The sequence below is a fragment of the Actinomycetospora sp. ABD4_176 genome (assembly GCF_056311855.1).
This window is the reverse complement of record NZ_CM149974.1, coordinates 1,522,164-1,635,594: the sequence shown is the minus strand read 5'-3', so window position 1 is coordinate 1,635,594 and position 113,431 is coordinate 1,522,164. Positions and strand designations below refer to the sequence as shown.

Annotated in this window: 104 protein-coding genes (2 of these 104 only partly in view); 66 read left to right on the top strand and 38 right to left on the bottom strand. The window is 75.4% G+C overall.

Features of this window, described 5'->3' with window-relative positions; translation table 11 throughout:
• The 9 genes from ACYX4T_RS07965 to ACYX4T_RS07925 all read left to right on the top strand — a co-directional run.
• A protein-coding gene (locus tag ACYX4T_RS07965; protein ID WP_476014014.1) for a phosphatidylinositol mannoside acyltransferase crosses the window boundary here: on the top strand, positions 1-447 show its end. The gene continues 480 nt to the left of window position 1, outside the view; the window shows 447 of its 927 coding nt (coding positions 481-927); the start codon falls outside the window, past its left edge; its stop codon occupies positions 445-447.
• Positions 448-514: 67 nt separating this feature from the next.
• A complete protein-coding gene (locus ACYX4T_RS07960; RefSeq protein WP_476014013.1) occupies positions 515-1,702 on the top strand; it encodes an ROK family transcriptional regulator in 1,188 nt (395 codons plus the stop codon).
• A 201-nt stretch (positions 1,703-1,903) separates the two neighbouring features.
• A complete protein-coding gene (gene otsB, locus ACYX4T_RS07955) occupies positions 1,904-2,776 on the top strand; it encodes a trehalose-phosphatase (RefSeq protein WP_476014012.1) in 873 nt (290 codons plus the stop codon).
• A 75-nt stretch (positions 2,777-2,851) separates the two neighbouring features.
• A complete protein-coding gene (locus ACYX4T_RS07950; RefSeq protein ID WP_476014011.1) occupies positions 2,852-5,497 on the top strand; it encodes a glycoside hydrolase family 65 protein in 2,646 nt (881 codons plus the stop codon).
• Positions 5,494-6,258: an HAD family hydrolase gene (locus ACYX4T_RS07945; RefSeq protein WP_476014010.1), complete on the top strand. Its 765-nt coding sequence runs from the start codon at positions 5,494-5,496 to the stop codon at positions 6,256-6,258. The genes ACYX4T_RS07950 and ACYX4T_RS07945 overlap by 4 nt, the downstream gene beginning before the upstream one ends.
• The gene (locus ACYX4T_RS07940; protein ID WP_476014009.1) at positions 6,255-7,232 is read left to right on the top strand and encodes an ROK family glucokinase; all 978 of its coding nucleotides are present in this window, start codon (positions 6,255-6,257) and stop codon (positions 7,230-7,232) included. The genes ACYX4T_RS07945 and ACYX4T_RS07940 overlap by 4 nt, the downstream gene beginning before the upstream one ends.
• Positions 7,229-8,659, top strand: a complete 1,431-nt coding sequence (locus tag ACYX4T_RS07935) for a sugar porter family MFS transporter (RefSeq protein WP_476014008.1) — start codon at positions 7,229-7,231, stop codon at positions 8,657-8,659. Before ACYX4T_RS07940 ends, ACYX4T_RS07935 begins: the two co-directional genes overlap by 4 nt.
• A 131-nt stretch (positions 8,660-8,790) precedes the next feature.
• Positions 8,791-10,002 carry a glycosyltransferase family 4 protein gene (locus tag ACYX4T_RS07930; protein ID WP_476014007.1) on the top strand — a complete coding sequence of 404 codons (1,212 nt, stop codon included), beginning with the start codon at positions 8,791-8,793 and terminating at the stop codon, positions 10,000-10,002.
• Positions 9,999-11,051: an NUDIX hydrolase gene (locus ACYX4T_RS07925; protein ID WP_476014006.1), complete on the top strand. Its 1,053-nt coding sequence runs from the start codon at positions 9,999-10,001 to the stop codon at positions 11,049-11,051. The genes ACYX4T_RS07930 and ACYX4T_RS07925 overlap by 4 nt, the downstream gene beginning before the upstream one ends.
• On the opposite strand, the gene ACYX4T_RS07920 is transcribed toward ACYX4T_RS07925, so the two are convergent.
• On the bottom strand, positions 11,048-11,452 hold the full coding sequence (locus ACYX4T_RS07920; RefSeq protein WP_476014005.1) for a VOC family protein: 405 nt from the start codon (positions 11,450-11,452) through the stop codon (positions 11,048-11,050). The two genes, ACYX4T_RS07925 and ACYX4T_RS07920, sit on opposite strands and share 4 nt — an antisense overlap.
• A gap of 81 nt (positions 11,453-11,533) precedes the next feature.
• Between ACYX4T_RS07920 and ACYX4T_RS07915 the strand changes: the two genes are divergently transcribed.
• The 9 genes from ACYX4T_RS07915 to ACYX4T_RS07875 all read left to right on the top strand — a co-directional run bounded on the left by ACYX4T_RS07915 (position 11,534) and on the right by ACYX4T_RS07875 (position 18,017).
• The gene (locus ACYX4T_RS07915; RefSeq protein ID WP_476014004.1) at positions 11,534-12,112 is read left to right on the top strand and encodes a TetR/AcrR family transcriptional regulator; all 579 of its coding nucleotides are present in this window, start codon (positions 11,534-11,536) and stop codon (positions 12,110-12,112) included.
• A gap of 119 nt (positions 12,113-12,231) precedes the next feature.
• Positions 12,232-13,134 carry a pyridoxal 5'-phosphate synthase lyase subunit PdxS gene (gene pdxS / locus ACYX4T_RS07910; protein WP_476014003.1) on the top strand — a complete coding sequence of 301 codons (903 nt, stop codon included), beginning with the start codon at positions 12,232-12,234 and terminating at the stop codon, positions 13,132-13,134.
• A gap of 44 nt (positions 13,135-13,178) precedes the next feature.
• Positions 13,179-13,748 carry a hypothetical protein gene (locus ACYX4T_RS07905; protein WP_476014002.1) on the top strand — a complete coding sequence of 190 codons (570 nt, stop codon included), beginning with the start codon at positions 13,179-13,181 and terminating at the stop codon, positions 13,746-13,748.
• A gap of 22 nt (positions 13,749-13,770) precedes the next feature.
• Positions 13,771-14,235 (top strand): hypothetical protein, encoded by a 465-nt coding sequence (locus ACYX4T_RS07900; protein WP_476014001.1) that lies wholly within the window; start codon positions 13,771-13,773, stop codon positions 14,233-14,235.
• Between the two features lie 48 nt (positions 14,236-14,283).
• A complete protein-coding gene (locus ACYX4T_RS07895; protein ID WP_476014000.1) occupies positions 14,284-15,120 on the top strand; it encodes an SDR family oxidoreductase in 837 nt (278 codons plus the stop codon).
• A 207-nt stretch (positions 15,121-15,327) separates the two neighbouring features.
• Positions 15,328-15,945: a pyridoxal 5'-phosphate synthase glutaminase subunit PdxT gene (gene pdxT / locus ACYX4T_RS07890; RefSeq protein WP_476013999.1), complete on the top strand. Its 618-nt coding sequence runs from the start codon at positions 15,328-15,330 to the stop codon at positions 15,943-15,945.
• 43 nt (positions 15,946-15,988) lie between these two features.
• The gene (locus ACYX4T_RS07885) at positions 15,989-16,498 is read left to right on the top strand and encodes an SRPBCC family protein (RefSeq protein ID WP_476013998.1); all 510 of its coding nucleotides are present in this window, start codon (positions 15,989-15,991) and stop codon (positions 16,496-16,498) included.
• On the top strand, positions 16,498-17,541 hold the full coding sequence (locus tag ACYX4T_RS07880) for an LLM class flavin-dependent oxidoreductase (RefSeq protein WP_476015212.1): 1,044 nt from the start codon (positions 16,498-16,500) through the stop codon (positions 17,539-17,541). The genes ACYX4T_RS07885 and ACYX4T_RS07880 overlap by 1 nt, the downstream gene beginning before the upstream one ends.
• Positions 17,538-18,017, top strand: coding sequence for a winged helix-turn-helix transcriptional regulator (locus ACYX4T_RS07875; protein ID WP_476013997.1), 480 nt, complete (start codon positions 17,538-17,540; stop codon positions 18,015-18,017). Before ACYX4T_RS07880 ends, ACYX4T_RS07875 begins: the two co-directional genes overlap by 4 nt.
• 20 nt (positions 18,018-18,037) lie before the next feature.
• Here the strand turns inward: ACYX4T_RS07875 and ACYX4T_RS07870 are convergent, their stop codons facing one another.
• The 3 genes from ACYX4T_RS07870 to ACYX4T_RS07860 all read right to left on the bottom strand — a co-directional run bounded on the left by ACYX4T_RS07870 (position 18,038) and on the right by ACYX4T_RS07860 (position 20,615).
• The gene (locus ACYX4T_RS07870; protein ID WP_476013996.1) at positions 18,038-18,517 is read right to left on the bottom strand and encodes an SRPBCC family protein; all 480 of its coding nucleotides are present in this window, start codon (positions 18,515-18,517) and stop codon (positions 18,038-18,040) included.
• Positions 18,518-18,587: 70 nt separating this feature from the next.
• Positions 18,588-19,970, bottom strand: a complete 1,383-nt coding sequence (locus tag ACYX4T_RS07865) for a PQQ-dependent sugar dehydrogenase (protein ID WP_476013995.1) — start codon at positions 19,968-19,970, stop codon at positions 18,588-18,590.
• 96 nt (positions 19,971-20,066) lie between these two features.
• Entirely contained in the window at positions 20,067-20,615 is a 549-nt protein-coding gene (locus ACYX4T_RS07860) for a PaaI family thioesterase (protein WP_476013994.1), read from the bottom strand.
• Between the two features lie 164 nt (positions 20,616-20,779).
• Here ACYX4T_RS07860 and ACYX4T_RS07855 point away from each other — a divergent pair, with 164 nt between their 5' ends.
• The 3 genes from ACYX4T_RS07855 to ACYX4T_RS07845 are packed head-to-tail and all read left to right on the top strand — an operon-like array spanning position 20,780 to position 23,069.
• On the top strand, positions 20,780-21,541 hold the full coding sequence (locus ACYX4T_RS07855) for a YebC/PmpR family DNA-binding transcriptional regulator (protein ID WP_476013993.1): 762 nt from the start codon (positions 20,780-20,782) through the stop codon (positions 21,539-21,541).
• A 38-nt stretch (positions 21,542-21,579) separates the two neighbouring features.
• Positions 21,580-22,080 carry a GNAT family N-acetyltransferase gene (locus tag ACYX4T_RS07850; RefSeq protein ID WP_476013992.1) on the top strand — a complete coding sequence of 167 codons (501 nt, stop codon included), beginning with the start codon at positions 21,580-21,582 and terminating at the stop codon, positions 22,078-22,080.
• Positions 22,077-23,069, top strand: a complete 993-nt coding sequence (locus ACYX4T_RS07845) for an endonuclease/exonuclease/phosphatase family protein (RefSeq protein WP_476013991.1) — start codon at positions 22,077-22,079, stop codon at positions 23,067-23,069. Before ACYX4T_RS07850 ends, ACYX4T_RS07845 begins: the two co-directional genes overlap by 4 nt.
• Here ACYX4T_RS07845 and ACYX4T_RS07840 read toward each other — a convergent pair.
• Positions 23,053-24,156, bottom strand: a complete 1,104-nt coding sequence (locus ACYX4T_RS07840) for a winged helix DNA-binding domain-containing protein (protein ID WP_476013990.1) — start codon at positions 24,154-24,156, stop codon at positions 23,053-23,055. The genes ACYX4T_RS07845 and ACYX4T_RS07840 overlap by 17 nt on opposite strands.
• Positions 24,153-24,419, bottom strand: coding sequence for an acylphosphatase (locus ACYX4T_RS07835; RefSeq protein ID WP_476013989.1), 267 nt, complete (start codon positions 24,417-24,419; stop codon positions 24,153-24,155). Before ACYX4T_RS07835 ends, ACYX4T_RS07840 begins: the two co-directional genes overlap by 4 nt.
• A 39-nt stretch (positions 24,420-24,458) precedes the next feature.
• On the opposite strand from ACYX4T_RS07835, the gene ACYX4T_RS07830 reads away from it, so the two are divergent.
• Positions 24,459-25,079 carry an alpha-ketoglutarate-dependent dioxygenase AlkB gene (locus tag ACYX4T_RS07830; RefSeq protein ID WP_476013988.1) on the top strand — a complete coding sequence of 207 codons (621 nt, stop codon included), beginning with the start codon at positions 24,459-24,461 and terminating at the stop codon, positions 25,077-25,079.
• A gap of 3 nt (positions 25,080-25,082) precedes the next feature.
• On the opposite strand, the gene ACYX4T_RS07825 is transcribed toward ACYX4T_RS07830, so the two are convergent.
• Both ACYX4T_RS07825 and ACYX4T_RS07820 read right to left on the bottom strand, forming a co-directional pair.
• The gene (locus ACYX4T_RS07825) at positions 25,083-25,523 is read right to left on the bottom strand and encodes a hypothetical protein (RefSeq protein ID WP_476013987.1); all 441 of its coding nucleotides are present in this window, start codon (positions 25,521-25,523) and stop codon (positions 25,083-25,085) included.
• Between the two features lie 105 nt (positions 25,524-25,628).
• Positions 25,629-26,099 (bottom strand): nuclear transport factor 2 family protein, encoded by a 471-nt coding sequence (locus ACYX4T_RS07820; RefSeq protein WP_476013986.1) that lies wholly within the window; start codon positions 26,097-26,099, stop codon positions 25,629-25,631.
• Positions 26,100-26,232: 133 nt separating this feature from the next.
• On the opposite strand from ACYX4T_RS07820, the gene ACYX4T_RS07815 reads away from it, so the two are divergent.
• From ACYX4T_RS07815 to ACYX4T_RS07775, 9 genes are all read left to right on the top strand, one after another.
• Positions 26,233-26,799 (top strand): crossover junction endodeoxyribonuclease RuvC, encoded by a 567-nt coding sequence (locus ACYX4T_RS07815; RefSeq protein WP_476013985.1) that lies wholly within the window; start codon positions 26,233-26,235, stop codon positions 26,797-26,799.
• Positions 26,796-27,644, top strand: a complete 849-nt coding sequence (locus ACYX4T_RS07810; RefSeq protein ID WP_476013984.1) for an alpha/beta fold hydrolase — start codon at positions 26,796-26,798, stop codon at positions 27,642-27,644. The genes ACYX4T_RS07815 and ACYX4T_RS07810 overlap by 4 nt, the downstream gene beginning before the upstream one ends.
• Positions 27,645-28,002: 358 nt before the next feature.
• Entirely contained in the window at positions 28,003-28,647 is a 645-nt protein-coding gene (gene ruvA, locus ACYX4T_RS07805) for a Holliday junction branch migration protein RuvA (protein ID WP_476013983.1), read from the top strand.
• A gap of 11 nt (positions 28,648-28,658) precedes the next feature.
• Entirely contained in the window at positions 28,659-29,708 is a 1,050-nt protein-coding gene (ruvB, locus tag ACYX4T_RS07800; protein WP_476015211.1) for a Holliday junction branch migration DNA helicase RuvB, read from the top strand.
• A gap of 68 nt (positions 29,709-29,776) precedes the next feature.
• Complete coding sequence (gene yajC / locus ACYX4T_RS07795; RefSeq protein ID WP_476013982.1) at positions 29,777-30,235, top strand: preprotein translocase subunit YajC; 459 nt, start codon at positions 29,777-29,779, stop codon at positions 30,233-30,235.
• A gap of 115 nt (positions 30,236-30,350) precedes the next feature.
• Positions 30,351-32,207: a protein translocase subunit SecD gene (secD, locus tag ACYX4T_RS07790; RefSeq protein ID WP_476013981.1), complete on the top strand. Its 1,857-nt coding sequence runs from the start codon at positions 30,351-30,353 to the stop codon at positions 32,205-32,207.
• Positions 32,204-33,658, top strand: a complete 1,455-nt coding sequence (secF, locus tag ACYX4T_RS07785) for a protein translocase subunit SecF (protein WP_476013980.1) — start codon at positions 32,204-32,206, stop codon at positions 33,656-33,658. Before secD ends, secF begins: the two co-directional genes overlap by 4 nt.
• Positions 33,655-34,215: an adenine phosphoribosyltransferase gene (locus tag ACYX4T_RS07780; protein ID WP_476013979.1), complete on the top strand. Its 561-nt coding sequence runs from the start codon at positions 33,655-33,657 to the stop codon at positions 34,213-34,215. Before secF ends, ACYX4T_RS07780 begins: the two co-directional genes overlap by 4 nt.
• A 295-nt stretch (positions 34,216-34,510) precedes the next feature.
• Positions 34,511-36,970 (top strand): RelA/SpoT family protein, encoded by a 2,460-nt coding sequence (locus ACYX4T_RS07775; protein WP_476013978.1) that lies wholly within the window; start codon positions 34,511-34,513, stop codon positions 36,968-36,970.
• A gap of 3 nt (positions 36,971-36,973) precedes the next feature.
• On the opposite strand, the gene ACYX4T_RS07770 is transcribed toward ACYX4T_RS07775, so the two are convergent.
• Complete coding sequence (locus ACYX4T_RS07770) at positions 36,974-38,320, bottom strand: AI-2E family transporter (RefSeq protein WP_476013977.1); 1,347 nt, start codon at positions 38,318-38,320, stop codon at positions 36,974-36,976.
• Positions 38,321-38,407: 87 nt separating this feature from the next.
• On the opposite strand from ACYX4T_RS07770, the gene pyk reads away from it, so the two are divergent.
• Both pyk and ACYX4T_RS07760 read left to right on the top strand, forming a co-directional pair.
• Positions 38,408-39,826: a pyruvate kinase gene (gene pyk / locus ACYX4T_RS07765; protein ID WP_476013976.1), complete on the top strand. Its 1,419-nt coding sequence runs from the start codon at positions 38,408-38,410 to the stop codon at positions 39,824-39,826.
• A 35-nt stretch (positions 39,827-39,861) separates the two neighbouring features.
• Positions 39,862-41,001 carry a MalY/PatB family protein gene (locus tag ACYX4T_RS07760; RefSeq protein WP_476013975.1) on the top strand — a complete coding sequence of 380 codons (1,140 nt, stop codon included), beginning with the start codon at positions 39,862-39,864 and terminating at the stop codon, positions 40,999-41,001.
• A 13-nt stretch (positions 41,002-41,014) separates the two neighbouring features.
• On the opposite strand, the gene ACYX4T_RS07755 is transcribed toward ACYX4T_RS07760, so the two are convergent.
• The gene (locus ACYX4T_RS07755) at positions 41,015-41,971 is read right to left on the bottom strand and encodes a type IV toxin-antitoxin system AbiEi family antitoxin domain-containing protein (protein ID WP_476013974.1); all 957 of its coding nucleotides are present in this window, start codon (positions 41,969-41,971) and stop codon (positions 41,015-41,017) included.
• Positions 41,972-42,063: 92 nt separating this feature from the next.
• The gene (locus ACYX4T_RS07750; RefSeq protein WP_476013973.1) at positions 42,064-45,000 is read right to left on the bottom strand and encodes an FAD-binding and (Fe-S)-binding domain-containing protein; all 2,937 of its coding nucleotides are present in this window, start codon (positions 44,998-45,000) and stop codon (positions 42,064-42,066) included.
• Positions 45,001-45,106: 106 nt separating this feature from the next.
• On the opposite strand from ACYX4T_RS07750, the gene ACYX4T_RS07745 reads away from it, so the two are divergent.
• The 3 genes from ACYX4T_RS07745 to ACYX4T_RS07735 are packed head-to-tail and all read left to right on the top strand — an operon-like array spanning position 45,107 to position 46,643.
• Entirely contained in the window at positions 45,107-45,523 is a 417-nt protein-coding gene (locus ACYX4T_RS07745) for a CoA-binding protein (protein WP_476013972.1), read from the top strand.
• On the top strand, positions 45,520-46,035 hold the full coding sequence (locus tag ACYX4T_RS07740) for an STM3941 family protein (protein WP_476013971.1): 516 nt from the start codon (positions 45,520-45,522) through the stop codon (positions 46,033-46,035). The genes ACYX4T_RS07745 and ACYX4T_RS07740 overlap by 4 nt, the downstream gene beginning before the upstream one ends.
• Positions 46,032-46,643 (top strand): protein-L-isoaspartate(D-aspartate) O-methyltransferase, encoded by a 612-nt coding sequence (locus tag ACYX4T_RS07735; protein ID WP_476013970.1) that lies wholly within the window; start codon positions 46,032-46,034, stop codon positions 46,641-46,643. The genes ACYX4T_RS07740 and ACYX4T_RS07735 overlap by 4 nt, the downstream gene beginning before the upstream one ends.
• Positions 46,644-46,672: 29 nt before the next feature.
• On the opposite strand, the gene treZ is transcribed toward ACYX4T_RS07735, so the two are convergent.
• On the bottom strand, positions 46,673-48,439 hold the full coding sequence (gene treZ / locus ACYX4T_RS07730; RefSeq protein ID WP_476013969.1) for a malto-oligosyltrehalose trehalohydrolase: 1,767 nt from the start codon (positions 48,437-48,439) through the stop codon (positions 46,673-46,675).
• A gap of 113 nt (positions 48,440-48,552) precedes the next feature.
• On the opposite strand from treZ, the gene ACYX4T_RS07725 reads away from it, so the two are divergent.
• Complete coding sequence (locus ACYX4T_RS07725; RefSeq protein WP_476013968.1) at positions 48,553-53,640, top strand: SpoIIE family protein phosphatase; 5,088 nt, start codon at positions 48,553-48,555, stop codon at positions 53,638-53,640.
• Here ACYX4T_RS07725 and ACYX4T_RS07720 read toward each other — a convergent pair.
• Positions 53,637-54,287 carry a response regulator transcription factor gene (locus tag ACYX4T_RS07720; protein ID WP_476013967.1) on the bottom strand — a complete coding sequence of 217 codons (651 nt, stop codon included), beginning with the start codon at positions 54,285-54,287 and terminating at the stop codon, positions 53,637-53,639. The genes ACYX4T_RS07725 and ACYX4T_RS07720 overlap by 4 nt on opposite strands.
• Positions 54,284-56,428 (bottom strand): sensor histidine kinase, encoded by a 2,145-nt coding sequence (locus tag ACYX4T_RS07715; RefSeq protein WP_476013966.1) that lies wholly within the window; start codon positions 56,426-56,428, stop codon positions 54,284-54,286. The genes ACYX4T_RS07720 and ACYX4T_RS07715 overlap by 4 nt, the downstream gene beginning before the upstream one ends.
• Before the next feature lie 228 nt (positions 56,429-56,656).
• On the opposite strand from ACYX4T_RS07715, the gene ACYX4T_RS07710 reads away from it, so the two are divergent.
• The 4 genes from ACYX4T_RS07710 to ACYX4T_RS07695 all read left to right on the top strand — a co-directional run bounded on the left by ACYX4T_RS07710 (position 56,657) and on the right by ACYX4T_RS07695 (position 59,808).
• Positions 56,657-57,349: a hypothetical protein gene (locus tag ACYX4T_RS07710; protein ID WP_476013965.1), complete on the top strand. Its 693-nt coding sequence runs from the start codon at positions 56,657-56,659 to the stop codon at positions 57,347-57,349.
• Positions 57,350-57,477: 128 nt separating this feature from the next.
• The gene (locus tag ACYX4T_RS07705) at positions 57,478-58,518 is read left to right on the top strand and encodes an aldo/keto reductase (RefSeq protein ID WP_476013964.1); all 1,041 of its coding nucleotides are present in this window, start codon (positions 57,478-57,480) and stop codon (positions 58,516-58,518) included.
• A gap of 149 nt (positions 58,519-58,667) precedes the next feature.
• Positions 58,668-58,847: a hypothetical protein gene (locus ACYX4T_RS07700; protein WP_274199534.1), complete on the top strand. Its 180-nt coding sequence runs from the start codon at positions 58,668-58,670 to the stop codon at positions 58,845-58,847.
• A 7-nt stretch (positions 58,848-58,854) separates the two neighbouring features.
• Positions 58,855-59,808 carry a ferric reductase-like transmembrane domain-containing protein gene (locus tag ACYX4T_RS07695; RefSeq protein ID WP_476013963.1) on the top strand — a complete coding sequence of 318 codons (954 nt, stop codon included), beginning with the start codon at positions 58,855-58,857 and terminating at the stop codon, positions 59,806-59,808.
• Positions 59,809-59,917: 109 nt separating this feature from the next.
• Here ACYX4T_RS07695 and nhaA read toward each other — a convergent pair whose 3' ends face one another.
• Genes nhaA through glgX form a run of 3 tightly spaced genes read right to left on the bottom strand, consistent with a single transcriptional unit; the run spans position 59,918 to position 66,476 of the window.
• Positions 59,918-61,849 carry a Na+/H+ antiporter NhaA gene (nhaA, locus tag ACYX4T_RS07690; RefSeq protein ID WP_476013962.1) on the bottom strand — a complete coding sequence of 644 codons (1,932 nt, stop codon included), beginning with the start codon at positions 61,847-61,849 and terminating at the stop codon, positions 59,918-59,920.
• Positions 61,850-61,860: 11 nt separating this feature from the next.
• On the bottom strand, positions 61,861-64,260 hold the full coding sequence (gene treY, locus ACYX4T_RS07685; RefSeq protein ID WP_476013961.1) for a malto-oligosyltrehalose synthase: 2,400 nt from the start codon (positions 64,258-64,260) through the stop codon (positions 61,861-61,863).
• The gene (gene glgX, locus ACYX4T_RS07680; protein ID WP_476013960.1) at positions 64,257-66,476 is read right to left on the bottom strand and encodes a glycogen debranching protein GlgX; all 2,220 of its coding nucleotides are present in this window, start codon (positions 66,474-66,476) and stop codon (positions 64,257-64,259) included. Before glgX ends, treY begins: the two co-directional genes overlap by 4 nt.
• A 142-nt stretch (positions 66,477-66,618) precedes the next feature.
• On the opposite strand from glgX, the gene ACYX4T_RS07675 reads away from it, so the two are divergent.
• From ACYX4T_RS07675 to ACYX4T_RS07655, 5 genes are all read left to right on the top strand, one after another.
• Positions 66,619-67,047 (top strand): HIT family protein, encoded by a 429-nt coding sequence (locus tag ACYX4T_RS07675; RefSeq protein ID WP_476013959.1) that lies wholly within the window; start codon positions 66,619-66,621, stop codon positions 67,045-67,047.
• A 9-nt stretch (positions 67,048-67,056) separates the two neighbouring features.
• Positions 67,057-67,668, top strand: coding sequence for a histidine phosphatase family protein (locus tag ACYX4T_RS07670; RefSeq protein WP_476013958.1), 612 nt, complete (start codon positions 67,057-67,059; stop codon positions 67,666-67,668).
• A 7-nt stretch (positions 67,669-67,675) separates the two neighbouring features.
• Complete coding sequence (locus ACYX4T_RS07665) at positions 67,676-68,332, top strand: TMEM175 family protein (protein WP_476013957.1); 657 nt, start codon at positions 67,676-67,678, stop codon at positions 68,330-68,332.
• Positions 68,333-68,425: 93 nt separating this feature from the next.
• On the top strand, positions 68,426-70,051 hold the full coding sequence (locus tag ACYX4T_RS07660) for an MFS transporter (protein ID WP_476013956.1): 1,626 nt from the start codon (positions 68,426-68,428) through the stop codon (positions 70,049-70,051).
• 61 nt (positions 70,052-70,112) lie between these two features.
• Entirely contained in the window at positions 70,113-71,672 is a 1,560-nt protein-coding gene (locus tag ACYX4T_RS07655; RefSeq protein ID WP_476013955.1) for an amidase, read from the top strand.
• An 89-nt stretch (positions 71,673-71,761) separates the two neighbouring features.
• Here the strand turns inward: ACYX4T_RS07655 and ACYX4T_RS07650 are convergent, their stop codons facing one another.
• On the bottom strand, positions 71,762-71,989 hold the full coding sequence (locus ACYX4T_RS07650; protein WP_476013954.1) for a DUF2630 family protein: 228 nt from the start codon (positions 71,987-71,989) through the stop codon (positions 71,762-71,764).
• Positions 71,990-71,999: 10 nt separating this feature from the next.
• Positions 72,000-74,198: a bifunctional lysylphosphatidylglycerol flippase/synthetase MprF gene (locus ACYX4T_RS07645; RefSeq protein ID WP_476013953.1), complete on the bottom strand. Its 2,199-nt coding sequence runs from the start codon at positions 74,196-74,198 to the stop codon at positions 72,000-72,002.
• 161 nt (positions 74,199-74,359) lie between these two features.
• Between ACYX4T_RS07645 and ACYX4T_RS07640 the strand changes: the two genes are divergently transcribed.
• A complete protein-coding gene (locus ACYX4T_RS07640) occupies positions 74,360-75,271 on the top strand; it encodes a cation diffusion facilitator family transporter (RefSeq protein WP_476013952.1) in 912 nt (303 codons plus the stop codon).
• Positions 75,268-75,834: a hypothetical protein gene (locus ACYX4T_RS07635; RefSeq protein ID WP_476013951.1), complete on the top strand. Its 567-nt coding sequence runs from the start codon at positions 75,268-75,270 to the stop codon at positions 75,832-75,834. Before ACYX4T_RS07640 ends, ACYX4T_RS07635 begins: the two co-directional genes overlap by 4 nt.
• A gap of 77 nt (positions 75,835-75,911) precedes the next feature.
• Here the strand turns inward: ACYX4T_RS07635 and ACYX4T_RS07630 are convergent, their stop codons facing one another.
• Together ACYX4T_RS07630 and ACYX4T_RS07625 are read right to left on the bottom strand one after the other, a co-directional pair.
• Positions 75,912-77,507 carry a Na+/H+ antiporter gene (locus ACYX4T_RS07630; RefSeq protein WP_476013950.1) on the bottom strand — a complete coding sequence of 532 codons (1,596 nt, stop codon included), beginning with the start codon at positions 77,505-77,507 and terminating at the stop codon, positions 75,912-75,914.
• Positions 77,504-78,136 carry a class I SAM-dependent methyltransferase gene (locus tag ACYX4T_RS07625; protein ID WP_476013949.1) on the bottom strand — a complete coding sequence of 211 codons (633 nt, stop codon included), beginning with the start codon at positions 78,134-78,136 and terminating at the stop codon, positions 77,504-77,506. Before ACYX4T_RS07625 ends, ACYX4T_RS07630 begins: the two co-directional genes overlap by 4 nt.
• Before the next feature lie 136 nt (positions 78,137-78,272).
• Between ACYX4T_RS07625 and ACYX4T_RS07620 the strand changes: the two genes are divergently transcribed.
• Entirely contained in the window at positions 78,273-79,208 is a 936-nt protein-coding gene (locus ACYX4T_RS07620; protein WP_476013948.1) for a cation diffusion facilitator family transporter, read from the top strand.
• Here the strand turns inward: ACYX4T_RS07620 and ACYX4T_RS07615 are convergent.
• Positions 79,195-80,163: a GlxA family transcriptional regulator gene (locus ACYX4T_RS07615; protein ID WP_476013947.1), complete on the bottom strand. Its 969-nt coding sequence runs from the start codon at positions 80,161-80,163 to the stop codon at positions 79,195-79,197. The two genes, ACYX4T_RS07620 and ACYX4T_RS07615, sit on opposite strands and share 14 nt — an antisense overlap.
• A gap of 101 nt (positions 80,164-80,264) precedes the next feature.
• Between ACYX4T_RS07615 and ACYX4T_RS07610 the strand changes: the two genes are divergently transcribed.
• On the top strand, positions 80,265-80,861 hold the full coding sequence (locus ACYX4T_RS07610; RefSeq protein ID WP_476013946.1) for a hypothetical protein: 597 nt from the start codon (positions 80,265-80,267) through the stop codon (positions 80,859-80,861).
• A gap of 17 nt (positions 80,862-80,878) precedes the next feature.
• The gene (locus ACYX4T_RS07605) at positions 80,879-81,376 is read left to right on the top strand and encodes a methylated-DNA--[protein]-cysteine S-methyltransferase (RefSeq protein ID WP_476013945.1); all 498 of its coding nucleotides are present in this window, start codon (positions 80,879-80,881) and stop codon (positions 81,374-81,376) included.
• Positions 81,377-81,384: 8 nt separating this feature from the next.
• Here the strand turns inward: ACYX4T_RS07605 and ACYX4T_RS07600 are convergent, their stop codons facing one another.
• Positions 81,385-82,968 (bottom strand): hypothetical protein, encoded by a 1,584-nt coding sequence (locus ACYX4T_RS07600; RefSeq protein ID WP_476013944.1) that lies wholly within the window; start codon positions 82,966-82,968, stop codon positions 81,385-81,387.
• Between the two features lie 99 nt (positions 82,969-83,067).
• Positions 83,068-83,364, bottom strand: coding sequence for a hypothetical protein (locus ACYX4T_RS07595; protein WP_476013943.1), 297 nt, complete (start codon positions 83,362-83,364; stop codon positions 83,068-83,070).
• A gap of 20 nt (positions 83,365-83,384) precedes the next feature.
• On the opposite strand from ACYX4T_RS07595, the gene ACYX4T_RS07590 reads away from it, so the two are divergent.
• Complete coding sequence (locus ACYX4T_RS07590; protein ID WP_476013942.1) at positions 83,385-84,191, top strand: (2Fe-2S)-binding protein; 807 nt, start codon at positions 83,385-83,387, stop codon at positions 84,189-84,191.
• Between the two features lie 30 nt (positions 84,192-84,221).
• Here ACYX4T_RS07590 and ACYX4T_RS07585 read toward each other — a convergent pair whose 3' ends face one another.
• Complete coding sequence (locus ACYX4T_RS07585) at positions 84,222-84,956, bottom strand: M50 family metallopeptidase (RefSeq protein ID WP_476013941.1); 735 nt, start codon at positions 84,954-84,956, stop codon at positions 84,222-84,224.
• Positions 84,957-85,077: 121 nt separating this feature from the next.
• Here ACYX4T_RS07585 and ACYX4T_RS07580 point away from each other — a divergent pair, with 121 nt between their 5' ends.
• On the top strand, positions 85,078-86,046 hold the full coding sequence (locus ACYX4T_RS07580; protein ID WP_476013940.1) for a hypothetical protein: 969 nt from the start codon (positions 85,078-85,080) through the stop codon (positions 86,044-86,046).
• Positions 86,047-86,109: 63 nt separating this feature from the next.
• Positions 86,110-87,570 carry an MFS transporter gene (locus ACYX4T_RS07575; RefSeq protein ID WP_476015210.1) on the top strand — a complete coding sequence of 487 codons (1,461 nt, stop codon included), beginning with the start codon at positions 86,110-86,112 and terminating at the stop codon, positions 87,568-87,570.
• Here ACYX4T_RS07575 and ACYX4T_RS07570 read toward each other — a convergent pair.
• Both ACYX4T_RS07570 and ACYX4T_RS07565 read right to left on the bottom strand, forming a co-directional pair.
• Positions 87,567-88,583, bottom strand: coding sequence for an aminotransferase class V-fold PLP-dependent enzyme (locus tag ACYX4T_RS07570; RefSeq protein WP_476013939.1), 1,017 nt, complete (start codon positions 88,581-88,583; stop codon positions 87,567-87,569). The two genes, ACYX4T_RS07575 and ACYX4T_RS07570, sit on opposite strands and share 4 nt — an antisense overlap.
• A gap of 11 nt (positions 88,584-88,594) precedes the next feature.
• Entirely contained in the window at positions 88,595-90,901 is a 2,307-nt protein-coding gene (locus ACYX4T_RS07565) for a heavy metal translocating P-type ATPase (protein ID WP_476013938.1), read from the bottom strand.
• Positions 90,902-91,465: 564 nt separating this feature from the next.
• Here ACYX4T_RS07565 and ACYX4T_RS07560 point away from each other — a divergent pair.
• A complete protein-coding gene (locus ACYX4T_RS07560; RefSeq protein WP_476013937.1) occupies positions 91,466-92,722 on the top strand; it encodes a serine hydrolase in 1,257 nt (418 codons plus the stop codon).
• 29 nt (positions 92,723-92,751) lie between these two features.
• Positions 92,752-93,033 carry a metal-sensitive transcriptional regulator gene (locus ACYX4T_RS07555; RefSeq protein ID WP_476013936.1) on the top strand — a complete coding sequence of 94 codons (282 nt, stop codon included), beginning with the start codon at positions 92,752-92,754 and terminating at the stop codon, positions 93,031-93,033.
• On the opposite strand, the gene ACYX4T_RS07550 is transcribed toward ACYX4T_RS07555, so the two are convergent.
• From ACYX4T_RS07550 to ACYX4T_RS07535, 4 genes are all read right to left on the bottom strand, one after another.
• A complete protein-coding gene (locus ACYX4T_RS07550; RefSeq protein ID WP_476013935.1) occupies positions 93,034-93,441 on the bottom strand; it encodes a hypothetical protein in 408 nt (135 codons plus the stop codon).
• Between the two features lie 108 nt (positions 93,442-93,549).
• The gene (locus ACYX4T_RS07545) at positions 93,550-94,731 is read right to left on the bottom strand and encodes an acetyl-CoA hydrolase/transferase C-terminal domain-containing protein (protein WP_476013934.1); all 1,182 of its coding nucleotides are present in this window, start codon (positions 94,729-94,731) and stop codon (positions 93,550-93,552) included.
• Between the two features lie 96 nt (positions 94,732-94,827).
• Complete coding sequence (locus ACYX4T_RS07540) at positions 94,828-95,985, bottom strand: acyl-CoA dehydrogenase family protein (RefSeq protein WP_476013933.1); 1,158 nt, start codon at positions 95,983-95,985, stop codon at positions 94,828-94,830.
• 99 nt (positions 95,986-96,084) lie between these two features.
• Positions 96,085-97,560, bottom strand: coding sequence for a peptide MFS transporter (locus ACYX4T_RS07535; protein ID WP_476013932.1), 1,476 nt, complete (start codon positions 97,558-97,560; stop codon positions 96,085-96,087).
• Positions 97,561-97,691: 131 nt separating this feature from the next.
• Here ACYX4T_RS07535 and ACYX4T_RS07530 point away from each other — a divergent pair, with 131 nt between their 5' ends.
• From ACYX4T_RS07530 to ACYX4T_RS07520, 3 genes are all read left to right on the top strand, one after another.
• Positions 97,692-99,056 (top strand): L-lactate permease, encoded by a 1,365-nt coding sequence (locus tag ACYX4T_RS07530; RefSeq protein ID WP_476013931.1) that lies wholly within the window; start codon positions 97,692-97,694, stop codon positions 99,054-99,056.
• 125 nt (positions 99,057-99,181) lie between these two features.
• On the top strand, positions 99,182-99,745 hold the full coding sequence (locus tag ACYX4T_RS07525; RefSeq protein ID WP_476013930.1) for a hypothetical protein: 564 nt from the start codon (positions 99,182-99,184) through the stop codon (positions 99,743-99,745).
• Positions 99,742-100,800: a protein kinase domain-containing protein gene (locus ACYX4T_RS07520; protein ID WP_476013929.1), complete on the top strand. Its 1,059-nt coding sequence runs from the start codon at positions 99,742-99,744 to the stop codon at positions 100,798-100,800. The genes ACYX4T_RS07525 and ACYX4T_RS07520 overlap by 4 nt, the downstream gene beginning before the upstream one ends.
• 76 nt (positions 100,801-100,876) lie before the next feature.
• Here the strand turns inward: ACYX4T_RS07520 and ACYX4T_RS07515 are convergent, their stop codons facing one another.
• Both ACYX4T_RS07515 and ACYX4T_RS07510 read right to left on the bottom strand, forming a co-directional pair.
• Positions 100,877-101,683, bottom strand: a complete 807-nt coding sequence (locus ACYX4T_RS07515) for a hypothetical protein (protein WP_476013928.1) — start codon at positions 101,681-101,683, stop codon at positions 100,877-100,879.
• Positions 101,684-101,715: 32 nt separating this feature from the next.
• Positions 101,716-102,198 (bottom strand): MarR family transcriptional regulator, encoded by a 483-nt coding sequence (locus tag ACYX4T_RS07510; protein ID WP_476013927.1) that lies wholly within the window; start codon positions 102,196-102,198, stop codon positions 101,716-101,718.
• 68 nt (positions 102,199-102,266) lie between these two features.
• Between ACYX4T_RS07510 and ACYX4T_RS07505 the strand changes: the two genes are divergently transcribed.
• Genes ACYX4T_RS07505 through ACYX4T_RS07490 form a run of 4 tightly spaced genes read left to right on the top strand, consistent with a single transcriptional unit; the run spans position 102,267 to position 106,277 of the window.
• Positions 102,267-103,067 (top strand): tryptophan-rich sensory protein, encoded by an 801-nt coding sequence (locus tag ACYX4T_RS07505; RefSeq protein WP_476013926.1) that lies wholly within the window; start codon positions 102,267-102,269, stop codon positions 103,065-103,067.
• A 57-nt stretch (positions 103,068-103,124) separates the two neighbouring features.
• Positions 103,125-104,234: an alpha/beta hydrolase gene (locus ACYX4T_RS07500; protein ID WP_476013925.1), complete on the top strand. Its 1,110-nt coding sequence runs from the start codon at positions 103,125-103,127 to the stop codon at positions 104,232-104,234.
• Positions 104,231-104,965, top strand: a complete 735-nt coding sequence (locus tag ACYX4T_RS07495; RefSeq protein WP_476013924.1) for an MBL fold metallo-hydrolase — start codon at positions 104,231-104,233, stop codon at positions 104,963-104,965. Before ACYX4T_RS07500 ends, ACYX4T_RS07495 begins: the two co-directional genes overlap by 4 nt.
• A gap of 19 nt (positions 104,966-104,984) precedes the next feature.
• Positions 104,985-106,277 (top strand): Nramp family divalent metal transporter, encoded by a 1,293-nt coding sequence (locus ACYX4T_RS07490; RefSeq protein WP_476013923.1) that lies wholly within the window; start codon positions 104,985-104,987, stop codon positions 106,275-106,277.
• A 52-nt stretch (positions 106,278-106,329) separates the two neighbouring features.
• Here ACYX4T_RS07490 and ACYX4T_RS07485 read toward each other — a convergent pair whose 3' ends face one another.
• A complete protein-coding gene (locus ACYX4T_RS07485) occupies positions 106,330-107,253 on the bottom strand; it encodes an NADP-dependent oxidoreductase (protein ID WP_476013922.1) in 924 nt (307 codons plus the stop codon).
• 50 nt (positions 107,254-107,303) lie between these two features.
• Here ACYX4T_RS07485 and ACYX4T_RS07480 point away from each other — a divergent pair, with 50 nt between their 5' ends.
• Positions 107,304-107,819: a methylated-DNA--[protein]-cysteine S-methyltransferase gene (locus tag ACYX4T_RS07480; protein ID WP_476013921.1), complete on the top strand. Its 516-nt coding sequence runs from the start codon at positions 107,304-107,306 to the stop codon at positions 107,817-107,819.
• Positions 107,820-108,235: 416 nt separating this feature from the next.
• Here ACYX4T_RS07480 and ACYX4T_RS07475 read toward each other — a convergent pair whose 3' ends face one another.
• The 3 genes from ACYX4T_RS07475 to ACYX4T_RS07465 are packed head-to-tail and all read right to left on the bottom strand — an operon-like array spanning position 108,236 to position 110,866.
• The gene (locus ACYX4T_RS07475) at positions 108,236-109,039 is read right to left on the bottom strand and encodes an SDR family NAD(P)-dependent oxidoreductase (RefSeq protein WP_476013920.1); all 804 of its coding nucleotides are present in this window, start codon (positions 109,037-109,039) and stop codon (positions 108,236-108,238) included.
• A 2-nt stretch (positions 109,040-109,041) separates the two neighbouring features.
• On the bottom strand, positions 109,042-109,893 hold the full coding sequence (locus ACYX4T_RS07470; RefSeq protein ID WP_476013919.1) for a 3-hydroxyacyl-CoA dehydrogenase family protein: 852 nt from the start codon (positions 109,891-109,893) through the stop codon (positions 109,042-109,044).
• Between the two features lie 37 nt (positions 109,894-109,930).
• On the bottom strand, positions 109,931-110,866 hold the full coding sequence (locus tag ACYX4T_RS07465) for a LysR family transcriptional regulator (protein ID WP_476013918.1): 936 nt from the start codon (positions 110,864-110,866) through the stop codon (positions 109,931-109,933).
• Positions 110,867-110,978: 112 nt separating this feature from the next.
• Here ACYX4T_RS07465 and ACYX4T_RS07460 point away from each other — a divergent pair, with 112 nt between their 5' ends.
• Positions 110,979-112,166 (top strand): MFS transporter, encoded by a 1,188-nt coding sequence (locus ACYX4T_RS07460; RefSeq protein ID WP_476013917.1) that lies wholly within the window; start codon positions 110,979-110,981, stop codon positions 112,164-112,166.
• 58 nt (positions 112,167-112,224) lie between these two features.
• On the opposite strand, the gene ACYX4T_RS07455 is transcribed toward ACYX4T_RS07460, so the two are convergent.
• Entirely contained in the window at positions 112,225-113,142 is a 918-nt protein-coding gene (locus ACYX4T_RS07455) for an AEC family transporter (RefSeq protein ID WP_476013916.1), read from the bottom strand.
• Between the two features lie 69 nt (positions 113,143-113,211).
• On the opposite strand from ACYX4T_RS07455, the gene ACYX4T_RS07450 reads away from it, so the two are divergent.
• Positions 113,212-113,431 carry the 5' portion of an SDR family NAD(P)-dependent oxidoreductase gene (locus ACYX4T_RS07450; protein ID WP_476013915.1) on the top strand. It continues 542 nt past the right edge of the window, so only the first 220 of its 762 coding nucleotides appear in the window; it begins with the start codon at positions 113,212-113,214; its stop codon lies off the right edge, out of view.

Below are 113,431 nucleotides of genomic sequence, written 5' to 3'. Positions count from 1 at the left end.
CCGGAGTCGCTCTACGAGCGGTTCGTGGCCTACCGCGAGTCGCTGGGCTTCGAGATCCTGCCGATGACCGGGGGCGAGGCCCCGGTGCGCGGGCTCCTGCGGGCGCTGCGCCGGGGCGGGGTGGTGTGCCTGGTCGCCGACCGCGACCTGTCCGCCCACGGGGTCCCGGTGACCTTCTTCGGCGCGCGAGCCACCATGCCGCCCGGCCCGGCCTCGCTCGCCGCGACCACCGGCGCGGCGCTGCTGCCGGTCGGGCTGTGGTTCAGCGAGGACCCGGCCACGGGGGAGGAGGGCTGGCACTTCCGCATCCACCCGCCCGTCGCCGTCCCCGACCGCGACGCCGTCCCCGCCGCGACCCAGCGCGTCGCCGACGCCTTCGCCGGCGACATCGCCGAGCACCCCGAGGACTGGCACATGCTCCAGCGCATCTGGACCGACCCGACCTGACGGGGCGCGCCGGCCGGCTCACGGCGACGTGACGTGAAGCACAAGAACACGGGGTAGAGTTCATCGCATGAACACGGCGTCGCGCCCCGGCTCGCCGGCGGGCCTGCGCGACGCGAACCGCCGCCGGGTGCTCGACGCCGTGCGCGCGGCCGGCGCCCCGACCCAGGCGGACATCGCCGCGGTGACCGGGCTGGCGCCCGCGACGGTGTCGAACATCGTCCGCGACCTGGGTGCGGCGGGCGTGGTCGCGGCCGGGGACGAGGTGCGCGGCGGGCGGCGGGTGCGGGCGGTCCGCCTGGTGCGCGGGGCGGGCGTGGTGGCCGGCATCGACTTCGGGCACCGGCACGTGCGCGTGGCGCTCGCCGACGTCGCCGACCCGGCGATCGCCGCGGCCCCCGTGTGCACCGAGGTCCGCGCGGACCTGCCCGACGGCCACGGGGTCGCCGACGGCCTCGCCACCGCCAACGACCTGCTCGGGCAGGCGCTGAACGGGACCGGCGCCCGGCGCGCCGCGCTGCGCGGGGTCGTCGTCGGGCTGCCCGCCCCGCTCGACCTCGCGACCGGGGCCGTCGGCGCCTCCGGGGTCCTGCCCGGCTGGGTCGGCGTGCCCGTGGCCGGGCGGGTCGCCGAGCACCTGGGCGTCCCGAGCCGGGTGGACAACGACGCGACCCTCGGCACCCTCGCCGAGCAGCGGTGGGGCGCGCTGCGGGGCGTCGACCACGGCATCTTCCTCAAGCTCTCCGACGGCGTCGGCGCCGGTCTCGTCCTCGACGGGCGGCTCTACCGCGGCCCCGACGGCACGGCCGGCGAGATCGGGCACGTCGCCGTCGACCCGGGGGACCGGTTCGCGGCGGTCTGCCGCTGCGGGCACCGCGGGTGCCTCGAGACCCTGGTGTCCACCCGCACCGTCACCGCCATGCTCGAGCCGCTGCTCGGCGCCCCGCTCACCGTCGCCGACGTCGTCGCCCGCGCCCGCGACGGCGACGCGCCCTGCACCCGGGTCCTGGCCGACACCGGGCACCACGTCGGCGTCGCGCTCGCGGGCCTGTGCACGGTGCTCACCCCGCGGCGCATCGTCGTCGGCGGGGAGCTCGCCCAGGCCGGTGACCTGCTGCTCGGCCCGCTGCAGGCGGCGATCGGGGCGGCCGCGCTGCCGGGCACCACGCGCACCGCCGAGGTGGTCGTCGCCGAGCTCGCCGAGCACGCGCCGGTGCTGGGGGCGCTCGCGCTCGCCCTCGACCGCTGCCCCGTCTGAGCGCTCTCCGACCCCGCTCCGCGACCCCTTCCGCCACCCGGTGACGACCCCGCCCGGACGGGCGGTGTCCCACCGTGCGGGCGGGGCCGTGGTGGTCCAGGATCGCGACGCTGTGTTCATCCGTTGACGACGTCCGGGTGCCGCCCTAGCCTGTGGTTCGCATCACACACGACAACGGCGCCCCGAGATGCGGAGGCCCTGGTGACCGTGCCCGCAGACGACGGTCGGGCTCCGCAGCGCGGCGCGCCCGTCACCACGACGGCGGACCGGTTGCCGCACGCGCTCGACGCCGTCGAGGTGTCGCAGCGCCTGGCCGAACGCCGCCCCGCGGTCTTCCTCGACTACGACGGCGTCCTCACCCCGATCGTGCCGCGGCCCGAGGACGCGATCATGACCGACGCGATGCGCGACGTGCTGCGCGCGCTCGCGGGCCGCTGCCCGGTGTGCATCGTCTCCGGGCGCGACCGCGCCGTCGTCGCCGAGCTCTCCGGCGTCGACGACCTCGTCATCGCCGGCAGCCACGGCTTCGACATCCACGACCCGCAGCGCGGCGTCATCGAGCACGAGGCGTCGCGCGGGTGGGAGGACCTGGTCGCCGAGGTCACCGAGCGGGTCCGCACGGCCGCGGCGGACATCGAGGGCACGCAGGTCGAGCCCAAGCACGCCTCGGTCGCCGTGCACGACCGCCACGTCGCCGACGCCGACCGCCCCCGGGTCCAGGAGCTGGTCGACGCCGTCCTCGCCGAGCACCCCGGGCAGCTGCGCGTGACGCCGGGCAAGTTCGTCCACGAGATCCAGCCGGAGATCGACTGGAACAAGGGCAAGGCCGTCGAGCACCTCATCGGCGTCCTCGACCTGGACCACCCCGACGTCGTGCCGATCTACCTCGGCGACGACATCACCGACGAGGACGCCTTCCGCGCGCTCGCCGCCCGGGGCGGTGATCACCGCGAGCCCGGACTGGGCATCCTCGTGATCGACCCGGCCGACGCGCCGTCGCGCGAGACCGCCGCGACGGCCGTGCTCGCGACGGTCGACGAGGTGGCCCGCTTCCTCGACGGCCTCGCACGGTGACCCCGCCCGGGTGAGCCCCTGCCCGCCCCGCCCGCCCCGACAGCCGCCGCCCGCTCCTGGAGACCGGAGACGTCCGTGACCACGACGACGACCGAAGACCAGACCCCCAGCACCGCCACCGACGGCCGCGCCGCGTCGCCGTCCGACGTCCTGCCCGGCGGCGCCGTCGCCGACGACTTCACCCTCACCTGGACCGGTCTCGAGCCCGACGACGAGGGCCTGCGCGAGGCGCTGACCAGCACCGGCAACGGCTACTTCTGCACCCGCGGCGCCGCCGAGTGGGAGGACACCGACGCGCCCCGGCACTACGCCGGCACCTACGCCCATGGCGCCTACAACCGCGAGACGACGATCCTCGGCGGCCGCCCGGTCCTCAACGAGGACCTCGTCAACCTGCCGAACTGGCTGGTCCTCAAGCTGCGCATCGACGGCGAGGAGGCCATCCGGCTCGACAACGTCGAGGTGCTGGACTACCGCCACTCCTACGACATCCGCACCGCGACGGTCAGCCGCGACTTCCGCTTCCGCGACCGGGCCGGGCGCGAGACGACGCTGCACAGCCGCCGCTTCGTCTCGATGGCCCACAGCCACCAGGCGGCGATGGAGTGGTCGGTCACCGCCGAGAACTGGTCGGGTCGCATCGGCATCGTGTCGGCGATCGACGGCCGCGTCGACAACACCATGGTCGCCCGCTACCGCGACCTCGAGGGCCGCCACCTCGACCCCGTCACCCCGCGGACGTTCGGACCGGAGATCATCGCGCTGAAGGTGCGGACCCGGCAGTCGAACCTCTACGTCTCCGAGGCCGCCCGCACGCGGGTGTACCGCGGCCGGGGCCGCGGCTGGGAGAAGATCGAGCCCGCCCGCACGCTCCACCAGATGAACGACTACGTGCAGCAGGTGCTCGACCTCGACATCACCGAGGGCGAGACCGTGCGGGTCGAGAAGATCGTCTCGTTCTTCACCAGCCACGACAACGCGATCACCGAGACGCTGACCGCGGCCGGGCGCCACGTCGAGCGCTACCCGGACTTCGCCGGCTGCCTCGCCGAGCACGTCGACGCCTGGGACGAGTACTGGGACGTCTGCGACCTCGAGGTCCCGGCAGAGCCGCGCGTGCAGCTGCTGCTGCGCTTCCACATGGCCCACGTCCTGCAGGTCTGTTCGCGGCACACCGCCCGCCACGACGCCGGCGTCCCCGCCCGCGGTCTCAACGGCGAGGCCTACCGCGGGCACGTGTTCTGGGACGAGCTCTACGTCTACCCGTTCCTCAACTACCGGCTCCCCGAGATCACGCGCGGCCTGCTGATGTACCGCTACCGCCGTCTCGCCGAGGCCCGCGCGGCCGCGGCGGAGGCGGGTTACCGCGGCGCGATGTTCCCGTGGCAGTCGGGCAGCGACGGCACCGAGGAGACGCAGGTCGTCCACCTCAACCCGCTGTCGGGCCAGTGGGACCCCGACCACTCCCACAACCAGCGCCACGTCAACGCCGCGATCTTCTACAACGTCTGGCAGTACTACCAGGCCACCGACGACCTGGAGTTCCTGCGCGACTACGGCGCCGAGCTCATGCTCGAGATCGCCCGCTTCTGGGCGTCGATCGCGCACCGCAACCCCAACACCGGACGCTACGAGATCCACGGCGTCATGGGGCCCGACGAGTTCCACGAGCGCTACCCCGGCGCCACCGAGGGCGGGCTGCGCAACAACGCCTACACGAACGTCATGGTCGCGTGGATCTGCGCGACCGCGCCGAAGGTCCTCGCGCTGCTGCCCAAGAGCCGCCGCCGCGCCCTGCGCAGCCGTCTCGGGATCACCGACGACGAGATCGCGCGCTGGTCGGAGATGTGCACGTCGATGGCGGTGCCGACCCACCTCGACGACGACGGCCACGCCGTGATCACCCAGTTCGAGGGCTACGAGGCGCTCGACGAGCTCGACTGGGAGGGCTACCGGTCGAAGCACAGGAACATCCAGCGGATGGACCGCATCCTCAAGGCCGAGGGTGACGACCCCGACCGCTACAAGCTCGCCAAGCAGGCCGACGCGGTCATGCTGTTCTTCCTGTTCGGCGACGACGAGCTGCGCGAGATCTTCTCGCGGCTCGGCTACGACGAGATCGCCCACGACGGCGACCTCGCGCGGCGCACCATCGCCTACTACGACCGGCGCACCTCGCACGGCTCGACGCTCTCGCTCGTCGCGCACGCCGCGGTGCTGGCCGGCATCGACCCCGAGAGCTCCTGGGAGCGCTTCCTCGTCGCCGTCGAGTCCGACATCGGCGACGTGCAGGGCGGCACCACCAAGGAGGGCATCCACATGGGGGTCATGTCGGGGACCCTCGACCTGCTCCAGCGGGCCTACCTCGGCGCCGGCGCCCGTGACGGGGTGCTGACGTTCTCGCCGCGCCTGACGCCGCGCCTCGACGGGCTCGCGCTCTCCCTGGTGTTCCAGGGCACGACGCTGCGGGTCTCGGTCCGTGACGGCGCGCTGACCGTCGCCGTGCAGTCCGAGGGCTTCAGCCACCCGGTGCGCATCGGCCTCGGCGACGAGGTGCGCGAGCTCGGCGCCGGCCAGGAGTGGACGGTGCCCCTCGACCGCGACGGCCGGCTCGGGGCCGGCGCCGCGTCGACGGCGAGCGTCCCCGCGGGGACCGAGGACGGCACCGCCCCGATCTCGACGACCACCGCCGGGCACGACCACGAAGGGAACGGCGCATGAGCGGCACTGCAGGGTCCGGATTCCGCGGAGCGATCTTCGACGTGGACGGTGTCCTCGTCGACTCGCCGCACGAGGAGGCCTGGCGCGAGTCCCTGCGCGAGCTCATGGAGGGCCCGTGGTCGGACATCGTCGCGCAGACGAGCTACGCGCCGGAGAAGTTCACGCCGGCGCTCTATCACGAGCGGATGTCGGGCAAGCCCCGCAAGGCCGGCGCCACGGCGGCGCTCGAGTACTTCGGCGTCCCCGACCTCGACCGGCGCGTCCAGGAGTACGGCGAGCACAAGCAGGAAATGATCATCCGGCTGATCTCCGAGGGTCGCTTCTCGGCCTACGACGACGCGGTGCGCTTCGTCGTGGAGGTCAAGCAGTCCGGCATCCCGATCGCCGCGGCGTCGTCGTCGAAGAACGCGAAGCTCTTCCTCGAGCGCGTCGACCTGTCGCGCTTCGGGGCGGAGGGCAACCTCCACGGCTACTTCGACGTCGACGTCTCCGGGCGTGACTTCGCGCAGGGCAAGCCCCATCCGGAGATCTTCCTGACCGCGGCGTCGGAGCTCGGGGTCGACCCGGCGAACGCGTTCGTCGCGGAGGACGCGGTCAATGGCATCCAGGCCGCGAAGGCCGGCGGCTTCGGCGCGCTCGGGGTGTCCCGCGCCGACGACGTCGACGCCCTGGCCGCCGAGGGGGCCGACGTGGTCGTCACCGACATGGGCGAGATCGACGTGTCCGCGCTGTCCCGGGGGGAGCTGGTGAGGAAGTCATGAGCGAGCTGACCGTCGGCGTCGACGTCGGCGGCACCAAGATCGCGGCAGGGGTCGTCGACGAGGCCGGCAAGCTCATCGCGTCGACCCGTCGCGAGACCCCGGCCACCGACACCCACATGGTGCTCGAGGCCATCGCCGACGCGGTCGGGGAGCTGCGCGGCGGCCACGAGGTCACCGCCGTCGGCATCGGCGCGGCCGGGTTCGTCGACGCGGCCCGGGCCAAGGTCATGTTTGCGCCGAACCTGGCGTGGCGGGACGAGGACCTGCGCGGCCAGCTGTCCGCGGCCCTCGACCTGCCCGTGGTCGTCGAGAACGACGCCAACGCCGTCGCGTGGGCCGAGTCGCGCTTCGGCGCGGGCCGCGACCACGACGACCTCGTCGCGATCACCATCGGGACCGGCGTCGGCGGCGGCGTCGTCACCGGCGGGCGGCTGCTGCGCGGCGGGTTCGGGGTGGCCGCCGAGATCGGCCACATCACGATGGTCCCGTACGGCCGCCGGTGCGGCTGCGGGCTGCAGGGCTGCTGGGAGCAGTACGGCTCGGGCCGGGCGCTGCTCACCGAGGCCCTCGAGATCGCCCGGCACTCGCCGGCGTTCGCCGCGGGCCTGATCGCGGCGGCCGGCGGCGACCCCGAGGCGATCACCGGCGAGATGGTCACCGCGACCGCCCAGCAGGGCGACGTGGGCGCGCTGCACTGCTTCGACGAGATCGGCCGCTGGATCGGCCTCGGTCTCGCCCAGCTCGCGGCGGTGCTCGACCCCACCCTCTTCGTCATCGGCGGCGGCGTGTCCGCCGCGGGCGAGGTGCTGCGGGGACGGGTCGAGGAGGTCTTCCGGGCCAACCTCACGGGACGCGGCCACCGGCCCGTCGCCGAGGTGCGGCTCGCGGAGATGGGGTGGGAATCCGGCATGGTCGGCGCCGCCGACCTCGCCCGGACCAATATCGACAGTGCTGTCCCGGGGAGCGACCGATGACAACCAGTTCCGGATCCGCGTCGGGGTCTCCGGCGCAACAGACCACCTCCGCCAAGGCGATCGGCGTCGCGGTCGCCGCCGCCGTCGGAGGCTTCCTGTTCGGCTTCGACTCCAGCGTCATCAACGGCGCGGTCGAGGCCATCGAGGGCCAGTTCTCGCTCAGCGCGTTCCTGTCGGGGTTCGCGGTGGCCTGCGCGCTGCTCGGCTCCGCGGTCGGCGCGTGGTTCGCAGGTCCGTTCGCCGACCGCTACGGCCGCATCCGGGTGATGCTCATCGCGGCGGTGCTGTTCCTGGTCAGCGCGCTCGGCTCCGGGTTCGCGGTCTCGGTGTGGGACCTCATCGTCTGGCGCGTCATCGGCGGTCTGGCCATCGGTGTGGCCTCGGTGATCGCGCCGGCCTACATCGCGGAGATCTCGCCGGCGCACATCCGCGGGCGTCTCGCCTCCCTGCAGCAGCTCGCCATCGTCACCGGCATCTTCGTGGCGCTGCTCTCCGACGCCCTGTTCGCCGGCCTCGCCGGCAGCGCGAGCAACCCGTTCTGGTTCGGGCTCGAGGCCTGGCGGTGGATGTTCCTCGCCGAGGTCGTCCCGGCAGTGATCTACGGCGTCCTGGCCCTGCGGATCCCCGAGTCGCCCCGCTACCTGGTCGCCAAGGGTGAGCCGGGTCGCGCGGGCGAGGTCCTGCGCGAGGTCCTGGGCCTGCGCAGCGACGAATCCGTCGGGGACAAGGTGGAGTCGATCCGGGAGTCGCTGCAGCGCGAGCAGAAGCCGAGCCTCGCCGACCTGCGCGGGAACCGGTTGGGTCTGCGACCGATCGTGTGGGCGGGGATCCTGCTGTCGGTCTTCCAGCAGTTCGTCGGGATCAACGTGATCTTCTACTACTCGACGACGCTCTGGCGCTCCGTCGGGTTCTCCGAGGCCGACTCCCTGACCTACTCGGTGATCAACTCGCTGGTCAACCTCCTCTCGACGTTCGTGGCCATCGCGATCGTCGACCGGGTCGGCCGGAAGCCGATGCTGCTCGGTGGCTCGATCGGTATGACGATCACTCTCGGCGTCATGGCCGTCTGCTTCTCGCAGGCCGTCGGCTCCGGCGAGGACGTGTCCCTCCCGGGGGCCTACGGCACGATCGCCCTCATCGCGGCGAACCTGTTCGTGGTGTCGTTCGCGGTGACGTGGGGACCGGTCGTGTGGGTCCTGCTCGGCGAGATGTTCCCGAACTGGCTGCGTGCCGCCGCGCTCGCGGTGGCCGCCGCCGCGCAGTGGGTCGCGAACTTCGTCGTCACGGTGACCTTCCCGCCGCTGGCCGAGCTGAGCCTGACCCTCGCCTACGGGCTCTACGCGCTGTTCGCGCTGGTGTCCGGGATCTTCGTCTGGCGGGCGATCGAGGAGACCAAGGGCAAGGAGCTCGAGGAGATGACGGCCTGACCCTTGCCGCACCACTCCCCGGGGGAGCGAGGGTGACGTCCGCTGCGTCGCACGCAGCGGACGTCACCCTCGCTCCGGGGCGCCGGCGCCGTCACGGGGGCCCGACGCGCGGTCGATAGGCTGGGCGCGCCATGCGCATCGGGATCGTGTGTCCGTACTCGCTGGACGTGGCCGGCGGGGTCCAGGCGCACGTCCTCGACCTCGCCCGCGCGCTGACGGGCCTGGGCCACCACGTCGACGTCCTCGCGCCGGCCGGTGAGGACACCCCGGTGCCGGCGGGGGTGACGCGTGCCGGGCGCTCGCTCGGCATCCCGTACAACGGCTCGGTGGCCCGGCTGACGTTCGGGCCGGTGTCGCTCGCCCGGGTGCGGCGGTGGCTGCGCGAGGGGAACTTCGACGTCCTGCACGTCCACGAGCCCACCGCGCCGAGCCTGTCGTTCCTCGCGCTCGTGGTGGCCAGCCAGGAGGATAGGGTCGGCCCGGTGGTGGCGACGTTCCACACCTCGACGCCGCGCTCGCGCACCATGACCTTCTTCGAGCCGGTGCTGCGCACGCTGCTCGAGCGGGTCACCGCCCGCATCGCGGTGTCGCCGCTGGCGCGCCAGGTCTACGTCGAGCACCTCGGCGGCGACGCCGTCGAGATCCCCAACGGCGTGGACGTCGCGGCCTTCGCCGACGCGGCGCCGCTGCCAGGGCACCGCCACCACGGGAACGGGGCGACGGTCGGGTTCGTCGGGCGCTACACCGAGCCGCGCAAGGGCATGCCCCTGCTGCTCGAGGCCCTGCGCCCGCTCGCCGCCACCCGCCCCGACCTGCGGCTGCTCGTGGTCGGCCGGGGCGACGCCGACGAGCTGCGCGAGCAGGCGGGCCCCGAGCTCGCCGACCGCATCGAGCTGCTCGGCGCCGTCGACGAGGCGACCAAGGCCTCGATGCTCGCCTCGGTGGACCTGCTCGCCACGCCCAACACCGGCGGGGAGAGCTTCGGCGTCGTGCTCGCCGAGGGCATGGCGGCCGGGGCGCCGATCGTCGCGAGCGACATCGACGCCTTCCGGCGCGTGCTCGGCGAGCCGCCGGCGGGCGTCGCCGTGCGCAGCGGGGACGCCCCGGCGTGGGGAGCGGCGATCGCGGCATTGCTCGACGACCCCACCCGGCGCGACGCCCTGCGCCTCGCCGGGCGGCGTCGCGTGGCGGCGTTCGACTGGTCGGTGGTCGCCGCCGCGGTCCTGCGGGTGTACGAGGTCGCCGTGGCGGCCGATCCCCGCCGCGTGGGCGCGAGCCCCCTCCCGAGAGGGGTGGACCGCGCGCCGGCCGGCGCGGGCCACGACCTACCGTCGTCCCCGTGACCCTCCTCGGCCCCACCGGCGTGCTGGTGATCGTCGTCGTCACCGCGGTGCTCCTGCTGGTGATCGTCACTGCGGCGGTGCTCGTCGCCCGGGCCCGCCGGCTGGACCGGCTGCACGTCCGCACCGACGCCGCGGCCGCGGGCCTCGCGGCCGTGCTCGACCGGCGCGCGGCGATCGTGCGGGCGATCGCGGCGACGGCCGGCCCGGTCGCGCTCGCCGACGCCGACCGCCGCGCCCTGCGCGCCGCCGCCCGGGCGGCCACCGCGACGCGGGCGGCCGGCGAGGGGGTCCTCGACACCGAGCGCGAGGAGGCCGAGAACGACCTGACCCGCGCGCTCGTCCCGCTCGACACCGCGGCCCTGCCCGCCGACCTGGCCGCGGAGCTCGCCGACGTCCACGCCCGCGTCTCGGTGGCCCGCCGGATCTACAACGACGCGGTGCGCGACACCCGCGCGCTGCGCGGCCGGCGGATGGTGCGCTGGCTGCGCCTCGCGGGCACGGCCCCGATGCCGCCGTACTTCGAGATCGCCGAGCCGGGACCCGACGGGGTCGTGGCCGAGCCCCCCGCCGTGCACGTGGCCCAGGACGCGGTGCGGGCGGTCGTCGTCGACGACGAGGGGCGGGTCCTGCTGTTCGAGGGCGTCGACCCCGCCCGGCCCGCCGAGGCCTTCTGGTTCGCCCCCGGCGGCGGCGTCGCGACCGGCGAGGACCCCGTGGCCGCCGTCGCGCGCACGGTGGGGGAGGAGACGGGCCTCGCGGTGCCGTCCGAGCAGGTCCGGGGCCCGCTGTGGGTGCGCGAGGTGGTCTTCGAGGCCGACGGCACGACCTACGCCGGACGCGAGCTCTTCCACGCCGTGCACGTGCCGTCCGGCGACATCGACGCCACCGCGTTCACCGAGCACGAGGCCCGCACGGTGCGCGGGCACCGCTGGTGGACCCCCGCCGAGCTCGCCGTGACCCTCGACGTCGTGCACCCGCACCAGCTGCCCGACCTGCTCGCCGACCCCCGGTCGCTCGAGCCCGGCCCGGTGCCGCTCGCGATCCACTAGCCCGTGACCGCGTCCTCGTACGCGGCGCCCACCGGGATCTCGGTGATCACGTCCACGAGCACGCCGGCGGGGTCGGCGAGGATGAAGTGGCGCTGGCCGAACTCCTCGGAGCGCAGGTCGAGCTCGGGACGCAGGCCCCCGCGGACGACGAGGCGCTCGTACTCGGCGTCGACGTCGGGCACCTCGACGTTGAGCAGCAGCCCCCGGGCCGGCGTGCGGAAGCCGGCGGGCACGGTCGGGTGGTCGGCGGCGACGAACGCCAGCTCGTGGGCGCCGCGGCGCAGGCTGACGTACCAGTCGACGGCGAAGACCACCTCGAAGCCGAAGTGCTCGACCCAGAAGCGGCGGGAGGCGTCCACGTCGGCGACGCCGAGGACGGGGTAGAAGCCGGTCGGTGTCATGGTCGTGTCCTTTCGCGTACCGTTGGTACGTCGAATAGTGCTCACGTACCATCGGTACGTCAAGAGGTCCGGGGAGGTGTCGTGGCCGGGGTGCGGCTCGAGCAGAAGGAGCGCACGCGACGTGCGCTCGTCGAGGCGGCGCGGACGCTGTTCGCCACGCGCGGGTACGCCGACGTCGGCCTGGCCGAGGTCGTGGCGGCCGCGGGTGTCACCAAGGGCGCGCTCTACCACCAGTTCGACGGCAAGGCCGCGCTGTTCCGGGCGGTGCTGGGCGAGGTCGCGGCCGAGGTCGCCGACGCGGTCGTCGCGGCGGCCCGCGCGGCGGGGGACGACCCGTGTGCGCAGCTTCGGGCCGGGTGCCGGGCGTTCCTCGTGGCGAGCACCGACCCCGCCCGGGTGCGGATCGCGCTCGTCGACGGCCCGGCGGTGCTCGGGTGGGCGCAGTGGCGCGCGCTCGACGAGGCGACCTCGCAGCGCCACCTCGTCGAGGCGCTCGAGGGCCTGGTCGCTCAGGGTCTGCTCGCGCCGCGCCCCGTCGCCCCGCTGGCGCACCTCCTCGGCGGCGCCATGAACGAGGCGGCCCTGTGGCTCGCCGACGAGCCGGACGCCCTCGAGCCCGCGTGGGCCGAGCTCGCGGCGATGCTCGACGCGTTGCGGTGACCGGCCGCGCAGGGTGCACGGCGTCACGTCACCAGGCCTTCACGCGGCCGTACGATCGCGGGGGACCACCACCGACACCGCCACCGACACAGCCGTCGCACGTGCACCGGAGGACCACCGTGACCAGGCCCGACACCGCCCACACCACCGGCACCGGAGGGGTCAAGCGCGGCCTCGCCGACATGCTCAAGGGCGGCGTGATCATGGACGTGGTGACGCCCGAGCAGGCGCGGATCGCCGAGGACGCCGGAGCCGTGGCCGTCATGGCCCTCGAGCGCGTGCCCGCCGACATCCGCGCCGACGGGGGCGTCGCGCGGATGTCCGACCCCGACATGGTGCGCGGCATCGTCGACGCCGTCTCCATCCCGGTGATGGCCAAGGCGCGCATCGGCCACTTCGTCGAGGCGCAGGTCCTGCAGTCGCTCGGCGTCGACTACGTCGACGAGTCCGAGGTGCTCACCCCCGCCGACGAGGCCCACCACATCGACAAGTGGGCGTTCACCGTGCCGTTCGTGTGCGGGGCGACCAACCTCGGCGAGGCGCTGCGGCGCATCGGCGAGGGCGCGGCGATGATCCGCTCGAAGGGCGAGGCCGGCACCGGCAACGTCGTCGAGGCCACCCGCCACATGCGCGCGATCCGCGCCGACATCCGCCGGCTCTCGCGCATGGACGGCCAGGAGCTGTACGCCGCGGCGAAGGAGCTGGCGGCCCCGCTGCCGCTGGTTCAGGAGATCGCCGAGTCGGGCCGGCTGCCCGTCGTCCTGTTCACCGCGGGCGGCATCGCGACCCCCGCCGACGCGGCGATGATGATGCAGCTCGGCGCCGAGGGCGTGTTCGTCGGCTCGGGCATCTTCAAGTCCGGCGACCCGGCGCGGCGCGCCGAGGCCATCGTGCGCGCGACGACCTTCCACGACGACCCGGACGTCATCGCCAAGGTCTCGGCCGGGCTCGGCGAGGCGATGGTCGGGCGCACCACCGCCGACATGCCCGACGCCGAGCGGCTCGCCACCCGCGGCTGGTGAGGCTCACCGGACTCCTCACACCGCCGCATGGGACGATCGCCACGATGACCACCCCGCAGGGCTCCCCGCGCCGGCTGGTCGACCTCCGTGGACAGGAGGCGCCCGTCGACCCGGACGCCCGGACCGACGTGATGCGGACGGTGGGCGAGACCGCGGGACCCCCCGCGGGCGACCGGCCCACCGCCGCACCCTCCCGTGCCCGCCGGCGGCCCGCCGCGGAGCCCGAGCCGGTCGAGGAGCCGACCCGGCGCAACGGCATGGGGACGCCGGCGCTCGTGCTCGGCCTGCTCGCCGTCGCGACGTGCTGGACGGGCTGGGCGGGCGTCGTGCTGGGCCTGCCCGCGGTGATCGCGGGCTACCTGGGCGCGCGGCGCGCGTTCCACGACCTGGCGACCGACGGGGCCTCCTCGCTGGGCGGGCTCGTCGCGGGCGCCGCCGGGCTCGTCGTCGGCGCGGTCATGGTGTGGCCGACGCTCTTCGGCTCCGGCGGGTTCGGCGACGGGCTGACGCTCGACCAGTGCATGGCGCAGTCGACGACGGCCCGCGAGATGCACATGTGCAAGTCGCAGCACCTCGCGGAGTTCAACCAGCGCTACCCGAACGCCGCCGAGTGAGCGCCGCTGGCACGATGCCGGCATGACGTCCGCCCCGCCCCCTGCCCGGCAGGACCGCGACCAGCGGGACCCGCGTGAGCGCGACGGCGGTCTCGGCACCGCCGCGCTCGCCCTCGGCCTGGTCGCCGCGGGGACGGGCCTGACCGCCGCGTTGTGGGCGGGGATGGACTGGCTGGGCTGGGCCGCGCTCGTGCTGGGCCTGCTCGGGCTGGTCGTCGGGTTCGTCGGGTCGCGGCGCGCGTTCCACGACCCGCACCGCAGCGGCGGCATGTCGCTCGGCGGCTTCGTGCTCGCCCTCGTGGGCCTGATCGTCGGGGCGTGGCTGATCGTGCCCGGCCTGCTGGGCATCGGCACGTTCGGCGAGGGCCTGACCCTCGACGAGTGCATGGCCCAGGCCCAGGGCCAGCAGGAGGAGCGCATGTGCGCCTCGCAGCACCTCGACGAGTACCGGGCCCGATTCGGTGACCCGGGCGGCACCGGGGGCTGACCCGTCACCGGCCGGATATCGCGCCGGCCGATCGGTGACCCCCCCGGGATGAGTGGTCACCAGCAGGAGCACCCCGGCTACGAGCACGCCATGACGCCTCCGGCCGACTGCGGGGAGGAGAGCTACCGCGGGTCGGGCCGCCTGACCGGCAAGGTCGCGCTGATCACCGGCGGCGACAGCGGCATCGGGCGGGCCGTCGCGATCGCGTTCGCCCGCGAGGGCGCCGACGTCGCGTTCGGGCACCTGCCGGCCGAGGAGGAGGACGGCGAGGAGGTCGAGCGCCTCGTCACCGACGCCGGACGCCGCGTGCTGCGCGTGCCCGGCGACCTCACCGACCCGCAGGCGTGCCGCGACCTCGTCGCCCGCACCGTCGACGCGTTCGGTCGTCTCGACGTGCTCGTCAACAACGCGGCCTTCCAGATGGTGCGCGACCGCCTCGAGGACGTCCCCGACGAGGAGTGGGACCGCACGATCGCCACCAACCTCGACGCGATGTTCCACGTCACGAAGGCCGCGCTGCCGCACCTGGGTGCCGGGGCGTCGATCATCAACACGACGTCGATCAACTCCGACAACCCGCCACCCGGGCTCATCGCCTACGACGCGACGAAGGCCGGCATCGCCAACTTCACCGCCGCACTCGCCCGTCAGTACGGCGACCGCGGCATCCGCGCCAACAGCGTCGCCCCCGGCCCGATCTGGACCCCGCTGATCCCCGCGACCATGCCCGCCGAGGCCGTGGCGTCCTTCGGGCAGGACACGCCGCTGGGGCGTGCCGGCCAGCCCGTCGAGCTCGCCCCGGTGTACGTCATGCTGGCCTCGGACGAGGCGAGCTACGTCTCCGGCGCCCGGATCGCGGTCACCGGCGGGACGCCGATCCTGTGACCGCGCGGCGGGTGCCCGGCTGCGCGGTGCAGCCGGTTGACCCGCATGCGTCCGGGGTGTCCGCCGCGCCGGGCCGACGCCTGGAGCCGCGGCGCGAAGTCCGTGGTCACGGCCCCGCTCAACGCGTGGGGCCACGCCGCGACGTCGGCGACCCGGCGCGTGCTGCGTCTCGTCCTACCGCGCTGACGGGTTCCTAGACTGGAGGGCGTGAGCGCACCCGTCGGCGTCCTGGCCCTCCAGGGCAACGTCCCCGAGCACCTCGACGCCCTCCGCGCGTGCGGGGCCGACGCGCGCACGGTGCGCCGCCCGTCCGAGCTCGCCGGGGTCGCGGGGCTCGTGCTTCCGGGCGGCGAGTCGACGACGCTGTCGAAGCTGCTCGAGGCGTTCGAGCTGCTCGAGCCGCTGCGCGAGCGCCTGCGCGCCGGGATGCCGGCGTTCGGGTCGTGCGCGGGGATGATCCTGCTGGCCCGCGAGGCCGTCGACGCGCGGCCCGACCAGCACCAGCTCGGCGCCCTGGACATCACCGTGCGCCGCAACGCCTTCGGCCGCCAGGTGCAGTCGTTCGAGACCGACCTCGCGGTCACCGGCGTCCACGGCGGCCCGGTGCGGGCGGTGTTCATCCGCGCGCCGTGGGTCGAGTCGACCGGACGCGGCGTCGAGGTGCTCGCCCGCGTGCCCGGGACGGTGCGGGGCGAGGCGTCGGGCAAGGTCGTGGCCGTGCGCCAGGGTCCGGTGATGGCGACGGCCTTCCACCCCGAGCAGACCGGCGACGCCCGCCTGCACGACCTGTTCCTGCGCCAGGTCCGCGACCGCGTCAACACCTAGTCGCTGGGTGTCGGGCGCGGACCCAGCCCGCTACGCTGCGGCGATGCGCTACGCCGACTGCCCCACCGTCGAGGCGTCCGTCCACGTCGCGGCCCCGCCCGCGCGGGTGTGGCCGCTGGTCCGGGACATCGGCGTCGTCGCCGAGACCTCCGAGGAGCTCCAGGAGGCGCACTGGCTGCCTGCCCCGGACGGGCCGGGCGAGGGCGAGGAGCCCTCGGTGGGTCACCGCTTCCGCGGCCGCAACGCCCACCCGCAGGCCGGGGAGTGGGAGACCGTCTCGACGGTCGTCGAGTGCGACGAGGCCCGCTGCTTCTCGTGGGTCGTCATGGACCCCGACAACCCCACCGCGACGTGGCGCTTCACGCTCACGCCCACCGCCGCCGGCACCGAGCTGCGCCAGTGGGCGCGGCTGGGGCCGGGGCCGTCGAACCTCACGTCGGTCATCGAGCGGATGCCCGACAAGGAGGAGCGGATCGTGGCCGGACGCGTGCGCGAGTGGCAGCGCAGCATCGAGCGCACGCTGGCCGGGATCAAGGAGCGCGCCGAGGCGTGATGCGCAGCGCCACGACGATCGAGGCCTCCGGCGCGCCGTGGGCCGAGACGGTCGACTTCGTCGTCGAGGCCGAGCGCCTCGGGCTCGACGTGTGCTGGGTCGCCGAGGCGTGGGGCTCCGACGCCCCGTCGCCGCTGGGCTACCTCGCCGCGCGCACCGAGCGGCTGCTGCTCGGGTCGGGCGTCGTGCAGGTGGGCACGCGGTCACCCGCGCTCATCGCGCAGACCGCGCTGACGCTGCAGACGATGTCGGAGGGCCGCTTCCTGCTGGGTCTCGGGAGCTCGGGGCCGCAGGTGCTCGAGGGACTGCACGGCGTGCCGTTCGCCCACCCGCTGGGGCGGATGCGCGAGACCGTGGAGGTGGTCCGCCGGGTGATGGCGGGGGAGAAGGTCCGCCACGACGGCCGGCACGTGACGGTGCCGCTGCCCGGCGAGGCCCGCCCGATGCGGGTGTCGGTGTCCGCCGAGCACCGCGTCCCCGTCTACCTCGCCACCCTGTCGCCGAGGATGCTGCACCTCACCGGGGAGGTCGCCGACGGCTGGCTCGGCACGAGCTTCGTGCCGGAGGGCGCGGCGACCTCGCTGGAGCCGCTCGCGGCGGGCGCGGCGGCCGCGGGGCGCACGCTGGCGGACCTCGACCTGTGTCAGGGCGCCGAGGTCGCCTTCGCGCGGGACGAGGCCGAGCTCGCCACGATGCTCGACGAGCGGCGGGCGGGCCTCGCGTTCAGTCTCGGCGGCATGGGCTCGGCGACGCGGAACTTCTACCACGACGCCTACGCCCGCCAGGGCTGGCGCGAGGTCGCCGCCGCGGTCCGCGGGCTGTGGCAGGCGGGGCGGCGGGAGGACGCGGCGGCCGCGGTGCCCCGGGACATGGTCGCCGCGACGACGCTGATCGGCACCGAGGACGCGGTGCGCGAGCGGCTGCGCGTGTGGCGTGCCGCGGGGATCACGACGGTGCGGCTCTACCCGGCGGGCGCCGACCTGGGCGAGCGGCTCGACACCCTGGCCCGGGCGATCGAGCTCGTACGGGAGGTGTCGGCATGACGGAGCCCCTGCGCTGGCGCGACCTCGACAGCGGCGCGTGCTCGATCGCGCGCACCATGACCGTGCTCGGCGAGCCGTGGACCGTGCTCGTCGTCCGCGACCTGCTCCACGGCGTCCGGCGGTTCGACGATCTCGTCGCCCACCTGGGGATCGCGCGCACGGTCCTCGCGCGGCGTCTCGCGCTGCTGGCCGAGGCGGGGCTGGTCGAGACCGCGGAGTACCGCGAGCCGGGGCGCCGGGCCCGTCGCGAGTACCGGCTGACCGCGGCCGGGCACGACCTGCGCCCGGTGCTCATGGCGCTCATGGAGTACGGCGACCGGCACCGCGCCGACGCGCCGCCGGTCGTCGTGCGCCACGAGGGCTGCGGCGAGCCGGTGACGCTGGTCGCCGAGTGCGCCGCCGGCCATCGCGTCGCCACCGGCGACCGGCTCCGCAGCACGCCGGGGCCCGGGGCGCGCGGCCCGGACCCCGGCTGACGTGTCGCGCGGGAGGTCGCTCAGGAGGTGGCGGCCTCGGAGACCTTGTCGATCGTCCGGCCCATCTGGTCCTCGGTGACCATCGGGAAGAAGCCCTTGAACTGGTCGTCCCGGACCCCGCTCCAGTCGTAGGTCTGGGTGACCTCGGTGCCGTTGCCCGACGGCTCGAGCCGCCAGCGCCAGACGTGGCCCTTGGCCTGCACGTCGCCGAGCTTGTCGGTGTAGCCGTCGAGCGGGTGCAGCTGCGGCGCCCACGCGATCTCGCGGTCCTGCTCGTAGGCGGTGACGGTGTTGAGCATCTGGTAGTCGCCCAGCGCGTCGTTGCGCATGTTCATGACGAACTGGTCACCGACGCCGCTGACCGTCGCGTTGCCGTCGACGCCCTGGAGCATGCCCGCGCCGTCGAACTCGTGGTGGCGCCCCGGCGTGGCCAGCAGCGAGAACAGCTGGTCGGGCTTGGCGTCGACGGTACGGGTGACGGTGATCTGGTCGTCGCTCATGGGTCCCCTCCCGTGGGTGGCGTGGCGCCCATCACGTGCCCGACGCGCCGGGGATCGAAACGGTTGGGCGCTACCGACCGGGCGGGGCGAGCCGGTAGACGGCCCCGGCCTCGTCGTCGGTCACGTAGACGGCGCCGTCCGGACCGGGGGCGGGGGCCACCGGGCGTCCCCACCGGGACCCGTCGGGCGCCTGGAAGCCGCCCACGAGGGTGCGCTGCCCGCCCAGCGTGCCGTTCTCCCAGGGGTAGAAGGAGACCTCCGGCGCGCGGGGCGCCTGCCGGTTCCACGAGCCGTGGACACCGACGACGGCGCCCAGCCCGTAGGGCGGGGGCAGCGTCGTGAACGCCAGCCCGAGGGGGGCCGAGTGCGCGCCCACCATCTGCTCGACGGGGCGCAGTGCCGCGCAGTCGAGCACGCGCCCGCCCGGGTTGGTCTCGGCGTCGGGCACCAGCGGGATGTCCGACGGGTCGACGGGGCTGTCGGGATCACCGGCGCGCACGTCGGGGTCGGGGTTGCAGTAGGGCCAGCCCAGGTCGCGACCCGGGAGGAGCCGTGCCAGCTCCTCGGGCGGGAGGTCGTCGACGTAGTCCGGGATGACGCGGCCGAAGTCTGACGGCCCGTTCCCGCGGTAGGGCCGGTCGTAGGGATAGGGGATGTTGTCGCGGTTGTTGACCGCGACCCAGACGCCGCCGTCGGGGGCCACGGCGAGGCCGGAGCCGTTGCGCACGCCGCGGGTGAACACCTCGGCCGGCCCGCCGCCCGGGGGCACGCGCAGGACCGCCGCGCGCTGCGGCGTGGCCTCCCGGTCCTCGGGGGAGACGTTGCCGGTGGAGCCGATCGAGACGTAGACCGCGCCGTCGGGACCGACCGTGACGTACTTGAGCGCGTGCGCGTACCGCCCGCGCAGCTCGGGGCTGCGCGCGTCCGGGAGGCCCTCCACCACCGTGGTCGGCGGGCCCAGCGTGCCGTCCCGGTACGGGTAGGAGCGGACGGCGTCGCTCTCGGCGATGTAGAGGCGGTCGCCGGCGAGCGCGAGCCCGTTGGGCTGGGTGAGCCCGCTGACGAGCGTGCTCGTGTCCGGTCCGCGGGGCCCCGGCGCCAGCCGCACGACCTCGCCGGCGTCGGGCCGCGACACCAGCAGCGCGCCGTCCGGGGCCCACGCCGGGGCACGGGCCCCCTCGACGCGCGCCCACACGGACAGCGTCCAGTCGGGAGGGACGAGGGCCTCGCGGGGGACGTCGAACGGGTCGGCGGCGAGTCCCGGCGGCACGCCCAGCGGGACCCGCACCAGGCCCTGGGTGGCGGCGCCCGCCGGAGCCGCCGGTGGTGCCTGGGGGCCCGGCGGCCCGGGCGCGAGCGCGGTCGTCTGCGCCCCGCAGGCGCTCGCCAGAGCGACCAGGGTGGTGGCCACCCCGGCGAGCAGGGTGCGCGTCACGCGGCGCTGCGCAGGCATCGAGGCCCTTCGTCGTCGGCAGAGGTGGCAGGGGAGTCCCGGCGTTGGGTCCCCGCCGACCCCAGCACAGCCGCTGTGACGTGTGCCTCCCGGGGATCAGCTGCGCATGATCAGACAGCTGGACGTCGCCTCGGCCACCAGCCGCCCGGCGCCGTCGACGATCTCCGCGCGGGCCAGCGCGGTGCTGCGCCCGGCGTGCACGACGTGGCCGGTGGCGCGGCAGGTGCCGGAGTCGGCGGTGAGGCGGCGCAGGAACTTCACCGACAGGTCGAGGCTGGTGTAGCCGACGCCGGCCTCGAGCGTGCTCTGCACGGCGCAGCCGGCCGCGGAGTCCAGGAACGTCGCGTAGACGCCGCCGTGCACCGAGCCGATCGGGTTGTAGTGATGCTCGGCGGGCTCGAACGCGAACACCACGCGCCCGCGCTCGACGGACTCGATCCCCCCGCCCACCAGCGTCATGATCGGCGGCGGGGGGAGCGTCCCGTCGGCCATGGCCCGCAGGAAGCCGAGCCCGTCGTGGCCGGCGGCCTGGGCGGCGAGCGCCCGGGGGTCGGACCAGGTGTGGGTGCGCTCGCGCGTGGTGACGTCCATCGGGCTCCCGTCGTCAGGCCTGGGTGTCGCATCGGTACTCAGCTGTGTCGGCACCGTACCGTCCCGGAGCGGCGGGGAGGACCTCGGTAGACTGGATCGTTGGATGCGTGCGCGGCGGTGAGCCGTGCGTCAGTGCCGTCAGGGCCGGCCGGGGCCCCCGGGAGCGGCGCCGCGGGAGGTCCCGCGAGAGGGACGCGCGAGACGAAGGGCGGGAGACGATGAGCGGCCACTCCAAGTGGGCGACCACGAAGCACAAGAAGGCCGCGATCGACGCGAAGCGCGGCAAGATGTTCGCGAAGCTGATCAAGAACATCGAGGTCGCGGCCCGCACCGGGGGCGGCGACCCGGCGGCCAACCCGACGCTCTACGACGCCATCCAGAAGGCGAAGAAGACCTCGGTGCCCAACGACAACATCGACCGCGCCGTCAAGCGCGGGTCGGGGGCCGAGGCCGGTGGCGCCGAGTACCAGGCGATCACCTACGAGGGCTACGCCCCGGGCGGCATCGCGGTGCTCATCGAGTGCCTCACCGACAACAAGAACCGCGCCGCCGGCGAGGTCCGCACGGCCATGAACCGCAACGGCGGCGCGATGGCCGACCCGGGCTCGGTGGCGTACCTGTTCAACCGCAAGGGCGTCATCATCGTCCCCAAGACGCAGGCGTCCGGCGATCTCGCCGAGGACGACCTCCTGCTCGCCGTGCTCGAGGCGGGCGCCGAGGAGGTCAACGACTACGGCGAGAGCTTCGAGGTGCTCACCGAGGCGTCCGACCTCGTCACCGTCCGCACCGCTCTGCAGGAGGCGGACATCGACTACGACTCCGCCGAGGTGTCGTTCGTGCCGTCGATGAACGTCGAGGTCGACGCGGACGGGGCCCGCAAGGTGCTGCGGATCATCGACGCCCTCGAGGACTCCGACGACGTCCAGAACGTCTACTCGAACTTCGACGCCTCCGACGAGGTCATGGCCGAGGTGGGCTGACGGTCGGTCGACGGTCGGCTGACGGGCGACCGCCCCCGATGGCCCCCGCGCCGTGCGTCGTCGCCGTCCTCGCGGCGGCCCACGCCGGGGAGGCGCTGACCGTGCAGTACGCGGCGTACCTCTCCGAGGCGCGCCGCTACGGCACCACCGAGATTCCGCCGCTGCGCGAGACGGTGGCCGAGCTGGCCGCCGACCTGCAGCGCCCCGACGTGCGGGCGTTCGGGGCGTGGGTCGGCGAGCGGCTGGTCGGGTCGGTGCGCCTGCGCGGGGCCGGCGCGGGCACGGGGACGGGGTGCGTCGAGCTCGCCCGCTTCTCCGTCGCGCCCGACGCCCAGGGCCACGGCATCGGACGCGCGCTCGTCGAGCGCGCCCACGCCGAGCTCGCCGCCGGCGACGTGAGCTGGCTGGTCACGGGCGCGCGCAGCGAGGAGAACCTGCGGCTCTACCGGCGCGCCGGCTACGCGGAGACCGGCCGGCTCGTCGACAGCGCCGGCGTGGAGCTCCTGCGCCTCGAGCGCGTGGCCCCGGCTCCCTCGTGAGCCGCGTGGTCGGCGCGCTGCTCGGGGTCGCCGCGGCGGCGGTGGCCGCCTGGGTGCCGTTCTGGTGGTGGGCGCCGACGGGCTCCCCGGTGGCCTTCGCGCTGCTGGCCCTCACACCGGTCGTCGCCGCGCTCGCGGCGCTGGTGGCGCTGCTCGCGGGGGCACTGCGCCGGTGGGCGTCCGCGGCCGTCGCGCTGGTGGCGGCCGTGGTCCTCGCGGCCGTCGTCGTCCCGCGGGCGATCGGCGACGGCGACCCGGCCGTCGCGCCGGGCCGTCCCGGCAGCACGACGGTGACCGTCGCGTCGGTGAACCTGCAGTTCGGCCGGGCGGACCCGGCGGCGGTGGTGGCGCTGGTCCGCGAGCACCGGGTCGACGTCCTCGGGCTCACCGAGCTGACGCCGGCGTCCGAGCGGGCCCTCGCCGCGGCGGGCCTGGCCGCGGAGCTCCCGTTCGTCAGCTCCCGGGCCCGCGACGGGGCGGGCGGCACCGCGCTGCTGGCCCGCCACCGGCTCGCGCCGTCGGGGATGGTGCTGCGCGAGGGCGTGTTCGCGCAGGTCGAGGGGCGGGTGCTGGGGCCGGGCGGACCGGTCGACGTCGTCGTCGCCCACCCGGCCGCGCCGGTCTTCCGCGGCGACCCGACCGGCTGGGCGCAGGAGATCACCGACCTCCCGGCGCCCGCGGGGTCGCCGGACGAGCCGCCGCGTCTCGTCGTCGGCGACCTCAACGCCACCCTCGACCACCGCCCGCTGCGCACGCTGCTCGCCGGCGGGTGGGACGACGCGGCGGACGCCGTCGGCGCGGGCCTGCGGGGCACCTGGCCGACCGACCGCGCCGTCCCGCCGTTCGCGACGATCGACCACGTCCTGGTGTCGGGCCGCGCGAGCCCGCTCGACGTGGTCACCCGCGAGCTACCCGGCACCGACCACGCGGGGCTGGTCGTCACCCTCGCCGTCGACGGCGCTCGACCCGGGGTCACCCCGGCGCCGTGAGCTCCCGGCCCAGCACGCGGCTCCACGTCGCGCGCTCGTCGTCCGGCACGGCGACGGGGGCCCCGAACGGGACGACGGCGAGGCGTCCCTCGTCGGCGCTCCAGGTGGCCACCACCCGGCCGTCGTCGACGACCACGGGCGCGATCCAGCCCGCGGCGCGGCTCACCTCCCGGCGGTGCTCCGGCGGCACGAGGTCGGGGTCGGCGGTGCCGGTCCCGAGCACGTACGGGTCGAACGGCCCGAGGAGCCGCACCCCGACGGGGTCGGCGGCGGCGAGGTCGTCGAGGTCGCCGGTGCGCGCGTACCGGGCCTCGCCGTCGACCGTGACCTCGGTGAGCGTGCCGTCGGCGACCAGCTCGGCGAACCAGCGCCGCAGCCGCGCCTTCGGGGTCCCGCCGCGCAGCAGCCACGCGTCGAACGCGGTGGGCGTCGCGGGCCCGTGCGCGGCGAGGAAGGCGGGCACGACCGTCCGCGCGGCCTCGTCGGGGTCGGGGAGGCCGGGCCAGGCGGCGACGGCGGTGCGCGGGCTCGTGAAGGTCACGCGGGTGCCGGCCGGCGGGCCGTGGCAGAGCAGGCCCTGCCAGGCCAGCGGCTTGAGCACCGCGCCCCACCCCGAGCCGAGCGCCGCGGAGAGGTCGGTGTGGCCGCTGTGCGCGACGAGGCCCGCGGTGAGCTCCTCGCGGGTGAGGACGGCACCGTCGGCGAGCACCTCGACCACCGCGGCCTCGAGCGCGCGCATCTGCTCGGCGGTCGCGAACTCTCGCTGCCACGCGCCCTTGTCCCAGGTCCGCGCCGCGGCGAGGAGCGCGAGCAGCGCGGGCGCCTGGTCGGCGGCGAGCAGGTGCAGCGTGCCGCGCGCCGCCCAGGTCCGGACGAGCGTCCCGGCCGCGAGCGCGGCGTCGACGGTGCCGCCGTCGGCGCGGCCCGCGGCCGTGCGCGACGCGACCGCCTGCGCCGCGGCCGAGGGCACCTGCGCCTGCACGCCGAGCAGCCGGCGGGCGATCGCCACCGGGCCCTCGCCGTCGCGCCCGGCGAGGTGCTGGCGGTGCAGGCGGAAGCGGCGGACCTGCGCCGCGGTGCTCCTCACGCCTCCTCGAACGACCGCGTCCCCTGCGGGTCGGTGTCGCTGACCTCGACGTCGCGGACCCGCGCCTGCGGTGACCCCTCGCGGGCCCAGGCGATCATCCGGTCGACGGCGTCGTCCTCGCCCTCGACGAGCATCTCGACGCTGCCGTCGTCGCGGTTGCGCACCCAGCCGGTGACGCCGAGCTCCGTCGCGGTGTCCCGCGCGCTCGACCGGTAGAAGACGCCCTGCACCTGCCCGTGGACGACGACGTGCTTGCTCGGCATGGTGGGCCTCCGATCGAACATGTGTTCTACTGGACGGCGATGACCGCAGCATGGACGCCCTCACTCTTCGGTGGGGGCGAGAGCGCCGAGGGCCCGGGCGTGGACCCGACGGTCGTGCCGCGGCGCATCGTCCTGGACGAGCGCTCGTGGGTCGACCTCGCCCCCGCCTGGATCACCGGGGCGGACGACTGGTTCGACACGATCGTCGCCGAGGCGCCGTGGGACCAGCGACGCCGCCGGATGTACGACCAGGACGTCATGGAGCCGCGGCTCACCTGCGGGTGGCGCATCCACGAGGCGCCCGACCCGATGCCCGCCGTCGCCGCGGCGCTCACCGCGCGGTACGGCGTGCGGTTCGACCGGGTGGGCGCCAACTACTACCGCCACGGCGACGACTCGGTGGCCTGGCACGGCGACCGGGTCCGCTTCACCCACGAGGCGCCGATCGTCGCGATCGTCTCGCTGGGCGCGCCCCGCCGGTTCGGGCTGCGGCCCCTGGCCGGTGGCGCCTCGACGCGGCTGACGGTGGCCGGGGGCGACCTGCTGGTCATGGGAGGGCGCTGCCAGCACGAGTGGCAGCACACGGTGCCGAAGTGGCCGGGCGCCGGCCCGCGGGTCAGCGTGACCTTCCGCCACGACGACCCGGGGCCGCGACCGTGACCGTCACCCGGTCGACGTGGCGGGAGCGACGCACTCGAGGTCCGGGCCCGGGGCGGCCGCGGTCTCCTCGACGAGCACCCGCCCGTCGAGCGTGATGCGGCACGTCACCGTCGAGCCCGGCGACACGTCGACCACCGAGACCGACATCTGCGGCGTGATCGTCCCCGGACCGGCGGGGACCCGGGCACGGAAAGGCAGCTGGTCGAAGGTCGGCGCGGAGCGGGCGGGCAGGTCGCCGACGAGGACATAGCTGCCGAACGCGGCGGCCCCGTCCGGGCCGTCGGCGGAGAACTCCACGAGGGGCACGGGTCCCGACGGCGGGGGCGAGGCGGCGCACCCGGCGCCGGCGGCGGAGACGAGGGCCAGGAGGGCGAGCGGGAACGCCGCCCGTCGCGCCGACCGCCCGACGCGGTCCCGCGTCCGTCCGCGACCTGTCTGCACCACGCCAGCCTCCCGACGTCCACGCCCGTGATCGACGTCACTCCGATGCCCCGACCGGCAGAGGTGCAACCTTGCGTCCGGCCGACGATCGGCGACCGGACGGGCGGCTCAGATCGGGATCTCGCTCGTGTCCCCGTCCGCGCGCGGGCCGTGCAGCCGGCGCTCCTCCTCGGCGATGCGGACGTCGTTGATGCTCGCCTCCCGCCGGGCCATGAGCCCGTTGTCGGCGAACTCCCAGTTCTCGTTGCCGTAGCAGCGCCACCACTGCCCGGCGGCGTCGCGGCACTCGTACTGGAAGCGCACGGCGATGCGGTGCCCACCGAAGGTCCACAACGACTTGCGCAGGACGTAGTCCCGCTCGCGCTCCCACTTGCGGGTCAGGAAGTCGACGACCTCCTGGCGGCCGGTGACCCACTCGTCGCGGTTCCGCCACACCGTGTCCACCGTGTAGGCCGGCGCGACCTTCTCGGGGTCGCGGGTGTTCCAGGCGTTCTCCGCGGCGAGCACCTTCGCCCGCGCCGCCTCCTCGTCGAACGGCGGGAACGGCGGGCGGGGCTCCTCGGTGGGGCTGTTGGTCACGGGTGGGTCCTCCTCGGGGCGGCGGCGGCGCGGCCAGCATGCCGATCCCGCGCTCGCCGGTCGATCACCGGGACACGCCGGTCCGGGGGACGAGGACCGGACCGGGGGCGGGGCGCCGCGTAGCGTCCCGGACATGCGGGTGCTGGGCGTCGACCCCGGGCTGACGCGGTGCGGTCTGGGCGTGGTCGAGGGCGGCGGCGGGCGCACGGTGCGCGCCGTGGCCGTCGACGTCGTCCGCACCCCGCCCGAGGCGGCGGTCGCCGAGCGCCTCGGCGCCGTCGCCGACGTCGTCGAGGCGTGGATCGCGGAGCACCGGCCCGACGTGGTCGCCGTGGAGCGCGTGTTCGCCCAGCACAACGTGCGCACGGTGATGGGCACCGCGCAGGTCGGCGGGGTCGTCGCGCTGGTCGCGGGGCGCGCCGGGCTGCCGGTCGCCTTCCACACGCCCAGCGAGGTGAAGGCCGCGGTCACGGGGTCGGGGCGCGCGGGCAAGGAGCAGGTCACGACGATGGTGACGCGGGTCCTCGCGCTCGAGGCCGCCCCGCGCCCCGCCGACGCCGCCGACGCCCTCGCGCTCGCGGTCTGCCACTGCTGGCGCGCCCCGATGATCGCGCGCATGGCGGAGGCCGAGGCCCGCGCCGCCGAGGTCGCGAAGCACCACCGCGCCCGCCTCGCCGCCGCCCGACGCGCCGCCCGGTGACCCTCGCCCACGTCACCTCGGCCGACGGCACCCGGCTCGCGGTCGAGACGGTGGGCGAGGGTCCGCCGCTGGTGCTGACGCCCGGCGCGCTGCAGGACCGGGCGAGCGTCCGGGTGCTCGCGCAGACCCTCGCCGACCGGGCGACCGTGCACCTCTGGGACCGCCGCGGCCGGGGCGACAGCGACGGCGTGCCCGACCCGTCGGTCGACGCCGGAGGCCCGGACGGCGAGGACCTGGTGGCCGCCGAGGTCGCGGACCTCGCCGCCGTCGTCGCCCACGCCACCCACGCCACCCACGCCGCCCATGCCGCTGGCGCCGGCGGTCCTCCGGCGCTCTACGGGCACTCGGCCGGCGCGGTCCTCGTGCTCGAGGCGGTGCTGCGGGGCGTCCCCGCGGGCCGGGTCGTGGCGCACGAGCCGCCGTGGCGCGGCGCCGGCTCCGCGCCCCGCAGCACCCTCGCCGACGCCGTGCTCGCGGCCCTGCGCGCGGGCCGGGACGACGACGCCGCGGCCGCGTTCCTCGACGGCTTCCCGGCGGCGGCGCCCGCCCCGGTCGCGCGCCTGCGCACCACCCCGTTCTGGGCGCGCACCGTCGCCCTGGCCCCGTCGTTGCCGTGCGACGTCGCGCTCGTCGCCCGCGGTCCCGTCCCCGCCGACCGGCTCGCCGGACTCGGCGTGCCGCTGCTCGCCCTCGACGGCGGGGCGAGCCCGGACTGGGTGCGTGACGCCGTCGCGGCCGTGGCCGCCGCCGTCCCCGGCGCCGCGCGGCGCACCCTGCCCGACCAGGCCCACATCGTGCTCCCCGCCGTCCTGGCCCCGGTGCTCGCGGAGTTCCTCCTCGGGTGAGGGGCACGTGCCGCACGATCGACAGCGTTCGGCGCCTGCGGACCGTGCCCCTCGCCAGCACCGGTGACACTCCGGAGAGATCGTTGTGGAGAGGTCCCGCCGGCGGCATCGCCCACGCGCCACCGCCACCCGTCGGCGGACGACCGCTCTGCGGGGTGCTCTCCACGTCGATCTCTCGAGAGTGTCGTGGGCGTCGCGCGCCCCGAGCGGCACGTTTCGCACGATCGACGCGCCCCGGCGCCCGACGACCGTGCCCCTCGCCCGTCAGGGCGCCCGGGCGCGGCGGTCCCCGGGAGCGTCGGGGGCGGCCGGTAGCCTTCGAACGTCTGTTCGTCGGGTGGGACCGGAGGGCCGTGCGGTGATCTCGTCGGTGCGGGGGGAGGTCCTGGCGGTCGGGCTCGACCACGCCGTGGTGGAGGTCGGCGGGGTGGGGCTGGCGGTCCAGGCCACGCCGGCGACGCTCGCGCGCCTGCGCCGCGGCCAGCAGGCGCGGCTGGACACCGCGCTGGTGGTCCGGGAGGACTCGCTGACGCTCTACGGGTTCGCCGACGCCGCCGAGCGCGAGATGTTCCTGCTGCTCCAGACGGTGTCCGGGGTGGGGCCGCGGGTCGCGCTGGCGACGCTGGCGGTGCTCGACCCTGGGGCGCTGAGCCACGCGCTCGCCGACGGCAACCTCACGACGCTGATGAGCGTGCCGGGCATCGGGCGCAAGGGCGCCGAGCGGCTGGTCGTCGAGCTGCGCGACAAGGTCGCCCCACCGAGCCCCGCCGACGCCGACGGCGCCGACGGCGAGGTGGCGAGCAGCCCGGTCGCCGCCGGCACGCTGCGCGACCAGGTCGTCGAGGCGCTCGTCGGCCTCGGCTTCGCCGCCAAGCCCGCCGAGAAGGCCGTCGACGAGGTCCTGGGCAGCACCGGCAGCACCGGCAGCACCGGCAGCAACGGCACCTCCGACTCGTCGGCCGTCCTGCGCGCCGCGCTCTCCCGTCTCGGGCCGGCGCGGTGAGCGACCACGATCTGGAGGGCAGCCTCCGGCGCGCCCTCGACGCGGGGGTCGAGGACGGCGAGGGCGACCTCGAGAACCGCCTGCGCCCCGCCCGGCTCGCGGAGTTCATCGGCCAGCCCCGGGTGCGCGAGCAGCTCGACCTCGTGCTCCAGGGCGCCCTGCGCCGCGGCGCCCCGCCGGACCACGTGCTGCTCTCGGGCCCGCCCGGGCTGGGCAAGACGAGCCTCTCGATGATCATCGGGCACGAGCTCGGCAGCGCCGTGCGCATCACCTCGGGCCCGGCGCTGGAGCGCGCCGGCGACCTGGCGGCGATGCTGTCGAACCTGCTCGAGGGCGACGTCCTGTTCATCGACGAGATCCACCGCATGGCCCGGCCCGCCGAGGAGATGCTCTACCTCGCGATGGAGGACTTCCGCGTCGACGTCGTGGTCGGCAAGGGGCCCGGGGCGACGTCGATCCCGCTGGACGTCGCCCCGTTCACGCTGGTCGGGGCGACGACGCGCGCCGGCGCGCTCACCGGCCCGCTGCGCGACCGCTTCGGCTTCACCGCGCACATGGAGTTCTACGAGCCCAGCGACCTCGAGCAGGTGCTCACCCGCAGCGCCCGCATCCTCGAGGTCGACCTGCGCCCCGACGGCGCCCGCGAGATCGCCGGGCGGTCGCGGGGGACGCCGCGCATCGCCAACCGCCTGCTGCGCCGCGTGCGCGACTACGCCGAGGTGCGCGCCGACGGGGCGGTCACGCGCGAGGTCGCCCGGTCCGCGCTGGCCGTCTACGACGTCGACGAGCTGGGTCTCGACCGGCTGGACCGTGCCGTCCTCGGGGCGCTCGTGCGGAGCTTCGGCGGCGGGCCGGTGGGGGTGTCGACCCTCGCGGTGGCCGTGGGCGAGGAGCCCGGCACGGTCGAGGAGGTGTGCGAGCCCTACCTCGTGCGCGCCGGGATGCTCGCCCGGACACCGCGTGGGCGCGTCGCGACCCCCGCGGCGTGGCGCCATCTGGGGCAGGAGCCCCCCGCCGACCGGAGCGATGACGACCGGGGCCAGGGGACCCTGTTCGCCTGAGCTGGCAGACTCGGAAACGGACAGTGCGGGGTGCGAGACCGAAGCGCCCGCCCGGTGATCGGAGAACGATGGACCTGATCTTCCCCCTGCTCATCCTGTTCATGATCGGTCTGGTGTTCATGTCCAGCCGGCAGCGCAAGAAGCAGGAGAACCAGCAGAAGGACCTGCAGAACAGCCTGCACGTCGGCGATGTGGTCGTCATGACGTCCGGCATCAGCGGCACGGTGGTCGACGTCGACGACGAGCGCACCATCGACCTCGAGATCGCCCCGGACGTCGTCACCACCTGGCTGCGCGCCGCGGTGCGCGAGAAGCTCGTGGCCGAGGACGCCGTGGTCGACGCCGACGCCGACGGTGACGCCGCCGACGCCGACGCGCTGCCCGAGTCGTCGGTGTCCACCGGGTCCACGGCCGTCGACCCCGCGCCGAAGGCGGACACGAGGGACGGCGCGGACGTCACGGCGGACACCTCCTCGAGCACCTCGGCCGGGACCACCGACAACGTCTCCTCGCCGCGCTCGTCCTGACGCTGCGCACGACCGGTAGCGGGCGGGGCGGCGCGGGGAGCGTCGGACCCGGCGCCTACCCTCGCGTCGAGCCCCTCCCCGGCTGACCCCACCCGACCTCCTGGAGCAACGCAGCGTGGCCCCTCCGACCGTCCGGTTCTCGCCCGGGCGCTACCTCGCCGCCTTCGTGGTGATCGTGGCGGCGCTCTACGGGCTGGTGTTCTTCACCGGGGACGGGTCGCCGACGCCGAAGCTCGGCATCGACCTCCAGGGCGGCACGCGGGTGACGCTCACAGCGCGTACCGAGACCGGTGTCGCGCCGACCAACGAGCAGCTGAACCTCGCGCGCCAGATCATCGACCAGCGCGTCAACGGTCTCGGCGTCAGCGGTGCCGAGGTCGTGCAGAGCGGCAACAACATCGTCATCACCGTGCCCGGCCAGGAGGGCGACCAGGCCCGGTCGCTGGGGCAGACCGCGCGGCTGTACTTCCGCCCGGTGATCGGCGGTCCGATCCCGGCGCAGCAGCCGGGCCAGCCCGGGCAGCCGGGCCAGCCCGGCGCGCCCCCGGAGGGTGCGGCGACACCCGGCGGCGCGACCGGCGCCGGCACCCCCGGGCAGACCCCGGCGGGGCAGAGCGCCCCGATCGCCGCGCCGGAGCAGCCGCCGGTCCCGACGCCGCCCCCGCCGGGCGGCGGGGAGGCCGGTGGCGGCACGTCGCAGGACCCGCGCCAGGCGCAGGCGATCGCCGAGGCCAAGGCGACCCGGCAGAGCGAGGACCCCGCGGTCCAGGAGCAGGCGGCGCTGGCGCTCGACTGTTCGGTCGAGGACCCGCTGCGCGGCTACGACGACCCGGCCCGGCCGCTCGTGACGTGCAACCGCGAGGGCACCGAGAAGTACCTGCTCGGCCCCGCGATCCTCTCGGGCACCGACATCGCCAGCGCGACGCCCGCCCCGAACCCCCAGGGCGTCGGCTGGATCATCAACCTCGCCTTCGAGAGCGGGCAGCCGTCCGACACCTGGGCCGACTACACCAGCGCGAACGTCAACAACCTGAACGCGGTGGTGCTCGACTCGCAGGTCGTCTCGGCGCTGCGCATCGTGCAGCCCCTGCTCGACGGCAACGCGCAGATCTCGGGCAACTTCAACCAGCAGTCGGCCACCGACCTCGCCAACATCCTTCGCTACGGGTCGCTGCCGCTGTCGTTCGACGTCTCCGAGGCCCAGACCGTCTCGGCGACCCTCGGGCTCGCCTCGCTGCAGGCCGGGTTGATCGCGGGTCTCGTCGGCCTCGCGCTGGTCTTCCTGTACTCGCTGTTCTACTACCGCGCGCTCGGCGTGCTGACGATCCTGTCGCTGATCCTGTCCGGGCTCGTCGTCTACGCCGTGCTCGTGCTGCTCGGGCGCGGGATCGGCTTCACCCTCGACCTGGCCGGCGTCGCCGGGTTCATCGTCGCCATCGGCATCACGGCCGACTCGTTCGTCGTCTTCTTCGAACGGATCAAGGACGAGGTCCGCGAGGGACGCAGTTTCCGGTCGGCGGTGCCGCGCGGGTGGGTGCGGGCGCGGCGCACGATCCTGTCCGCCGACGCGGTGAGCTTCATCGCCGCCGTCGTGCTCTACGCGCTGGCCGTCGGCCAGGTCAAGGGCTTCGCGTTCACCCTCGGCATGTCCACGGTCCTCGACCTCATCGTGGTGTTCCTCGTGACGCACCCTCTGCTCGCCCTCGCGTCGAACTCCCGACTGTTCTCGAGCCCGGCGTGGTCCGGGCTCGGGAAGGCCGCGCGCGCCGCGCCACGGTCCGGCTCCGGGCCACCGCGCCCGGGCGGGCGGCGCCCGGCGGGCCGGTCGGGCACCGCGAGCCGGTCGGGCACGGGCTCGTCGGGCACGGGCTCGTCGGGCTCGGGTTCGTCCGGTACCGGCTCGTCGGGTTCCGGCGCCCGCGCCGGCGCCGGCACCGCTCGCGGCCGCACCCAGCGCGGGGGTGACCGATGACCCACTCCACCGGCCCCACCGGACGCCGGCCCCAGTTCGCGACCGGCACGGGCGAGCCCGTCGACGGCGACCGTCCCGACGAGCTGGACCGCGACGACCTCGCCGACCGCGACGACACCGACGAGCCCGCCGAGGACCTCGACGACGCCCGCGAGGACGCCGCCGACGAGGCCGCGGCGTCGCGCACGCCGCGCCGGCGCAGCCGGCTCGACGCGCTCTACCGCGGCAACGGCGGTCTGGACATCGTCGGGCGCTCGAGGACCTGGTACGCGATCTTCGGTGCCGCGATCGTCATCTGCGTCCTGTCGATGGTCATCCGGGGCTTCAACTTCGGCATCGACTTCGAGGGCGGCACCAGCGTCCAGCTGCCCGCCACGGGCGCGAACGGCCCCATCTCCACGAGCCAGGTCGAGGAGACCTACCAGCAGGCGCTGGGCTTCCCGGCCACCACCGTGCAGAGCGCCGGTCAGGGCGACACCGCGACGATCATCATCCGGTCCGAGCGCCTCGAGATCGGGCAGGTCGTGGCGCTGCGGGAGGCGCTGTTCGAGCGGTTCCAGCCGCTGGGCACCACGGGGGCGCCCGACCCGAACTCGATCTCCGACAGCGCGGTCAGCGCGAGCTGGGGCGGGGAGATCACGCAGCAGGCGCTCATCGCGCTCGCGGTGTTCCTCGTGCTGGTGACGATCTACCTGTCGTTCTACTTCGAGAGACGCATGGCCTTCGCGGCCCTGGTGGCGCTGGCCAACGACATCATCATCACCGCCGGCGTGTACTCGCTGGTCGGCTTCGAGGTGTCGCCCGCGACGGTCATCGGCCTGCTGACCATCCTCGGGTTCTCGCTCTACGACACCGTCGTCGTGTTCGACAAGGTCCGGGAGAACACCCGCGGCCTGCTCGGGCTCACGCGGCGCACCTACGCCGAGGCCGCGAACCTCGCGGTCAACCAGACCCTCATGCGGTCGTTGAACACCTCGCTCATCGCCGCGCTCCCGCTGATCGGGCTGTTCGTGATCGGCGTGGTGCTGCTCGGCGTCGGCGTGCTCGGGGACCTGGCGCTGGTCCAGCTCGTCGGCACCATCGTCGGGGCGGCGTCGTCGGTGCTGCTCGCGACGCCGATCGTGGCGGACCTCGCGATGCGCGACAGGCGCTGGGCCGCGCAGGCCGAGAAGGTCGCGGCGCGGCGGGCCAAGGCCGCGCGCCGGGCGTCGTCGCCCGCGGCCGACGGCGAGGGGTCGGGCACCCCGGCCACCCCGGCGGGGGCGGGCACCGGGGCCGGCTCCGGTCCCAGCACCGACGTCCTCGACACCCGCGAGGTCGCCGCGGCCGGGGCGGGCCGGTCGAGTGCGCCGCGGGCCGGCAGCCGGGCCGCCACCGGCGCGGGCGCGCCCCGCCCGGGCGCGCGGCCCGCGGGCAAGGCCGGGCGGCCGTCGGGCAAGCGGCGCCGGTGAACCCCGACACGGTGGACACGGCCGCCGACACCGACCTCGACGTCGTCGCCGGGCTCCTGCGCGACGTCCCGGACTTCCCGACGCCGGGCATCCGGTTCTGGGACCTGTCCGCCCTGCTCGCCGACGGCCCCGGGCTCGCCGCGACCACCCGCCTGCTCGCCGCGAGCGCGGGGGAGGGCGACCACGCCGCCGACGTCGTCGTGGGCATCGAGGCCCGGGGGTTCCTGCTCGGCGCGGCGGTGGCGCACGCGCTCGGCGTGGGCGTCGTGGCGGTGCGCAAGCAGGGCAAGCTCCCGGTGGTGGCCGCCCGCCGGTCCTACGACCTGGAGTACGGGTCGGCGACCCTCGAGCTCCCCGCCGAGGTCCTGCGCCCCGGGGAGCGGGCCCTGCTGGTGGACGACGTGCTCGCCACCGGCGGCACGGCGGCCGCGGCGTGCGAGCTGGTCGAGGGCGCGGGGGCGGAGGTCGCGGCGATCTCCATGGTGCTCGAGCTGCCCGCCCTCGGCGGGCGCGCGCGGCTGGGCGACCGGCCCGTGCACACCCTCCTCGCCCGCTGAGCGCACGCGCCCGTGCCGCCGACCGCAGGCACGCCGGCCGGACCGGAGCAGCGCACCGCGACCGTCGGCCCGCTCCTCGCGCGGTGACCGACGGCCGCCGGACCGCCCGCCGCAGCCCGGGGCCGCCCCGACCGTGGCGATCGTCGTCACCCACGCGTACCGATCGCGGGCGACCGATGGCCCGATCGGGCCCCGACCGTCCGGACACGTCGCCCCGGCGGAGATATCCTGGATGGATTCCGGGCGCCACGGCACACGAGTGCGGCGGGCCGCCCGGAGGGGAAGGGGACGACGCGTGAGCCAGGACGTCGACGCCGCAGGCACCGGGCCGGGCTCCCCGCGCGCCACGAGCACCGGGTCCGGCCCCGCCGACGCGTCCTCGGCCTCCGAGGACGCCGTCCTCGACGCCGCCGGCCTCTCGCCCGCGCGGCCCGTCGGCCCCACCCGCCCGCCGTCGGCCACGCGCCGCGTGCGCGCCCGCATCGCCCGGCGCATCACCGCCCAGCGCTCGGGCGCGGTCAAGCCGGTGCTCGAGCCGCTGGCCGCGGTGCACCGCGAGCTGCACCCCTCGGCGGACATGGGCACGCTGCAGCGCGCCTACGACACCGCCGAGCGCTTCCACGACGGCCAGATGCGCAAGAGCGGCGACCCGTACATCACCCATCCGCTGGCCGTCGCCACCATCCTCGGCGAGCTCGGGATGGACACGACGACGCTGGTCGCGGCCCTGCTGCACGACACCGTCGAGGACACCGCCTACTCGCTGGACAAGCTCTCGGCCGACTTCGGCGCCGAGGTCGCCCACCTCGTCGACGGCGTCACCAAGCTCGACAAGGTCCAGCTCGGCGCGGCCGCCGAGGCCGAGACCATCCGCAAGATGGTGGTCGCGATGGCGCGCGACCCGCGCGTGCTCGTCATCAAGCTGGCCGACCGGCTGCACAACATGCGCACGATGCGCTTCCTCAAGCCCGAGAAGCAGGCGAAGAAGGCCCGCGAGACCCTCGAGGTGCTCGCGCCGCTGGCCCACCGCCTCGGGATGTCGACGGTCAAGTGGGAGCTCGAGGACCTCGCCTTCGCGATCCTGCACCCCAAGCGCTACGACGAGATCGTGCGCCTGGTCGCCGACCGGGCGCCGAGCCGCGACACCTACCTGCGCACGGTGATCGACGAGGTCTCCGGGCAGCTGACCGAGGCGCGGGTCAAGGCCGAGGTGCTCGGACGGCCGAAGCACTACTACTCGATCTACCAGAAGATGATCGTCAAGGGGAAGGACTTCGACGACATCCACGACCTGGTGGGCGTGCGGGTGCTCGTCGAGGACGTCCGCGACTGCTACGCCGCGATGGGCATGGTCCACGCGCTGTGGCAGCCGATGCCCGGGCGGTTCAAGGACTACATCGCCCAGCCGCGCTTCGGCGTCTACCAGTCCCTGCACACCACGGTGATCGGGCCGGACGGGCAGCCGCTCGAGGTGCAGATCCGCACCCACGAGATGCACCGCACCGCCGAGTACGGCATCGCCGCGCACTGGCGGTACAAGGAGACCAGGAGCGGGGGCGCGCACAAGAACGGCTCGGCCGGCTCCGCCGGTGACGGCACCCTCGAGCTCGACGAGATGGCCTGGATGCGCCAGCTGCTCGACTGGCAGCGCGAGGCCGCGGACCCCGGCGAGTTCCTCGAGTCCCTGCGCTACGACCTCGCCACCCGCGAGATCTTCGTGTTCACGCCGAAGGGCGACGTGATCACGCTGCCCAGCGGGTCGACGCCGGTCGACTTCGCGTACGCCGTGCACACCGAGGTCGGCAACAAGTGCATCGGCAGCCGCGTGAACGGCCGCCTGGTCGCGCTCGAGCGCGAGCTCGAGAACGGCGAGGTCGTCGAGATCTTCACGTCGAAGGCCGAGGGTGCCGGGCCGTCGCGCGACTGGCTGTCGTTCGTCGCCTCGCCGCGGGCCAAGCAGAAGATCAAGCAGTGGTTCGCCAAGGAGCGCCGTGAGGAGGCGATCGAGGGCGGCAAGGAGGCCATCACCCGCGAGGCGCGGCGCACCGGCCTGCCGCTGCAGCGCCTCGTCTCCGCCGACTCGATGGGCGCGCTCGCCCACGAGCTGCACTACCAGGACGTCTCCGCGCTCTACGCCGCCGTCGGCGAGCACCACGTCTCGGCGCGCCACGTGGTCCAGCGCCTCGTCGCCCTGCTCGGCGGGGTGGAGCAGAACGAGGAGGAGCTCGCCGACCGCGCGACGCCGTCGACGGTCCAGCGCCGGCGCGGCACCGGCGACGTCGGCGTCGTTATCGACGACATGGACGGCAGCGGGGGGTCCGACGACTCCTCCGACGTCTGGATCAAGCTGGCGCGGTGCTGCACGCCGGTCCCGGGCGACGGCATCCTCGGCTTCGTCACCCGCGGCGGCGGGGTCAGCGTGCACCGCACCGACTGCACCAACGCCGACGAGCTGCGCAGCGAGCCCGAGCGCCTGGTCAACGTCCACTGGGCGTCGTCGTCGAGCGCGCTGTTCCTCGTCGCGATCCAGGCCGAGGCGCTCGACCGGCACCGCCTGCTCTCCGACATCACCAAGGTCCTCGCCGACGAGAAGGTCAACATCCTCTCGGCGTCGGTGACCACGTCCCGCGACCGCGTGGCGGTGAGCCGCTTCTCGTTCGAGATGGGCGACCCCAAGCACCTCGGTCACGTGCTCAAGGCCGTCCGCAACGTCGAGGGCGTCTACGACGTCTACCGGGTGACGTCGGCGAGCTGAGGCTCACCCGTCGACCCTGGTGGCGCGGCGCCGGAAGAGGCTCGCGATGCGCCCGCGCAGGTGGCCGGGGGTGGGTTCGACGTCGAGCCACTCGGGGCGTCCGGAGCGCGGGTCGAGCGGGTTGACCGTCGCCGGGTCGACCTCGCCGTCCGTGGGGCGGACCAGCGAGCGGACGCCCGCGTCGACCACCGTCACCAGCGGCACCGCCAGGAGCGCGCCGGGGATGCCGGCGATCACCAGGCCGCACGCGATGGGCAGGACGACGGCGAGCGGGTGCAGCTTGATCGATCGCCCGAGCAGCAGGGGCTGGAGGATGTAGCCCTCGATGTTCTGCACGACGAGCAGGAGCAGGACGACGAGCAGCGCGTCGGTCAGCCCGCCGCTGACCAGGGCGACGAGCACGGCGACGACGCCGGTGACGACCGCGCCGAGGGTCGGCACGAAGGCGCCGAAGAAGATCAGCGCCGCGAGCGGGACGGCCAGGGGCACCCCGATGAGCCACAGGCCGACGCCGGCGGTGACCGCGTCGGCGGCCGCGACGAGCACCGTGGCCCTCGTGTAGCCGACGAGCGAGGCGAACGCCCGGCGGCCGGCGACGTCGGCACGGTCGCGCGCGGCCTTCGGGACGCCGGCGAGCACGAAGCGCCAGACGATGCCGCCGTCGTAGACCAGGAAGATCAGCGTGAACAGCGTCAGCAGCATCTCGGTGATCAGCTCGCCGAGCGTGCCGACGGCGCCGAGCGCGCTGGTGGCGAGCGTCGCCTGGCTGGACTGGAGATAGGCGATGGCCTGGTTGCCGATCGCGGTGAACTGCTCGTTGTTGAGCCCGAGCGGCCCGGTCCGCAGCCACTCCTGGATGCCGGTGAGGCTCGCGGTGAGCTGGGTCGTCAGGTCGGGCAGGCCGGAGATGAACGCCAGCACGACGCCGTAGAACACGCCGCCGACGAGCGCGATCCCGGCGAAGAGGACCAGCGCGGTGGCCAGCGCGTGCGGCACGGGGCCGAACCGTCGCGACAGCGCGTGGGCCTCCGGGGCGAGCAGGGAGGCGGCGATGACCGCGAGCACCACCGGGATGAGCACCGCCTGCAGCAGTCCCATGACGTAGAGGACCGCGTAGCCCGCCGCGGCGAGCAGCAGCACGCGCCACGCCAGGCCGCTGGCGATCTCCAGGGCGACCGGGACCTCCCAGCGCCGCGCCGGTCGCACGACCGCCGCCGGCCCGCGGTCGACGGTGGCGCCGGTGACCCCGCCCGTCGCGCCGCCGGGCAGGTCGCCGATGTCGCGGGGCGGACCTGCGGCGGCGGCCGGTCCCGGGTCGTCGGGACCCTGGGGTGGGGCTGCCGCGCTCATCGGCTCACCGTAGTCGGGCGTCCGCCCGTCGGCTCCGCGTCGGCCGGAGCACTGCTGGATCGGTGCAGTGCTGGCTAGCATGGGGCCGTGAGTCGACGAGCCAAGATCGTGTGCACGCTGGGGCCCGCGACCTCCACCCCGGAGGCCGTCCGCGACCTCGTCCGCGCCGGGATGGACGTCGCCCGGCTCAACTTCAGCCACGGCACCCACGCCGAGCACCAGCGCGTCTACGGGCTCGTGCGCGAGGCGGCGGACGCCGAGGGCCGCGCGGTCGGCATCCTCGCCGACCTCCAGGGCCCGAAGATCCGTCTGGGGACGTTCGCCGACGGTCCGCAGACGTGGGCGACCGGCGAGACGGTGCGCATCACCACCGAGGACGTCGAGGGCTCCCACGACCGGGTCTCCACCACCTATTCCGGCCTCGCCGACGACGTCCGCGCCGGCGAGTCCCTGCTGGTCGACGACGGCAACGTGGCCCTCGAGGTCACCGCGGTCGAGGGCCGCGACGTCGTCGCCCGCGTGGTCGAGGGGGGCCGGGTCTCCGACCACAAGGGCATCTCGCTGCCCAACACCGCGGTGTCGGTGCCGGCGATGAGCGAGAAGGACGAGGCCGACCTGCGCTTCGCCCTCGGGCTGCGCGTCGACATGATCGCCCTGTCGTTCGTCCGCTCGCCCGCCGACGCCGAGCTCGTCCACAAGATCATGGACGAGGTGGGCGCGCGTCTGCCGGTGATCGCGAAGCTCGAGAAGCCCGAGGCGGTCGACGCGCTCGAGGCGATCGTGCTGGCGTTCGACGCGATCATGGTGGCCCGCGGCGACCTGGGCGTGGAGCTGGCGCTCGAGGACGTGCCGCTGGTGCAGAAGCGGGCGGTGCAGATCGCGCGCGAGAACGCCAAGCCGGTGGTCGTCGCGACCCAGATGCTCGAGTCGATGATCCACAACTTCCGGCCGACCCGCGCCGAGGCCTCGGACGTCGCCAACGCGGTGCTCGACGGGGCGGACGCGGTGATGCTCTCGGGCGAGACGAGCGTCGGCGAGTACCCCATCGAGACGGTGTCGACGATGTCGCGCATCGTCGCCGCGGTCGAGGTCGGCCCGGCGTCGGTGCCGCCGATCCAGCACGTGCCGCGCACCCAGCGGGGCGTGGTCACCACGGCGGCGCGCGACATCGGCGAGCGCCTCAACGCCCGCGCGCTCGTGGCGTTCACGCGCACCGGCGACACGGTCCGGCGCCTCGCGCGGCTGCACACCCGGCTGCCGGTGCTGGCGTTCACCCCGATCCCCGAGGTCCGCAGCCAGCTCGCGCTCTCGTGGGGCGTGGAGACGTTCCTCGTGGACTGGGCCGACACCACCGACGCGATGATCCGGCAGGTCGACGCGTGCCTCCTCGAGATCGGGCGTTTCGCGGCGGGCGAGCTCGTGGTCATCGTGTCCGGCTCGCCGCCCGGCACCGTCGGCAAGACCAACCTGCTGCGCGTGCACAAGATCGGCGAGGACACCCGCTGACCCCGCACCCGTACGACGCCCTCACCGCCGAGCACATGCGGGCCGGCGGGTCCTGGAAGTGGTCCACGACCGGTGACTCGCACGGCCGCGGGCTGATCGGGGCGTTCGTCGCCGAGATGGACTACCCGGTGGCCGACGCCGTCGCGGACGCGGTGCGGGCCAGCGCCGACGGGTCGCGGTTCGGCTACCTGCCCGACGACTGGGTGGCCGACATGGCCGCCGCGACCTCCGCGTTCTGGGGCGACCGCTTCGGCTGGGCGCCGGACCCGTCGCGCGTGCGCCCGGTGCCCGACGTGCTGACCGGGTTCACCGCCACCGTCCGCCACTTCACCCGCCCCGGCAGCGCGATCGTGCTGCCGACCCCGGCGTACATGCCGTTCCTGACCGTGCCGGCGATGCTCGACCGGCCGCTGGTCCAGGTGCCGATGGCGCGGACGGGCGGGCGGCTCGCGCTGGACCTCGACGCGATCGACCGCGCGTTCGCCGACGGGGCGGGCCTGCTGGTGCTGACGAACCCGCACAACCCGACCGGACGGGTGTTCGACGCCGACGAGCTCGCCGCGGTGGCCGAGGTCGTCGAGCGGCACGGGGCGCGCGTGTTCGCCGACGAGATCCACGCGCCGCTGACCTTCGGCGGCGCCCGGCACCGGCCCTACGCGACCACCTCCGCCGCGGCCGCCGGGCACACGATCACCGCGACCTCGGCGTCGAAGGCGTGGAACACCCCGGGGCTCAAGTGCGGGCAGGTGATCCTGTCGAACGACGCCGACGCCGAGCACTGGACCGCGACCGGCTACCTCGCCGAGCACGGCACCGCGACCCCCGGCGTGCTGGCGAGCACCGCGGCCTACCGCGACGCGCGCGTCTGGCTCGACGACGTGCTCGCCTACCTCGACGGCAACCGCGCCCTGCTCGCCGCGGCGGAGCTCCCCTGGATCGAGGTGACGGTGCCCGACGGCACCTACCTGGCGTGGCTCGACGCCCGGGGCCTGGGGCTCGACGAGGCGCCGTCGGCGTTCTTCACCCGCGAGGCGGGCGTCGTCATGACCGACGGCGCGGCGTGCGGCGAGGCCGGCCGCGGGGGCATGCGCCTCAACATCGCCATGGCCCGCCCCGTCCTCGCCGAGGCCCTCGACCGCATCCACTCCGCATGTGAGCACTTTCCGGGCCTATAGGCCCGGAAAGTGCTCACGAACAGCGGACACAGCAGCGGAAGGGATCCCTCCACCCGATGGTGCGCAGGACGACCTCCACCTCGCGCGCCGTCCGGCATGGCATCGTCGTGACCTCCGTCCACCCGTACGGGAGGGCCGTCGACGAGCTCATGACGGCTGCCACGCTGCGACGACGGTCGACGAACGCCGTGAGCTTGTCGGCATGCGAGAGGTAGCCGTCGAGGCGCACGATCGCCCGGCCCCTCGGCATGTCGTAGACGACGTCTTCCCGCCGGCGAAGCCCGTCGACCAGCACGGGCTCCTGACGGGTGCCGCACGGGAGGCCGTGGGCCCTCTCCACGTCCTCGCGATAGCGGAGCTCGAGCATCGAGTCGATGCCCTCGCGGAGGAGCATCACGGCATCGGCGATCGCACGGCGGTGCCGCCGCGGTCGACGGAGCATCGCGCCCTCCTCGAGCGCCGAGGCGTGGATGCGCTGCGCGACGGCGAGCTCGTGCACCAGCCGCGTCGCGTCCTGCTCGGTCGTCGCCGCCACGGCGAGGTCGAGGAGCGTGTGGACGCGGCTCGTCCGCGGTGGCTCGGCGTCGAGCGCGCCGATGTGGGCGAAGGCGCGCGAACGGTGCAGGCGGAGGCCGTCCGAACGCACCGCAGCGCTGCCGTACGCCACGGTCACGTGGACCGGCCGCTCCGGCGCCGCCGGCAACATCTTCCACAGCTCACCGGCGGTCTCGTGGCTCAGCATCGCCCCGCCGCGACAGGCGAGGAGTGCCCCGACGCGCCTCGCCTCGACGGAGATCGGGCCGTTGTGCAGGACGTACACCCCGCGATGGAGTCGTTGCCACCGGCCGGCCCGCAGCTGGGCGTCGATGCCGTCCTCGCTGAAGCCGCGGCGGAACAGCTGCTCGATGGTCACCACGTCGTGCTGATCGCGGCGGACGTTCCGCCACCAATCCAGGTCCAGGTCATCCATGCCTGTTCGACGCACAAGGGCGCGTCCTGGATCCAGGACTTCCTTCGTGAGCACTTTCCGGGCCTATAGGCCCGGAAAGTGCTCACATGAGGTCACCAGGGGAGGGCCTCCGGCGGGAGGCCCGACGCGAGCAGGGAGGCGAGGTGGTCGCCACGGCGGGTGGTGAGCTGGTCGATCTGGGTGCGGCAGGAGAACCCGTCGGCGACCACCGCGGTGTCCTCGGCGGCCCCGCGGACCCGGGGGAGCAGCACCTGCTCGCCGCAGGCCACGGACACCTCGTAGTGCTCCTGCTCGAACCCGAAGTTCCCCGCCAGCCCGCAGCACCCCGAGTCGAGCACCTCCACCTCGGCGCCCGCTCGCTGCAGGACCGCCGTCTCCGCGCCGTAGCCGCCGGTGGCGTGCTGGTGGCAGTGCTGCTGGACGATGACGTCGCGGCCGGCGAGCCCGGGCGGCGCCCAGTCCGGCGCGCGCTCGGCGAGCAGGCGGCCCAGCGTCGTCGTCGCCGCCGCGATCGCCTCCGCGCGCGGGCCGGGCAGGAGGTTCGGCGCGTCGTCGGTGAGCACCGCGGTGCAGCTGGGTTCGAGGCCGACGATCGGCATCCCGTCGCCCACCGCCGGGGCCAGCGCGTCGAGCGCGCGCCCCAGCACCCGCTTGGCGATGTCGAGCTGACCCGTCGTCACCCACGTCAGGCCGCAGCACAGCTCCTGCCCGGGCAGCCGCACCCGGAACCCGGCCGCCTCGAGCACGCGCACCGCGTCGGCGCCGGCCCGCGGGTGCAGGAACTCGGTGAACGTGTCCGGCCAGAGCAGGACCTCGCCGCGGTGACCCGACCCACGCGGACCGCGCTCGCGGTACCAGCGCGAGAACCGCGGGGTGGCGAACGACGGGATGGTGCGGCGGGTGTCGATGCCGCCGGCGCGCTTGAGCAAGCCCGCGGCCCGCGACGACGTCAGGCGGTTGACCAGCGGCGCCAGCGGTGCGGCGACGCGGGCGAGGGCGGGCAGCCAGCCCATCGACAGGTGCGAGCGAGGGCGGCGCCACTGCCGCCCCTCGTAGTGGTGGTGCAGGAACTCGGCCTTGTACGTCGCCATGTCGACGTTGACCGGGCAGTCGGACAGGCAGCCCTTGCACGCCAGGCACAGGTCGAGGGCGTCGCGGACCTCCGTCGAGCGCCAGCCGTCGCGGATGGGCGAGTCGGCGTGGCCGCGCAGCATCTCCCAGAGCAGCCGCGCGCGCCCGCGCGTGGAGTGGTGCTCCTCGCCCGTGACGCGGTAGGAGGGGCACATGACGTCCCCGTCGGTGCGCCGGCACCGCCCGACACCGATGCAGCGCTCGATCGCGCGGGTGAAGCGGCCGTCGTCGGACGGGTAGGCGAACGCCGAGGGCGGGTCGGCGGGGTCGTAGTCGGCGCCGACGTGCAGGTGCTCGTCGAGGCGGTAGGGGTGCACGACCTTGCCGGGGTTCATCCGGTGGCGCGGATCGAACAGCGCCTTCACCGACTCGAAGGCCCGCACGAGCTCGGGGCCGTACATGCGCTCGAGCAGCTCGCCGCGGGACTGGCCGTCGCCGTGCTCGCCGGAGAGCGACCCGCCGTACTTGACGCACAGGTCGGCCGAGCGCTCCATGAACGTCCGGTAGGCCGCGATCCCGGACGGCGTGCGCAGGTCGAACGGGATGCGGGTGTGGATGCAGCCGTGCCCGAAGTGGCCGTAGATCGCGGTGCCCTCGGTGAACCCGTACTCCTCGACGAGCGCGACCCACTCGGCCATGTAGTCGGCGAGGCGGTCGGTGGGCAGGGCCGCGTCCTCCCAGCCCTCGTAGTTGTCGATCCCGGTGCGCGGGTCGCGGGCGGACACCGCCAGCGCCGACTCGCGGACGGCGAAGAGCTCGGCCTGCTCGGCGGGGTCGGTGACGGTGAGGACGGAGCAGGTCCCCTCCAGCGCGGCGGCCAGCGCCCGCGCGCGCTCCCGGGCCCGGTCGGCGTCGTCGTCGCGCATCTGGGCCATCAGCCAGCTCCTGCCCGCGGGCATCGCGGCCATCGCCCGCTGGTGCACGCCCTTGGCGCGCTCGAACTCGACGATGTTGCGGTCGATGCACTCCAGGAAGTGCGGGGTGTGGGGGAGGATCGCGTCGACGCTGCGCGCGGCGGCGACGACGTCGTCGAACCCGAGCACCACCAGTGCGGTGTGGGGTGCCTCGGTGACGAGGTCGAGCTCGGCGTGCAGCACCGTGACCAGCGTCGACTCCGATCCGACCAGCGCGCGGGCGAGGTCGAAGGACGAGCCGGGCACGAGGTCGTCGAGGTTGTAGCCCGAGACGCGACGCGGGATGTCGGGGAAGCGCTCGGCGACGAGCTGGGCGTGGTCGGACGCGATCGCCCGCAGGCCCCGGTAGATCTCCGCGCGGCGCCCGCCCCCGGCCTGGATCGCCGCGTACTCCTCGTCCGACGTCGGGCCGACCCACATGCGCAGGCCGTCGTAGGTGAGCACCTCGAGGCGCCGGACGTTGTCGGCGACCTTGCCGAAGACCTGTGCGGTCGAGCCGCAGGAGTTGTTGCCGATCATCCCGCCGAGCGTGCAGCTGACGTGCGTGGCGGGCTTCGGGCCGTAGACGAGACGGCCGGGCAGGGCGGCGTTGAGGTCGTCGAGCTTGATGCCGGGCTCGACGACGCAGGTGCGCGCCTGCTCGTCCACCGACAGTAGCCGCGTGCAGTACTTCGACCAGTCGATCACCACGGCGGCGTTGCAGCACTGGCCGGCGAGGCTCGTGCCGCCGCCGCGGGACAGGACCGGCACGTCGTGCTCGCGGCAGACCGCCAGCGCCTCGACGCCGGCGTCGAGGGTGCGCGGGACGACGACGCCGACCGGGACCTGGCGGTAGTTCGAGGCGTCGACGGCGTAGGCGGCGCGGGAGCCGGCGTCGAAGCGGACCTCGCCGTCGACCCGCGCCGCGAGGTCCCGGGCCAGCGCCTCCTCGGGGCCGGACGGCGAGCTCCGCGGGCGCGGAGAGGGCAGGTCGACCGTGGCCACCGCTCGACTCTGGGCCGGGCCCCGGCGGCGCGCAACTCGCGCTCGTGAGCACTTTCCGGCCCTATAGGCCCGGAAAGTGCTCACATAGGTGCGGGAGGATGGCGCTGTGGAGACGGACGCCGAGGTGGGTGCGCTGCTGGCGAAGGTCCAGCGCGTCGCGGTGCTCGGGGTCTCCGACCGCTTCAACCGCCCCAGCTTCCGCATCGCCGCCTACCTGCTCGACCGCACCGCGTGGACGGTCGACCTGGTCAACCCGCACGTCGTCGAGACCCTCGGCCGGCTGTGCGCCCCGACCCTCGCCGACGTCCCCACCCCCGACCTCGTCGTCGTGTTCCGCGCGCCGGCGGCGTGGGACGCCGTCGTCGACGAGGCCGCCGCGGTGGGGGCGGGCGCGGTGTGGCTGCCCGGCGGGGTCGCCGACGCCGACACGACGGCCCGGACGGTCGCGCGGGCCCGGGCCGCCGGCGTCGCGGCCGTCGCCGACCGCGACGTGCGCGCGGAGCACAAGCGGTGGTGCGCGTGAGCAGCATCGTCCGCGAGCCCGGCCGGCTCGAGATCCGCGCGCCCCGCACCGCGCCCGCGGTGGCGCTCGCGACCGCCGTGGTCGGGCTCGCCGCCGGCGTGTGGCTGGTGCTCGGGGGCGGGACGGCGAGCGTGGTCGTCGGCGTCGTGCTCGTCGTCTTCTTCGGGGTCGGCGCGGTGCGGGCGGTGACGCGCCTGGTCCGGTCGCGCCCCCTGCTCGTCGCCACCGCCGAGGGCATCGACGACGGCGGGTCGATCGTCGCGGCGGGCTTCCTGCCCTGGTCGGAGCTGGGGACGATCGACGTCCTGCCCGCCCGCGGCGGCGGGATGCTCGTCATCGGGGTGCGCGACCCGGAGGCCGTGCTCGCGCGCACCACGCCCGCCCGCGCGAGGGTCGGCCGCGCCCAGGCGGGGCGCCTCGGCAGCCCGGTGGTCCTGCCGCCGACGGTGCTGCCGGTGCCCGCCGAGGAGCTCGCCGCGGACCTGCAGGCGTTGCGTCCGGAGGACGCGTGAGCGCCCACGAGCGGCGCCGGCGGGCGATGGTCGCCGCGCTGCGCCGGCAGGGGATCCGCGACGAGCGGGTCCTCGCGGCCATGGCCGAGGTGCCCCGCCACCGCTTCGTGCCCGCCCACCGGGTGCACGAGGCGTACGGGTCGGGTCCGCTGCCGATCGCGTGCGGGCAGACGATCTCGGCGCCGGCGATGGTGGCCGCGATGGCCGAGGCGCTCGGGCTGACCGGGCGCGAGCGGGTGCTCGAGGTGGGCGCGGGCAGCGGCTACGCGGCCGCGGTCCTCTCGCGCCTCGCCGCCGAGGTCGTCGCCGTCGAGTACCACCCGTCGCTGGCGGCCGCGGCCCGCGCCGCGCTCGCGGCCACCGCCCACGACGTCGACGTCCGCCACGGTGACGGGCGCCTCGGCGTCCCCGACCGCGCGCCGTTCGACGCGATCTCGGTGGCGGCGATGGCCGAGGGCGAGGTGCCCGCGGCGCTGCTCCAGCAGCTCACCGACGACGGCGTCCTCGTCTGCCCCGTCGGCCACGGCCGCCACGGCGACCTGGTCCGCATGCGCCGGGACGGCGGCGAGGAGCGGCTCATGGCGGTGTCGTTCGTGCCGCTGCTGTGAGGTGCGCTCCGCGCTCGTGAGCCTGCGCGTCAGCGCACCCGCACCAGCGCGAACGCCTCCGCGGGCAGGGTCAGCGAGCCGTCGGCGACGTCGACGCCGGAGGGGGCGGAGAGGACCTCGCGGGCCGGCACCGGCAGGGTCGCCGGCGCCCCGCCCAGGTTGACCGCCAGGCGCAGCGTCCCCCGGTGCACGACCAGGGTCCGCGCCCCCGCGTCGTGGTCGACCCGCACCGGGTCGAGGTGCGGGTCGGTGAGCTCGGGGTGGGCGCGGCGCAGGGCGATGAGCTCCCGGTAGATCCCGAGCAGGGCCACGTGGGGCTCGCGGGACGGCTCCGACCAGTCCAGCTTCGACGCCTCGAACGTCGCGTCGGCCGTCGGGTCGGGGACCTCCTCGGCGCCCCAGCCGTGCTCGGCGAACTCCTTCGTGCGCCCCTCCCGCACCGCGACCTGCAGCTCGGGGTCGGAGAAGCCGACGAAGAACGCCCACGGCGTGCGGGCACCCCACTCCTCGCCCATGAAGATCATCGGGGTGTACGGCGAGCAGAACACCAGCGCCGCCCCGCACCCCAGCAGGCCCGGGGAGAGCGTCGCCGAGAGCCGGTCGCCGCCCGCGCGGTTGCCGACCTGGTCGTGGTCCTGGAGGTAGGCCAGGAACCGGTGCCCGGGGGTACGCAGCAGGTCGACGGGACGCCCGTGGAGGCGGCCGCGGAACGTCGACCACGTGCCGGCGTGGTGGAACGGGTGGTGCAGGACCTCGGCCAGCGTGGCCAGCTCGCCGAAGTCGACGTAGTAGCCCTGGGTCTCGCCGGTGAGCGTCGAGTGCAGGGCGTGGTGGATGTCGTCGCACCACTGCGCGTCGAGGCCGTAGCCGCCGGCCTCGCGCGAGGTGATCAGCCGCGGGTCGTTGAGGTCGGACTCGGCGATCAGCGTGAGCGGCCGGCGCAGGTGGGCCGAGAGCGACGCGACGTGGTCGGCCATCTCCTCGAGCAGGTGGGTGGCGCGGGCGTCGCGCAGGGCGTGCACGGCGTCGAGGCGCAGGGCGTCGACCCCGTAGTCGCGCAGCCACATCGTGACGTTGTCGAGGATGTAGGCCCGCACGGTGTCCGAGCCGGGCCCGTCGAGGTTGAGCGAGGGCCCCCAGACGTTCTCGCCGAGGAAGTACGGCCCGAACCGGTCGAGGTAGGCCCCCGAGGGCCCGAGGTGGTTGTAGACGACGTCGAGCACCACGCCCAGGCCGCGCGCGTGGCAGGCGTCGACGAACCGGCGGAACGCGACCGGCCCGCCGTAGTTCTCGGTGACCGCGTACCAGAGGACGCCGTCGTAGCCCCAGCCGCGGGTGCCGTCGAAGGCGTTGACCGGCAGCACCTCGACGAAGTCGACGCCCAGCTCGACGAGGTGGTCGAGGCGCTCCTCCGCCGAGGCGAACGTGCCCTCGGGCGTGAAGGTCCCGACGTGCATCTCGTAGATCACCGCGCCCGGGAGGGACCGCCCGGTCCACGCGGCGTCGGCGGGGGAGGGCTCGACCTCGACCAGCCGCGACGCGGCGTGCACCCCGTGCGGCTGCCAGCGCGAGCGCGGGTCGGGCAGCGGGTCACCGCCGTCCAGCGAGAACGCGTAGTCGGTGCCCGGGCCGGCGTCGGGCACGCTCGCGTGCCACCACCCGCCGGGGCCCGACGTCATCGGCTCGGTGCGGCCGCCCGGACCATCCAGGACCAGCCCGACCGTCGTGCGGTCGGGGGCCCAGACCGCGAACTCGTGTGTCACGGGCCCGATGTGCCCGACGGGCCGGTCGCGCATGCGCACTCCCGGCCGACCATGATGGTCGGCGGGTGCGACGCCACCCACACGACACCCGCACGACAGCCCGCACGCGGGTCGACGGGGCCGCCACGGCGCAGGAGGGGGAGGCGATGAGCGCGGAGCCCCTCTCCGGCACGGCCGACCTGTTCGCCGGCGGGGGTCGCGTCGGCGCCGACATGGCACGGGTCGAGTGGTCGGCGACCCCGCTCGGCGCGCCCGACGCCTGGCCGACGCCGCTGCGGACCGTCGTGCGCCTGCTCCTGACCTCGCGCTTCTCGATGTGGATGGCGTGGGGGCCCGACCTGACGTTCTTCTACAACGACGCCTACTGGCGCGACACGCTGCAGGCCAAGCACCCGTGGGCGCTCGGCAAGCCGGCCCGTGTCGTGTGGTCGGAGATCTGGGCGGACGTCGGGCCGCGCGTGGCCTCGGTGCTCGACACCGGGGTGGCCACCTGGGACGAGGACCTCCTGCTCTTCCTCGAGCGCAGCGGCTACCCCGAGGAGACCTACCACACGTTCTCCTACAGCCCGCTCGCCGACGACGACGGCGCCGTCGCCGGGATGCTGTGCGTGGTCACCGAGACCACCGAGCGCGTCATCGGCGACCGGCGGATGGCGACGCTGCGCGACCTCGCGACGGCGATGGGCTCCGCGCGGTCGCGCGACGACGTCCTGCGGGCCGTGGAGGGCACGCTCGCCGAGAACGACCGGGACCTGCCGTTCGCGCTGGTCTACCTGCTCGACGAGGACACCGGCGCGGCGCAGCTGGCCGCGAGCACCGGCGCCGGACCCGGGTCCCCCGTCGCCCCGACCGACCTCGCGGGCGACGCGGGGCCCTGGGCGATGGCAGAGGCGGCGCCGGCGGGCGAGCCGGTGGTCGTCGACGACCTCGCCGCCCGATTCGGCGACGCGGTGCCGCGGGGCGCCTGGGAGAGGCCGGCCGAGCAGGCGGTGCTCGTCCCGCTGGCCGCCGCGCCGGGCGGCGGACCGGGCGAGGAGGAGGCGGGGCTCGCCGGGTTCCTCGTCGCCGGGGTCAACCCCCACCGGCCCTACGACGAGCGGACCGCGAGCTTCCTGCAGCTGCTCGGCGGCCAGATCAGCGCGGGGCTCGCGCACGCGGGCGGCTTCGAGGCCGAGCGCCGCCGCGCCGAGGCGCTCGCCGAGCTCGACCGCGCCAAGACCGAGTTCTTCTCGAACGTCAGCCACGAGTTCCGCACCCCACTGACCCTGATCATGGGCCCGGTCGAGGACCTGCGGGCCGCACCGGAGGTCGACCCCGAGCGCTGGCGCGCCGAGCTCGAGGTCGTGCACCGCAACGGCCGGCGCCTCGGGCGGCTGGTCAACAGCCTGCTCGACTTCTCGCGCCTCGACGCCGGGCGACGCCGGGCGCGCTTCGTGCCCACCGACCTGGGCGCCGCCACCGAGGAGCTCGCGGGGCTCTTCCGGTCGGCGATGGAGCGGGCGGGGCTGGAGTACGTGGTCGACTGCCCGCCCTCGGGGCGCCCCGTCCTGCTCGACCGGGCGGCGTGGGAGCAGATCGTGCTCAACCTCGTCTCCAACGCGCTGAAGTTCACGACGGCGGGCCGGGTGTCGGTGCGGGTCGGGACCGCCGACGACGCCGCGGTGCTCCACGTCGCCGACACCGGCGTCGGGGTGCCCGCCGACGAGCTGCCCCGGCTGTTCGAGCGCTTCCACCGGGTCGAGGGTGCGGGCGGGCGCTCGGGCGAGGGCAGCGGCATCGGGCTCGCCCTGGTCCGTGAGCTGGTCGGGCTGCACGGCGGCGAGGTCACCGCGACCAGCGAGCTCGGCGCCGGCACCACGATGACCGTCCGCCTGCCGTTCGGTCGCGCGCACCTGCCCGCCGACCGCGTCGTCGACGTGCTCGAGCCGGTGCCCGACGCCTCGAGGACGCCCGCCGGCCCGTCCGCGGACGCCGAGTCGTTCGTGGCCGAGGCGATGCGGTGGCTGCCCGAGGGCGACGAGGACGACGAGGCGCGCGAGCCCGCCGCCCGCGTCCCCGACGCGGCGCGCGGCCGCGTGCTCGTCGCCGACGACAACGCGGACATGCGCTCCTACCTGCACCGGCTGCTCGCCCCGCGCCACGCGGTGCGCCTGGTGTCCGACGGCGAGGAGGCGCTCGCCGCGGCGCTCGCCGACCCGCCCGAGCTCGTCGTCTCGGACGTCATGATGCCCCGCCGTGACGGCCTCGAGCTGCTCGCGGCCCTGCGCGCCGACGAGCGCACCGCGCGGGTCCCGGTGCTGCTGCTCTCCGCGCGGGCGGGGCAGGAGGCCGCGGTCGAGGGGCTCGCGGCCCAGGCCGACGACTACCTCGTCAAGCCCTTCACCGCCCCGGAGCTGCTGGCCCGCGTCGACGCGCACCTCCAGCTCGGCCGGGCGCGACGCCGCGCGGAGGCCCGGTTCACGGCGATGGCCGACCTCGCCCCGGCGATGATCTGGGTGGCCGACCCCGACGGCGCGCGGACCTTCCACAACACCGGCTGGCGGCGCTTCACCGGTCGCGCCGACGCCGACGACCGCGGCACCGCCTGGCTCGCCGGCGTCCATCCCGAGGACCGCCCCCGCTACCGCGCGGTGCGCGACCGCGCGATCCGGGCGGGGGAGGGCTGGGAGGCCGAGTACCGCCTGCGCCGCGGCGACGGGGCGTACCGGCGGGTCTCCGAGCACGCCGTCGCGCTGCCCGGCGACGGCGGCGTCGCGGGCTTCGTCGGCAGCTGCGTCGACGTCCACGCCCGCTGGCTGGAGGCCGAGCGCCAGCGGCTGCTCGCCCGCGTCGGGGCCGAGCTGGACCGCGAGCCGGAGGTGGTCGACCGCCTGGAGCGCCTGGTCCGCCTGCTCGTCGAGGTCGGGCTCGCCGCCCGCGCGGCCGCCCGTCCCCTCGACGACGAGGGCGGGCCCGGCGACGGCCGGGTCGCGACGCGGCCGGACGCGACCACCGACGTCGCCGCGCCCGCCGAGGCCACCGCGGTCCCGCTGTCCGCCGGCACCTTCGGCGACGGCGAGCAGCGGGCGCTGGAGCGGCGCACCGCGGTCACCGAGGCCGGCGTGCTGCACCTGCCGCTGGTGGTCCGCGACCACCCGGTCGCCCTCGTCACCCTCGAGCGCGGGGACGGCGCGCCGGGGTGGAGCGACGACGACCACGACCTCGTCGAGGAGATCGCGACCCGCGCCGCCCTGGCGCTCGACAACGCCCTGCTGCTCGCCGAGGAACGCGCCACGGCCTCGCGGCTCTCGCTGCTGCAGCGGGCCACCACCCAGCTCTCGGCCGCCGCCACCCCGGTCGAGGTCGCCGAGGTGACCGTGGGGCACCTGCGGGCGCTGTTCGGCGACGGCGCCCGGGTCGCCGTCTTCGAGTACGACCCGCGCACGGGCGCCCTCGCCCCGCTCGCCGCGGAGAACACCGAGGCGCCCGTCGTCGGCCCGGAGCGCCACGCCCCGACGCTCGTGGGCGCCGCGATCGACGGCGGGGAACCGTTGTGGCTGGTCGGGGGCGACGACGACGCCGAGAGCGACCACCAGGTGCTGCGGACCCTCATGCGCGACCGGGGCATCCGCGGCGCCATGGCGCTCCCGCTCGTGGCCGCGGGGGTCACCGGCGGGGCCATCGGGGTCGGGCTGCCCGACCGCGCCCGCATCTCGCACACCGAGCGCAGCGCCCTGGTCGCGCTCGCCGAGCCGTGCGCGATCGCGCTGGACCGGGCGCGGCTCTACCGCGCCGAGCACCAGATCGCCGACACCCTGCAGCGCAGCCTGCTACCGCAGGGCCTGCCGGCCCTCGACCGCGTCGGGCTCGCGGTGCGCTACCTGCCCGGCGCCACCGGCACCCAGGCCGGCGGTGACTGGTACGACGTCGTGGACCTCGGCGAGCACCGCGTCGCCGTCGCGGTCGGCGACGTCGTCGGACAGGGCACCGGCGCGGCCGCCGTCATGGGCCAGCTGCGCACCGCGCTCTCGGGCTACCTCCTCGCCGGGCACGGCCCCGCCGAGGCCCTCGGCCTGCTCGACGGCCTGACCTCGCGGATCCCGGGCTCGCAGGCCTCGACGGCGATGTGCCTGATCCTCGACACGGTGACCGGCGAGCTGCACCACGCCCGCGCCGGGCACCTGCCGGCCCTCCTCGCGCCGGCGGACGGATCCCCGGTGCAGTTCCTCGACGACCCCGCCGGCCACGGACCGCTGCTCGGCCTGCCGCCCGGGCTGCGCGACCACCGCGAGGCCGTGACGACGGTCGACCCCGGTTCGGTGCTGCTGCTCTACACCGACGGGCTGGTCGAGCGCCGCGGTGAGGCCCTCGACGAGGGCTTCGACCGGCTCGTGGACTCCGCCGAGCGCCACCGCGACGCCGACCCCGGCACGCTCGCGAGCGCGCTGCTCGCGGACCTCGGCCCGCGCACCGACGACGTCGCCCTCGTCGTGGCCCGCTTCGCGCCGCCGCCGCTGGAGCTCGTGCTGGCCGCGCGTCCCGACTCGCTCGCGGTCCTGCGCCGGCGCACCGCGCGCTGGGCGCGGGCCGCCGGCGTCGACGAGGGCGCGCTCGGCGACCTCCAGCTCGCCCTCGGCGAGGCGGCCACCAACGCCATCGAGCACGGCTACCGCGACGATGCCGGCTCCGGCCAGGTCGAGGTGCGTCTCGCGCGCTGCACCGACGGGTCGATCGAGGTCCGCGTGGTCGACCACGGCTCGTGGCGCCCGGTGCCCGACGACCCGGGGTTCCGCGGGCGCGGGCTCGCGCTGCTGCGCGAGGTGTCGCGCGACGCCACCGTCACGCCCGTCCCCGACGGCGGCACCCAGGTCGTCTTCCGCGTCCCGCCGGGGGAGCCCGAGGACGTCGGCGAGCCGCGGGCACCCGAGCCGCCCTCCGTCGGTCGGCCGGCGCGGATGGAGGTCCGCGACGACGAGCACGGGCGGCACGTGGTGCTGCGCGGCGACCTCGACCTCGCCGGGGTGGAGGCCTGCCGCGAGGCGGTGGACGGGGTGCTCGCCGACGTCGGGACGGTCGAGATCGACCTGCGCGACGTCGGGCACCTCGCCAGCACCGGGGTCGGCCTGGTGCTGCGCGCGCTGCAGGAGGCGCGCCGCCGCGGCGCCGTACCCCGCTTGCGGACCGCGCCGGGCAGCCCTGCCGCCCGCGTGCTCGCCCTGGCGCTGCCCGACGAGGACCGCCGGGACCGGACCTAGGCGCCCGGACGCCCCAGCCCGGCCTCGCGCGCCCGGACGATGGCCTCGGCCCGGTCGGCGACGTGCAGCTTCGTGAAGATCGCCGAGACGATGTTGCGCACGGTCTTGGGCGACAGGAACAGCGCCGACGCGATCTGGGGGTTCGCCCGCCCGGCGGCGACGAGGTCGAGGACCTCGCGCTCGCGGGCGGTGAGCTCGGGGAACACGTCGACCGTCGCCCGACGCGGCGCGAGGAAATCGACGACCCGGCGGGCGAGCGCCGGGCCGAAGATCGCGTCGCCCTCGGCCACCGCGGTCACCGCCCGCACGATCTCGTCCTTCGTCGCGCCCTTGAGCAGGTAGCCGCGGGCCCCGGCGCGCAGGGCGGCGAAGACGGTCTCGTCCTCCTCGCTCATCGTCAGCACCACGACGCCGACCGCGGGGTCGGCGTCGACGATCTTCCGGGTCGCGGCGATCCCGTCGAGCTCGGGCATGCGGACGTCCAGCACCACGACGTCGGGGCGCAGGGCCGCCACCGTCTCGACGGCCGCCGCCCCGTCGGTCGCCGTGCCGACCACGTCGAGGCCGTCGACCGTGGCGAGCAGCCCCGCCAGGCCGTCGAGGTAGACGGGGTGGTCGTCGGCGAGGACGACGCGGATGTCGCTCACGGGCCCTCCAGGGGGATCGCGGCGGTCACGACGGTGCCGCCGTCGGGTGGGCAGGACACGCTCGTGTGGCCGCCGAGCTCGGCGGCGCGCTCGCGAAGCGACAGCGTCCCGACCCCGGCGACGACGTCGGCGCCCATGCCGCGCCCGTCGTCGGTGACGGTGACGACGAGCCGTCCGGGCCGGCGGTCGAGGACGACGGTGGCCCGGCTCGCGCCGGCGTGGCGGACGACGTTGGTCATCGCCTCCGAGGCGATGCGGAAGGCGGCGACCTCGACGGCGGCGGGCAGCTCGCCCGGCTCGCCCTCGACGCCGATCTCGAGGCCGTCGCCCGAGAGCCGCCGGGCCTGGGCGCGCAGGGCGCCGGAGAGCCCGAGCTCGTCGAGGGCGGGCGGGCGCAGGTCGTGGACGAGCCGGCGGACGTCGGCGAGCAGGGCGCCGACGTCGGCGACGGCCTGCGCGAGCACCCCGTCGGCGGCCGCCGGGTCCTTCGTCGCGAGGCCGCGGGCGGTCTCGATCCGCAGCGTCACCGCGCCGAGGCCGGGGCCGACGCTGTCGTGCAGGTCGCGGCGCAGCCGCCGGCGCTCCTCCTCGCGGGCGGTGACGAGGTCGACCCGGGCCTGCTGCAGCGACGCCGACAGCGCGCCGGCCCGGGCGGCGCCCGCGGCCTGGCGGAGCAGGTCGCCGAGCAGGCGCTGGTCGGCGTCCGAGAGCCGCCGCCCCTCCGCGACCGCGACCCGGCCGATCGTCTCGTCGCGGTAGCGGATCGGGAGGGCGACGGTCGGGCGGTCGGTGTGCCCGTGCTCGACGACGGCCCGCGCACCGTCGGCGCGGTCGATCTCGACGCGGACGTAGGGCAGCCGGAACGCCTCGGCCACCGAGCGGGCCAGCGCGGCGAGCTGCTCGCCCGGCGCGGCCGCGGTCTCCAGCCGCCCGGCGAGGGTGGCGACGGCGGCGTAGGGGTCGTCGCGGGAGCCGCGGGTCAGGCGACGCGCGGCGCGCCAGAGGCGGCTGCGCAGCGGCGTGTAGAGCACGGCGACGACGGCCACGGCGAGCAGGCCTGCGTCGCGGCCGCCGAACGCCGTCCCCGCGACCAGCAGGACCAGCCCGTCGACCGCGAGCACGAGCACGCCGAGGGCGAGGGCGACGACGGTCGTCGGCAGCAGCCGGTCGATCTCGTAGAGGCGGTGGCGGGTGATCGCGACGACGACGGCGCAGCTCGTCACGGCGATGCTGACGATCAGCCCGACCATGAGCCACGCGGGCGGCAGGAGCTGGACGACGGCCAGCGCGACCGCCGAGACCGCGCCGGCCCACACCAGCCAGCGCATCTGCAGGCGACGCTGCCCCCGTGCGAGGCGGTACCGGGCGGCCACGACCGCCAGCGCCAGGAGGAGACCGACCGCGGGGAGGTGGCGGGCCACGGCGAACACCGTCGGCCAGACCGGCAGGTCCACGGTCAGCTGGTCGAAGGGCAGGGCCGCGATGGGCGCCGGGGTGGCGCCCCCGGAGAAGGCACGGGCGACGCCGGCCGGCGCGAGCACGGCCACGATCGGCATCACCGCCGTCGTCGCGACCGCGGCCACCGCGACGGCCCGCCAGGCCCGGGGGCGCGGCCACCGGCCGTCGGGGAAGAGCACCATCAGCAGGGGCAGACCGACGACCGCGACGGCCCCCCAGCGGTAGCCGAGGTGGAGACCGAGGACGGCCCCCGGGAGCTCGGGGTGCCGGTAGACGACGTACACCATCCACGCCGAGGCGAGCCCGCCGATCAGCCACACGACCCCGGAGACGACGAGCACCCAGGCGATCGGGTGGCGGGGACGGTCCCGCAGCACCAGCAGACCCGGGAGCAGCTGGGCGACGCCCGCCACCGCGTTCGGCCACCCGGCGGCGGTGTCGATCGACCGCGGGAGCGTGAGACCGCGTCCCGCGACGTCGAGGGCGACGGCGAGCGTGACGAGCAGGACGGCCAGGGCGCCGGCCAGCACGAGCACCGCCGCGCGCCGGCGAGACGGCGCCCGGTCCGGGCCGGCGGCCGGCGGCGGGTCGGCGGCGCCGCCGGCGGCGTCCCCGCACGTGTCGACGGTGGTCGGGGGCGCCGTCGGGGGGTGCGTCTGCGACTCGCCGACCCGCGTGGCCATGACGTGATCGTCGCAGGTCGGGCCCGCGCTGTCGGGGGTCTCGCGTCCCGCCGGTGTCCCGGGTGCTCGGGACACGGTCGGGACCGGGACGGGGCGCGCGGCCCTGGGGCGGGGGACCGGTCCCGGCGCACAGTTCTCCCCGTGCAGGCCGAGAGCCGCCGGAGCCCGAGTCACGCGGCTCGCCGGACCAACAGACCCCCCTTCGACCACTTCTCCCGGGAGCCCGCCATGACCAGCATCCGCACCACCCCCGCCCGTGTCCGGACCGACGCCGCCCCCGCCGCCGCCCCCGCCGCCGCCCCCGCCGCCGCCACCGACTCGACCGAGGCGGTCCCGGCGGTCTCCGCTCCTGGCTCCGGGAGCCCCGGGGTGCGGCCCGGCACCCTGCGGCTCCTCGGCGCCGGCCTCGCCGTCGGCGCCGCGGTCTACGGGCTCTGCTGGCTCCTCCTCGCGACCCCCGAGGGCGGCTTCGTCGTCGACCTGGCCGGCATCGCCCTCCAGCTCGGCGTGTTCTGCCTGCTCGCCGCCCTGTGGGTCACGCGCGGCACCGGCACCGGGCGAGTCGGCCGCGGCCTGCTCGTGGTCGAGGCCGTCGTGCTCGGGGTCGCGACGATCCAGTCGGCCTTCGCCGCGAGTGCGGGGGGCGGCGAGTGGGGCACGGTCGCCACGGTCCTCGACCCGGCCTGGCCGCTGTCGATGCTCGGGATGGTCGTCGTCGGCATCACCGTCGCCGTGGTCGGACGCTGGCACGGCATCCTGCGGGTGTGGGCGCCGATCGCCGGGTCGTGGCTGCTCGTCGGTGCGGCCAGCATGGCCCTCGGCCCGGAGCTGGGCTTCGTCGTCGCCGGCGCCCACTTCCTCGTCGGCTACGCGACCCTCGGCGTCCTGCTGGCCGTGCGCCCCGACCTGACCCGGCGCTGACGGCTCGCCCGGGTCCGGCCGTCCCGACCGGCCCCGACCGGAGGGCCCCTCCGCTCGAGTGGATCGAGCGGAGGGGCCCTTCGCTCATCTCACGTTCCCGCCCGACCGGTCAGGGGCAACCGGTCGGCATGGAGTACCGCACTCTCGGACGGTCGGGCCTGCGGGTCTCGACGATGACCATGGGCACGATGACGTTCGGCGGGAAGGGAGGGTTCTCCACGCTCGGCAGCACCGACGTCGAGGGCGCCACCCGCCAGATCGACCTCTGCGTCGACCACGGCGTCAACCTCGTCGACACCGCGGACATGTACTCCGCGGGCGTGTCCGAGGAGATCGTCGGGCAGGCGACGAAGAACCACCGCGACGACCTGCTGATCGCCACCAAGTGCCGCTTCCCGATGAGCGACGACCCCAACGACGCCGGCGCCTCGCGCCAGCACATCGTGCGCAGCGTCGAGGACAGCCTGCGCCGCCTCGACGTCTCGCACATCGACCTCTACCAGCTGCACGGGTGGGACGGCGTCACGCCGCTCGAGGAGACCCTCGAGGCCCTGGACACGCTGGTCTCCAAGGGCAAGATCCGCTACATCGGCTGCTCGAACTACTCGGCCTGGCACATCATGAAGGCCCTCGGGGTGTCCGAGCGTGACGAGTACCAGCGCTTCGTCTCCCAGCAGATCCACTACACGCTGCAGGCGCGCGAGGCCGAGAACGAGCTGGTCCCGGTGTCGATCGACCAGGGCCTCGGCATCCTCGTCTGGAGCCCGATCGCGGGCGGCCTGCTCTCGGGCAAGTTCCGCCGCGGCCAGGACGACCCGGAGACCTCGCGCCACCTCGGCGAGTGGTCCGAGCCGCCGGTCCACGACCGCGAGCGGCTCTACGACATCATCGAGGTCGCCGCGGAGATCGGCGGCGCGCACGGCGTCTCGGTGGCGCAGGTGGCCAACGCGTGGCTGCTGCGCAAGCCCGGGGTCACGTCGCTCGTCATCGGCGCGCGGACCGAGGAGCAGCTCGCCGACAACCTCGCCGCCGCCGAGCTCGCGCTCACCGACGAGGACGTGCGCCGCCTCGACGAGGTGTCGGCGACGCCGCTGCTCTACCCCTACTGGCACCAGAAGAACACCATCACCGACCGGCTCTCGCCGGCGGACGCGACGCTGCTGGGCTGAGCGCCTCTCCCGGCCGTGGTGCCGGCCCGACCCGCGCGGGAAGGGACGGCACCACGCCCGCGTCGTCGGTGCACGAGCGGCGCGCCCCCTGATCGGGGTCACACTCCGCGATCGTCCATCCTGTGCGGGCGACGAGGAGGGAGGCGCCGGTGCCCGGTCGACGCACGGCGAAGGCCGTCCAGCACGAGGAGAACAAGCGCACGATCGTCGAGCTGACCGCGTGGATCACGGTGGCCGCGGCGATGCTCGTGGTGGCGCTGCACGCCGGCATCTCCGCGTCGTCGACCGCCGCCGACGTCCCGCGGGTCACCACCGCCGAGTACCGCTGAGTGGCGCGTGATCGAGCTCTGGAACATCTCGCGGGCGCTCGGCCTCGTCGCGCTCCTGCTCCTGGGCGTCGTGCTCGCGCTCGGCGCGCTGCACAACACCTCGCTGAGCACGCTGCTCGGCCAGGCGCTGCCGCGGTTCGTGCTCGTCGCGCTGCACCGCAACCTCGCCCTGATCACCGTGGTGTTCGTGGCGCTGCACGTCGTGACGGTGCTGATCACGCCGTACCTGCCGCTGCGCTGGTACCACGTCGTGGTGCCCGGGACGGCGTCGTTCAACCCGTGGCCGGTGGGGATGGGGGCCCTCGCGCTCGACCTGCTGCTCGCCGTGGTGATCTCGTCGAGCCTGCGGAAGTACCTGTCCAAGCGGGCCTGGCTCGTCGTGCACTGGACGTCGTACGTCTGCTTCCCCGTGGCCGTCGCGCACGCCGTCGCCAACGCCTCGCTGCGGGGTGGGACGTGGTGGACGCTCGTCGTGCCGCTGGTCGCGACGGCGCTGGTCGTCGCCGCCCTGCTCCACCGCCGCGCCGCGCGCCGGCGTCCCGCGTCGGTGCCGCTCGCCGACCGCGGCCGCACCGACCCCGCCGAGGCCCGCAAGGCCGCCGACCACGCCACCGGCGCCCAGCCCGTGGTGGGCGGCGAGGAGCCGGCGGGCGAGGACGCGGCGGGCGAGGACGCAGCGAACGCGCTGTTCGCTGCTTCTACGCGCACGAACGCCCCGTTCGCGGCGCCCGCGGCGAGCGACGCGGGCGAGGACGAGGGCGCGGCCGGGCGGGGCGAGGTCCTCGAGATGCGCGTCGTGCCCCGACCCTCCGAGGACACCGGCGTTGCGGCGGGAGCTGGACGGCACGCCCGCCACGCCGCCGACCCCGAGGACGACGCCAGCGCCGAGGCGCGGACCGACACCCTCGGTGGTCCCGAGGCCCCGACCGTCGCCCTGCCACCGCGCCCTCGCCGGCGGTGACCGGGTCCCGGGCGCGGCGCGGGCGCGCGAACGGGGAGTTCGGGCGCCTAGAAGCAGCGAGTTCAGGGGAGCACGCCGATAGGGCGTTCGCTGTGCCAACCCGCGAGCCTCAGCGCGGGTCGACCACGTCGCCCACGTCGCCCGCGCCGGCGGTGTCGGCGGTGTCGACGGTGTCGGCGGTGGTCTGCTCCGCGCGCATGCGCTCGAGCTCGCCGATGAGGGTCTTGGCGTCGTAGGGCCCGAGGTGGCGCTGGGGCACGGCGTCGCCGGCGGCGAGGTAGAACGTCGGCGTGCCGGGCAGGTCGCTGCTGCCGGCGTCGATCGCGTCGTCGGCAACGTGGTTGTGCGGGCCGCCGTCGCGCAGGTCCTCCTCGATGCGGTCGACGTCGAGGCCGAGCTCGGCGCAGTAGCGCAGGAGGTCCTCGTGCTCGAGCGCGTCGGCGTTCGCGAAGAACCGGTCGTGGACGTCCCAGAACCGCCCCTGCGCGGCCGCGGCCTCGGCGACCTCCGCGGCGTCGCGGGCGTGGGGGTGGAACTCCTCGAGCGGGAAGTGGCGGAACACGTAGCGCATCTCGTCGCCGAAGTGCTCGCGGACCTGGCGGATGTTGCCGGTCGCCTTGCCGCAGAAGGGGCACTCGAAGTCGCCGTACTCGACGATCGTCAGCGGCGCGTCGGCGGGGCCGCGGACGTGGTCGCGGTGCACGTCGACGGGGCGCAGCAGGTCGCGCGAGGGCCCCTCGGGCAGCGACGACCGGCCCGCGCGGAACACCAGCGCCCCCAGCCCGAGCGCGAGCAGCGACGCGGCGAGCACGCCGACGCGGGCCTGGTCGGCGAGGGCCTCGTCGTCGAGGGCGAGGTCGACGATGAACAGCGAGATGGTGAACCCGATGCCCGAGAGCGCCGCGCCGCCGGCGATCTGCGGCACCGTCAGCCCGGGGGCGAGGCTGCCGGGACGCAGCCGGTGCAGGATCGCGGTGGCGCCGGTGATGCCGACGAACTTGCCGGCCACCAGACCGAGCACGACGCCCCAGGTCAGCGGGGAGGTCGCGGCCGTGCGCAGCGTCTCGGCGGTCAGGGGCACGCCGGCGTTGGCCAGCGCGAACACCGGCACGATGATGAACGCGCTGTAGGGCTGCCAGAGCCGCATGAGCCGCTCGTTGACCGACACCGCGCGCTCCAGCCCCAGCCGGGCGCTCCGCGCGTACTCCGGGTTCGGTGACTGGCGGAAGGCCCGGGCAAGCGCCGCCGCCCGTTCGACCTCCCGGCGCTTCGGCGGGTACACCGGCAGCAGCAGGGCGATGAGCACCCCGGCGAGGGTCGCGTGCACGCCGGACTCGTAGAGGGCCACCCACGTCACCAGGGAGACGACCAGGTAGCCGCCGCCGCGCCAGACCCGCAGCCGTCGCAGCTGCCAGATCAGGAGCAGCCCGCCGACCGCGACGAGCAGCGGGACGATGTTCAGCTCGTCGGTGTAGACGAGCGCGATGATCGCCAACGCGCCGATGTCGTCGGCGACCGCGAGCGTGAGCAGGAAGATCCGGAGCCGCTCGGCCCGGCCGGGAGCGATCACCGCCAGCGCCCCGAGCAGGAACGCCGTGTCGGTGGAGATCACGACGCCCCAGGCGGCGGCCTCGGGTCCCGACGGGTTGAGCAGCAGGAAGAGCACCGCGGGCAGCGCGAGGCCGGCGACGGCGGCGGTGAGCGGGACCGCCGCCTTCGACCGGTCCCGCAGCTCGCCGAGCGCGAACTCGCGCTTGACCTCCAGACCGACGACGAAGAAGAACAGCGCCATGAGGCCGTCGTTGACCCAGTGCTGCAGGTCGAGGTCGATCGACGTCCCGCCGAACGAGATCGCCAGGTGCGTGTGCCAGAACGCGTCGTACGTCGCGCCCCACGGCGAGTTCGCCCAGAGCAGCGCGATCACGGTCGCGCCGAGCATGAACACTGCCGCGAGCGACTCGCTCGAGTCGCCGCGCCGGGCCTCCGCGATCCGCTCGAGGACGCCGTGCCACCGTGGACGGTTCTCCGTCACGTCGGTCATGCGGGGCAGTGTCAGGCAGGTCGGACGAGCAGCGCCACGGGGTAGCGGTCGAGGAGCTGTGTGAGACGCGGCGCACCACCGTCGACGGCGCGTCCGGTGACGACGTCGGTCCAGTCGTCGGCGCCGCCGGGCAGCGGGAGCACCGTGTCGCCCCAGCCGCCCGCCGCGTGCAGACCGACCGGGAGCCGGGTGGCGACGGCCACCAGCCGCTCGCGCCCCGCCGGGCCGCCCCGGGCGAACGCGACCGCGTGGTCGGCGGCCACCCCGGACGCCGGCAGCGGCGTGTAGCCGTCGAACAGCTCGGGCCGGAAGCGCCGCAGGCGCAGGGCCGCCGCGACGACCGCGAGCTTCGTCGCCGCGACCTCCTCGAGGTCGTCGGCGTCGACCGCCGGGGCCCAGCCGCCGTCGAGCCGCTCGAGCAGCCGGCGGCGGAGGTCGAAGTCGACCGGGCGCCGGTTGTCGGGGTCGACCAGCGAGTACTCGAAGAGCTCGGTGCCCTGGTAGACGTCGGGGACGCCGGGCCCGGCGAGCTGCAGCAGCTTCTGGCCCAGCGCGTTGGACCGGCCGTGACGGTCGATGCTCGCGACGAACGCCTCGATCTCGGCGACGGCCTCCGCGTCGCCCAGCACCTGGCCGGGCCAGGCCGCGATCGCCTCGTCGACCTCGGGCGCCACCGGCACCTGGCTCATGGGGACGTGCGCGGTGACGAGCTTGGCCTCCTTCGAGGCCTTGGTCAGGTAGCCCGCCAGGCGCTCCTCGGTGAGCGGCCAGGCCCCGAGCACCGACTGCCACGCCAAGAGCTCCAGCGACGGGGAGGGCAGCTGGCCCGAAGGAAGGGGGTGGCGGGCCGACGCCGAGCGCAGGAACGCGCCCCACTCGGCGGTGAGCTCGGAGAGCACCGCCAGGCGCGCCCGGACGTCCTCGCTGCGCTTGGTGTCGTGGGTCGAGAGGGTGGTCATCGTCGCCGGGCTCGCCGCGTCGCGGGCGGCGGCCTTCGTGTGGAACTCCGCCGGCGACACGCCGAACCGGTCCGGCGCCCCGCCGACCTCGTTGAGCGCGACGAAGCGGTTCCACCGGTAGAACGTGGTGTCCTCGACGCCCTTGGCCGTGACCATGCCGCTGGTCTGCTCGACCCGGCGGGTGAGGTGGCCGTCGGGCTCCGCGGTCATGGCCGCGTGGATCCGGCGGACGATCTCGGCGAGCTCGGGCCGCGCGGTGGCCGCGGTGTCGACGGCACGGTCGAGCGCGTCGCGGCCCTCCGGCAGGTAGGAGCGGTACACGGGGTAGGCGCCGAGCAGCTCGGCCACCGCGTCCTGGACCTTCGAGGGGTCGTCCCCGCCGTCGCCGTCACCGGGCACCAGCGCGGCGATCCGCTTGACCTCGGCCACGAGGATCTCGTCGGTGACCAGGCGCTTCGCGACGTGCTCGGTGATCGACAGGGCCTCGCGCGACCCGGTGTGCTGCGCGGACACGGCGTCGATCAGCGCCTCGCCCCGCGGGTCGACGAACAGGCCCTGGACCTCGCGCAGCGCCTCGTAGCCCGTGGTGCCGTCGACGGGCCAGGACAGCGGCAGCGCCTCGTCCGGGCCGAGGATCTTCTCGACGAGCAGCCACGCCTCGTCGCCCAGCGCCGCGCGCAGCCGCCGCACGTAGTCGCCCGGGGTGGTGAGGCCGTCGGGGTGGTCGATGCGCAGGCCGTCCAGCTCGCCCGCGGAACGCCAGCGCAGCACCTCGGCGTGGGTGGCGTCGAAGATCGCCGGGTCGTCGACGCGCACGGCCGCGAGGTCGGAGACGTCGAAGAACCGGCGGTAGGTCAGCTCCGCGTTGCCGCGCTGCCAGTGCACCAGCCGGTAGTGCTGGCGCTCGTGCACCTCCTGTGCCGTCGCCCTCCCACCCGAGCCGTCCTCCCCGGTGCCGGGGGCGACCGGGTAGCGGTGCTCGTGGTAGCGCAGCTCGGTGCGGTCGTCGGAGAGGGTGAGCTCGTCGACGGCCTCGGGCGAGCCGAGGACGGGGATCAGCAACGGGCGGGCGGCGAGGTCGCCGAGGTCCGCGTCGTACCAGTCCGCGTAGGGCGAGCCCGCACCCTCGCGCAGCAGCGACCACCACGACGGGTTGGCCTCCGGCACCGCGACGCCCATGTGGTTGGGCACGAGGTCGACGAGCACGCCGAGCCCGGCCGCCCGCAGCGTGGCCACCAGCTCGCGCCGGCCCTCCTCGCCGCCCAGCTCGTCGTTCGCCCGCGTCGGGTCGACGACGTCGTAGCCGTGCGTCGAGCCGGGGGAGGCCTGCAGGATCGGCGAGCAGTACAGCGCGCCGACGCCGAGCCCGTCGAGGTAGCCGACGAGGTCGCGCGCGTCGGCGAAGGGCTGCGCGGGGGAGAGCTGCAGCCGGTAGGTGGACGCCGGGATCATCCGTGCTCCGTCACGTCGGTGCGCTGCAGCAGGAGCATCGACCGCGAGGTGACGGTGAGGACGTCGCCGCCCACGCGGTCGTCCAGGCCGTCGGGCAGCGGCGGGGTGTTCCAGGTCTGCGCGGTGCGCGTGGTGCCCACGACCACCTCGCCGGTGGTGGTGTCGAGGACCGTGGCCCAGCGGTGCGGGAAGCCCGCGCCGGGCAGCGTCACCTCGACGTCCTCGTGGTGGGCGTTGAAGATCACGAGGAAGGTGTCGTCGACGACCCGCTGGCCGCGCGGGTCGCTCTCGAGGATGCCGTCGCCGTTGAGGAAGACGGTGAGCACGGCCGCCTCGCCCGACTCCCAGTCCTGGTCGGTCATCTCCTCGCCCGACGAGGTGAACCAGGCGATGTCGCGCTGGACCTCGGCGTCGGGGGCACCGGCGGCCGGGCGGATCGGGCGGCCGTTGAAGAAGCGGCGCCGGCGGAAGACCGGGTGCGACGCGCGGAGCTCGGAGACCTTGCTCGTGTAGTCCATGAGCTCGGAGTCGGACTTCTCCGGGGACCACTCCATCCAGGAGATCTCGGAGTCCTGGCAGTAGCCGTTGTTGTTGCCGTACTGGGTGCGCCCGATCTCGTCGCCGTGCAGCAGCATCGGCACGCCCTGCGAGAGGAAGAGCGTGGCGAGGAAGTTGCGGCGCTGGCGCTGGCGCAGCTCGAGGATCGCGGCGTCGTCGGTGGGGCCCTCGACGCCGTGGTTCCAGGAGTTGTTGTCGTCGGCGCCGTCCTGCCCGCCCTCGCCGTTGGCCTCGTTGTGCTTCTCGTTGTAGGAGACGAGGTCGTTGAGGGTGAAGCCGTCGTGCGCGGTGACGAAGTTGACCGACGCGTAGGGCCGGCGGCCGTCGTCCTGGTAGAGGTCGCTCGACCCGGTCAGCCGCGACCCGAACTCGCCGAGCGTGCCCGGGGTGCCGCGCCAGAAGTCGCGCACGGTGTCGCGGTACTTGCCGTTCCACTCGGTCCAGCCGGGCGGGAAGTTGCCGACCTGGTAGCCGCCGGGGCCGACGTCCCAGGGCTCGGCGATGAGCTTGACCTGCGAGATCACCGGGTCCTGCTGCACGAGGTCGAAGAACGTCGAGAGCCGGTCGACGTCGTAGAACTCGCGCGCGAGCGTGGCCGCGAGGTCGAACCGGAAGCCGTCGACGTGCATCTCGGTGACCCAGTAGCGCAGCGAGTCCATGATCAGCTGCAGCGTGTGCGGCTGGCGGACGTTGAGCGAGTTCCCGGTGCCCGTGTAGTCCATGTAGTACTGCGGCTCGTCGTCGACGAGGCGGTAGTACGCCTGGTTGTCGATGCCGCGCATCGACAGCGTCGGGCCCTGGTGGTTGCCCTCGGCGGTGTGGTTGTAGACGACGTCGAGGATGACCTCGATGCCCGCGGCGTGCAGGTCGCGCACCATCGCCTTGAACTCCTGCACGTGCGCGCCGGGCGCCGGGCTGCCCGTGATGCCGACGCTCGCGTAGCCGAAGTGCGGGGCGAAGAAGGCGATCGTGTTGTAGCCCCAGTAGTTGCGCAGCTCGCGCTGCACGAGCGCGTCGTCGTGCACGAACTGGTGCACGGGCATGAGCTCGATGGCGGTGACGCCGAGGCGCTGCAGGTGCGCGATGACCGCCGGGTGCGCCACACCGGAGTAGGTGCCGCGCATCTCCTCGGGGATCTCGGGGTGCAGGTACGTCAGGCCCTTGACGTGCGCCTCGTAGATGACGGTGTCGTGGTAGGGCGTGCGCGGCGGGCGGTCGTCGTGCCAGTCGAAGAACGGGTTGATGACCACGGACTTCGGCACGTGGGGCGCCGAGTCGTCGTGGTTGGTCTCGTCGGCGTCGTCGAAGTGGTAGCCGAACAGCGCCTCGTCCCACGCGTAGGTGGTACCGAGCGTGCCGTCGAGCGCCTTCGCGTAGGGGTCGATGAGCAGCTTGTGGCTGTTGCAGCGCTGGCCGTGCGCCGGGTCGAGCGGGCCACGCACCCGGTAGCCGTAGCGCTGACCGGGCACGATGCCGGGCAGGTAGCCGTGCCAGACGAAGCCGTCGCGCTCGGGCAGCGCGATGCGGGTCTCCCGGCCGGCATCGTCGAACAGGCACAGCTCGACGCTCTCGGCGACCTCGCTGAACAGCGCGAAGTTGGTCCCGGCGCCGTCGTAGGTCGCCCCCAGGGGATAGGACGTGCCGGGCCAGGGCTGCATCGGGCTTCCTCCGTGGTGTGGGGGGTGAACGCGGACGGGGGTGCCCGAACGTGCACGCCGAGAATACGGGCCGCGGCCGACTGATCGTGATCGATGCAGGACGGGCCCGCGACGCGCCGGGTCGATCGCTACGATCCCCGCCGTGGCCACCGTCTTCACCAAGATCATCAACGGCGAGATCCCGGGACGGTTCGTCTGGTCGGACGAGCAGGTGGTCGGGTTCCTCTCCATCAACCCTCTCGGGCCCGGCCACGTGCTGGTGGTGCCGCGGGAGGAGGTCGACCAGTGGATCGACGCCCCCGACGGCCTGTTCGAGCACGCCATGGCGGTGGCGAAGACGATCGGCACCGTGATCCGTGACACCTGGTCGCCGCCGCGTGTGGCGCTCATGATCGCGGGCTTCGAGGTGCCGCACCTCCACGTGCACGTCCACCCCGCCTGGGGGCTGGAGGCGTTCGACTTCAGCCGGGCCGAGACCGACCCGGACCCCGCCGCGATGGACCGGAACGCCGAGTCGATCCGCGACGGGCTGCGCGCCGCCGGGCACGGCGCCGCCGTCCCGGACGCCTGACCGCGCCCGATGCAGCTGCTGCTCGTCCGCCACGCCGAGCCCCTCGCGGCGACCGCCGAGCCGGGCACGGCCGGCGCCGACCCGGCCCTGTCCGCGCGCGGGCACGAGCAGGCCGAGCGCTTCGCGACGTGGCTCGCCGACGCGCCCGACCGCGACGGCGTCACCGAGATCGTCACCTCGACGATGCGGCGCGCCCGGGAGTCGGCGGCCCCCGCCGTGCGCCTGCTCGGGACCCCGGAGCCGGTCGCCGTCGAGGACCTGTGCGAGTTCGACCGCGGGCGCGGGTCCTACCGCCCGGTGCACCTGCGCGACGAGGCCGACGAGGACTGGCAGGCCATCCGGTCCGGGGTGTTCCCGTCCTACGTCGACGGCCCGGCGTTCAGCGCCCGCCTCGCGGGCGCCCTCGACGCGGTCGTGGCGCGCCAGGACCCGCGGGCCACGGCGGTCGTCGTCTGCCACGCCGGTGTGATCAACACCTACGTCACCGGCATCCTCGGCATCGACCGGCCGCTGACGTTCCCGCTGCACCACACGTCGGTGACACGCGTGCTCGTCTCGCGGTCGGGCGGTCGCCGGGTGAGCTCGGTGAACGAGACCCAGCACCTCGCCGGGCTGCTGTGAGGCCGTGATGGCGGAGGCGGGGGAGGACGCACAGGTCGACGACCGGGGCGACTGGCTCGGCCCCGAGCGCCTGCTCGCCTTCAGCGACGGCGTGGTGGCGATCGCGCTGACGCTGCTCGTGCTGCCGCTGGCCGAGCTCGTCCCCGAGGTCGGCGAGCCGGGCACCTCCGGCCTGGCGGTCCTCACCGGCAACCTCGCCGCGATCGGCAGCTTCGTCCTGAGCTTCGCGGTCATCGCGCGCTTCTGGGCCGCCCACCACCGCGTCTTCGACCGGGCACGGCGCATCAGCCGCACGCTCGTCGGCGTCAACACCGCGTGGCTGTTCACGATCGTCGTGCTGCCCTTCCCGACCGAGATGATCGCGTCGTTCCCCGAGGACCACTTCACGCTGCGCTTCTACGTCGCGACCCTGTTCGCGAGCAGCGCGTTGCTCTCGGTGACCGCGGTGCTCGTGCGCCGCTCGCTGCCGCGCGACGAGGCCCGGGCGCTGCGCGACACCGCCGCGGGCGGCACGGCGCTGCTGCTGCTCCTCGTGCTCGTGGTGACGCTCGTGGCGCCGGGCCTGGGCTACTGGCCGCTGCTGCTGCTCTTCCTGACCTCGCCCCTCGAGCGCGTGCTCGCGCCCCTGGTCGAGCGTCACCTCGCGCGTCCCCCGTCCGGCTGACGCGTCGTCGTCCCCGGCTCTTGTCCCCGGGGCCCGCAGCGACCAGGCTCGGCAGGTCGAGGTCGGCGGGTCACGGTCGGCGGGGGGAGGTCCATGAGCACGGCGACCGGGTCGCACGCCCGACGGCGCACGATCCTCGCGGCGATGACCGTCGCCAACGCGATGATCCTCGTGGACCAGACGGCGGTGCCGCTGGCGCTGCCCGACATCGCCCAGGACTTCGGCGTGAGCTCCACGCTCGTGCAGTGGGTGCTCACCGCGAGCCTGCTGCCGCTCGCGGGTCTGCTCGTGCTCGGCGGGCGGCTCGGCGACCTGTTCGGGCGCCGCCGGGTGTTCCTGCTGGGATCGGTCGTGTTCGCCGGCGCCTCGGCGGTCGGGGGTCTGGCACCGGACTTCCCGGTGCTGCTCGCGGCGCGGGTGTGCCAGGGCGCGGGCGGTGCGCTGATGCTGCCCGCGACGGTGGCGATCCTCAGCGACGCCTTCGCGCCGCGGGAGCGCGGCCAGGCGCTCGGCACGATGGGCGGCGTCGCGGCGACCGCCGGCGCGCTCGGCCCGACCATCGGGGGCCTGCTCACCTCCGCCGTGAGCTGGCGCGCGGTGCTCCTGATCAACCTCCCGCTGCTGGTGGTGACGCTGTGGGCGACGCTGCGCGCGGTTCCGCCCGACGGTCCCCGCCGGGAGGGGGTGCGCGTCGACCTCGTCGGCGCGGCGCTCCTGGGGCTCGTCCTCGTCGGGCTCGTGTTCGGCTTCGCGCAGACGACCACCGAGGGCTGGACCGCGCCCGACGTCGTCGTGTCGCTCGTCGTGGCCGTCGTCGCCGCCGTGCTGTTCGTGTGGTGGGAGCGGCGCACCGCCGACCCGCTGCTCGACCTGCAGCTGCTGCGCGCGAGCCGCGACTACCGCGGGGCGACGGTCTCGCAGGGCCTCGCCGGCATGGCGGAGATGGGTCTGGGGCTGATCCTGCCCCTCGCGCTCGTGCTCAACCTGCAGCTGGACCCGGCGCTCGCGGGCCTCGCGCTGCTGGCGACCACCGTGCCGATGGTGGTCGTCGCGCCCCTGGTCGGGCGCTGGTACGACGCCGCCGGTGGCCGGCCGCCGCTCGTCGTGGGGTTCGGGCTGCTGGCCGTCTCCGGGGTCCTGCTGGCCCTGGGCATGCCGCAGAACGCGTTCTGGTGGCTGCTGCCGGGGCTGGTGGTCTACGGGGTCGGGCTCGCCGTGGTGCTCACGGTGAACGACCCCGTCAGCCTCGACACGGTGCCCGAGCACGCGCACGGGCAGGCCTCGGGGGTGTCGGCGACCGCCGAGCAGGGCGGCGGCGCGATCGGGATCGCCCTGCTCTACGCCCTGCTGCACCTGACCTACCTGCAGGCACTGGCCGACGGCGCCGCCGAGCGCGGCCTGCCACCGATCACCGCCGAGGCCGGCACCGAGCTGCGCGACGCCCTCGAGAACGCCGAGCAGACGGGGCTGCGGCCCTCGACGTTCGACCCGCGGGTCCTCGAGTACCTCCAGGTCGCCGAGCGCGCCTCCGACCAGGGCTACGTCGTCGCGTTCCTCGCCGTCTCGGTGCTCGCGGTGATCGGGGTCGTCACCTCGGCCTGGCTCGTGCGCCGGCCCCCGGATCCCGACACCGAGGTCGCCGAGGCGGACACGCCCGACGTGGCGTGGGGCGAGGACGGCACCCGCGACGGGCCCGGGGGCACCGTCACTCCATCGTGACCTGCGGGCCGGTCGCGCTCCCTACGGTGGGGCTCCCGCCCAGCGGCCGACAGGAGACGACGTGCCCGTCACCCCTCCCACCCCCGAAGAGCTCGCCGCCCTGGCCGAGCGCGACCGCCTCGGTCTCGACCCCGAAGGGCTCGCCGCCTTCGCCCCGCTCGTCGAGGGCTCGTTCGGCGCCTACGACCGCGTCGAGGAGCTGTGGGCCGCGCAGTCGCCGACCGCGCCGGACCGCACCTGGTCGTGGCCCGCCGAGGGGGAGAACCGCTGGGGCGCCTGGTACGTGTGCTGCCGCGTCGAGGGCGCGCCCGACGGCCCGCTCTCCGGGCGCACCGTGGCCGTGAAGGACAACACCGCCGTCGCCGGCATCCCGATGGCCAACGGGTCACGCCTCGTCGACGGCTACGTCCCGAAGCGCGACGCGACCGTCGTGACCCGGCTGCTCGAGGCCGGCGCCACCGTCACCGGCAAGGCCGTCTGCGAGGACCTCTGCTTCTCCGGGGCCAGCCACACCTCCCACACCGGGCCCGTGCGCAACCCCTGGGACCCGACCCGCACCACCGGCGGCTCCTCCAGCGGCAGCGCGGCGCTGCTCGCGGCCGGCGAGGTCGACCTCGCCACCGGCGGCGACCAGGGCGGCTCGGTGCGCATGCCCGCGGCGATGAGCGGGATCGTCGGGCACAAGCCCACCCACGGCCTCGTGCCCTACACCGGCGCGTTCCCGATCGAGGCGACGATCGACCACCTCGGTCCCATGACCCGCACGGTCGGCGACGCCGCGCTCGCCCTCGGGATCATGGCCGGCCCCGACGGGCTCGACCCCCGCCAGCCCGACGCGCTGGCCCCCGTCGACTTCCTCGCCGAGATCGCGCGCGGCGCGCAGGGCCTGCGGGTCGGCGTCGTCACCGAGGGGTTCGGGCACGAGGGCCTCTCGGTGCCCGGCGTCGACGCGAGCGTGCGGGCGGCGCTCGACGTCCTCGCGGGCGCGGGGATGTCGGTCGACGAGGTCTCGGTGCCGTGGCACCGGCACGCCTTCGACGTCTGGACGGTCGTCGCCACCGACGGCGTCGTCGCGCAGATGATCGAGGGCAACGGCTACGGCATGAACTGGGAGGGTCTCTACGACCCGGACCTCATCGCGCACTACGGCGGGCGCCGCGCCGAGGGCGGGCACCACTTCTCCGACACCGTGAAGATGGTGACGATGGCGGGGCGGCACGCGCTGACCCGCGAGCACGGGCGGCACTACGCCATGGCGCGCAACCTCGTCCCGACGGCCCGCGCGGCCTACGACGCGGCGCTCGCCGAGCACGACGTGCTGGTCATGCCGACGGTGCCGATCCTCCCGACGACGCTGGTCGCCGAGGGCGCGCCGCCGTCGGAGAGCGTCGCCCGGGCGCTGGAGATGATCGTGAACACGGCGCCCACCGACGTCACCGGCCACCCCGCGACCTCGGTCCCGGCCGCTCCGGTCGACGGGCTCCCGGTCGGGATGATGATGATCGGTCGGCGCTTCGACGACGCCACCTGCCTGCGCGTCGCCCACGCCTTCGAGCAGGCGGTCGGGGGATTCCCCTCGCCGCCCGGCGTCGAGGCGCGGACGACGGTGGCCGCGGGCTGAGAGGTTCTGAGCGAAGGGCCCCTTCGTTCGCACGGAGGAGCGAGGGGCGCCCTTCGCCGGAACCGGGCTCGGGGCGGCGAGGTGCGCGCCTACTGCAGGTAGTCGTGCACCTGCTTCTCGGTCGCGTGGCCGGGGTCGCCGCCGAAGTCCCGGCCCGCGCGGCGGCGGCGCAGGGCGTCCCAGCACTGGTCCAGCTGCTCCTCGATCTGCGCCAGGCGCGCCCGGTCCTCGTCGTTGATCGCCTCCCCGTGCCCGCGCAGTCGGTGCTCCTCGTCGACCAGCTCGTGGATGGTGCCCAGGGTGTCCTCGTCCGCCATGCGATCGAGCCTAGCCCCGCACCAGCGCCACGAGATCGCGGACGCGGGCATCGGGGAGGTAGGCGCGCCCGATGCCGATCCCGACGCGCGGGAGGTCGGCCTCGTCGCGGTAGAGCAGGAACATCGGTTCGTAGCGCGGCTGGAACTTCGCCTTGAACGTGTGCAGCGAGCGGAAGCCGTAGTAGGGCTCGAGGAGCTCGCCCATGCGGTCGAGGACGCGGTCGAGGACCTGCGCCCCGCCCTCACCCTCACCCTCACCGCCGCCCTCGCCACCGCCCTCGCCACCGGCCCGGGCCAGCGGCGCCCCGGACAGCGACAGGAACCGCGCGCCCTCGGCCTGGAACGTCAGGCACGCCGAGGCGATGAGGTACTCGACGACCGCCCGGAACCCCTCCTGCCGGCGGCGCATGACGTCGAGGGTCCAGCCGACGACCTCGCCGCCGGCCCCGTACACCGGCAGCCACGAGGTGACGCCGTGGACGGTGCCCTCGGCGTCGACGGCGAGGCCGGTGCGCACCTCCGGGTCGAGCGCCTCCTCGACCCCGCCGAGGGTGAAGCCCATCTCGGGCAGGCCCTTGTCGCCGACCCACTCCTCGGAGATCGCCCGGACCTGCGCGACGACCGCCCGCGGCTCGTCGGCGAGGTGGACCATCCTGTGCTCGATCCCCGCCTTGCCGGCCCGGTTGAAGGCGCTGCGCACGTTCTGCCAGGGCTTGCCCTTGAACTCGAGGCCCTCGAGGTCGATGAGCGTGTCCTCGGCGACCTGCAGCGCCCGCCAGCCGTCGGCCCGCGCGACGTCCGCGAGCGCCTCGGTGCTCGAGAACAGGCACGGCACCCAGCCCGAGCGCTCGGCCGTCGCGCGGAAGTCCTCGAGCGCCGCCGACCGGTCGGCCGGGGCGACGATCGGGTCGCCGAGCGCCACGGCGACCCCGGCGTGCGCGCGGTAGGCGGTGACCCCGTCGGCGTGCTGGAGGTACCGGTTCTCCGGCCACGTCGCCATCCACGACAGCGTCGAGCCGCCGTGGCGGTGCAGCGCCTCGCGGGCGACCTCGGGGCCGCCGGCGGCGCCCCCGGAGCGTCGGCGCAGCCGCCGCCGCGAGGGGACGGCGAACGCGTGCCGGCCCGCGACCAGCCACACCACCAGCGCCGACCACAACACCGCGTTCGGCACGAAGACCGCGAGGCCGACGAGCTCGACGTCGTCCATCTGGCCGGTGACCTGCGCGAACACCACGACGCCGACCACGACCAGGCCCAGCAGCAGGTAGAAGCCGCCGAGCACCAGCCCCGCCACCCACGCGGGGCGACGCCCGCGGCGCAGGCCCTCGGCGAGCAGCAGGGAGATCGCCACCGACACCAGGGTCTCGACGACCGTCGAGTCCGAGGCGGTGTTCCCGAGCGGCCCGACGACGGGCACGACGAGGGTCAGCGCGCGGATGACGGCGATGACGACGAGCCCCGCCGCGGCGACCAGGCGGAACTCCCGCCGCCCGGGGCGCCCGGCGGGCGACGGCACCGCGGCCGGTCCGGCGATCCGGCGTCCCAGCGGCAGCGCGACGGCGAGCGCCAGCGTGTGCGCGGCGTCGGCGAGGTGGCCGAGGAACAGCAGCCCGACCAGCGCGACCCCGACGAGCACCAGCCGCAGCCGCAGCCGCCACGGCGCGCGCAGGGTCGCCGAGGCGACCGCGAGCACGGCGAGCACGCCGGTCGAGACGCCGCCGGTCAGCGCGCCCGCGAGCGCCACGGCCCAGGCCCAGCCGGTGGCGGCGAGCAGGGCGACCAGGGCGGTCGCGGCGAGGAGCGCGGCGAGCTGGCCCGCGACGAGCACGAGCGCCGTGCGCCCGGAGCCCAGCCGGCCCTCCGCCCACCCGAGCCCGACGGCGGCGAGCAGGAGGCCGAGCAGCGCGCCGACCGGGTGCGCCCCGACCAGGGCGGCCGACAGCGGCGTCCACACGTGGCCCTCGGCGAGCGCCGGCACGCCCGTGAGCACCGACGACGCCCAGGAGCGGTCGGCCACCGGGCTCCAGAACCCTCCGGTCGCGATGCCGGTGACCAGCAGCAGGAGCACGGTCGCCGCGGTGACCGGCCGCCACCGCGCGACACCCTCGACGCGTGCCCGCGCGGCGCCCAGCCGGTCAGCAGCCTGCTCCTCGGCGGCGTCCGTCGGGTCCGAGGGGTCCGTCGGCTCGCGCGGAACGGTGACCGTCATCGGCGATCTCCTGAGCTGTCACACACTGCGAGGCCCCGCTCGCTCGGTGCGGCTGAACGGGTGAGGTATGGGACGAGTGTCCGTCGGGAGCCTGCCGATGACAATCCTCTGGGTGATCGAACGTCTCGACGTGGGTCCGCGCGGCCGCCACGATCACCGTCGTGGAGACGAGCGAGGCCGGGCGCCGCGACCGGCGCCTGCTGCTCCTGTCGGTGTGGGCGTCGGCGGCGTTCGCGGTGGTGTCGTCGGTGTGGGGGGTGCTCAGCGGCTCCTCGATGATCGTGTTCGACGGGCTCTCGTCGTTCGCCAGCATCGGGCTCTCGATGCTGGCGGTGGTCGCGCTGCGGACCTCGCAGCAGGGGGCCGACGAGCGCTACCCGTGGGGGCGGGAGTCCTGGGAGCCCGTCGTCGTGGTGGTCAAGGCCGTCGCGCTCGCCGCCCTCTGCGTCTACGCCGTGGTCGGCGGGATCACCGACCTCGTCGCGGGCGGCCGGGAGGTCGCGACGGGGTGGGCGCTCGCCTACGCGGTCGTCGCGACGGTCGCCGGCGTCGTCGTCACGGTGCTCATGCGCCGGGGCGGGCGATCGGACCTCGTGCGGGCCGAGGCCGCCGAGTGGTTCGGCGACACGCTGCTCTCGGTGGGCGTGCTGCTCGGGTTCGTCGTCGCGGTGGTGCTCGTGGCCACCGGGCGCCCGGACCTCGCGGCCTACGTCGACCCGGCGATGGTCGTCGTGGTGTCGCTGCTGTTCCTGCGCATCCCGGCGCGTCTCATCGGCGGCGGCATGCGGGAGATCCTCGCGATGGCGCCGCCCGCGGAGACCCGGGCCGAGCTCGACGGCGCCGTCGAGGCGGTGCGCGAGGAGTTCGGGCTGGCCGAGGCGTTCCTGCGGGCGTCGAAGGTCGGGGCGCGCGTCGACGTGGAGGTGGACTACGTGGTGGGGGAGGGGTCGTCGGTGCACACCGTGGCCGACGGCGACGTCGTCCGGCAGGCCCTGCACGACCGGCTCGCGGCCCTGGGCCACGAGCGCTCGGTGGTCGTCGCGTTCACGACCGACCGGCGGTGGGCCCTGTGAGCGGGCGCGAGGTCGTCGTGCACCTGACGCGTCCCGAGGACCTGGTCGCCGTCGACCGGGCGGGACTCTGGGACGACCCCGACGCCCGCACCGTCCCGGGCGCCGAGGAGATCGTCGACGAGCTCCTGGCGCGCGGGCGGCCCGGACGTCAGGACCGGGTCGTGCTGACGCTGCCGCCCGCGACGGCCGGACCCGATCCGGCGGCGACGGCCGCACACCTGCAGACCGTGCTGCGGCGCTGGTGCGTGCGCCGCAACGAGCGCAGCGAGCGGAAGGGCGCGGTGCTGTGGCGCCAGGGCCTGAACTCGCTGCGCCCGGGGATCCCGCTCTTCCTCGTCGGCCTGCTGCTCTCCACCGGCTTCCTCGAGCCCGACGTGCCCGCGTTCTTCCAGGACGTCCTGGGCAACGGGGTCTTCCTCGTCATCGCCTGGGTCGGGCTCTGGTACCCGCTGGACCTGTTCTTCTTCGCGCGCCTGCCGCTGCGCCGCGAGCACCGGGTGCTGGACGCGCTCCTGGCCATGCCGGTCGAGGTACGCGTGCGCGCGGCTGCGCCGGTCGAGTGACTCCTGCGGCTTCCTGAGCGAGGTGGGGGTGCCGACGCGCGCCTCGCCGCAGGAGACCGTGGTCCTCGACAGGGTCGCTACCGGTCCAGCATCGCTTCCTCGTAGTCGAGCCCGCGGAGCATGTCGCGCAGGATGCTCTCGTCGATGCGGCCCATGTCGCGGAAGCGCACGAACGTCTCGCGCTCGGCGCCGAGCATGCCGCGGCGCAGGCGGTTGAACACCACCGAGGGCGCCTCGCCGATCTCCTCGTCGGGGCGCCCGAGGCGCTCCCACGGCTCGTTCGCGCGGTGCTGGGCCCACGTGCGCAGCTGCTCGGTGACGTGCGTCGGGGTGCTGTCGTCACTCATCTCGTCGAGGCGGTGCAGCGCGGCCTCGGCGGCGGCCTGCTTGACCTGGGCCTCGTCGAGGACGTCGCGCTGGGCGCCCTTGTCCTGCACCTGCAGGCGCCGGATGATCGCCGGCAGCGTGAGGCCCTGCAGCAGCAGGGTGCCGACGGTGACGACGAACGCCGCGAAGACGACGACGTTGTAGCCGGGCATCGCCGGGCCGGTGTCGCCGCCGTGGGGGATGGCGAACGCCGCGGCGAGCGTCACCACGCCCCGCATCCCCGCCCACGAGATGACGAAGGGCACCCGCCACGACACCGCCGGCCGTCGTCGTCGGACGTGCGGGAGCAGGCGCGGGAGGTAGATCGTCGGGTAGACCCAGGCGAAGCGGGCGAGGATCGTCACGCCGAGCAGGGCCAGAGAGACGAGCAGGATCCGCCCGGCGTCGTCGCCCAGGCCGTCGACGACGATGCGCAGCTGCAGCCCGATCAGCGCGAACACCAGCGCCTCGAGCAGGGTGTCGAGCGCCTTCCACACGGCCTGGTCCTGCAGGCGGGTGGCGTAGCCGGCCTCGGTGGCCTTGTGCCCGAGGTAGAGGCCCGCGACGACGACGGCGAGCACGCCGGAGGTGTGCAGCTCCTCGGCGAGCAGGTAGATCGAGAACGGGACGAGCAGCCCGACCGAGCTCTCCAGCACGCCGTCCCGGAGCTTCAGGCGCACGCGGTGCAGCAGCCAGCCCGCCGCGCCGCCGATCGCGACGCCGCCGACCGCGGCCAGCGCGAACTCCTCGAGCCCGGCGAGGATCGTCGCCCCGGTGCCCACCGTCGTCGTCGCGAGCGCCGCGGCGAGCAGGACCCGGAACAGGGTCAGCGCCGTCGCGTCGTTGAGCAGGCTCTCGCCCTCGAGGATCGTCATGATCCGCCGCTGCAGGCCGAGCCGGCGCCCGATCGACGCCGCGGCCACCGCGTCCGGCGGCGCGACGACCGCGCCCAGCACCAGCGCGCTCGCGAACGGCAGCTCGGGCACCAGCAGCCACGCGGCCATGCCGACCACGGCCGTCGTGAACACGACCAGCCCGACGGCGAGCTGGCTGATGCGCCGCAGGTTCTCGCGCAGCCGCAGGGTCGAGCTCTCCAGCGCCGCGGAGTAGAGCAGCGGCGGGAGGACGAGGAACAGGACGAGGTCTGGGTCGAGGGGCACCGACGGCACGCCCGGGACGAACGACACCGCGAGCCCGACGACGACGAGCAGCAGCGGCGCGGACACCGAGAAGCGGCGGGCGACCGCCGAGACGCCGAGCGCGACGACGAAGACGACGAGCAGGGCCCGCGGGTCGGTCCCGGTCACCGATCGCCGCCGGAGCGCGCGTGCACGCTGACCGCGTAGCCGCCGCCGGTGTAGGGCTCGGCGCCGTCCCAGTCCGCCGTCCGTGTCACCAGCCGCAGGCCGGCGGCGGCGCAGGCGTCGTCGTAGGCGGCCAGGGTCGGGAACGGGACGCCGTCGGGCAGCGTGAAGGGCACATGCTCGGCGTCGAGCCCGAACCCGGCGACGAGGATGCCGCCCGGGCGCAGGTGCCGGGCGAGGACCTCGATCACCGCGGCGTGGGTGCCCGGCGTGAGCAGCGGCCACAGGTTGCCCGCGGCGACCACGGCGTCGACGGGGTGGTCGAGGTGCAGCTCGGTGAGGTCGACGAGGCGCCAGTCGATGTCGGGGGCCGCGGCCCGGGCCTGGTCGAGCATCGAGGCGTCCAGGTCGGCGCCGACGACCCGGTGCCCGAGCCGCGCCAGCGCGATCCCGACCCGCCCGGTGCCGCACCCCGCGTCGAGCACGTCGCTCGGCTGTGCGCCCAGCAGCGCGTGCACCCGGCGCGCCTCGCCGTCGAGGTCCTCGCCCTGCGCCGCGAGGTCGGCGAAGCGGGCGGCGTAGCCCGGCCCGGCCGTGCCGCCGGTGACCGCGAGCCAGGGATTGTCGGGCACCGGCACACTCTAGGACCGCGTGAGGTGCCGGTGTGGTGTGCGTGGTGGGCCCGCCCGCGGGACACCGGCCCGGGCGACGCCGGGGGTGCGGCCCGTCGCGTGTCGCATGCACATCCGTGCATGTATGGTCGGCCCCGTGGGACACGGACACGGCGGTGCCGGCAGCGACCGCCGGCGCCTCGGTCTCGCGCTCGGCGTCACCGCGCTGGTGGCGGTGGTGGGCGCGGTCGGCGCGGTGGTCACCGGTTCGCTCGCCCTGCTCGCCGACCTCGGCCACGTCGGCACCGACCTCGTCGCGCTCGCCACCGCGCTGATCGCCTCCGGCCTCGCCGCGCGGCCCCCGTCGCGGCGGCGGACCTTCGGGCTCGGGCGCGCCGAGGTGCTCGGCGCCGCGCTCAACGCCGTCCTGCTCCTCGGGGTCACGGTGTGGGTCGCCGTCGAGGCCGTCGAGCGGATCGCCTCGCCCACCGACGTGCCCGGCGCCGGCCTGCTCCTCTACGGCCTCGTGGGCCTCGTCGGCAACCTCGTCTCGCTGACCGTGCTGCGGCGCGGCGGCGGCGGGATGAACGTGCGCGCGGCCGCCCTGCACGTGCTCGGCGACGCCCTCGGCTCGGTCGCGGTGCTCGTGGCCGCGGTCGTCACGCTGACCACGGGCTGGGTCCACGCCGACACCGTCGCCTCGCTCGTCATCGTCGCGATCCTCCTGCCGCGCACGGTCGGGCTGCTGCGCGAGACCGGGCACGTCCTGCTCGAGGGCACCCCGGCGGGCATCGACGTCGACGACGTCCGCGCGGCGCTGCTCGAGGTCGAGGGCGTCGCCGAGGTGCACGACCTGCACGCCTGGTCGATCAACGACCGCAGCCCCGCGGTCTCCGCCCACCTCGTGATCTCCGAGGAGGGCTGCACGACCGCCGACTGCGGCGAGCACGGCGTGCTCGACCGCGCCTCGACCCTGCTGCGCGACCGCTTCGGCCTGCACCACAGCACGCTGCAGATCGAGGCCGTCGAGCACGCCGGGCACGAGGAGGCCTGCTCGCCCCTGCCCGCCGCCGAGGGCGTCAGACGGCGCTGACGAACGCCCGGCGGTGCTCGGACGGTGTCCGGCCGTAGACGTCGAGGAACGCCGACCGCATCGTCTCGGTCGACCGGAAGCCGCAGCGCGCCGCCACGCGCGCGAGCGGGACGTCCGTGGTGGCCGCGAGCGTGGCGGCGGCCTCGGTGCGGGCGCGGCGCACGTGCTCGGCCGGCGTCCGTCCGAGGTGGGTGCGGAACAGGCGCGTGAGGTGGCGCTCGCTGACCCCGGCGCGGGCGGCGAGCGCGGCGGCACCGAGGTCGCCGTCGAGGTGCCCGGCGACGTGGTCGACCACCCCGCGCACGACGTCGTCGGCGGGTGCCGGGGCGGCGACGTGCACGCTCATCTGCGCCTGGGTGCCGGGTCGCTGCAGGTAGGTGACGAGCGCTCGGGCGACCCGGCGGGCGAGGGCCGGCCCGTGGTCCTCGTGCACGAAGGACAGGGCGAGGTCGAGGGCGCTGGTGACGCCGGCCGAGGTGGCGATCCGCCCGTCGCGGACGAAGATCGGGTCGGGGTCGACGTGCACCTCGGGGTGCGCCCGGGCGAGCTCGCCGGCGAAGCGCCAGTGCGTCGTCACGCGGCGACCGTCGAGCAGGCCGGCCGCGGCCAGGATGCTCGCTCCGGTGCACACCGACGTGACCCGCCGGGCGTCGCGGGCCAGGCGGCGGACGTGGGCGAGGAGGACGGGGTCGCCCGCGGCCCGGGGGCTGCCGAGGCCGCCGACCACGACCAGCGTGTCCACCGCGCCCGTGTACTGCTCGAGCGCTCCGTGCGCGTCGAGGCGCAGGCCGGGCCGGCAGGTGATCGCGTGCCCGCCGGGGGTCAGCAGCGTGACCGCGTAGGCCGGGTCGGCGCCGAGGTCGTTCGCCGTCGAGACGGTGGAGCTGACGCAGGCGACGTCGAGCAGCTCGGCGTCCTCGTAGCCCACGATGACCGTCACGCCCACGCCCGGCACCGTAGCGCGCACCGTGTCCCGCCGGACCCCTTCCGCAGGATTCCGGACACACCCTGGCCGGTACCCCCTGGGGGTACCGAACGGCCGCCATGCTCCGCGCCATGACGACCCACGACACGACGTCCGGCACGACCCACGAGACCCACGCGGCCCACGGCTCCCTCCTCCGGGCGCTGGCCCGGCGGTGGCCGATCGCGGTCGGTCTGCTCGCGGCCGCCGCGAGCACCCTCACCGGCCCCAACAGCGCCGCCGACCCCGCGCTGATCGTCGTGATCGCGGCGTCCTGCTACGTCGCCGCCGCGGCCTTCGGCCGCCCCGGGGCGGCGTGGGCGTGGGTGGGCGTGGCGACCGCGCTGGTGGTGGCGGCACGGCTGCTCGACGTGTCGCCCGTGCTGGTGACCGTGCTGACGGGCGTCGCGCTGGTGGTCCTCGGGGTCGCGCGCGGCGTCGCCCGCCCCGCCCTCCGGCGCCAGACGGCGGGGTTCGTGGGCTACGGGGTGGTGGCGCTGGTGGCGCTGGCGCTCCCCGCGGGTCCGGGTCTGGTGCTCGCCGCGCTGACGCTGATGGCCCACGGTGCGTGGGACCTCTGGCACCTCCGCCGGCACCGCGACCAGGTCCCGCCGGCGCTCGCCGAGTTCTGCGTCGCGCTCGACGTGCCCGCCGGTCTCGTGGTGCTCGTCCTCGCCGTCCTCGTGTGAGTGGTTCCATGGGCGGCGTGACCGTCACGCACACGGTGGTGGAGAGCCCCCTCGGTCCGCTGACGCTGCGCGCGGACGACGGCGTGCTCTCCGGGCTGTCGATGACCGGGCACCGGCACGGCCCCGCCGCCGGCACCCTCGGCGACCGCGACGACGACGGCCTGCCCGCCGCGCGCGAGCAGCTCGCCGCGTACTTCGCCGGCGGGCTGACCGCCTTCGACCTGGACCTGCAGCTGCGCGGCACCCCGTTCCAGGAGCGCGTGTGGGCGGCGCTGCGGGAGATCCCGTACGGCGCCACCGTGACCTACGGCGAGCTCGCGGCCGCGATCGGGCAGCCGACCGCGGTCCGCGCCGTGGGCCTCGCCAACGGCCGCAACCCGGTCAGCATCGTCGTGCCCTGTCACCGGGTGGTCGGCGCGGGCGGCTCGCTCACCGGCTACGCCGGTGGAGTGGAGCGCAAGCGGGCGCTGCTCGACCTCGAGGCCGGGGTGCTGGTCGGCGACCCCGGGTCCTGAACGCCCGGTCAGCGCCCCTCGCCGGTGCCGGCCTGTGCCGCGCGCCGCGCGGCAGCCTCGCCGTCGGGGTCGAACCAGGGGTGGCCGGCCGGGGCGCCGGCGCCCGCACCCGCCGGGGTCGGGCTCGGGGTCGGGCTCGGGGTCGGGGTCGGGGAGCCGTTGCCGGTGCCGTCGGTGCCGGTCGTGGTGGGGTCGTCGGACCCGTCCCGAGCGTCCGGCTCGTCCCCGGCGGTGCCGGTATCGCCGACGTCCTCGGCGTCCTCGGCGTCCTCGACGTCGTCGGTCTCCTGGGTCTCCTCGGCGTCGTCGATGCCGTCGGCGTCCGCGGCGGGCTCCTCGTCGACATCCTCGCCGGCCGGGGACTCGGCGTCGGCCGCGGCGGAGCCGTCGGTGATCGACGCGTCGGCCGGGGTCGAGCCACCCCGGCCCGGGCCACCCGCCCCGGATGCTTCGGGAACCGACGCGTCGGCCGTGGTCGTGCCCGTCGTGGCGGGGAGGTCGTCGTCCTGCGCGAGCTCCGCGCCGGTGTCGCTCGTCGTGGACGCTCCGGGCGTCGGCACACCCGGAGCCCCCGGAGCCACCGTGCCCGCGACGCCCTCGGGGTAGCCCGGGTACTCGGTGGTCTCGGGGTCCTCGTCGGCCCCGTCGGCCCCGTCGGCCCCGTCGGCCCCGTCGGCTCCGTCGGCCCCGTCGGCCCCGTCGGCCCCGTCACCACCCGGCGCCGGGGCCGGGCCGTCCTGGAGGTCGCCGGGACGGCGCTCGTCATCGGGGTCGCGGGACTCGCCGGCCGGGCCGGCATCCCCGGTGCCCCCGGGCCCGGACGTGGCGAGGTCGGCGGGGTCGGCGGGGTCGGGACCCTCGGGCGCGTCCTCGACCGTGTCGTCCGGCTCCTCGTCCCGCGGTCCCACGGTCGGGGCGGGTGCGGCGAAGGGCGGCGGGCCGGCCGGGCCGCGACCGGGCGGCGGACCCACGAGTCCCGGCCGCGTGATCGTCGGCAGGGGCGAGCTCGCGGGGGCGCCGTAGCCACCGGGACCACCGGGACCACCACCGGGGCCGTCGGGCCGGCCCGGACCGGCCGCGGGCAGGGGACCGGTCGGCGGGGCGAGGTCCGGGACGCCCGGCGTGGCGGTCGCGGCGGCGCCGAGGCCGGCGCCCGCACCCGCCGCCCCGGCGGCGGCACCGACCGGCAGCAGCACGGTGCCCGCGTCGGCGACGACCTGGTCGCCCCGGTCGTCCAGCAGGGCGTGCCGGCCGGTCGGGGTGCGGTCCTCGGGCCCCGCGGGCAGGCGGCGGAACAGCGCGATGAGCAGCAGCGTCCAGGACACGACCTGCAGCAGGATCAGCACGAGCCCGAGGGCGCTCGCGAGCGGCAGGAGAGCCTGGTCGGACAGCCCGAAGACGTGCAGCGACGTCTCGGCCACGAGGAACGTCGAGATCAGCGTGACGAGCAGCTGCACCGCGAGCCCGGCGATGGCCGGTGTCGCCACCGCGGGGATCGTCCGGCGGCGGAGCACGGCCACCACGAGCCCCACGAGGACGGGGATCCCCACGGGGAGCAAGGCGGCGGCGATGCGGGCGCCGGAGTCGAGCATGGCGACGAACCTAACGGAACGGGACCGAACGGTTGAGGAGCGACCTCCCCGGTCCGCCCTCTGTGTGGCCCAGCGTGATCGGACGCACGCGGGGCGTGGTCAGGGGAGGACCCGGGGGTCGGTGAGGTCGGCGTCGCCGAGGCCGAGCCGGCGGGCAATCACGCGGGCCTCCTCGAGGGTGACCGACTCGCCGGAGCCGGTGCCCAGCCACATCAGGGTCTCGGGTGCGGTGCTCGCGTGCCAGCGGCCGTCGACCCCGAGCCGGGCGCCCCGGCGCGCGCCGCCGCCGCGCAGGTCGTAGCGCAGCAGGACCGGGCCGAGGGTGCCCGCCCGGTCCACCCAGAAGGTGAAGCGCGCCGGGCGGGGCGCGCGGCCGCGCGTGCTCGCGGCGGTCATGTCCGCCAGCATGGGCGCTCGTGAGCAGGGAGACGACCGACGGACAGGGCAACGTCACCGCCTCCCGTGCTGCTCCGCACGCCGACACCGAGCGGGTCCGGACGGTTCTCGCGGAGGTCGACGCCGTCGACGGGTTCTTCGCGATCTCGACGCGGGCCGAGGAGTCCGCCGACCCCTCGTGGCGCCCGCTCGCCGAGCTCGTGGCGGTGCCGGAGGACGGTCCCGACCCGGTGGGGGAGCGCCTCGACCAGGTCGCCGAGGGCCTCGGCGCCGACCGGCGGGTCGCGGCGTCGCTGCTGGCGCAGTCGGTGGTGTCGCGGTCGGTGTCGGTGCTGCTCGCGGCCGCCGCGGCCGGCGTGCTGCCCGACCTCTCGCCGGCGACCGCGCTCCACGCCCGACCGTGGCCCGGCGGGCCCGTGCCGCTGTGGGTGGACCCGGAGCGGCTCGCGGGCGTCGAGCTCGGCCCGCCCGACGACCCCGGGGCGGCCGCGCTGCTCGCGCGCGCCCTGGCCGGGGAGCACGTCGCGCCCCTCGTCGCGGGCATCCGCGCGCGGGCGTCGGTGTCGGCGCGGGTGCTGTGGGGCAACGCCGCCGGCGCGCTGGGCGGGGCCGTGCGGGTCCTCGGCGCCGCCCGCCCGGACCGGCACGCCGCCGCGCTCGCCCTCGCGCGGGGGGTGCTCGCCCGGGAGCCGTTCGCCGGGCTCGGGGTCTTCGTCCCCGACCCCGGCCACCCCAGCGGCCTCGGCTTCCGCCGGACGACCTGCTGCCTCTACTACCGCGTGCCCGGCGGCGGGATGTGCGGCGACTGCGTGCTGCAGGGCCGCTGAGGGGCCGGGCAGCGGCTCAGATCGGCGCCATCAGATCGGCGGCCACACCACGAGCAGGCGCCCGGCGGCGAGCAGTGAGAACACGCCGACCAGCAGGAACAGGGCCACCCAGCCGCCGGCGGGGACGCCGGTGAGGCGCTCGAGCTGGTCGGCGTCGGAGTCGGGCGCGCGACGTCGCGAGCGCTTGCGCTGCACCTCGAGCACCGTGCGCAGGCCGCCGACGATGAGGAACCACGTCACGAAGCACGCGAACCCGTACTGGACGTTCGCCGAGCCGTACGCCGCGACGACGACGAACACCGCCCCGGTGAGCACCACCGAGAGCACGCCGTAGGCGTTGCGGATGAGGACGAGCGTCGCGAGCAGCAGGATGACCGCGATCACGAGCATCCCCGAGATCGCGTCGGCCGCGACGAGCGCGGCCGCGGCCACCCCGAGCAGCGGCGGCGTCGCGTAGCCGGCGGCGGCGGTCGCGACCATCCCCGGACCGTCGCGGCGCCCCTTCGACACCGTCACCCCGGACGTGTCGGAGTGCAGCAGGATCTTCGTCAGCGTCCGCCCGGAGCAGATGGCGACCAGGGCGTGGCCGCCCTCGTGGGCGATGGTCACGACGTTGCGCGCGAGCCGCCACGAGCCGTGCACGCCGACGACGAGCAGGGCGACGAGACCACCGAGGATCACCAGGGTGGCCTGCGTCTGGCCGGTGCTGAGCTGGTCGAGGCCGTCGAAGGGGAGCTCGAGGGCGGTCGCGGGGCCGGTCGTCACGATGGGTGCACGGTAGCGCCGAGCCCCGACGGTCACGGGTCCGCCTCCTCGGCGGATCGCCTTGCGTCACATCAGCACCTAGCGTCACTCGAGAACGCTCACGACCGTCGGGGGACCCTTCGTGCCGCGCTGCCGCGCCCGTCGTCCTGTCCTGCTCACCCTGCTCACGGCCCTCGCCCTCGCGATCACCGGCTGCGCCGCCCCGGCCCGTGGCGAGCCGCGGCTGGAGGCCCCGCCACCGGCCCCGCCCGCCGCCGGGCCCGCCACCGGGCCCGCCACCGGACCCGCCGCCGTCCCCTCGCCCGTCCGCGAGCTGCCCCGCGGCGGCACGGAGATCTTCCCGCGGCACCGGGTCGTCGCCTTCTACGGCACCGCGGGCACCGACGCGCTCGGCGTCCTGGGGGAGGGCACCCCCGAGCAGGCGGGGACGCGGCTCGAGGAGGCCGCCGCCGCGTTCGCCACGCCGGACCGCTCCGTCCTGCCCGCGATGGAGCTGATCGCCACCGTGGCCAACGACGCGCCGGGCCCCGACGGCGACTACTCCACCGACATCACCCTCGACGAGGCGCGCGCCTACCTCGACGCCGCGCGGGCCCGCCGCCAGCTGCTGATCCTCGACGTGCAGCCGGGCACCAGCGACTTCCTCACCGCGGCCCGCGTCTGGGAGCCCCTGCTGCGCGAGCCCGACGTCGGCCTGGCCCTCGACCCCGAGTGGCGGATGGACCCGGGCGAGGTGCCGGGCGAGGTCATCGGCGGGGTGGCCGCGGCGGAGGTCAACGCCGTCGCCGACTGGCTGGCCGGCATCGTCGCCGACGGGCGGCTGCCCGAGAAGCTGTTCGTCCTGCACCAGTTCACCGCATCGATGATCACCGAGCCGGAGCGGCTGGCGACGCCGGAGGGCCTCGCGGTGGTGCAGCACATCGACGGGTTCGGGGCGCCGGAGACCAAGCGCGGCAAGTACGCGCAGCTCCAGCGCCCGCGGCAGCTCCATCCGGGGTTCAAGCTCTTCTACGACGAGGACACCCCGATGCTCTCGCCGTCCGACACGCTCGCGCTCTCACCGCCACCGGACCTCGTCACCTACCAGTGAAGCGGTCATGCTGATCGGGTGACGGAGACCGCGGGGTCACGCCCCGGCGCCGAGATCGTCCGCATGGGCACCGCCCGTGGCCGCTGGATCCTGCTGACGACCGTGCTCGGGTCGGGGCTCGCGATGCTCGACTCGACGGTGGTGAACATCGCCCTGGAGCGCATCGGCTCCGAGTTCGACGCGAGCTTCGCGGCCCTCCAGTGGACGGTGAACGGCTACACGCTGACCCTCGCCGGCCTGATCCTGCTGGGCGGCTCGCTGGGGGACCGCTTCGGCCGTCGCCGGATCTTCCTCATCGGCGTCGTGTGGTTCGCCGTGGCGTCGGCGCTGTGCGGGCTCGCGCCGTCGGTCGAGTTCCTCATCGCCGGGCGCGCGCTGCAGGGCGTCGGCGGGGCGCTGTTGACGCCGGGCAGCCTCGCGCTGATCTCGGCGTCGTTCCACGGCGAGGACCGGGCGGCGGCGATCGGGGCGTGGTCGGGCCTGGGCGGCGTGGCGGGAGCGGTCGGCCCGTTCCTCGGCGGCTGGCTCGTCGAGTGGACCTGGCGGGCGGTCTTCCTCATCAACCTCCCGCTCGCCGCGGTCGTGGTGGCGGTCGCGGTCCGGCACGTGCCCGAGTCGCGCGACCCGCAGGCCGTGCAGCACCTCGACGTGCCCGGGACGGTCCTCGGCATCGCGGGCCTCGGCGCCCTGACCTGGGCGCTCACGGCCGCGGGCGAGGGCGGCTCCGCGGTGTCGGCGGTCGTCGCCGGTGCCGTCGGGGTGCTCGCGCTGATCGGGTTCGTGCTGGTCGAGCGCCGGTCGCGGGCGCCGCTCGTGCCCGGCGAGCTGTTCGCCAACGCGCGGTTCACCGGCACGAACATCATCACGCTGCTCGTCTACGGGGCGCTGGGCGTGAACTTCCTGCTCGTCGTGCTCCAGCTGCAGGTCGTGGCCGGGTTCAGCCCGCTCGCGGCCGGCACGGCGACGCTGCCGATCACCGTGATCATGCTGGTGCTCTCGGCGCGGTCCGGGCGCCTCGCCCAGCGGATCGGGCCGCGCTGGCCGATGACGATCGGGCTCCTGCTCGCGGCCGCCGGGATGCTGTGGCTGCGCGGCATCGGGCCCGACGCGTCCTACCTGACCGACGTGCTGCCCCCCGTGGTGCTCTTCGGCCTCGGGCTCGCGGGCACCGTCGCCCCGCTCACCGCGACCGTCCTCGACTCCGCCGACGACCGCCACGTCGGCATCGCGTCGGGGGTCAACAACGCCATCGCCCGCGCGGCAGGCCTGCTCGCCGTCGCGCTCATCCCCGCCGTCGCCGGCATCTCGGGTCAGGACTACACCGACCCACCCGCCTTCGCGGCGGGCTTCGCGAACGCGATGACGATCGCCGCGGGGCTGCTCGCCGCGGGCGCGGTGCTCTCGGCGGTGCTGCTGCGGCCCCGGCGCGCGGCCGAGCCGCCGCCGACGCGGTTCCGCACCGAGGACTGCCCGCACTGCGGCATCGCCGCGCCGCAGCAGTACCCGCGCGACGAGGTCTCCTAGGAGGCCCGGACCGCCTCGACCACGGCGTCGGCGTCGTCCTCGGTGTTGTGCAGGTGGAAGCCCAGGCGCACGGCCCCGCCGCGGACCGCGCAGCGCACGCCGGCGCGGCCGAGCCGGTCGGGGGCGTCGGGGTGGCGCACGGAGACGATGGCCGACTCGGCGGGCGGCAGGTGGAGGCCCGCGCGGACGCGGTTGGCGAGGCCGACCGCGTGGTCGCGGACCGCGGCGGCGTCGAGCGAGGCGAGCCACGGCAGGGCGACGGCCGCGCCGACCTGCGCGAGCCAGACCGGGGAGAGGTCGAAGCGGCGCGCGTCGGGGTGCAGGCGCAGCGGCAGGCCGTAGATCGCGTCCCAGCCGCCCGCATACCAGCCGGACTGGACGGGGGCGATCCGCTCGGCGAGGCGGTCCGAGAGCGCCATCCAGGACGCGCCGCGGGGCGAGAGCAGCCACTTGTAGCCGCCGGCGACGACGACGTCGGCCCACGACAGGTCGGCGGGCAGCCAGCCCAGCGACTGGGTGGCGTCGAGGACGATCAGCGTGTCGGGCCCGACCTCGGCGCGCAGGGCGTCGAGGTCGACGATCGCCCCGTCGGCCGACGCGACCACGCTGACCGCGACGACGTCGGCCGCGCGGGTGCGCTCGGGCAGCTCGTCGAGGGGCAGCTCGACGACCTCGTGCCCGGCCGCGACGAACGGGAAGGTGACGCTGGTGAACTCGCGGTCGGCGGTGAGCACCCGGGCGCCCGGCGGCAGCGACGCCGCGACGAGCCCGAGCAGCCCCGAGACGACGGTCCCGAGCACCACGGACGACGTCGGCACGCCCACGAGCTGCGCGAAGGCCGACCGCGCCGTCGCCACCGGGGCGTCGAACTGCGGGGCGGAGGTCTCCGCCCGCCCCCAGGCCGTGACCGCGTCGCTCACCGCGGCCACCACCGGCTGCGGCGGCAGCCCGATGGACGGGGTGTTGAGGTAGACACCGTCGACGTCGAAGGTCGTGCCGAACGCCTCTCGCACGATCGGCGATGCTAGTGATCGACGGGGTGCTCGCGCGCCCCTCCCCGCGGGGTGAACCGGCGCAGCCGCAGGCTGTTGCCGACGACGAAGACGCTGGAGAACGCCATCGCGGCGCCGGCGATCATCGGGTTGAGCAGGCCGAGGGCGGCCAGGGGCAGTCCGGCCGTGTTGTAGGCGAACGCCCAGAAGAGGTTGCCCTCGATGGTGCGCAGGGTGCGCCGGGCGAGGCGCAGGGCGTCGGGGACGAGGGTCAGGTCGCCGCGGACCAGCGTCAGGTCGCCGGCCTCGATCGCGGCGTCCGACCCGGTGCCCATCGCGAGCCCGAGGTCGGCGCGGGCCAGGGCGGCGGCGTCGTTGACCCCGTCGCCGACCATCGCCACCACGGCGCCGGCGTCCTGCAGGCGTGCCACCTCGTCGGCCTTCTGCTCGGGCAGCACGCCGGCGACCACGGTCTCGATCCCGACCTGGTCGGCGACCGCCCGGGCGACCGTCTCGTGGTCGCCGGTGAGCAGGACCGTGCGCAGGCCGAGCCCGTGCAGCGCGGCGACGGCGTCGGCGGAGGCGGGGCGGACGGTGTCGGAGACGCCCAGGACGCCGCGAGGGCGCAGCACGCCCTCGTCGTCGGCCCAGGCGACGGCCACCGGCGTCGCCCCGCTCGCCTCGACGGCGGTCAGCGCCTCGGCGAGCCCGTCGACCGCGACCCCGTGCTGCTCGAGCAGCCGTGCCCGGCCGACGACCACCGCGCGGTCCTCCACCGTGCCGGTCATGCCGAGCCCGTCGCGGCTGACGACGTCGACGGCCGCGGGCAGGTCGCCCAGGCGGGAGTGCGCGGCGTCGGCGACCGCGCGAGCGACCGGGTGGGCCGAGGCGTCCTCGAGCGCGCCGGCGCGGCGCAGCAGCTCGCCGGAGTCGACGCCGGGTAGCGCCACGGTGCGGGCGAGCCGCATCTCGCCGGTGGTCACGGTGCCGGTCTTGTCGAGGACGACGGTGTCGACGCGGCGCGTGGACTCCAGCACCTCGGGGCCGCGCAGCAGGATGCCCAGCTGCGCGCCGCGACCGGTCCCGACCATGAGCGCGGTCGGCGTGGCCAGCCCCAGGGCGCAGGGGCACGCGATGATGAGCACGGCGACGGCCGCGGTGAACGCCGCCGAGGCGCCCCCGCCCGCGAGCAGCCACACGGCGAGCGTGCCGAGGGCGAGCGCGAGCACGACGGGCACGAACACCGCGGACACGCGGTCGGCCAGGCGCTGCGCGGCGGCCTTGCCGTTCTGCGCCTCGGCGACGCGACGCGCGATGCGGGCGAGCTGGGTGTCGGCGCCGACCGCGGTGGCGCGCACGACCAGCCGGCCCCCGACGGCCACCGTCGCGCCGCTGACGGCGTCGCCCGGCCCGACCTCGACCGGGACCGACTCGCCGGTCATCGCGCTCGCATCGAGCGCCGAGCGGCCCTCGATCACCACGCCGTCGGTGGCGACCGTCTCGCCGGGGCGCACGACGAACTCGTCGCCGACGACCAGCCGGGTCACCGGGACGCGCTCCTCGCGCCCGTCGCGGCGCACGGCGACGTCCTTCGCGCCGAGGCCGAGCAGCGCCCGCAGGGCGTCGCCCGCGCGGCGCCTGGCGCGGGCCTCGAACCAGCGTCCGGCCAGCACGAACGTCGTCACCCCGGCCGCGACCTCGAGGTAGATCGCGTTTGTGCCGCCGCCGGCGGTGAGCGAGAGCGGGTGGGTCATGCCCGGCATGCCGGCGCCGCCGAGGAACAGGGCGTAGAAGGACCACGCCAGCGCGGCCAGCGTGCCGACCGAGACCAGCGTGTCCATGGTGGCCGCGCCGTGGCGCAGGTTCGTCCACGCCGCGCGGTGCACGTCCTGCCCGCCCCACACGACGACGGGGGCGGCGAGGATCGCCGAGAGCCACTGCCAGTTCGTGAACTGCCAGGCCGGCACCATCGCGAGCACGACCACCGGCAGGCTCAGCGCGATGCTGACCAGCAGGCGGGTCCGCAGGACGTCGGCGTGGCGGTCGTCGGGGGAGGGGCCGGGGTCGGTGTCCTCGGTGGGCTCGGCGGACCCCGCGGCGGGGGGCGCGGGTGGCACGGCGCCGTAGCCGAGCTTCTCGACCGTCGCCACGAGGTCGTCGACGGGGACCGACGCCGGGTGCTCGACCGTCGCGGTCGCGGTGGCGTAGTTGACGCTCGCCCGGACGCCGTCCAGCCTGGTCAGCCGCCGTTCGATGCGCGCGGCGCAGGACGCGCACGTCATCCCGCTGATGGCCAGCTCGACGTGCTCGGGCGCCGGCGCGACGGGCGGTGCACTCATCGGACTCCCTCCTCCGTCCGCATAAATACCCCTGGGGGGTATGGCTGTCAAACGTCGTCCACCCTCGCGTGGTGGGTCGGTTGCACGTCACGCGAACGCGAGTGGTGTGATGCTTTCGTGACCTCCCACCGGCCGCCGCCGCGGTCGGGGTCGGACGGACCACCGGGACACCCCCGTCCGCCCGGCTCCGGCGGGCCCGTCGCCGCGCCGCCGCGCCATCGCGCCGCGCCCGCCGCGCCCGAGGAGCCCACGGCGGACGGGGCGGACAGGGCCGGCACCGGGGTCGCCGTGCTCACACCGCCGCCACCCGTCCGGCGGCACCCGGCCCCGACGGCCCACGCGACCCACGTCGCGCCACCCGCGCGCCACCGCCCGGGTGCCCCCGACGCGGGGCCCGGCATGCGACCGCCCCCGCCCGCGCCCGGGGGGCGTCACGGGGCTCCCGGGTACGGGCTCGGGGCCCCCGCTCCGGCACCCGCCCCGCCCGCCGGGCCACGGCACGGCGGTCGGCACGCCGGGGGAGCCGCGGCCGCCGTGGGTGCCGTGGGTGCGCCGCCCCCCGGCGTGGATCCCAGCCCGTCCGGCCGTCACGGGCGCCCGGACGTCGCTCCGGCTCGCCCCGCCCCGTCCCGGCCCGCCCCGGCCCGCCCCGCACCGGCCCACACGGGCGACCCGGAGCCCCCGGACATCCCGCGCCGCCGCGGCGCCACCGGGACCGCGCCGGGCCTGCCCGTCCCGCTCACGCCGCGCACCACCGACAGGGCCGGCCGCGGCGAGCGCGCCGCCACGGCCGACCGCCCGGTCACCGGCGGCCACCGGGCGCAGGGCAGCGCGCGCACCGGCACGACGAGGGCGAGCCGCACGGCTGCCGCGGCCGCGCTGCCTGCCGCGCCTGCCCCCCGGCGCCGCGGCCTGGCCCGCGGGCTGGGCGCGGCGGTGGTCGGCGCCCTCGCCGCGGGCACGATGATCACCGTCGACACGGTCTCGACGGGCACCACGGACCCGCTCGCCTCGGCCGACCGCCTCCTCGCGGAACTGCCCGGTGGCGACGAGCCGGTCGAGTCGGTCGGCCCCGCGACCGCCCCGGACGCGCCGCGGATCGACCTCGCCGCCGCCGTCGCCGCCGGTGAGGAGGCGGGCGCGCAGAACGGCGCCACGGTCGGCGTCGCGGCCATCGACACCGCGACCGGCGAGCTCGCCCCCGGCTCCGGCGGCGACCAGCGCTTCGACACCGCCTCGCTCGCCAAGCTCTTCGTCGTCGTCGACATGCTGGCGCGCCAGCGCGACGGCGAGATGACCCTCGGCGCGCGCGACCTGCGCCTCGTGCGCGCCGCGCTGAGCTCGAGCAGCGACCCGGCGATGAACGCCCTGTGGACCCAGTACGACGGGCCGGGCGCGATCACGCGCGTCACCGAGGCGATCGGCCTCGAGGACACGAGCCCGCCGGAGGACACGTCGCAGTGGGGCGAGGTGCAGACCTCGCCGCGCGACATGGCCAAGCTCCTGCGCCACATCCAGGTCGAGCTGCCGCCGCCCGACCGCGACCTCGTGCTCGGCTCGATGGGCCAGGCCGTGCGGATCGCGGGCGACGGCTTCGACCAGGCCTTCGGGTTCCTCGACGGCCGCACCCCGGTCAAGCAGGGCTGGATGTGCTGCATCGCCGGGCGCGCCGAGGTGCACTCGGCGGGCGTGGTCGACGGGCGCTACATGGTCGCGGTGCTCACGAGCCAGCCGCCGGGCTACGACCAGGCCCGCCAGGTCGTCAACGCCGCCGCGGGTGCCGTGCGCGCGCGGCTCGGACCGGTGCCCGACGCCCGGTAGCCTCGGATGCACCCGGCGCGAGGAGGGTCATGCACGGCTACGCGGACCACAAGGACGACCACCTGCGGCGGCTGCGCCGGATCGAGGGACAGGTCCGCGGCATCGCCCGCATGATCGAGGACGACAAGTACTGCATCGACGTCCTCACCCAGGTCTCGGCGGCGACGCGGGCGCTGCAGAACGTCGCGCTCGGGCTGCTCGAGGAGCACATGGGCGGCTGCGTCGTCGACGCCGCGAAGGCCGGCGACGAGGAGGCGGCCGAGAAGGTCCAGGAGGCCTCGGCGGCGATCGCCCGCCTCGTGCGCTCCTGATCAGGTGCGGGCGGGTGTGCCGGCTGTGCTCCCCGTGCTCACCGTGCCCACTGTGCCCTCGATGCGGGCCCGGAGCTCGGCGGCCAGGGCCTCGACGCCCCCGAACCGGCGGTCGACGACGAGCTGGCTGAGCATCGCCAGGAGCACCGACGGCCACTCGACCAGCCCGACGACCCCCGCGCCCAGGTAGAGCCCGTAGAGCAGCAGGCTCGACGCCTCGGGCGTGTGGGCCCGGACCCAGAGCTTCACGGCCTCCTCGTCCCCGCGGTCCAGCGCGGCGAGGAGGTCCGGCGCCTCCGCGGGCTCCGGACCGGTCTCGGAGGGCAGCGGCGGCGTGCGCGTCGCCGACCCGTCCGGCACGGCCGCGAGGTGGGCGCGGGTGGCGGGCAGGGTGGTGCCGTCGGCCATGGGGTGTCCTCCGGGGGTCGGCGGGGTGAACGCGTGCGGTCGGGCAGGCGTACCCAGCCTAGGCGGCCCCATCCCCGGCCACCGAGCTGCCGGATCGCCGCGGAACGCTCAGCCGGGGAACAGCGGGTCGAGCGCCCGGCGGCGCTCGGCGCGGTCCAGACCCCGGAGGTCCGCGACCCCGTGCTCGGTGACGACGACGTCGACGTCGTGCGCGCCCGTGGTCACCGGGCGGGAGAGCCGCTCGACGCGCGTGGAACGACCGCGGTGGTGCGACGCCAGCGCCACGACCGAGAGCCCGCGGGGCGAGCGCGCCGCGGCGGCGGCGTAGTCGGGGTGCCCGCCGATGCCCCCGACCAGCGCGTTCGCCGTGCCCTCGACGTTGACCTGACCGTCGAGGTCGATCTCCACCGCGGTGTTGACGGCCACGAGCGGCGGGTCGGCGGACAGCCGGCTCGGGTCGTGCGTGTGCTCGATGCGGTGCACGACCGGGCGCCCGGCGCGCCCGCGGGCGTCGGCCCAGCCGTAGAGGGCGGCGGTGCCGACGAGGTAGGCGGCGACGGGCTCGCCGACGAGCAGGCCCGCCTCGTCGAGGGCGACGACCCCGTCACCGAGCAGCCCCGAGTCGGTCCGCACCCGCACCCCGGCCGCCCGCACCCCGTCGACGACGGCCGCGCCGAGCTGCCCGGGACCCCACTGCAGGCGTACCCCGTCGGTGAGCAGGCCCGCGACGTGGCGCCCGATCGCGGCGTGCTCGGCGCTGGGCGTCCCCGAGGGGACGACGTGCGGGCCGTCGTCGACCTCGCCGAGCACGAAGACCTGCGCGTCGGGCAGGGGCGGCCCGGACGCGGCCCGGGGCAGCCCGCGGTCGAGCACGACGGCGAGCGGCACGCCGAGGTCGATCACCGCGCGGACCCAGCCCACCTCGGCGCCGAGCACCGGGCCCACCGGGCCGGGGGCGGCGGACACCACGAGGACGTCGGGGCGCAGCGGGCCCGCGACCAGCGCCGGCACCGCCGACAGGCGCGCCGGCACCGCCCGCACGTGCCCGGCGTCCACGGCCTTGCGCAGGCCCCAGCCGGGCATGACCGAGCGGGCGTCGGCGAACGCCTCGAGGTCGAGCCCGTCGGGGGCGCCGGGCAGCCAGCCGGTGACGAGGCGCAGGTCGCCGCGCTCGCGGGCGAGCTCGGAGAGCAGCGGGTACGCGGCACGCGGGCTGCCCGTGCCGTCGGCCAGCGCGATGCGCGCACCGGGCCGGACGAGTCCCGCGAGGATGCCGCCGTCGAGCGCCATGATCTCCGATCCAAGCAGGGGACGCGGGCGGAGGGGCAGCGAGGGTCACCCTCGCTGCGTGGGAGGCAGCGAGGGTGACCCTCGCTGCTCCCCGACTCAGCCGCGCGCCGCGCTCCCGAGCAGGCCTCGCGCGATGATCACCTGCTGGATCTGGCTCGTACCCTCGTAGATCCGGAACAGGCGGGCGTCGCGGTAGAAGCGCTCCACCGGCACGCCGCGCATGTAGCCCGAGCCGCCGTGCACCTGCACCGCCCGGTCCGCGATCCGCCCGACAGCCTCGGAGCAGAAGTACTTCGCCGTCGACGGGCCCATCGTGGTGTCCGAGCCGTCGTCGTAGGCCCGCGCGGCCTCGCGGACCAGCGCGCGGCCGGCGTGCCAGTCGGTGACGGAGTCCGCCACGAGGCCCTGCACGAGCTGGTAGGCCGCGATCTTGTGCCCGCCCTGCTCGCGCTCGGTGGCGAACAGGCGCATCTCCTCGACCAGGCGCGCCGACATCCCGGTGCACAGCGCGGCGATGTGCAGGCGCCCGTGCGCGAGGCAGCGCATGGCGGTGACGAAGCCGCGGTGCAGGCCCTCCTCGCCCCCGACGAGGTGCGACGCCGGCACCCGGACGTCGTCGAGGTAGACCTCGCAGGTCCACGAGCCGCGCTGGCCCATCTTCGCGTCGTGCTCCGAGAACGAGACCCCGGCGGACGTCGTGGGCACGAGGAACGTCGAGATGCCCTTGGCCGGGGGCGCGTCGAGATCGGTGCGCGCGAAGACCATGAGCACGTCGGCCAGCGGGGCGTTGGTGATCCAGCGCTTGGCCCCGGTGATCACGAAGTCGTCGCCGTCCCGCACCGCCCTGGTCGTCAGCGACGACGGGTCGGAGCCGGCGTCGGGCTCGGTGAGCGCGAACGACGCCACGACCTCACCCGTGGCCAGCCGCGGCAGCCACTCGGCCTTCTGCTCCGCGGTGCCGCCGGTGAGCAGCACCTGGCCGGCGATGCCGTTGTTGGTGCCGAACAGCGAGCGCAGCGACGGCGTCGTCCAGCCGAGCTCCATGGCGAGCTCGACCTCCTCGGCCATCGACAGCCCGATGCCGCCGTACTCCTCGGGGATCGCGAAGCCGTAGAGCCCCATGGCCTTGCACTGCTCGCGCAGCTTCTCCGGGACCTCGTCGGCCGCCTCGATCTCGTCCTCGCGCGGCACCACCTGCTCGCGGACGAACTCGCGGACCGAGGTCAGGACGTCGGCGAAGTCGGAGGCCTCCATGGCGGGACACGGTGTCACGTTGCGCGGGGCTGCGCCGTCCTGCGGGGACCAGCCCACGACAGGAGTCACGCGACCTCCCGCGCGGCGCCCACCCGGCGGCTACCGGACGCCCCGCATCGCGCGGCGGATCCACGGGCTCAGGGCGAACAGGGCGAGACCCAGCACGATCGCCGCGCCGCCGATGACGCCGAAGTAGGCACCCTCGGTCTCGGCGGAGTAGAAGCCGGCGAGCGTGCCCGAGAGGGCCGAGCCCAGCGAGACCGACAGGTAGAACAGCGCCACCGTCTGGTTGCGGAACGCCGCCGGCCCGACGCGGGTCGACAGCGAGAGCCCGACCGGCGAGAGGTTGAGCTCGGCGAGGGTGAACACCAGCAGGATGCCCACGATCGCGAGGACGGGCGTGGTGTTCGTGCCGCCGCCGGCCCACGGCAGGAACAGCAGGAACGCGACGCCCATCACGCCGGCGCCGAGGGCGAACTTGACCGCGGTCGACGGGGCCCGGTCGCCGAGCTTCGTCCACAGCAGCGCGAACAGCGGGGCGAGCACGATGACCCAGAAGGGCTGGATCGAGTTCACCCAGGCGATCGGCATCTCCCAGCCGAACAGGTCCCGGTTCAGGCGCGTGTCGGAGTAGAGCGTGACGACCGTGAACTGCTGCTGGAACAGCGACCAGAACACCACGCTGGCCAGCCACATCGGGATGAACGCCCGCACACGGCTGCGCTCGTCGCCGTCCGTCTTCGGACTGGACAGCAGGATCGCGAAGATCGCGATCGCGATCAGGGCGACGACGATCGCGACGCTCGTCGACAGCGAGGCCGCCGAGAGGACACCGGTGGCGAAGCCGACCGCGACGAGCACCACGACGGCGACCGCGATCAGTGCCGGGCGCACCCAGGCGCCGGCCGGCAGCGGGTTGGGCACGATCGCGGCGCTGCCGGGGAGCCCGCGCCGGCCGAGGGTGTAGATCGTCAGCCCGATCGCCATGCCGATCGCAGCGAGGCCGAAGGCCCAGTGGAAGCCGGCGAGCTCCTGGGTCAGGCCGGTCAGCAGCGGCCCGACGAGTGCACCGATGTTGACGCCCATGTAGAAGATCGAGAAGCCGGCGTCGGCGCGCGGGTCGTTGCGGTCGTAGAGCGAGCCGACGACCGTCGTCGCCGCCGTCTTCACCCCGCCGCTGCCGAGCGCGACCAGCACGAGGCCGACCGCGACGCCGGTGATCCCGGGCAGGAGGGCGAGGCCGAGGTGGCCCGCCATCACCATGACCGCGGAGACGAAGAGCGTCCGCTCCGCGCCGAGCAGGCGGTCGGCGACCCACGCGCCGACGACCGCGGCGAGGTACACCAGGCCGCCGTAGGCCCCGATGACGCTCGTCGCGGACTCCTCGGGGAGCCCGAGACCGCCCTCGGCCACGGCGTAGTACAGGTAGTACGCCATGACGGCCTGCATGCCGTAGAACGAGAAGCGTTCCCACAGCTCGACCGAGAACACGGTGCCCAGCGCCAGGGGATGACCGAAGAAGCGTCGGTCGGTGGAGCCGGTCGTCGCTGTCGTTCCCTCGGGGGTCGTCGTCACGGAGAGCAGGGTGCTCCTCGCGGAGCGCGATCGCCAGCCACCTCACCGAGATTTGACACTTGCGGAACGGGCACCCTGCGGCTCACGCGCGGTCCTTCGGGTCGGTCTCCGACGACCAGCGGGTCCAGGCGGTGATCATCGCCTTCTGCTTCGGCGCCCTGCTCGAGGCGCTCGCCGGCTTCGGCACCCCGGTCGCGATCTGCACGGTCATGCTCATGGCCCTGCGATTCACCCCGCTCAAGGCCGCCGTGGTGGCCCTGGTGGCCAACACCGCACCGGTCGCCTTCGGCGCGATCGCCGTCCCGATCACCACGCTCGCGTCGGTGACCGGGCTGCCCGAGGAGGCCCTCGGCGCGATGGTCGGGCGGCAGACCCCGATCCTCGCCGTGTTCGTCCCGTTCGTCCTCGTCGCGCTCGTCGACGGCGCCCGGGGGCTGCGGGAGACGTGGCCGGTGGCGCTCGTCGCCGGGGTCGTCTTCGGCGTCGCGCAGTTCGTGACGTCCAACTACATCTCCCTCGCCCTCACCGACATCGTCGCCGCCCTGCTCGCGGCGGGTGCGGTGGTCCTGCTGGTCCGGGCCCGCCCGCCGCGGCGCAGCGCGGTGACGGAGGACGCGTCGCAGGACGCCCGGGAGTCGGTGGGCGTGGCCGGCGGCGGTTCGGCCGGCGGAGGCGGCACCGGGGCCGGGACGGGCGCGACCGGCACCGACGCCCCCGCGGGCTCCGACCACGACGACCACAGCCGGGACACCCGCCGGGACGTGCTCCTCGCCTACGCGCCCTACCTGATCATCATCCTGCTGTTCTCGCTGCAGCAGATCCCCGCGGTCGACGACGCCCTGAGCGCCACGACGGTGAAGTTCGACTGGCCCGGGCTCGATGTCCTCACCGAGGCGGGGCGGCCCGTCTCGACGCAGGCGTTCACGTTCAACTGGCTGGAGTCCGCGGGCACGATCCTGCTCATCGCCGGCATCATCACCGCCCTCGTGCTGCGGGTCGGGCCCGGCACGGCCGTCGCCGCCTACGGCCGCACGCTGGTGCAGCTGCGGACGGCGATCGTGACGGTCATGGCCGTGCTGGCGCTGGCCTACGTCATGAACACCTCGGGACAGACGCTGACCCTGGGCGGGCTGCTCGCGGAGACCGGCGGGTTCTTCGCGGTGCTCTCGCCGGTGCTGGGCTGGCTGGGCGTCGCCGTGACGGGCTCGGACACCTCGGCCAACTCGCTGTTCGGGTCGCTGCAGGTCACCGCGGCACGCGGTGCCGGTCTCGACCCGATCCTGCTCGCGGCGGCCAACAGCTCCGGCGGCGTCCTCGGCAAGATGATCTCGCCGCAGAACCTCGCGATCGCCGCCTCGGCGGTGTCGATGAGCGGGCGGGAGGGCGAGATCCTGCGGCGCGTGCTGGTGTGGAGCCTCGTGTTCCTGGCGGGGATGTGCGTGCTGGTACTGCTGCAGTCGACGCCGGTACTGGGCTGGATGGTCGTATCCGGCTGATCGCGACGGGGGAGCGGGGCGAACCGTTCGGCGACTCTTCACCCGAACGGGGATCGCGGACCGGGCGGACCGGGCACCGGGTGGTTTGATCGTCCCGCACGCCGTCGGGACGCACGGAGGGACTCATGGATCCGGTCGTCATCGCCGTCATCGTCGCGGTCGCCGTCCTCGTACTCGGGGTCGTGCTGGTCCTCGTGGCGCGCAGTCGGTCGCGGGCGCGCCGCGCGGCGCTGCGCAGCCAGTTCGGCGACGAGTACGACCGCGTGGTGGGCGAGTACGGCCGCAGCGACGGCGAGCGCGAGCTGCGGGCGCGGCTCAAGCGGCGGCGGGAGCTGGAGATCCGCGAGCTCGACGAGGGTGAGCGCGACCGGTTCGGCAAGGCGTGGGACTCGGCGCAGTCGACGTTCGTCGAGAACCCGTCGACGGGCCTGCGCGACGCGGACCTGCTCGTCCAGCAGGTGATGCGCGAGCGCGGCTACCCGAACGAGCGCTTCGAGGACCGCGCCAAGATGATCTCCGTCGACCACCCCGACCTCGTCGAGCGCTACCGGGCGTCCCACCGCACGGTCACCGACGTCGAGGAGGGCAGCGCGGGCACCGAGGACATGCGCCAGGCGATGGTCGACCAGCGCTACCTGTTCGACGCCCTGCTCGGCGGCGGGGACGCGGCGCGGACGCGACGGATGTGAGCGCGCCGGAGGCCGGGTCCGGGCCCGCGCCGGTCCTGGCGGACCGCTACGAGCTGCGCGGGCTCATCGGGCGCGGCGGCATGGCCGAGGTCCACCGCGCGCTCGACCGCGAGCTGGGGCGCACGGTCGCGGTGAAGCTGCTGCCGGCCGAGCACCGCGGCGACGCCGAGTACGGCGGGCGGCTGCGCGACGAGGCCCGCGCGGCGGCGGTCATCGACCACCCGCACGTCGTCGCCGTGCACGACGTCGGGTTCGCCGAGGGCGGCGAGGTCTTCGTCGTCATGGAGTACGTGGAAGGGTGCACGCTGCGCGACGAGCTGCGCGACCGCGGGCGCCTGACGCCGGACGAGGCGACGTCGGTGCTGGTGCCGGTGTGCGAGGCGCTGGCCGCCGCCCACGACCGCGGGATCGTGCACCGCGACGTCAACCCCGGCAACGTCATGCGCTGCCGGGACGGCACGGTCAAGCTCATGGACTTCGGCATCGCGCAGGTCGCCGACGTCGAGGGCTTCACCGGTACCGGGGTGGTCATGGGCACCGCGGCGTACCTCTCGCCCGAGCAGGTCCGTTGCGAGCCCCTCGACGGGCGCTCCGACGTCTACGCGGTGGGCTGCACGCTCTACGAGCTGCTCACCGGCGAGACCCCGTTCCGCGGGCCGAGCTCGGTCGAGGTGGCCTCGCAGCGCCTCCGCGAGTCGCCGGTGCCGCCGCGCGAGCTCGTCCCGGCGCTGTCGGAGGACCTCGACGCCGTCGTGCTGCGCGCCCTGGCCCTCGAGCCGGCGATGCGCCACCACGACGCGCGCGAGCTCGCCGACGACCTGCGCCGCTTCGCCGCCCCCGACCCCCTCCGCCGCACCGAGGTGATCACGCGCCCGGCCCCCGACGCCCCGGCCCGGCACGGCCCGGCGGGCACCCGGCCCCAGGACGTCCCGCACGAGGGCCCCGACCCGGGCGAGAGCGAGCCCTGGTCGGCCGTGCGCCGCCTCGGCCTCGCGCTGGTCGTGCTCGCGGCGCTCGTGCTCCTCGGCGCCGGGGTCCTCCTGGCCCTGCGCTGACCGGCGTGTCAGCGAAGTGCCGTTGCGGACACTCAACGTCCGTATCGGTACTTCGATCACTCCGCCGCGATCAGGATCAGGGCTGCCCGATCCGCCGCAGCGCCAGGCGCCCGTCGGCCGGGCCGGTCGGCGCCCACGCGCCCGAGGTGACCGTCCAGGTCCGCCCGTCGTAGGTGACGCTCTCGAGCGCGAGGCGCTCGGCGTGGGCGACGAGCCAGGTCGCGATGGCCCACCCCTCCTCGGCCGGCTGCTCGCCCGAGAGCCGCCGCGTGCCCAGCTCGGCCGCGGCGAGCTCGGCGACCGCGCCGGTCCCGGGGTCGGCGGCCGGGGTCGCCGGCAGGTCGGTGCAGGTCCACGACGCCGGCGCCTGCCCGAGCAGCGACACCGCCATCAGCCGCGCCTCGGGCTCGTGGTCGGCGTAGGCCTCGGGGAAGCCGCTGCGCTGCACCGTCTGCGCGGCCACCGTGATGTCCATGCCCGCCCAGTCCGGCACCCGCAGGAGCGCGGTGTAGAAGGCGGTGGTGCTGTAGACGGGGTCGAGGATCTCCTCCTCGGAGCCCCAGCCCTGGCTCGGGCGCTGCTGGAACAGCCCGAGCGAGTCGCGGTCGCCGCCGCGCAGGTTCGCCAGCGTCGATTCCTGGATGGCGGTGGCCAGGGCGATCGTGACGGCGCGGTCGGGGACGCCGAGACTGCGGCCGACGCCGACGATCGTCGCGGCGCTGTCGGCCTGCTCCGGGCTGAGCGTCCACGTCGAGGGCAGGCCGGGGGAGTCGGGCGGGGCGGTGATCGTGCACCGGGGACGGGCGGCGACGTCACTGTCGGCGAGCACGACGACGAGCGTGACGAGCAGGGCGAGGACCGCGAGGACGATCGCGACGACCACCGCGAGGTGGGCCCGCGCGCCGACCGGGGAGCTCAGGACGGTCCTCCCTGCGACACCTCGGCGCGGTGCTCGGCCACCGACGCGACGACCTCGGTGAGGAAACGGTGGACGACGGCCAGTTCGGCGGGCGTGTAGCCGGTGAGCACGGCGTCGAGGCGTGCGGCGAGCGGGCCGAAGAAGGCGCGCCCGACGTCGGCGCCGGCCGGGTCGTGGTGCAGGGTCACCCGGCGGCGGTCGACGTCGTCGCGGCGGCGGTGGAGGTGCCCGAGGCGCTCGAGCCGGTCGACGGCCGCGGTCGTCGCCCCCGACGACAGGCCGACCTCCTCCCCGAGCCGCCCCGGCGTCAGCGGGTCCCCGTCGCGCTCGGCGCGCAGGACGGCGAGCAGCGCGGCGGCGTCGGTGCGGTGCAGCCCCTGCCCGGCGGCGAAGACGTGCCCCAGCCGCCCGGCCTCGTCGGCGTACGCCTGGAGCAGGTCGACGAGGTGCTCGCGCTCCTCGCGGCCACGGTCCGTCACGTCCTGCAGCCTAGTCGTGCTCCGTGTAGTCTCGACAATCGAGAGGCTCGACGATGGAGGAGTTCCGGGTGACGACGTCGGTGCGGTCGCGGGTGACGGTGGCGGACCGGGTGCGGGCCGGGGCCCTGCTGCTCGGCGCGCTGGTGCAGGTGGTCGCGGGCGGGCTGGGCGGCTCGGGGGCGTTCGGCCTGTCGGTGGGCCAGGTGGCGCAGGAGAACACCACGGTCGTCATGCCGGTCCCCGCGGCGTTCTCGATCTGGGGTGTGATCTACGCCGGGCTGCTCGTGCTCGCGCTGCGCGGCGTCCTGCCCGGCCAGCCACAGCGCCCGGTGCAGCGGGCCACGGGCTGGTGGCTGGTCGCGTCGGCGGTGCTCAATGCCGGCTGGATCCTCGCGTTCTCGGCGCAGGCGGTCCTCCTCGCGCAGGCGGTGATCGTCGGGCTGCTCGTCGTGCTCGCGGTGGCGCTCGCGCGGCTGACCGTCCACCCGGCGGACGGGGCGGCGGACCGCTTCATGCTCCACGGCCCCGTCGCGCTCTACGCGGGCTGGGTCAGCGTCGCGACGGTGGTCGGCGCGGCCACCACCGGCACGTTCCTCGGCGCCCCGGGCGCGGGCGGCGTCGCGACGGTGCTGGGTGCGCTGGTCCTGCTCGTCACCGGGGCGATCGCCGCCGCCGTCGTCGCCCGCACGGCCGGGGCGCTGCCCTACGCCGCGTCCGTGGTCTGGGCGCTCGGCGCCATCGTGGTGATGGGCCCGCCGCTCGCGGTCGTGGTCGCGGCGCTGGTCGCCCTGGTCGCCGTGGTGGCCGTCGCGGCCCGGCGCGTGCTCGCGGCCCCCCGGGGCCGGCGCGTGGCGGCGGCGTTCGGTTGATCTGCGGCCGCCCGCTCCGCGTGGTGAGGTGATCACCGAGCGGAGGAGGGCACGCGGGTGCTGGTGTGGCTGGTGCGCCTGGTGGCGGTGGTGTGGCTGCTCGGCGTGCTCGTCGTCGCGGTCGGTACCTACGCGCCGCGGCTGCCGGTGGTCGGCTTCCTCGGCTCGTTCGTCACCGGGCAGTACCCGCTGCACGCGGCGCTGGCGGCGCTCGCCGCCGTGGGGCTCGGTGTGCTGGCGCGGACCCTGGGGGCGCGGACCGACGGCGCGGTGGTCGCCGGCGTGGCGCTCGTCGCCGTGGTGGCCCTGGTCGGGGTCCTCGTCACGCAGGCCCGGGCGTCGGGCACCCGTATCGACTGGTGGCAGGCGCTGACGGTCACGGGCCAGCCCGACGGCCGCCCCGACCGCACCGAGCCCTACGCCGTCGACGAGCTCGGCCGGCCCCTGCTCCTCGACCTGTACCGACCGGCCGGGCCCGGCCCGCACCCCGTGGTCGTCTGGGTGCACGGCGGCAGCTGGGTGCGCGGCGAGCGCACCGACCGCACGGCGCTGTGCCGGTGGCTCGCCGACCGCGGCCACGCCGTCGTCGCGGTCCAGTACCGCCTGCCCCCGCCCGCGCCCGTGGGGGAGGGCCAGCGCCGGGACGTCGCGGCCGCGGCCGCGTGGGCGGCGGACCACGCCGGCGAGGAGGACCTCGACCCGGGCCGCCTGGTCGTCGCCGGGCAGTCGGCCGGTGCGACGCTCGCGCTGAGCACCACCGCCGGCATCCTGGCCGGCGAGCTCGCCGCGCCCCGACCGCGCGCCGTCGTCGCGTACTACCCGGTCACCGACCTGCGGGCCGTGGACCGCTCGCTCCAGGACGCGGTGCTCGGCGGGCCGGCGACGCAGAACCGGGTCGCGACCCGCGCCGCCTCGCCCGCCGCCCTCGTCCGCCCCGACCTGCCCCCGACGCTGCTCGTGCTCGGGTCCGCCGACCACTTCGTGTTCCCCGAGCGCGTCCACGCCTACGACCGGGCGCTGCGGGCCGCGGGCGTGCCGGGACGCCTGGTCGAGGTGCCCCACGCCGACCACGTCTTCGACTTCCCCTTCGGGAGCCCGGGCGCCCAGGCCACCCGCCCGCAGGTCGCCGCGTTCCTCGCCGAGCACCTCGGGACGAGGACGCCGTGAGGCCCGCCGTCGAGGAGGTCGCCGAGGGCGTGCACCTCGTGCGCGGGTCGGCGGCCAACTGGGTGCTGGTCGTCGACGGCGCGGCGGTGACGCTGATCGACGGCGGCTACCCGGGCGACGCCGGGGCGGTGGAGGCTTCGCTCGCCGCGGTCGGGCGCGGGCCGGGCGACGTCGTCGCGGCGCTGGTCACTCACGCGCACGTCGACCACGTCGGCGGGCTCGCGCCGCTGGTCGCGCGCCACGGCATCCCGGTGCTGACGAGCCCGGTCGAGGCGCGCCACGCCCGCCGGGAGTTCCTCGAGCAGGCGGGTCCCGCCGACGTCGCCCGCCACGCCTGGCGCCCGCGGGTCCTCGCCTGGGCGGTGCACGCGGCGCGTCTCGGGGCGCTGCGCCACGTCGCGCTGCCGACCGCCGCCGGCGTCGTCCCCGGTGAACCGCTGGACCTGCCCGGCCGCCCCGTCCCGGTCGCGACGCCCGGCCACACCAGCGGGCACACCGCCTACCTGCTCCCCGCCGCCGGCGTCCTCGTGAGCGGCGACGTGCTGGTCACGGGGCACCCCACCAGCCCGCACCGCGGACCCCAGCGCCTGCCCGCGTTCTTCGACCACGCCCGCGAGTCGCTGGCGCCGCTCGCCGGCCTGGACGCGGGCGTGCTGCTGCCCGGCCACGGCCCCGCCTGGCACGGCACGCCGGCGGACGCGGTGACGCAGGTCTCCCGGCGCGAGGGTTGATCGTGGTGGACTGCCCCGCATGACCGATCGGGGGACCGAGGACGTCGTCGCGGGCCAGCAGCCCCGCCGGCGCTGGAGCATCGTCGGACCGGGCATCGTCGTCGCGGCGACCGGCGTGGGCGCGGGCGACCTCGTCGCCACCCTCGTCGCCGGCGCCGAGTACGGCTACACGCTGCTCTGGGCGGTGGTGCTCGGCGTCGTCGTCAAGATCGCGCTGGCCGAGGCCACCGGGCGCTGGCACCTGGCAACCGGCTCGACGATCTTCGCGGGCTGGCGCTCGCTGGGCTCGTGGACGACCGTCTACTTCGTCGTCTACGTCGCGATCTGGGGGTTCGTCTACGGCGCGACGGCGATGACGTCGTCGGCGTTGCCGCTGGCGGCGATGTTCGGGGGCTCGATCCCGGCCTGGGGCATCCCCTGCGGCCTGCTCGGGCTGGTGCTCGTCTGGTTCGGCTCGTACCCGCTGTTCGAGAAGATCATGACGGTGCTCGTCGGCGTCATGTTCGTCATCGTCGTGGGGCTCGCGATCCTCGTGCTCCCGGACGTCCCGGCGATGCTCGCGGGGCTGCTGCCGACGCTGCCGCAGGGCTCGGCCGTCTACACGCTCGGGCTGGTCGGCGGCGTCGGCGGGACCGTGACCATGGCCGCCTACGGCTACTGGGTCAACGCCAAGGGCTGGCGGGACAGCTCCTGGATCAGGATCATGCGGCTGGACAACCGCGTCGCGTACATCACGACCGGCATCTTCGTCGCCGCGATGCTCGTCGTGGGCGCGGAGCTCCTCTACGCGGCCAACATCGCGCTGGTCGACAGCGACCGCGGCCTGCTCGACCTCGACGCCGTCCTCGCCCAGCGTTTCGGCCCGGTCGTCGCGACGCTGTTCCTGGTCGGCTTCTTCGCGACGTCGTTCTCGTCGCTGCTCGGGGTGTGGCAGGGCGTGAGTCTGCTGGTCACCGACTTCGTGCGCACCCGCCGCGAGGCCGTCGCCCGGACCCCCGACGAGCTCGCCGCCGCCGGTCAGCTCTCCGACGACGCCGAGCGCTCCCTGCCGTTCCGGGCCTACGTGCTGTGGCTGACCTTCCCGCCGATGGCGCTGCTGTTCCTCGGGCGGCCGTTCGCGCTGGTCGTCGCGTACGGCGCGCTCGGGGCGTTCTTCATGCCGTTCCTGGCGATCACGCTGCTGTGGCTGCTGAACAGCAGCCGCACGCCGCGGGAGTGGCGCAACGGGTGGCTCTCGTCGACGTTGCTCGTCGGCGCCGCGCTGCTCTTCGGTGTCCTCTGCGTCACCGAGCTGATCGACACGTTCGGCTAGGTACGTGAGCACTTTCCGGGCCCATAGGCCCGGAAAGTGCTCACATGGACCCTCAGAACGTCAGGACCAGCCGGCCACGGACGCCGCCGGCCTCGAGGCGCCGGTGGGCCTCGGACGCCTTCTCGGCCGGGATCGTGTCGGCGACGCGCAGGGTCAGCACGCCCTCCTCGGCCTGACGGCGCAGGGTGTCGAGCGCGGCGTGGTCGGTGGCGACGTCGCGCACCAGCACCGGGTGCCAGGTGATCCCGCGCTCGTCGGCGCCCCGGTGGCCCCGCACCGTCGCGATCCGCCCGCCGTCGCGCACCGCGTCGAGCAGCGCGTCGCCCTGCAGCGACCCGTCGACCACGGCGTCGACCCCGCCCGGCTGGTCGTCGCGGATGCGCGCGGCCACGTCGTCCCCGCGGCGCACCACGACGTCGGCGCCGAGCTCCCGCACCAGCGCCTCGTCGTCCTCGGAGGCGTCGGCGACGACGGTCAGCCGGTCGGCCTTCGCGAGCTGCACGACGTAGCCCCCCAGCGCGCCCGCCGCGCCGGTGACCGCGACCGTCTGCCCCGGCGCGAGCGCGAGCGTGTCGAGCGCGAGGCGCGCGGTCAGGGCGTTCATCGGCAGGGTCGCGGCCTCGACGACCGACGCGGTCGACGGCGCCCGCACCACCGACGCCGCGGGCACGACGACGTGCTCGGCGTAGGCGCCGTGGGTGCCGTCGGGCACGACGATCGCCATCGCCGCGTCGCCGACGTGCAGCTCGGTGTCGGTGCCCTCGCCGATCTCGTCGACCTCGCCCGCGGCGTCCATCCCCGGCACGTACGGCGGCGGGTCCTTGCGCTGGCGCTCCACGCGGGAGCCGTCGCGCGCGAGGGTGTCGGTGGGGTTGACGGCCGCCGCCCGCACGCGCAGCCGGACCTCGCCGGGGCCGGCGTGGGGCTCGGGCAGCTCGACGACCTCGAGGGCGTCAGGCCCTCCGTATGAGTTCACTCCGATGGCTCGCACGCATCGTGCCTACCCGGACGGGTAGACCGGGACGCGTGACGACCGCACCGACACCCCCGCCGCGGCGCTTCCGCGTCGTCGACAGCCCCCTCGGCCCGCTCACGCTCACGTGGGACGACGAGCGCGCCGCGGTCGTCGGGGTGCACGTGCACGACCAGCGCGAGCGCGAGCCGGACCCGGACTTCGGCGCCCCCGACGACGGCGCCTGCGCGGGCCTCGACGCCCTCGCCGCCGAGCTCGACGAGTACTTCGCGGGGGAGCGGCGGCAGTTCTCGGTGCCCGTCGATCCGCCCGGGACGGCGTTCTCGCGGGCCGTGTGGGCGGCGCTGGCCGAGGTGCCCTACGGGTCGGTGACGACGTACGGCGCGCTCGCGGCGGCGGTCGGGAAACCCCGCGCGGCCCAGGCCGTGGGCACCGCGAACGCTCGCAATCCGATCAGCCTGCTCGTTCCGTGTCACCGTGTGGTCACCGCTGCGGGTCATCCCTCGGGTGGGGGACCCGGCATCGCACGCAAGCGATTGCTGTTGGCGCTGGAGCGCCGGACCCCTTGACCCCGCCCGCGCGGCGAGTACCGTCGGAGGTGTCGCTGTGGTGCCGATCACAGGAGCTGACGGTTGATCCGCACCGCGCACACGACCGCAGTGGAATGACCGGGAAGAGGTGATGGATTGGACGCAGGGAAGACCCCGCACCGCATCACGAGGACCCGGTCGTCCCGGCGCCGCACCGCGCACGGGAGCTGATCCAGACCAGACTCCACGCCGCTGAGCGCATCCAGTCGGTCGGTGGGACGACCGGGACCGTGCGGGTCCCGAGCTGACACTTCCTCCCAGAAACGGACCGGCGTCCCCGATCACGGGGGCGCCGGTTCGTTGTGTCCGGGGGACGGGTCATCGGCCGTGATCAACGGGGACTTCGTGCGCCTAGAAGCAGCGAACAGGGCGTTCGTTGCCACCGTCGTCGCTCCTCAGTAGTGCACGACCCCCCGCTCGCCGCCCGCGGCCGCGACGGCGCCGCCGGTGACGCTGATAGCGCGGGGCGAGGCGAGGAACGCGACGACGTCGGCGACCTCGTCGGCGGTGACGATCCGCCGCAGGCTGGTGGCCGCCGCGAGCTCCGCGCGGACCTCGTCCTCCGAGCGCCCGGTGGCCGCGACCCGGTCGGCGATCATGCCGGCCGTCCGCTCGGTCTCGGTGTAGCCCGGGTGCACGACGACGACCCCGACGCCGTGCGGGCCGAGCTCGTCGGCGAGGTTCGCGGTGAGCGCGGCGACGCCGACGTTGCGGATCGTCCCGGCGATCGAGCCGGTGCGCCGGGCGTTGAGACCGGAGATGTTGACGATGCGCCCCCAGCCCTGCGCGGTCATGTGGGGCGCCACGGCGCGCGCGGTGCGCAGGTAGCCGAGCACCTTGGTGTCGACCTCGGCGAGCACAGCGTCGTCGGTGAGCTCCGTCAGCGGGGGGACCGGCGACCCGCCCGCCGGGCGCGCCGCGGCGTTGACCAGCACGTCCACACCGCCCAGCTCGCCGACCGCGCGGTCGACCATCGCGCGCACCGCCGCGTCGTCGGTGGTGTCGGCGACGACCGGCAGCACGGTCGACGCCGGCCCGGCCGAGCGCACCCGCCCCGCCGCGCCCTCCAGCGTGCCGGCGTCGCGACCGACGAGGACGACGTGCGCGCCCTCGGTGGCGAGCGCCCGCGCGCACGCCAGGCCGATGCCCCGGGAGGCGCCGGTGACGACGGCGACCCGCCCGGCGAGGTCCAGGTCCACGCTCAGCTCCAGTCGTAGAAGCCGTGCCCGGACTTCTGCCCGAGCTCGCCGCGCTCCACCTTGTCGCGCAGCAGCTGCGGCGGGGTGAACCGCGGGCCGAGCTCCTGCGTGAGGTGCTCGGCGATCGCCAGGCGCACGTCGAGGCCGACGACGTCGGTGAGGCGCAGCGGGCCCATCGGCCAGCGGTAGCCCAGCTGCATGCCGGTGTCGATGTCGTCGGGGCTCGCGACGCCCTCCTCGACCATGCGGATCGCCTCGAGGCCCACGGTCAGCCCCAGGCGCGAGGTCGCGAAGCCGGGCGCGTCGTTGACGACGATCGAGGTCTTGCCCAGCGCGTCGACCCAGTCGCGGCAGGCCTGCGTCGTGCCCTCCGACGTCCCGGGGTGCACGACGAGCTCGACGAGCTTCTGCGCCGGCACGGGGTTGAAGAAGTGCATGCCGATGACCCGCTCGCCGGGCAGGTCGGCGGCGATCGCACCGATCGACAGCGACGAGGTGTTCGACGCGAGCACGGCCTGGGGGCAGGCGCGGGCGGCGGCGCCGAGCACCGTCTGCTTGACGTCCACCCGCTCGGGCACGGCCTCGACGACCAGCGCGGTGTCGGCGGGCAGCTCCTCCACCGCGGTGGTGGGCGTGAGGCGGGCGACGAGGTCGTCGCGCGTGGTGCCCTCGGGCAGCTTCCCGCGCTGCGCGGCGCCGTCGAGGCTCGTCGCGACGGCCTGCGCCGCGGCGTCGAGCCGCGACCCGTCCGCCTCCACGAGTACCACCGGGGAGCCGGCGGCGAGCAGGACGTGGGCGATCCCGGCGCCCATCGTGCCGCCGCCGATGACGGCGGTCGTCGGGCGTGCGTCCATGCGGGGGGACCTCCTGAAGGTTGATCCGGAGCCCGTGTCATAGCACGGCGGGGCCGCGCAGCGCCGCCGTGACGTGGTCGGGCAGGAGCACCGCGTGCCGGGCGACGTCGCCGAGGAAGCGGTTGGTCAGGGCGTCCGGGTCGGCGCCGGTGTACGCCGCGAGCTCCCGCTCGACGCGGGGGACCGGGCGGGCGACGGTGCCCGGGAAGTTCACCGGGACGATCGCCGCGGGCACCAGCGAGGGCCCGATCCCGGCCGCCGTGAGCAGGGGCGCGACGGCCGTCTGCTCGGTGCGCACCGCCACCCGCGGCCGGTAGCCGACGCGCTCGCAGGCGTCGAGGAGGACGTCGGCGAGCGCGTGGTCGGGCGCGTACTGCACCCACGGGACGTGCTCGAGGCGCGTGAGGGCGATCTCACCGCCGGCCGGGGCCATGACGTCGTCGGGCCCGAGGTTCGGCGGCAGCAGCACGACCATCTCCTCCTGGCCGAGCGCGCGCTGCCGCCCGCGCCACCGCGCGGGCACCGGTCCGACGCCGACGTCGGCCTGGCCGTCGGCGATGGCGGCGGCGAGCGTGTCCCCGTGCCGGTGCTCGAACAGGCGCACCGTGACGTCGGGGTTCTCGGCGCGCCAGCGGCGCAGCACGCCGGGCAGCAGGCCCAGGCTCACCGAGTAGACGCAGGCGATGCGCAGCTCGCCGCCCTCGGAGCCGGTGACCTGGCGCGCCGCGGCGTGCCCGCGCTCGGCCGCCGTGACCGCGGTGCGGGCGTGGGGGAGCAGGGCCCGGCCGGTGGGCGTGAGGTGCACCGCACGCGGGAGGCGGTCGAACACCGACCCGCCCAGGTCCTTCTCCAGCGCCGCGATCTGCTGCGACAGGCCGGGCTGGGTGACGAACAGCCGGTCGGCGGCCCGGGTGAAGGAGCCCTCCTCGACGACGGCGAGGAACGACTCCAGCTGCCGCAGGGTCGGTGCCATCAGCTCATCTTATGCGCTTTGCCTCCGAGCTTCTTCGACTTATGGCGGCCGGCCGCGAACCGTGGATCGGGACGACAGCAAGCCCGTCCCCTGTTCCCCGAGGAGCTCCCCCGTGCCTCTGGCCCTGCTCGCCCTCGCCCTGGGCACCTTCGGCATCGGTACCACCGAATTCGTGATCATGGGCCTCCTGCCCGAGGTCGCCGGCGCGCTCGGCGTCCCGGTCAACGAGGCCGGCCACCTCGTGTCCGCCTACGCGGCGGGCGTCGTGGTCGGCGCGCCCCTGCTCGCCGGCGCCACCGTCAAGCTCCCCCGACGCCCGGTGCTCATGGCGCTGATGGGCGTGTTCGCGCTCGGCAACCTGCTCTCCGCGGTGGCGCCCGGGATGGGGTCGCTGCTGGCGATCCGGTTCCTCACCGGGCTGCCGCACGGTGCCTTCTTCGGGGCGGCGTCGGTGGCCGCGGCGGCGATGGTGGGCCGCGACCGGCGCGCCACCGCCGTCTCGCGCGTGTTCCTGGGCCTGACCGTCGCCAACGTGGTCGGCGTGCCGCTGGGCACCCTGCTCGGCCAGGCCGCGGGCTGGCGGGCCACCTTCGCGGTCGTCGGCGTCATCGGCCTCGTCGCCGTCGCCGCGATCGCCGCCGTCGTGCCGGCCGCCGAGCCCGCCGCGACCGGTCGCGGCGCGCTGCGCACCGAGGTCGCCACCCTGCGCCACCCGCAGGTCGTGCTCGCGCTCGCCGCCGTGGTCTTCGGCTTCGGCGCCATGTTCGCCTGCTACAGCTACGTCACCCCGATGCTCACCGAGGAGGGCGGTTTCTCGGCCGCCACGGTCACCGTGCTGCTCGCCGTCGTGGGCCTGGGCATGACCGCGGGCTCGGTGCTCGGCGGGCGCGCCGCCGACCGGGCGCCGATGACCACCCTGTACGCCTGCCTCGTGGCGCTCGCCGGGGTGCTCGTGAGCTTCGTGGTCACGGTGCACCACCCGGTGCTCGCGGTGCTCTCGCTGTTCGGGGCGGGCATGTTCTCGCTGGCCCTGGGCCCGGCGATCCAGACGCGCATCCTCGACCTGGTCGGCGAGGCTCCGACGATGGCGTCGGCGGCGATCCAGTCGGCGTCGAACATCGCCAACTCGCTGGGTGCCTGGCTCGGCGGGATGGTCATCGCCGCGGGCCTGGGCTACCTCGCCCCCGCGGTGGTGGGGGCGGTCCTCGCGGTCGTGGGCCTCGCCGTCCTCGCGCTGTCGGGTGGCCTCGAGGTCCGCGTGCGCCGCCGCGACGCCCGGGCGGCCCTGGCCGCGGCCTGACCCGCCGCCCCTATGTGAGCACTTTCCTGCCCTATAGGGCAGGAAAGTGCTCACATGACTACAGCGCCACGACCAGCAGCACCGGCACGCTGACCAGCGTCGTGAGCAGCGCGGCGTCGCGGGCCAGGGCGACGCCGGTCCCGAAGCGGACGGCGTAGCCGAAGACGTTCTGCGCGGTCGGCAGCGCCGCCGAGACCACGACCGCGAGCAGCGCCGGGCCGGTCAGCCCGAACGCCGACCCGATCGCCCACGCCAGGAACGGGTGCACGAGGTTCTTCAGGACGATCACCGCGCCGAGGCACACGGGGTCGTCGTCGCGGCCCGGGCGCTGGGCGTGGGCCAGGGAGAGCCCGAACGCCAGCAGCATCGCGGGCACCGCGAGGTCGGCGAGCAGCTCGACCGGCTCGAGCAGGCTCTCGGGCACCGCGACGCCCGCCACGTTGAGCACCAGGCCCGCCACCGTCGCCAGCAGCAGCGGGTTGCGCAGCGGCGCGACCGCCGCGTCCGCGAGCCCCGGCTCCTCGCCCCGCCGCCGTGCCGCGACGACGTCGAGCAGCGTGGTGTACGCCGGCGTCAGCACGGCCAGTTGGAAGATCAGCGACGGTGCGATCTCGGCGGCGCTGCCCAGCGCGTAGGTCGCGATCGGGATGCCGAGGTTGCCGGCGTTGAGGTAGCCGCTGGCCATCGACCCGACGACGGTCTCCCCGCGCGGGCGGCGCCGCAGCAGGCCGACCGGCACGTAGAGCAGGCACACGGCCACGGCCGCGAGGGCGGTGACGACGAGCCCGCTGGAGAGCACGCGGGCCACGTCCGCGCGCAGCAGCGTGACGAACAGCAGCGCCGGGCTGGCGACGAAGAACGCCACCCGCGAGAGCGTCTCGGTCGCCCCGTCGGGGAGCACCCCGAGCCGCCCGACGACGATCCCGACCGCGATGACCACGCCGATGACGAGGAAGCCCTCCAGCACCCCGCTCACCGGTCGACCACACCCGGCACCCTAGGAGCGCTGCGCACCGCGCGAGCCGTGCCCTACGGTCCCGTGACCATGGGCATCCTCGACCGCTTCCGACTCGACGACCGCGTCGCCGTGATCACCGGCGCCTCCTCCGGGCTGGGCGTGGTGTTCGCCACCGCGCTGGCCGAGGCGGGCGCCGACGTCGTGCTCGGCGCGCGGCGCGCCGAGAAGCTCGAGGACACCCGCAAGGCCGTCGAGGAGCGCGGGCGCCGCGCGATCACCGTCAGCACCGACGTCGCGTCGCCCGACG

Bases quoted from the DNA above. Each gene is read 5' to 3' on its own strand.
- ACYX4T_RS07710 (WP_476013965.1), top strand. From the start codon at position 56,657: ATGACCAGCATCCGCACCACCCCCGCCCGTGTCCGGACCGACGCCGCC.
- ACYX4T_RS07600 (WP_476013944.1), bottom strand. From the start codon at position 82,968: ATGCTCGACTCCGGCGCCCGCATCGCCGCCGCCTTGCTCCCCGTGGGG.
- nhaA (WP_476013962.1), bottom strand. From the start codon at position 61,849: ATGACCGACGTGACGGAGAACCGTCCACGGTGGCACGGCGTCCTCGAG.
- ACYX4T_RS07855 (WP_476013993.1), top strand. From the start codon at position 20,780: ATGAGCGGCCACTCCAAGTGGGCGACCACGAAGCACAAGAAGGCCGCG.
- ACYX4T_RS07670 (WP_476013958.1), top strand. From the start codon at position 67,057: ATGCAGCTGCTGCTCGTCCGCCACGCCGAGCCCCTCGCGGCGACCGCC.
- ACYX4T_RS07665 (WP_476013957.1), top strand. From the start codon at position 67,676: ATGGCGGAGGCGGGGGAGGACGCACAGGTCGACGACCGGGGCGACTGG.
- ACYX4T_RS07905 (WP_476014002.1), top strand. From the start codon at position 13,179: ATGACCACCCCGCAGGGCTCCCCGCGCCGGCTGGTCGACCTCCGTGGA.
- ACYX4T_RS07465 (WP_476013918.1), bottom strand. From the start codon at position 110,866: ATGGCACCGACCCTGCGGCAGCTGGAGTCGTTCCTCGCCGTCGTCGAG.
- ACYX4T_RS07895 (WP_476014000.1), top strand. From the start codon at position 14,284: ATGAGTGGTCACCAGCAGGAGCACCCCGGCTACGAGCACGCCATGACG.
- ACYX4T_RS07660 (WP_476013956.1), top strand. From the start codon at position 68,426: ATGAGCACGGCGACCGGGTCGCACGCCCGACGGCGCACGATCCTCGCG.
- ACYX4T_RS07935 (WP_476014008.1), top strand. From the start codon at position 7,229: ATGACAACCAGTTCCGGATCCGCGTCGGGGTCTCCGGCGCAACAGACC.
- treZ (WP_476013969.1), bottom strand. From the start codon at position 48,439: ATGCGCGACCGGCCCGTCGGGCACATCGGGCCCGTGACACACGAGTTC.
- ACYX4T_RS07540 (WP_476013933.1), bottom strand. From the start codon at position 95,985: ATGGAGGCCTCCGACTTCGCCGACGTCCTGACCTCGGTCCGCGAGTTC.
- ACYX4T_RS07610 (WP_476013946.1), top strand. From the start codon at position 80,265: ATGACGACCCACGACACGACGTCCGGCACGACCCACGAGACCCACGCG.
- ACYX4T_RS07900 (WP_476014001.1), top strand. From the start codon at position 13,771: ATGACGTCCGCCCCGCCCCCTGCCCGGCAGGACCGCGACCAGCGGGAC.
- ACYX4T_RS07945 (WP_476014010.1), top strand. From the start codon at position 5,494: ATGAGCGGCACTGCAGGGTCCGGATTCCGCGGAGCGATCTTCGACGTG.
- ACYX4T_RS07920 (WP_476014005.1), bottom strand. From the start codon at position 11,452: ATGACACCGACCGGCTTCTACCCCGTCCTCGGCGTCGCCGACGTGGAC.
- ACYX4T_RS07705 (WP_476013964.1), top strand. From the start codon at position 57,478: ATGGAGTACCGCACTCTCGGACGGTCGGGCCTGCGGGTCTCGACGATG.
- ACYX4T_RS07835 (WP_476013989.1), bottom strand. From the start codon at position 24,419: ATGCCGAGCAAGCACGTCGTCGTCCACGGGCAGGTGCAGGGCGTCTTC.
- ACYX4T_RS07595 (WP_476013943.1), bottom strand. From the start codon at position 83,364: ATGACCGCCGCGAGCACGCGCGGCCGCGCGCCCCGCCCGGCGCGCTTC.
- ACYX4T_RS07715 (WP_476013966.1), bottom strand. From the start codon at position 56,428: ATGGCCACGCGGGTCGGCGAGTCGCAGACGCACCCCCCGACGGCGCCC.
- treY (WP_476013961.1), bottom strand. From the start codon at position 64,260: ATGATCCCGGCGTCCACCTACCGGCTGCAGCTCTCCCCCGCGCAGCCC.
- ACYX4T_RS07870 (WP_476013996.1), bottom strand. From the start codon at position 18,517: ATGAGCGACGACCAGATCACCGTCACCCGTACCGTCGACGCCAAGCCC.
- ACYX4T_RS07725 (WP_476013968.1), top strand. From the start codon at position 48,553: ATGAGCGCGGAGCCCCTCTCCGGCACGGCCGACCTGTTCGCCGGCGGG.
- ACYX4T_RS07885 (WP_476013998.1), top strand. From the start codon at position 15,989: ATGCGCTACGCCGACTGCCCCACCGTCGAGGCGTCCGTCCACGTCGCG.
- ACYX4T_RS07470 (WP_476013919.1), bottom strand. From the start codon at position 109,893: ATGGACGCACGCCCGACGACCGCCGTCATCGGCGGCGGCACGATGGGC.
- ACYX4T_RS07565 (WP_476013938.1), bottom strand. From the start codon at position 90,901: ATGAGTGCACCGCCCGTCGCGCCGGCGCCCGAGCACGTCGAGCTGGCC.
- ACYX4T_RS07770 (WP_476013977.1), bottom strand. From the start codon at position 38,320: ATGAGCGCGGCAGCCCCACCCCAGGGTCCCGACGACCCGGGACCGGCC.
- ACYX4T_RS07650 (WP_476013954.1), bottom strand. From the start codon at position 71,989: ATGGCGGACGAGGACACCCTGGGCACCATCCACGAGCTGGTCGACGAG.
- ACYX4T_RS07850 (WP_476013992.1), top strand. From the start codon at position 21,580: ATGGCCCCCGCGCCGTGCGTCGTCGCCGTCCTCGCGGCGGCCCACGCC.
- ACYX4T_RS07760 (WP_476013975.1), top strand. From the start codon at position 39,862: ATGCGGGCCGGCGGGTCCTGGAAGTGGTCCACGACCGGTGACTCGCAC.
- ACYX4T_RS07815 (WP_476013985.1), top strand. From the start codon at position 26,233: ATGCGGGTGCTGGGCGTCGACCCCGGGCTGACGCGGTGCGGTCTGGGC.
- secF (WP_476013980.1), top strand. From the start codon at position 32,204: ATGACCCACTCCACCGGCCCCACCGGACGCCGGCCCCAGTTCGCGACC.
- ACYX4T_RS07875 (WP_476013997.1), top strand. From the start codon at position 17,538: ATGACGGAGCCCCTGCGCTGGCGCGACCTCGACAGCGGCGCGTGCTCG.
- ACYX4T_RS07940 (WP_476014009.1), top strand. From the start codon at position 6,255: ATGAGCGAGCTGACCGTCGGCGTCGACGTCGGCGGCACCAAGATCGCG.
- yajC (WP_476013982.1), top strand. From the start codon at position 29,777: ATGGACCTGATCTTCCCCCTGCTCATCCTGTTCATGATCGGTCTGGTG.
- ACYX4T_RS07865 (WP_476013995.1), bottom strand. From the start codon at position 19,970: ATGCCTGCGCAGCGCCGCGTGACGCGCACCCTGCTCGCCGGGGTGGCC.
- ACYX4T_RS07645 (WP_476013953.1), bottom strand. From the start codon at position 74,198: ATGACGGTCACCGTTCCGCGCGAGCCGACGGACCCCTCGGACCCGACG.
- ACYX4T_RS07930 (WP_476014007.1), top strand. From the start codon at position 8,791: ATGCGCATCGGGATCGTGTGTCCGTACTCGCTGGACGTGGCCGGCGGG.
- ACYX4T_RS07830 (WP_476013988.1), top strand. From the start codon at position 24,459: ATGACCGCAGCATGGACGCCCTCACTCTTCGGTGGGGGCGAGAGCGCC.
- ACYX4T_RS07555 (WP_476013936.1), top strand. From the start codon at position 92,752: ATGCACGGCTACGCGGACCACAAGGACGACCACCTGCGGCGGCTGCGC.
- ACYX4T_RS07755 (WP_476013974.1), bottom strand. From the start codon at position 41,971: ATGGATGACCTGGACCTGGATTGGTGGCGGAACGTCCGCCGCGATCAG.
- ACYX4T_RS07525 (WP_476013930.1), top strand. From the start codon at position 99,182: ATGGATCCGGTCGTCATCGCCGTCATCGTCGCGGTCGCCGTCCTCGTA.
- ACYX4T_RS07490 (WP_476013923.1), top strand. From the start codon at position 104,985: ATGACCGATCGGGGGACCGAGGACGTCGTCGCGGGCCAGCAGCCCCGC.
- glgX (WP_476013960.1), bottom strand. From the start codon at position 66,476: ATGCAGCCCTGGCCCGGCACGTCCTATCCCCTGGGGGCGACCTACGAC.
- ACYX4T_RS07575 (WP_476015210.1), top strand. From the start codon at position 86,110: ATGGGCACCGCCCGTGGCCGCTGGATCCTGCTGACGACCGTGCTCGGG.
- ACYX4T_RS07545 (WP_476013934.1), bottom strand. From the start codon at position 94,731: ATGGCGCTCGACGGCGGCATCCTCGCGGGACTCGTCCGGCCCGGTGCG.
- ACYX4T_RS07960 (WP_476014013.1), top strand. From the start codon at position 515: ATGAACACGGCGTCGCGCCCCGGCTCGCCGGCGGGCCTGCGCGACGCG.
- ACYX4T_RS07880 (WP_476015212.1), top strand. From the start codon at position 16,498: ATGCGCAGCGCCACGACGATCGAGGCCTCCGGCGCGCCGTGGGCCGAG.
- ACYX4T_RS07550 (WP_476013935.1), bottom strand. From the start codon at position 93,441: ATGGCCGACGGCACCACCCTGCCCGCCACCCGCGCCCACCTCGCGGCC.